At 60.0% G+C, this 110,702-nt stretch carries 116 protein-coding genes and 1 tRNA gene (1 of these 117 running past the window's edge); 60 read left to right on the forward strand and 57 right to left on the reverse strand.

The annotated features are described in order from the left end of the window. Positions 1-33 precede the first annotated feature (33 nt). The 3 genes from Q5H92_RS21710 to Q5H92_RS21720 form a co-directional block, all read right to left on the reverse strand. A complete protein-coding gene (locus Q5H92_RS21710) occupies positions 34-459 on the reverse strand; it encodes a hypothetical protein (protein ID WP_305013662.1) in 426 nt (141 codons plus the stop codon). A 3-nt stretch (positions 460-462) separates the two neighbouring features. After that, positions 463-966: a hypothetical protein gene (locus Q5H92_RS21715; RefSeq protein ID WP_305013663.1), complete on the reverse strand. Its 504-nt coding sequence runs from the start codon at positions 964-966 to the stop codon at positions 463-465. A 515-nt stretch (positions 967-1,481) separates the two neighbouring features. Next, positions 1,482-1,661, reverse strand: a complete 180-nt coding sequence (locus Q5H92_RS21720) for a hypothetical protein (protein WP_305013664.1) — start codon at positions 1,659-1,661, stop codon at positions 1,482-1,484. 230 nt (positions 1,662-1,891) lie between these two features. On the opposite strand from Q5H92_RS21720, the gene Q5H92_RS21725 reads away from it, so the two are divergent. The 12 genes from Q5H92_RS21725 (at position 1,892) to Q5H92_RS21780 (ending at position 13,506) form a co-directional block, all read left to right on the forward strand. Then, on the forward strand, positions 1,892-2,353 hold the full coding sequence (locus Q5H92_RS21725; RefSeq protein ID WP_305013665.1) for a hypothetical protein: 462 nt from the start codon (positions 1,892-1,894) through the stop codon (positions 2,351-2,353). A gap of 12 nt (positions 2,354-2,365) precedes the next feature. Then, positions 2,366-2,629, forward strand: coding sequence for a hypothetical protein (locus Q5H92_RS21730; RefSeq protein ID WP_305013667.1), 264 nt, complete (start codon positions 2,366-2,368; stop codon positions 2,627-2,629). 46 nt (positions 2,630-2,675) lie between these two features. Continuing rightward, on the forward strand, positions 2,676-3,338 hold the full coding sequence (locus Q5H92_RS21735) for an NUMOD3 domain-containing DNA-binding protein (protein ID WP_305013668.1): 663 nt from the start codon (positions 2,676-2,678) through the stop codon (positions 3,336-3,338). Positions 3,339-3,578: 240 nt separating this feature from the next. Next, positions 3,579-4,148: a hypothetical protein gene (locus Q5H92_RS21740; RefSeq protein ID WP_305013669.1), complete on the forward strand. Its 570-nt coding sequence runs from the start codon at positions 3,579-3,581 to the stop codon at positions 4,146-4,148. A 3-nt stretch (positions 4,149-4,151) separates the two neighbouring features. Then, on the forward strand, positions 4,152-4,847 hold the full coding sequence (locus tag Q5H92_RS21745) for a hypothetical protein (protein WP_305013670.1): 696 nt from the start codon (positions 4,152-4,154) through the stop codon (positions 4,845-4,847). Next, on the forward strand, positions 4,847-5,359 hold the full coding sequence (locus Q5H92_RS21750) for a hypothetical protein (protein ID WP_305013671.1): 513 nt from the start codon (positions 4,847-4,849) through the stop codon (positions 5,357-5,359). Before Q5H92_RS21745 ends, Q5H92_RS21750 begins: the two co-directional genes overlap by 1 nt. Before the next feature lie 3 nt (positions 5,360-5,362). Further along, on the forward strand, positions 5,363-6,199 hold the full coding sequence (locus Q5H92_RS21755; RefSeq protein WP_305013672.1) for a hypothetical protein: 837 nt from the start codon (positions 5,363-5,365) through the stop codon (positions 6,197-6,199). A gap of 33 nt (positions 6,200-6,232) precedes the next feature. Further along, complete coding sequence (locus tag Q5H92_RS21760) at positions 6,233-6,799, forward strand: hypothetical protein (protein WP_305013674.1); 567 nt, start codon at positions 6,233-6,235, stop codon at positions 6,797-6,799. Positions 6,800-6,801: 2 nt separating this feature from the next. Continuing rightward, positions 6,802-8,919, forward strand: coding sequence for a hypothetical protein (locus tag Q5H92_RS21765; protein WP_305013675.1), 2,118 nt, complete (start codon positions 6,802-6,804; stop codon positions 8,917-8,919). Further along, entirely contained in the window at positions 8,919-11,144 is a 2,226-nt protein-coding gene (locus tag Q5H92_RS21770; RefSeq protein WP_305013676.1) for a hypothetical protein, read from the forward strand. Before Q5H92_RS21765 ends, Q5H92_RS21770 begins: the two co-directional genes overlap by 1 nt. A 97-nt stretch (positions 11,145-11,241) precedes the next feature. Continuing rightward, on the forward strand, positions 11,242-13,278 hold the full coding sequence (locus Q5H92_RS21775; RefSeq protein ID WP_305013677.1) for an AAA family ATPase: 2,037 nt from the start codon (positions 11,242-11,244) through the stop codon (positions 13,276-13,278). 90 nt (positions 13,279-13,368) lie between these two features. Then, complete coding sequence (locus Q5H92_RS21780) at positions 13,369-13,506, forward strand: hypothetical protein (RefSeq protein ID WP_305013679.1); 138 nt, start codon at positions 13,369-13,371, stop codon at positions 13,504-13,506. Between the two features lie 2 nt (positions 13,507-13,508). Here the strand turns inward: Q5H92_RS21780 and Q5H92_RS21785 are convergent, their stop codons facing one another. Beyond that, positions 13,509-13,781, reverse strand: a complete 273-nt coding sequence (locus Q5H92_RS21785) for a hypothetical protein (RefSeq protein WP_305013680.1) — start codon at positions 13,779-13,781, stop codon at positions 13,509-13,511. A 70-nt stretch (positions 13,782-13,851) separates the two neighbouring features. Between Q5H92_RS21785 and Q5H92_RS21790 the strand changes: the two genes are divergently transcribed. Beyond that, on the forward strand, positions 13,852-15,831 hold the full coding sequence (locus tag Q5H92_RS21790) for an NACHT domain-containing protein (protein WP_305013681.1): 1,980 nt from the start codon (positions 13,852-13,854) through the stop codon (positions 15,829-15,831). 97 nt (positions 15,832-15,928) lie between these two features. Here the strand turns inward: Q5H92_RS21790 and Q5H92_RS21795 are convergent, their stop codons facing one another. The 5 genes from Q5H92_RS21795 to Q5H92_RS21815 form a co-directional block, all read right to left on the reverse strand. Further along, the gene (locus Q5H92_RS21795; protein WP_305013682.1) at positions 15,929-16,828 is read right to left on the reverse strand and encodes a hypothetical protein; all 900 of its coding nucleotides are present in this window, start codon (positions 16,826-16,828) and stop codon (positions 15,929-15,931) included. Positions 16,829-16,881: 53 nt separating this feature from the next. Then, the gene (locus tag Q5H92_RS21800; protein WP_305013683.1) at positions 16,882-17,061 is read right to left on the reverse strand and encodes a hypothetical protein; all 180 of its coding nucleotides are present in this window, start codon (positions 17,059-17,061) and stop codon (positions 16,882-16,884) included. 13 nt (positions 17,062-17,074) lie between these two features. Beyond that, the gene (locus Q5H92_RS21805; RefSeq protein ID WP_305013684.1) at positions 17,075-17,329 is read right to left on the reverse strand and encodes a hypothetical protein; all 255 of its coding nucleotides are present in this window, start codon (positions 17,327-17,329) and stop codon (positions 17,075-17,077) included. A 126-nt stretch (positions 17,330-17,455) separates the two neighbouring features. After that, the gene (locus tag Q5H92_RS21810; RefSeq protein ID WP_305013685.1) at positions 17,456-17,716 is read right to left on the reverse strand and encodes a hypothetical protein; all 261 of its coding nucleotides are present in this window, start codon (positions 17,714-17,716) and stop codon (positions 17,456-17,458) included. 11 nt (positions 17,717-17,727) lie between these two features. Continuing rightward, positions 17,728-18,129: a hypothetical protein gene (locus Q5H92_RS21815; RefSeq protein ID WP_305013686.1), complete on the reverse strand. Its 402-nt coding sequence runs from the start codon at positions 18,127-18,129 to the stop codon at positions 17,728-17,730. Between the two features lie 232 nt (positions 18,130-18,361). Here Q5H92_RS21815 and Q5H92_RS21820 point away from each other — a divergent pair, with 232 nt between their 5' ends. From Q5H92_RS21820 to Q5H92_RS21840, 5 genes are all read left to right on the forward strand, one after another. Continuing rightward, entirely contained in the window at positions 18,362-18,607 is a 246-nt protein-coding gene (locus Q5H92_RS21820; RefSeq protein WP_305013687.1) for a helix-turn-helix domain-containing protein, read from the forward strand. Positions 18,608-18,830: 223 nt separating this feature from the next. After that, entirely contained in the window at positions 18,831-19,295 is a 465-nt protein-coding gene (locus Q5H92_RS21825; protein ID WP_305013688.1) for a hypothetical protein, read from the forward strand. 12 nt (positions 19,296-19,307) lie between these two features. Continuing rightward, positions 19,308-19,529 (forward strand): hypothetical protein, encoded by a 222-nt coding sequence (locus Q5H92_RS21830; RefSeq protein WP_305013689.1) that lies wholly within the window; start codon positions 19,308-19,310, stop codon positions 19,527-19,529. Next, positions 19,526-19,882, forward strand: a complete 357-nt coding sequence (locus Q5H92_RS21835; RefSeq protein ID WP_305013690.1) for a GIY-YIG nuclease family protein — start codon at positions 19,526-19,528, stop codon at positions 19,880-19,882. The genes Q5H92_RS21830 and Q5H92_RS21835 overlap by 4 nt, the downstream gene beginning before the upstream one ends. Before the next feature lie 4 nt (positions 19,883-19,886). Then, positions 19,887-20,672 carry a GIY-YIG nuclease family protein gene (locus tag Q5H92_RS21840; RefSeq protein WP_305013691.1) on the forward strand — a complete coding sequence of 262 codons (786 nt, stop codon included), beginning with the start codon at positions 19,887-19,889 and terminating at the stop codon, positions 20,670-20,672. A 353-nt stretch (positions 20,673-21,025) separates the two neighbouring features. Here the strand turns inward: Q5H92_RS21840 and Q5H92_RS21845 are convergent, their stop codons facing one another. After that, on the reverse strand, positions 21,026-21,169 hold the full coding sequence (locus Q5H92_RS21845; protein ID WP_305013692.1) for a hypothetical protein: 144 nt from the start codon (positions 21,167-21,169) through the stop codon (positions 21,026-21,028). 389 nt (positions 21,170-21,558) lie between these two features. On the opposite strand from Q5H92_RS21845, the gene Q5H92_RS21850 reads away from it, so the two are divergent. Together Q5H92_RS21850 and Q5H92_RS21855 are read left to right on the forward strand one after the other, a co-directional pair. Beyond that, positions 21,559-21,963, forward strand: coding sequence for a hypothetical protein (locus tag Q5H92_RS21850; RefSeq protein ID WP_305013693.1), 405 nt, complete (start codon positions 21,559-21,561; stop codon positions 21,961-21,963). A gap of 79 nt (positions 21,964-22,042) precedes the next feature. Beyond that, entirely contained in the window at positions 22,043-24,580 is a 2,538-nt protein-coding gene (locus tag Q5H92_RS21855; protein ID WP_305013694.1) for a coiled-coil domain-containing protein, read from the forward strand. Between the two features lie 231 nt (positions 24,581-24,811). On the opposite strand, the gene Q5H92_RS21860 is transcribed toward Q5H92_RS21855, so the two are convergent. Continuing rightward, positions 24,812-25,315: a hypothetical protein gene (locus Q5H92_RS21860; RefSeq protein WP_305013695.1), complete on the reverse strand. Its 504-nt coding sequence runs from the start codon at positions 25,313-25,315 to the stop codon at positions 24,812-24,814. Positions 25,316-25,389: 74 nt separating this feature from the next. Here Q5H92_RS21860 and Q5H92_RS21865 point away from each other — a divergent pair, with 74 nt between their 5' ends. The 13 genes from Q5H92_RS21865 to Q5H92_RS21925 all read left to right on the forward strand — a co-directional run bounded on the left by Q5H92_RS21865 (position 25,390) and on the right by Q5H92_RS21925 (position 34,072). Beyond that, on the forward strand, positions 25,390-26,850 hold the full coding sequence (locus Q5H92_RS21865) for an XkdF-like putative serine protease domain-containing protein (RefSeq protein WP_305013696.1): 1,461 nt from the start codon (positions 25,390-25,392) through the stop codon (positions 26,848-26,850). Positions 26,851-26,906: 56 nt separating this feature from the next. After that, the gene (locus Q5H92_RS21870) at positions 26,907-27,911 is read left to right on the forward strand and encodes a hypothetical protein (protein ID WP_305013697.1); all 1,005 of its coding nucleotides are present in this window, start codon (positions 26,907-26,909) and stop codon (positions 27,909-27,911) included. A 63-nt stretch (positions 27,912-27,974) separates the two neighbouring features. Continuing rightward, positions 27,975-28,295, forward strand: a complete 321-nt coding sequence (locus tag Q5H92_RS21875) for a hypothetical protein (RefSeq protein WP_305013698.1) — start codon at positions 27,975-27,977, stop codon at positions 28,293-28,295. A gap of 57 nt (positions 28,296-28,352) precedes the next feature. Beyond that, complete coding sequence (locus tag Q5H92_RS21880) at positions 28,353-28,889, forward strand: hypothetical protein (RefSeq protein WP_305013699.1); 537 nt, start codon at positions 28,353-28,355, stop codon at positions 28,887-28,889. Between the two features lie 27 nt (positions 28,890-28,916). After that, positions 28,917-29,447, forward strand: a complete 531-nt coding sequence (locus tag Q5H92_RS21885) for a hypothetical protein (RefSeq protein WP_305013700.1) — start codon at positions 28,917-28,919, stop codon at positions 29,445-29,447. 2 nt (positions 29,448-29,449) lie between these two features. Further along, the gene (locus Q5H92_RS21890; protein ID WP_305013701.1) at positions 29,450-30,955 is read left to right on the forward strand and encodes a hypothetical protein; all 1,506 of its coding nucleotides are present in this window, start codon (positions 29,450-29,452) and stop codon (positions 30,953-30,955) included. A 12-nt stretch (positions 30,956-30,967) separates the two neighbouring features. After that, the gene (locus Q5H92_RS21895; protein ID WP_305013702.1) at positions 30,968-31,549 is read left to right on the forward strand and encodes a hypothetical protein; all 582 of its coding nucleotides are present in this window, start codon (positions 30,968-30,970) and stop codon (positions 31,547-31,549) included. Further along, the gene (locus Q5H92_RS21900) at positions 31,546-32,112 is read left to right on the forward strand and encodes a DUF6712 family protein (RefSeq protein WP_305013703.1); all 567 of its coding nucleotides are present in this window, start codon (positions 31,546-31,548) and stop codon (positions 32,110-32,112) included. The genes Q5H92_RS21895 and Q5H92_RS21900 overlap by 4 nt, the downstream gene beginning before the upstream one ends. 8 nt (positions 32,113-32,120) lie before the next feature. Beyond that, on the forward strand, positions 32,121-32,468 hold the full coding sequence (locus Q5H92_RS21905) for a hypothetical protein (RefSeq protein WP_305013704.1): 348 nt from the start codon (positions 32,121-32,123) through the stop codon (positions 32,466-32,468). 34 nt (positions 32,469-32,502) lie between these two features. Then, positions 32,503-32,967 carry a hypothetical protein gene (locus Q5H92_RS21910; protein WP_305013705.1) on the forward strand — a complete coding sequence of 155 codons (465 nt, stop codon included), beginning with the start codon at positions 32,503-32,505 and terminating at the stop codon, positions 32,965-32,967. Further along, positions 32,967-33,509 carry a hypothetical protein gene (locus Q5H92_RS21915; protein WP_305013706.1) on the forward strand — a complete coding sequence of 181 codons (543 nt, stop codon included), beginning with the start codon at positions 32,967-32,969 and terminating at the stop codon, positions 33,507-33,509. Before Q5H92_RS21910 ends, Q5H92_RS21915 begins: the two co-directional genes overlap by 1 nt. After that, complete coding sequence (locus tag Q5H92_RS21920; protein ID WP_305013707.1) at positions 33,484-33,678, forward strand: hypothetical protein; 195 nt, start codon at positions 33,484-33,486, stop codon at positions 33,676-33,678. The genes Q5H92_RS21915 and Q5H92_RS21920 overlap by 26 nt, the downstream gene beginning before the upstream one ends. Next, positions 33,659-34,072 (forward strand): hypothetical protein, encoded by a 414-nt coding sequence (locus Q5H92_RS21925; protein WP_305013708.1) that lies wholly within the window; start codon positions 33,659-33,661, stop codon positions 34,070-34,072. Before Q5H92_RS21920 ends, Q5H92_RS21925 begins: the two co-directional genes overlap by 20 nt. Before the next feature lie 191 nt (positions 34,073-34,263). Here Q5H92_RS21925 and Q5H92_RS21930 read toward each other — a convergent pair. Together Q5H92_RS21930 and Q5H92_RS21935 are read right to left on the reverse strand one after the other, a co-directional pair. Beyond that, positions 34,264-34,336: transfer RNA gene (locus Q5H92_RS21930), tRNA-Met, on the reverse strand. A 121-nt stretch (positions 34,337-34,457) separates the two neighbouring features. After that, entirely contained in the window at positions 34,458-34,652 is a 195-nt protein-coding gene (locus Q5H92_RS21935) for a hypothetical protein (protein ID WP_201979990.1), read from the reverse strand. 203 nt (positions 34,653-34,855) lie between these two features. Here Q5H92_RS21935 and Q5H92_RS21940 point away from each other — a divergent pair, with 203 nt between their 5' ends. The 7 genes from Q5H92_RS21940 to Q5H92_RS21970 all read left to right on the forward strand — a co-directional run bounded on the left by Q5H92_RS21940 (position 34,856) and on the right by Q5H92_RS21970 (position 45,070). Then, entirely contained in the window at positions 34,856-36,112 is a 1,257-nt protein-coding gene (locus tag Q5H92_RS21940) for a TCR/Tet family MFS transporter (RefSeq protein WP_305013709.1), read from the forward strand. Between the two features lie 77 nt (positions 36,113-36,189). Beyond that, entirely contained in the window at positions 36,190-36,621 is a 432-nt protein-coding gene (locus Q5H92_RS21945; RefSeq protein WP_305013710.1) for a hypothetical protein, read from the forward strand. Positions 36,622-36,929: 308 nt separating this feature from the next. Next, the gene (locus Q5H92_RS21950) at positions 36,930-37,298 is read left to right on the forward strand and encodes a BlaI/MecI/CopY family transcriptional regulator (protein WP_305013711.1); all 369 of its coding nucleotides are present in this window, start codon (positions 36,930-36,932) and stop codon (positions 37,296-37,298) included. Between the two features lie 2 nt (positions 37,299-37,300). Then, positions 37,301-39,253 carry a M56 family metallopeptidase gene (locus Q5H92_RS21955; RefSeq protein ID WP_305013712.1) on the forward strand — a complete coding sequence of 651 codons (1,953 nt, stop codon included), beginning with the start codon at positions 37,301-37,303 and terminating at the stop codon, positions 39,251-39,253. Positions 39,254-39,365: 112 nt separating this feature from the next. Next, positions 39,366-40,922 (forward strand): TlpA family protein disulfide reductase, encoded by a 1,557-nt coding sequence (locus Q5H92_RS21960; protein WP_305013713.1) that lies wholly within the window; start codon positions 39,366-39,368, stop codon positions 40,920-40,922. 221 nt (positions 40,923-41,143) lie between these two features. After that, on the forward strand, positions 41,144-43,231 hold the full coding sequence (locus Q5H92_RS21965; RefSeq protein ID WP_305013714.1) for a M13 family metallopeptidase: 2,088 nt from the start codon (positions 41,144-41,146) through the stop codon (positions 43,229-43,231). A 141-nt stretch (positions 43,232-43,372) separates the two neighbouring features. Beyond that, a complete protein-coding gene (locus tag Q5H92_RS21970; RefSeq protein ID WP_305013715.1) occupies positions 43,373-45,070 on the forward strand; it encodes a T9SS type A sorting domain-containing protein in 1,698 nt (565 codons plus the stop codon). A gap of 137 nt (positions 45,071-45,207) precedes the next feature. Here Q5H92_RS21970 and Q5H92_RS21975 read toward each other — a convergent pair whose 3' ends face one another. The 6 genes from Q5H92_RS21975 to Q5H92_RS22000 form a co-directional block, all read right to left on the reverse strand. Further along, positions 45,208-46,278 carry a chorismate mutase gene (locus Q5H92_RS21975; protein ID WP_305013716.1) on the reverse strand — a complete coding sequence of 357 codons (1,071 nt, stop codon included), beginning with the start codon at positions 46,276-46,278 and terminating at the stop codon, positions 45,208-45,210. 158 nt (positions 46,279-46,436) lie between these two features. Further along, positions 46,437-47,282 (reverse strand): prephenate dehydrogenase, encoded by an 846-nt coding sequence (locus Q5H92_RS21980; protein WP_305013717.1) that lies wholly within the window; start codon positions 47,280-47,282, stop codon positions 46,437-46,439. A gap of 102 nt (positions 47,283-47,384) precedes the next feature. Then, entirely contained in the window at positions 47,385-48,611 is a 1,227-nt protein-coding gene (locus Q5H92_RS21985) for a pyridoxal phosphate-dependent aminotransferase (RefSeq protein ID WP_305013718.1), read from the reverse strand. A 152-nt stretch (positions 48,612-48,763) separates the two neighbouring features. Continuing rightward, positions 48,764-49,663, reverse strand: a complete 900-nt coding sequence (locus Q5H92_RS21990; RefSeq protein WP_305013719.1) for a prephenate dehydratase — start codon at positions 49,661-49,663, stop codon at positions 48,764-48,766. Between the two features lie 538 nt (positions 49,664-50,201). Next, entirely contained in the window at positions 50,202-50,726 is a 525-nt protein-coding gene (locus Q5H92_RS21995; RefSeq protein ID WP_305013720.1) for a DUF4833 domain-containing protein, read from the reverse strand. Between the two features lie 152 nt (positions 50,727-50,878). Further along, positions 50,879-52,378 carry a hypothetical protein gene (locus Q5H92_RS22000; protein WP_305013721.1) on the reverse strand — a complete coding sequence of 500 codons (1,500 nt, stop codon included), beginning with the start codon at positions 52,376-52,378 and terminating at the stop codon, positions 50,879-50,881. Positions 52,379-52,588: 210 nt separating this feature from the next. On the opposite strand from Q5H92_RS22000, the gene Q5H92_RS22005 reads away from it, so the two are divergent. The 6 genes from Q5H92_RS22005 to Q5H92_RS22030 all read left to right on the forward strand — a co-directional run bounded on the left by Q5H92_RS22005 (position 52,589) and on the right by Q5H92_RS22030 (position 58,605). Then, positions 52,589-53,755 (forward strand): 2-isopropylmalate synthase, encoded by a 1,167-nt coding sequence (locus tag Q5H92_RS22005; RefSeq protein WP_305013722.1) that lies wholly within the window; start codon positions 52,589-52,591, stop codon positions 53,753-53,755. Positions 53,756-53,770: 15 nt separating this feature from the next. Beyond that, positions 53,771-53,956, forward strand: coding sequence for a hypothetical protein (locus tag Q5H92_RS22010; RefSeq protein ID WP_305013723.1), 186 nt, complete (start codon positions 53,771-53,773; stop codon positions 53,954-53,956). Positions 53,957-54,091: 135 nt separating this feature from the next. Next, positions 54,092-55,486 carry a 3-isopropylmalate dehydratase large subunit gene (gene leuC / locus Q5H92_RS22015; protein ID WP_305013724.1) on the forward strand — a complete coding sequence of 465 codons (1,395 nt, stop codon included), beginning with the start codon at positions 54,092-54,094 and terminating at the stop codon, positions 55,484-55,486. Between the two features lie 79 nt (positions 55,487-55,565). Next, a complete protein-coding gene (gene leuD / locus Q5H92_RS22020) occupies positions 55,566-56,162 on the forward strand; it encodes a 3-isopropylmalate dehydratase small subunit (RefSeq protein WP_305013725.1) in 597 nt (198 codons plus the stop codon). Further along, complete coding sequence (gene leuB / locus Q5H92_RS22025; protein WP_305013726.1) at positions 56,156-57,274, forward strand: 3-isopropylmalate dehydrogenase; 1,119 nt, start codon at positions 56,156-56,158, stop codon at positions 57,272-57,274. Before leuD ends, leuB begins: the two co-directional genes overlap by 7 nt. Positions 57,275-57,510: 236 nt before the next feature. Then, on the forward strand, positions 57,511-58,605 hold the full coding sequence (locus Q5H92_RS22030) for an NADH:flavin oxidoreductase/NADH oxidase (protein WP_305013727.1): 1,095 nt from the start codon (positions 57,511-57,513) through the stop codon (positions 58,603-58,605). Positions 58,606-58,676: 71 nt separating this feature from the next. Here the strand turns inward: Q5H92_RS22030 and Q5H92_RS22035 are convergent, their stop codons facing one another. After that, positions 58,677-59,198 carry a DinB family protein gene (locus tag Q5H92_RS22035; protein WP_305013728.1) on the reverse strand — a complete coding sequence of 174 codons (522 nt, stop codon included), beginning with the start codon at positions 59,196-59,198 and terminating at the stop codon, positions 58,677-58,679. Between the two features lie 169 nt (positions 59,199-59,367). Here Q5H92_RS22035 and lysA point away from each other — a divergent pair, with 169 nt between their 5' ends. Next, the gene (gene lysA / locus Q5H92_RS22040; RefSeq protein ID WP_305013729.1) at positions 59,368-60,597 is read left to right on the forward strand and encodes a diaminopimelate decarboxylase; all 1,230 of its coding nucleotides are present in this window, start codon (positions 59,368-59,370) and stop codon (positions 60,595-60,597) included. An 8-nt stretch (positions 60,598-60,605) separates the two neighbouring features. On the opposite strand, the gene Q5H92_RS22045 is transcribed toward lysA, so the two are convergent. From Q5H92_RS22045 to Q5H92_RS22055, 3 genes are all read right to left on the reverse strand, one after another. Next, positions 60,606-60,980, reverse strand: a complete 375-nt coding sequence (locus Q5H92_RS22045; protein ID WP_305013730.1) for a hypothetical protein — start codon at positions 60,978-60,980, stop codon at positions 60,606-60,608. A 72-nt stretch (positions 60,981-61,052) separates the two neighbouring features. Continuing rightward, positions 61,053-61,472, reverse strand: a complete 420-nt coding sequence (locus Q5H92_RS22050; RefSeq protein WP_305013731.1) for a SpoIIAA family protein — start codon at positions 61,470-61,472, stop codon at positions 61,053-61,055. Between the two features lie 154 nt (positions 61,473-61,626). Further along, positions 61,627-62,967, reverse strand: a complete 1,341-nt coding sequence (locus Q5H92_RS22055) for a Gfo/Idh/MocA family protein (protein WP_305013732.1) — start codon at positions 62,965-62,967, stop codon at positions 61,627-61,629. A 198-nt stretch (positions 62,968-63,165) separates the two neighbouring features. On the opposite strand from Q5H92_RS22055, the gene Q5H92_RS22060 reads away from it, so the two are divergent. The 4 genes from Q5H92_RS22060 to Q5H92_RS22075 all read left to right on the forward strand — a co-directional run bounded on the left by Q5H92_RS22060 (position 63,166) and on the right by Q5H92_RS22075 (position 69,259). Beyond that, a complete protein-coding gene (locus Q5H92_RS22060; RefSeq protein ID WP_305013733.1) occupies positions 63,166-65,259 on the forward strand; it encodes an ExeM/NucH family extracellular endonuclease in 2,094 nt (697 codons plus the stop codon). A gap of 146 nt (positions 65,260-65,405) precedes the next feature. Further along, positions 65,406-66,014 carry a pentapeptide repeat-containing protein gene (locus Q5H92_RS22065; RefSeq protein WP_305013734.1) on the forward strand — a complete coding sequence of 203 codons (609 nt, stop codon included), beginning with the start codon at positions 65,406-65,408 and terminating at the stop codon, positions 66,012-66,014. Positions 66,015-66,397: 383 nt separating this feature from the next. After that, positions 66,398-67,432, forward strand: a complete 1,035-nt coding sequence (locus Q5H92_RS22070) for a LacI family DNA-binding transcriptional regulator (protein ID WP_305013735.1) — start codon at positions 66,398-66,400, stop codon at positions 67,430-67,432. Positions 67,433-67,606: 174 nt separating this feature from the next. Next, positions 67,607-69,259: an MFS transporter gene (locus tag Q5H92_RS22075; protein ID WP_305013736.1), complete on the forward strand. Its 1,653-nt coding sequence runs from the start codon at positions 67,607-67,609 to the stop codon at positions 69,257-69,259. A gap of 182 nt (positions 69,260-69,441) precedes the next feature. Here Q5H92_RS22075 and Q5H92_RS22080 read toward each other — a convergent pair whose 3' ends face one another. The 4 genes from Q5H92_RS22080 to Q5H92_RS22095 all read right to left on the reverse strand — a co-directional run bounded on the left by Q5H92_RS22080 (position 69,442) and on the right by Q5H92_RS22095 (position 71,954). Next, a complete protein-coding gene (locus Q5H92_RS22080; protein WP_305013737.1) occupies positions 69,442-69,867 on the reverse strand; it encodes a hypothetical protein in 426 nt (141 codons plus the stop codon). 116 nt (positions 69,868-69,983) lie between these two features. Next, positions 69,984-70,361: a DUF433 domain-containing protein gene (locus Q5H92_RS26730; protein ID WP_369811173.1), complete on the reverse strand. Its 378-nt coding sequence runs from the start codon at positions 70,359-70,361 to the stop codon at positions 69,984-69,986. Positions 70,362-70,407: 46 nt separating this feature from the next. Continuing rightward, positions 70,408-71,046 carry an HAD family hydrolase gene (locus Q5H92_RS22090; protein WP_305013738.1) on the reverse strand — a complete coding sequence of 213 codons (639 nt, stop codon included), beginning with the start codon at positions 71,044-71,046 and terminating at the stop codon, positions 70,408-70,410. 143 nt (positions 71,047-71,189) lie between these two features. After that, positions 71,190-71,954: a creatininase family protein gene (locus tag Q5H92_RS22095; protein ID WP_305013739.1), complete on the reverse strand. Its 765-nt coding sequence runs from the start codon at positions 71,952-71,954 to the stop codon at positions 71,190-71,192. Positions 71,955-72,181: 227 nt separating this feature from the next. On the opposite strand from Q5H92_RS22095, the gene Q5H92_RS22100 reads away from it, so the two are divergent. Both Q5H92_RS22100 and Q5H92_RS22105 read left to right on the forward strand, forming a co-directional pair. After that, positions 72,182-72,781: a TetR/AcrR family transcriptional regulator gene (locus tag Q5H92_RS22100; RefSeq protein ID WP_305013740.1), complete on the forward strand. Its 600-nt coding sequence runs from the start codon at positions 72,182-72,184 to the stop codon at positions 72,779-72,781. Between the two features lie 51 nt (positions 72,782-72,832). Beyond that, positions 72,833-73,498: a hypothetical protein gene (locus Q5H92_RS22105; protein WP_305013741.1), complete on the forward strand. Its 666-nt coding sequence runs from the start codon at positions 72,833-72,835 to the stop codon at positions 73,496-73,498. Here Q5H92_RS22105 and Q5H92_RS22110 read toward each other — a convergent pair. From Q5H92_RS22110 to Q5H92_RS22125, 4 genes are all read right to left on the reverse strand, one after another. After that, the gene (locus Q5H92_RS22110) at positions 73,495-74,049 is read right to left on the reverse strand and encodes a GNAT family N-acetyltransferase (protein WP_305013742.1); all 555 of its coding nucleotides are present in this window, start codon (positions 74,047-74,049) and stop codon (positions 73,495-73,497) included. The two genes, Q5H92_RS22105 and Q5H92_RS22110, sit on opposite strands and share 4 nt — an antisense overlap. A 170-nt stretch (positions 74,050-74,219) precedes the next feature. Beyond that, positions 74,220-75,497 (reverse strand): TPM domain-containing protein, encoded by a 1,278-nt coding sequence (locus Q5H92_RS22115; protein WP_305013743.1) that lies wholly within the window; start codon positions 75,495-75,497, stop codon positions 74,220-74,222. A 214-nt stretch (positions 75,498-75,711) separates the two neighbouring features. Then, complete coding sequence (locus Q5H92_RS22120; protein WP_305013744.1) at positions 75,712-76,359, reverse strand: NanQ anomerase/TabA/YiaL family protein; 648 nt, start codon at positions 76,357-76,359, stop codon at positions 75,712-75,714. A gap of 63 nt (positions 76,360-76,422) precedes the next feature. Next, positions 76,423-76,974, reverse strand: a complete 552-nt coding sequence (locus tag Q5H92_RS22125) for a GNAT family N-acetyltransferase (protein WP_305013745.1) — start codon at positions 76,972-76,974, stop codon at positions 76,423-76,425. A 326-nt stretch (positions 76,975-77,300) separates the two neighbouring features. Here Q5H92_RS22125 and Q5H92_RS22130 point away from each other — a divergent pair, with 326 nt between their 5' ends. Together Q5H92_RS22130 and Q5H92_RS22135 are read left to right on the forward strand one after the other, a co-directional pair. Beyond that, on the forward strand, positions 77,301-77,585 hold the full coding sequence (locus Q5H92_RS22130) for a hypothetical protein (RefSeq protein WP_305013746.1): 285 nt from the start codon (positions 77,301-77,303) through the stop codon (positions 77,583-77,585). Between the two features lie 173 nt (positions 77,586-77,758). Further along, complete coding sequence (locus Q5H92_RS22135) at positions 77,759-79,819, forward strand: ExeM/NucH family extracellular endonuclease (protein ID WP_305013747.1); 2,061 nt, start codon at positions 77,759-77,761, stop codon at positions 79,817-79,819. 138 nt (positions 79,820-79,957) lie between these two features. Here the strand turns inward: Q5H92_RS22135 and Q5H92_RS22140 are convergent, their stop codons facing one another. The 5 genes from Q5H92_RS22140 to Q5H92_RS22160 all read right to left on the reverse strand — a co-directional run bounded on the left by Q5H92_RS22140 (position 79,958) and on the right by Q5H92_RS22160 (position 84,393). Then, positions 79,958-80,704, reverse strand: coding sequence for a potassium channel family protein (locus tag Q5H92_RS22140; protein WP_305013748.1), 747 nt, complete (start codon positions 80,702-80,704; stop codon positions 79,958-79,960). Between the two features lie 333 nt (positions 80,705-81,037). Further along, positions 81,038-81,634: a dihydrofolate reductase family protein gene (locus Q5H92_RS22145; protein ID WP_305013749.1), complete on the reverse strand. Its 597-nt coding sequence runs from the start codon at positions 81,632-81,634 to the stop codon at positions 81,038-81,040. Positions 81,635-81,714: 80 nt separating this feature from the next. Beyond that, positions 81,715-82,980, reverse strand: coding sequence for a cation:proton antiporter (locus Q5H92_RS22150; protein ID WP_305013750.1), 1,266 nt, complete (start codon positions 82,978-82,980; stop codon positions 81,715-81,717). A gap of 102 nt (positions 82,981-83,082) precedes the next feature. Further along, positions 83,083-83,811 (reverse strand): DUF3826 domain-containing protein, encoded by a 729-nt coding sequence (locus Q5H92_RS22155; RefSeq protein WP_305013751.1) that lies wholly within the window; start codon positions 83,809-83,811, stop codon positions 83,083-83,085. 48 nt (positions 83,812-83,859) lie between these two features. Continuing rightward, positions 83,860-84,393 carry a DUF4234 domain-containing protein gene (locus Q5H92_RS22160; protein ID WP_305013752.1) on the reverse strand — a complete coding sequence of 178 codons (534 nt, stop codon included), beginning with the start codon at positions 84,391-84,393 and terminating at the stop codon, positions 83,860-83,862. Between the two features lie 299 nt (positions 84,394-84,692). On the opposite strand from Q5H92_RS22160, the gene Q5H92_RS22165 reads away from it, so the two are divergent. Further along, the gene (locus Q5H92_RS22165) at positions 84,693-85,469 is read left to right on the forward strand and encodes a DUF6252 domain-containing protein (protein ID WP_305013753.1); all 777 of its coding nucleotides are present in this window, start codon (positions 84,693-84,695) and stop codon (positions 85,467-85,469) included. A 149-nt stretch (positions 85,470-85,618) separates the two neighbouring features. Here Q5H92_RS22165 and Q5H92_RS22170 read toward each other — a convergent pair whose 3' ends face one another. The 15 genes from Q5H92_RS22170 to Q5H92_RS22240 all read right to left on the reverse strand — a co-directional run bounded on the left by Q5H92_RS22170 (position 85,619) and on the right by Q5H92_RS22240 (position 98,078). Next, positions 85,619-86,167, reverse strand: coding sequence for a glycosyl-4,4'-diaponeurosporenoate acyltransferase CrtO family protein (locus tag Q5H92_RS22170; RefSeq protein ID WP_305013754.1), 549 nt, complete (start codon positions 86,165-86,167; stop codon positions 85,619-85,621). Positions 86,168-86,347: 180 nt separating this feature from the next. Then, on the reverse strand, positions 86,348-87,115 hold the full coding sequence (locus Q5H92_RS22175; RefSeq protein WP_305013755.1) for a hypothetical protein: 768 nt from the start codon (positions 87,113-87,115) through the stop codon (positions 86,348-86,350). 79 nt (positions 87,116-87,194) lie between these two features. Next, on the reverse strand, positions 87,195-87,626 hold the full coding sequence (locus Q5H92_RS22180; RefSeq protein WP_305013756.1) for a hypothetical protein: 432 nt from the start codon (positions 87,624-87,626) through the stop codon (positions 87,195-87,197). A 152-nt stretch (positions 87,627-87,778) separates the two neighbouring features. Further along, entirely contained in the window at positions 87,779-88,234 is a 456-nt protein-coding gene (locus tag Q5H92_RS22185; protein ID WP_305013757.1) for a hypothetical protein, read from the reverse strand. A gap of 317 nt (positions 88,235-88,551) precedes the next feature. Then, positions 88,552-88,761: a DUF4926 domain-containing protein gene (locus tag Q5H92_RS22190; RefSeq protein WP_305013758.1), complete on the reverse strand. Its 210-nt coding sequence runs from the start codon at positions 88,759-88,761 to the stop codon at positions 88,552-88,554. Further along, a complete protein-coding gene (locus tag Q5H92_RS22195; protein ID WP_305013759.1) occupies positions 88,761-89,096 on the reverse strand; it encodes a DUF6883 domain-containing protein in 336 nt (111 codons plus the stop codon). The genes Q5H92_RS22190 and Q5H92_RS22195 overlap by 1 nt, the downstream gene beginning before the upstream one ends. Positions 89,097-89,105: 9 nt before the next feature. Then, positions 89,106-89,459: a DUF433 domain-containing protein gene (locus Q5H92_RS26735; RefSeq protein ID WP_369811174.1), complete on the reverse strand. Its 354-nt coding sequence runs from the start codon at positions 89,457-89,459 to the stop codon at positions 89,106-89,108. A gap of 208 nt (positions 89,460-89,667) precedes the next feature. Beyond that, a complete protein-coding gene (locus tag Q5H92_RS22205; RefSeq protein ID WP_305013760.1) occupies positions 89,668-90,750 on the reverse strand; it encodes a hypothetical protein in 1,083 nt (360 codons plus the stop codon). 2 nt (positions 90,751-90,752) lie between these two features. Next, positions 90,753-91,274, reverse strand: coding sequence for a DUF4365 domain-containing protein (locus Q5H92_RS22210; protein ID WP_305013761.1), 522 nt, complete (start codon positions 91,272-91,274; stop codon positions 90,753-90,755). 233 nt (positions 91,275-91,507) lie between these two features. Continuing rightward, the gene (locus Q5H92_RS22215; RefSeq protein ID WP_305013762.1) at positions 91,508-91,699 is read right to left on the reverse strand and encodes a hypothetical protein; all 192 of its coding nucleotides are present in this window, start codon (positions 91,697-91,699) and stop codon (positions 91,508-91,510) included. 346 nt (positions 91,700-92,045) lie between these two features. After that, the gene (locus Q5H92_RS22220; protein ID WP_305013763.1) at positions 92,046-94,427 is read right to left on the reverse strand and encodes a ribonucleoside-diphosphate reductase subunit alpha; all 2,382 of its coding nucleotides are present in this window, start codon (positions 94,425-94,427) and stop codon (positions 92,046-92,048) included. 253 nt (positions 94,428-94,680) lie between these two features. Beyond that, positions 94,681-95,646: a hypothetical protein gene (locus tag Q5H92_RS22225; protein WP_305013764.1), complete on the reverse strand. Its 966-nt coding sequence runs from the start codon at positions 95,644-95,646 to the stop codon at positions 94,681-94,683. 36 nt (positions 95,647-95,682) lie between these two features. After that, positions 95,683-96,276 carry a metal-dependent hydrolase gene (locus tag Q5H92_RS22230; protein WP_305013765.1) on the reverse strand — a complete coding sequence of 198 codons (594 nt, stop codon included), beginning with the start codon at positions 96,274-96,276 and terminating at the stop codon, positions 95,683-95,685. A gap of 24 nt (positions 96,277-96,300) precedes the next feature. Continuing rightward, positions 96,301-96,921, reverse strand: a complete 621-nt coding sequence (locus Q5H92_RS22235) for a YceI family protein (RefSeq protein WP_305013766.1) — start codon at positions 96,919-96,921, stop codon at positions 96,301-96,303. 197 nt (positions 96,922-97,118) lie between these two features. Beyond that, entirely contained in the window at positions 97,119-98,078 is a 960-nt protein-coding gene (locus Q5H92_RS22240) for a ribonucleoside-diphosphate reductase small subunit (protein ID WP_305013767.1), read from the reverse strand. A gap of 522 nt (positions 98,079-98,600) precedes the next feature. Between Q5H92_RS22240 and rplU the strand changes: the two genes are divergently transcribed. Together rplU and rpmA are read left to right on the forward strand one after the other, a co-directional pair. Continuing rightward, complete coding sequence (rplU, locus tag Q5H92_RS22245; protein ID WP_305013768.1) at positions 98,601-98,906, forward strand: 50S ribosomal protein L21; 306 nt, start codon at positions 98,601-98,603, stop codon at positions 98,904-98,906. Positions 98,907-98,987: 81 nt separating this feature from the next. Next, positions 98,988-99,263 (forward strand): 50S ribosomal protein L27, encoded by a 276-nt coding sequence (gene rpmA, locus Q5H92_RS22250; RefSeq protein WP_305013769.1) that lies wholly within the window; start codon positions 98,988-98,990, stop codon positions 99,261-99,263. Between the two features lie 93 nt (positions 99,264-99,356). Here rpmA and Q5H92_RS22255 read toward each other — a convergent pair whose 3' ends face one another. The 5 genes from Q5H92_RS22255 to hemW all read right to left on the reverse strand — a co-directional run bounded on the left by Q5H92_RS22255 (position 99,357) and on the right by hemW (position 103,539). After that, positions 99,357-100,037 carry a hypothetical protein gene (locus tag Q5H92_RS22255; protein ID WP_305013770.1) on the reverse strand — a complete coding sequence of 227 codons (681 nt, stop codon included), beginning with the start codon at positions 100,035-100,037 and terminating at the stop codon, positions 99,357-99,359. Positions 100,038-100,249: 212 nt separating this feature from the next. Continuing rightward, positions 100,250-101,029: a cyclase family protein gene (locus Q5H92_RS22260; protein ID WP_305013771.1), complete on the reverse strand. Its 780-nt coding sequence runs from the start codon at positions 101,027-101,029 to the stop codon at positions 100,250-100,252. A gap of 149 nt (positions 101,030-101,178) precedes the next feature. Next, a complete protein-coding gene (locus tag Q5H92_RS22265; protein WP_305013772.1) occupies positions 101,179-101,835 on the reverse strand; it encodes an alpha/beta hydrolase in 657 nt (218 codons plus the stop codon). A 3-nt stretch (positions 101,836-101,838) separates the two neighbouring features. After that, positions 101,839-102,276, reverse strand: a complete 438-nt coding sequence (locus Q5H92_RS22270) for a hypothetical protein (RefSeq protein ID WP_305013773.1) — start codon at positions 102,274-102,276, stop codon at positions 101,839-101,841. A 117-nt stretch (positions 102,277-102,393) separates the two neighbouring features. Further along, positions 102,394-103,539, reverse strand: coding sequence for a radical SAM family heme chaperone HemW (gene hemW / locus Q5H92_RS22275; RefSeq protein ID WP_305013774.1), 1,146 nt, complete (start codon positions 103,537-103,539; stop codon positions 102,394-102,396). A 275-nt stretch (positions 103,540-103,814) separates the two neighbouring features. On the opposite strand from hemW, the gene Q5H92_RS22280 reads away from it, so the two are divergent. Beyond that, positions 103,815-106,355, forward strand: a complete 2,541-nt coding sequence (locus Q5H92_RS22280) for a T9SS type A sorting domain-containing protein (RefSeq protein WP_305013775.1) — start codon at positions 103,815-103,817, stop codon at positions 106,353-106,355. 203 nt (positions 106,356-106,558) lie between these two features. Here the strand turns inward: Q5H92_RS22280 and Q5H92_RS22285 are convergent, their stop codons facing one another. Further along, the gene (locus tag Q5H92_RS22285; protein WP_305013776.1) at positions 106,559-109,840 is read right to left on the reverse strand and encodes a T9SS type A sorting domain-containing protein; all 3,282 of its coding nucleotides are present in this window, start codon (positions 109,838-109,840) and stop codon (positions 106,559-106,561) included. A gap of 258 nt (positions 109,841-110,098) precedes the next feature. Between Q5H92_RS22285 and Q5H92_RS22290 the strand changes: the two genes are divergently transcribed. Next, positions 110,099-110,702 carry the start of a BamA/TamA family outer membrane protein gene (locus tag Q5H92_RS22290; protein ID WP_305013777.1) on the forward strand. The gene runs 1,259 nt beyond the window's last position, so 604 of the gene's 1,863 nt are visible here — the first part of the coding sequence; its start codon is at positions 110,099-110,101; its stop codon lies off the right edge, out of view.

Here is a 110,702-nt window from a genome sequence, read left to right on the forward strand (position 1 = left end):
TTTTATGACCCCCACCGAATTTAAACAAGTCGCTTAGCCTCTGCTAACGACTGGCTTACCGAATGGGGAAGCGTACACCACAGCCTTAAACATTACTTTAACGGCAACAGACAAAACATTGTCAGTATATGAAAAAGCCTTGAAATCCTCTAAGGACAAGACGCTTGTTTTATCAAGAACCGCTATTTGGTCTGCAATAAATTTATCATCATACACTCTAACCAGGCTGCTCTTGACCGCTTTTTCAAGAAAATCTTCATACATGCGTATCTGAGGCAAAGACAGATTTTCTTTTCCATGCAATAAATCTATTCCAATCGCTGCGCGGGCTTGGTCATTCAATTCTTGTACTTCCAGTTGTTGCGCTAGAAAGTCATAATCCTCATTTAATTTAAACTGAATGATATCAGCGATTTTTCCTAATGCCGCTGCGGCGGAAATTCTTAGTGCGCGTTTCATCTATTAGAACTTAAATTCTATTGCATCAAACTCGCCGTCCTGCAAATCGAATATTCTATATTCTTCCCCCATTGGGTTGGCTAGCTCACTAACAGGAACCATGCTGAGTTTACTATGAACCTTATTAGCAGGAATGACATAGAGCATCGGCTTAAAGTCGGCTATTTCCGCATTATCGACAATAAAGACGATGCGTTGATAGTCGTCGTCAGTAATTTTCTTTTCAGCCAGCATCGCAGCAGCCCCCTTCTTAATCCCCCTCCGGTTTCGCTCAATCTGGTCACTATGCCTGTCTCTGCTTTTGACGGAATCGCTATAACCTAGGTAGATATGGTGCGGCGATGACGAAACGGCAATATTCTGCATAGGGTCTCGCTCATCCAGTGTCTTGGGATTAAAAACGGGAGAGCACCATATATAGTGCTGCCCGTTATAAAACCGTCGATTAATCATTAGCGAGAGAAAAGAATTGGCTGAGTAGAAAAGCATGCTATCGAGTGCAGGCATAAGAAAGACGGGATGTTGTACTTCTGTTTAGACCGAAAATCTACAGACCACCCATCTGTTAGAGTGGCTTGAGGACTGCCAAACTACAAAGAACCCCCAACTTATAAGGCTCGCTAGCCGCAAAACGGCCACCGTCAACCGCATTCGTCGGTTCCACAGCCGACTGACCATGCCTTACGCTCAGGTGAAGAGCCTCGCACGCCGGCAAGGCATCAAAAAGCAGTGGATAAAAGACGAAGCCTCTACCCCAAAAACCAGGGTAGTCCCCTACCCCTATAATTGGGGTAGCCTACCCCGAATCTTGGGGTAGCCCTACCCTCAGAATTGGGGTAGCCCTACCCCAAAAATTGGGGACTAATACTTACACTTAATCTTTCAGGTAATCTTTCACTAACTCTTCAGACGCGGGCTGCGCCCGGCAAGCCGGTAAGAGTTAGAAAAGCGCAACGATTGCCCCCGCGCAAAAGGTGGCCTATGTCGGCTGCGCCGCACATGAAAAAGCTTTTAGGGCTGGCCTACTTGCTGTCGGGCTTAATGCCGAGGCGCTCCGCTTCGTCAAGCATAAGCAGTCGTACAAGCGCCGAGACCGTAAGGCGGCGCGCTTTGGCGACCTTTTTGAACAATTCTTTTTCGTCGGCTTCTACTTCAATGCTGAGCAGTGGCTTGCGGGACTTGGGCGCTTCGTCGTTCTTCATGCCGCAAAGTTATAAAACAATATAAACACAATACAAGCACAAGAATTTATTTTATGATTCTCGATAAAAACTCTTGTTTTTTTATTGAGAATGTTTATCTTTGTACTGTTCCAAAAGGGAGCGCCCGCACAGATACTAAACGAAAAGAGGCCAGCCGCTAGTAACGACTGACCTCCCGAAAACAGGTGCTAGTAACACCTGAAATCTAAGCGGGGATTTTTCAACCCCCAATGCAAGTACAAATGTACACCCCCGAAACCACCCCCCAAGCCGCTGACCAAGTAAACGGCCTGCGCAACCTCATTCTTGACCTGCTTTTCGGCTCGCCGGTCATCACTGCCAAAGAATGGGCCACCGCCGTCGAGCGCACCAGCAACACGGAAAATACGGCCACCCTGGCGAAATGGTATCGGAATGCGGCGGCTGAAATCAGCCGCCGCGAAGCCGCTGCTGCCCCGGTGGGATACGCCACCAACGCGCAGAAAGAGCAGATTATTCGCCTGCTCAACCATCCGGCCGTGACGCGCCCGAAAAAGACGAAGGTGCTGCTGCGCATCAACCGCTACGAAGCCCGCGAAGCCGCGCAGCTCATTGCCGACCTGACGGCCCTCACCACCGCCCCGGCCCCGAAAGGGGGCGGCGCTGCGGTGGGCGCGTCGGGCGAATTGGTGGGCTTTTCGTTGGTCGCTTAATCACGCCCGGCCATGAAGAGCGCCCTCAAACGCCCGCACTGCAAAGCCCTCGCTCGCCGTGCCGCCCGCCAAGAAGCCGCCGCGCTGACCGTGCGCGCCTCGCATGAGCAGCAAGGGCAACTGCTCTACCTGCTCAACCACCGCGCCGCCCCGCGCCGCCTCAAAATCTGGTTGCTGCTCAATATCAAGCGGCTTAGCGAAATCGATGCCTTACGCTGGATTCTGCGCCTCGCTGCTTGCCCCGCCGCCGAGCCGCTGCTCACTCTCGCCAACTAACACTAACCCCAAGCGGGGCCGGCTTCCCGGCCCCGCCTTTTGGCTTATGCAATTCAACATTCCGGCCGAACACAAAAACGCTTCTGGCGTCTATGTCATTCGCAATACTACCAATCGCAGGGTGTACGTGGGAAGCACAGTAAACCTTCGCAGGCGCTTCAATGGGCATCGGGCGGCACTCATCAGCAACACTCACCACAACGGGCCGCTACAGCGTTATTTTAACAAGTACGGCGCGGGTGGGCTATCCTTCAATTTGCTTGAATTAGTAGCTCTGGATGCTAACGAGCTTGCAAAGGTTGAGCAGCATTATATCACCCTTTTCAATGCAGCCCACCGGAAAACCGGCTTTAACATAGACCCGCAAGTGTATCCCTCCCCTAAGCTGTCTGAATCCACTAAGAAAAAGCTCGCTCGCAAGCGCGGGCCGCTCTCCGAGCAACACAAGCTCAAATTGTCCGAATACGCAAAGGGGCGCACCCCGCCCACGAAAGGCAAAAAGCTTAGCGCCGAGCATCGGGCTAAAATCGGAATCGGTCAGCTAGGGCGCGCCTCGCCAATGAAGGGCCGAAAAGCGTCGGAAGAAACCCGGCAAAAGCTCTCCCTTGCCAGAACAGGCAAAAAACAGTCGCCCGAAACGATAGCCAAGCGCAATGCCAGCCGCCAACGCTATTTTGAAAATCGCCAAGCTAAGCCCGCTCCCAGTTGAGCGGGCTTTTTCGTGGGCACCCATCAGAACACTTTAAAAGCTTTTTCGGAGCGTCAGGCTTCGCGGCTAGCGAGTTAGCAGAACAGCTTGCTCAATAAAAATCGCTGGCTCATACGGACGTGGATACGATACGCGAAAAAAACGCTCTGAGCGTCTGCGATACCGTCGAGTATTATCGGCAGATGCGGGCCAACGCCCCGAAGAAATAGCCACAAAAGCGGCGAGCGTCATTTCTTAGGCATGACGTTCGCTGCTTTACTCGACACCCTTGCCAGCTTCGGCCGGCGCCATCGCCAAATCGGACGCGCTGCGCTGACCGGAACGGGCGAGGCGCCGGCCAATTCTGTTTATCCGCTGCTCTTAGTCGAAGCCGACCCGCTCTGCGAAGGCATGACGCTCGGCATCGACAGCTACAGCATCGCGCTTCAGGTGCTCGACCGCGAGCGCGACCAATACGGCGAGTTTCGGGCCGACGCCGAAGACGTGCCGGCGATGCTGACACGCACGAAGGATTGGGCCGACCAAATCATTCAGCAGTTGCGCGACGAAAACCCCGGCTGGATAGATGGCAACCCCTCATTTCTCGGCTTGCCGCAGTGCGCCGGCACCGACCTGGCTACCGGCTGGCGAATCGAAATGCGCCTGAAGGTGCCGCGCGAGCTGAATCGCGTGACGAATGCTGCCTTCTTCGATGCTGCGGCCCCTGCGCCGGCCGAAGCCCGGCCGCTGAATGATTTCAGCCCGGCCGACATCATTGCCCAATACCTGCGCTTGACTGAGCTGCGCGAGCTGCTCGCCCCTTCCCTGTAATCGATGCCTCAGAACGTCCCCAACTTCAGCGCTCGAAATAAGAGCATCGGTTCGACTGGCCTGACGACCGACGTGAATGCTGACAGCGTGCAAATCGCCGCGATTACGGCTTTTATAAATGGTTTGGAGCCGAGCGCCTTCATCTCTGGCACCTACACGGCCGGGGCTGATGGCGCCCAAACCATCACCGTGCCGAATGCAGTGCTCTTCGGGAGCGTGGGCGTGGAAGGGCCGGGCGGTAGCCTCAACCCACTTGCCTACGGCAGCGGCTACACGCAGGCCGGCAACGTGCTCACTGTGCTCGCGGCGGTCAATGTGAAGGCCGGCGAGGTAATTCTCTTTAGCTATTTGGCCGGCACCGTCACCGCGACCTACGATGACACCCCGTTACAAAATCGACTGAGCGCGGTAGAAAACACGCTCGCCGCTGCGGTAGACGTGTCGGCTGTGTCGGGCGCGAAGCGGGTCGCCGTAGTGCAGGCTATTATCAATTCGTTGGCGCAGACGCCTGCGGGCCCGGCTTTTGTGCTGGATTCCGTTGCTTTCGTTTCAGGCGACCCGCTGACGGGCGCCGACTACATCGGGCGCACCTTTCCCGACATTCGGAATTCCGGCTTGCCCTACGTGTATCGTTGCGACCGGGCCATCGACAGCGCCGGAGTGGAGCGAATTATTTGGTTTCGCCTCAAAATTCAGTAATGGCCATAAAGCTATTTTCCCGCGCGGGCCACCTGCTGAAGCACGCCGGGCGGCTGCTCGCCCGCACCACGGCGCCGCTCTCGCTCTGGCCTGCCGTGGCACTGGTGCTGCAAGCCGATGATTTCCGCATTGAGTACTCGCTAAATCCCGATACCGGAACGTCGGACTTTCTGCGCTACGACGTCAGCGCGGCCGTGGCTTACGGCGGTTTCTACTACCGGGCCGGCCGCATCGGGGCTTACTACCGCATCGGAATTCCGGCCGGCATTTCAGGCGTCAGCATGCAGGGCCACAAAGGGCCGGACGGCGGCGGCTATTCCGTGTACATCAACAATACACAGGTGCTCAGTTTTCCCGGCGTCGATATGTACGCCGACCCGCCCGTTCTCGCCGAGTACTTTCCCGGCCGGCCCCTCAACCGCTTCGACGTGGTGCCCGGCGACGTGGTGACCGTCGAATTCACCGGCCCCAACCAAGCCGTTTTCTGCAATCAAATCACGCTGCATCCCTAGTCCATGCGTTACGCTGAACAAGCCGCCCTTAAACAGCTGGAGCAAGTCACGAATATAGCTGACGCCGATGCGCAGCCAGTAGACGCGCGCCTTTTGGAGCTGGGCGAGAGCATCACCGGCCAAAAAGGACGCATCGGCACGCGAATGCAAAACCGCAACAACGCGCTTCGGCTCGATGCGGTTGAACCGTTGTTGAACACGCTTCAGCAGGCCGTGGGGCTGCTCATCACCAAATCCGACGCGCAGGACGCCCGGCTCACCGACCTGGGCGCGCAGTCCGACTTATTGCGCGCCAACGCGACGGCCACCCGCTCGGCATTGGAAGCCAACACGGCCGCTGATGCCGCCCTGCGCGCCTACGAGGAAAGCAACGCTGCCCGTCTGCTGCTGCTCGAAGCCCGCGTCTCGAAAGATGAGGGGGCGATTACGGCGGCGCAGGCCAAAGCCGACGCGGCGCAGGCCAGCGCTACCACAGCCATCGCCAACGCAGCCACCGCGCAGGCAGCGGCCAACGCCAATACTGCCGAATTGGTCCGGCTCGCCGCCGATGTGGCAAAGCGCCTGCCGGCTGACCTAGTGCAGCGCTTTAGTATCAGCACCCCCGGCGTGACCATTCAGGCGCTCACGCCGGCCACCTTTCCGGTGCCGCTGCCGAAGCCCTTCGCCGATGGCAACTACTTCGTTTTTTTCACTAAGGCCAGCGGCGCGGCGCTGCTGAATGTGCAGCTCAGCGACACGGCCAAAACCGCAACCGGCTTCACGGCTACCATGCAGCAAACCGGCCTTGCCTCGCTGCTTGTAGCAGCCAGCACGGCCGAAGTGCTCGCCGTTCACGCTTAATTTCCGATGCCAGCCCCTTCCCCTATTCGCGACATGCTCGAAGCTATCGGCCTGGCGATGGCTTACGAGATAGTTCGGATTCTCGACGCCAACGGGCGAGAGCCCCTGCGCGCGAATTCGACGCTGAAGAAGCAGCTGCTGTCGGGCGAAGCGGTAAAGGTGACGCAGGGCCGCAGCGCGCGCGGCCGTTTTGAGGGCTACACGGCGAACGCCGCGCTCACGCTGTATGCCCTCGATTATCTGCAATGGATTGACAGCGGCCGGAAAAAGCAGGCAAAGCGAATTCCCATTTTCGCCCTTGTCAAATTCATAAAAGACCGGGGCTTGAAGCTGCGCGATAAGCAAACCGGCCGCTTCAGCCGGCAGCGCGTCCGGCTCAAAGGGCGCGACGGCTCGCCGGCCGTGTCGGTGAATCGCCTCGCCTTCATGATTCAGAATGCGATTTGGCGAAACGGCATCAAGGCCCGGCCCGTCATCGCGCCGGCCTTCGAATTTGGGCAGCACTTAGTCGATTTATACCTCGATGAGCAGCTACTCGACGGCATCGCTTACGACATCGAGCAGCAAATCAATTTGAGCTACATCAGCACGAAAAAGTAATTATGTACCCTTCCGGCTCTGGCTTCCCGCCCGATATTTCCAACCTCGCGCCGAGCTGCGCCGCACCGGGCGGCGCGAGCCGCGTGACGTTTAGCGTCAACAAATCCATCAGCGGCGCCGTGCTGAGCGCTGTCATTACCGACGATGCTACGCTCGCGCCGGTTTGGTCGGATGGCTTCGGCTCGACCGTCAACTCGAAAAGCTTCAGCGTGGACGGGTTGCCCAATGGCGACTATACGCTGACGGCCGACAACGGCGAGGTCGACACGGCGCAGAGCTTCACGGTGAACTGTGCTGCCCCGACGCCGGCCCTGCTGCTCACGCTGGGCAATATCACGCCGGCAACCGGCGCCGTTGCTGCTGATGGCGCGATTGCCTACACGCTGAGCGGTCCGGCCGTGCCTATCACGGTCGAACTGAAACGGGCCGGCGCTACGGTGCAAACCCAAACGCGCGCAGTGGGCAGCTTCAGCTTCCCCAATGTAGCGCCCGGCAGTTACGACCTGTCGGCTTATACGCAGTCGGGCGAGGTGGCCCCGTTGGTAAATGCCGTAGTGGGCGCAGCGGGCGTCAGCGGCTGTACTGACCCCGAAGCCGACAATTACGACCCCAACGCGACGCACGAAGACGGCAGCTGCTTCATCTCGCCCCGGCTGACGCTGGCTGAAGAGCTGCCGGCGTTGGTGGCGAACGGCCGGCCGGTATGGGTGGAATTCAACAGCGCAGAACTGCCGAACGTGGTGCCGGCTGCGGCCGATGCCTTCATCGATTTGACGGCGCTCAGCGGCCTGGCTGGCGTCGAATTGGTGGTAAATGGCTACCGGCTGACGTCGGGCCCGGTGCTGCTGGCGACAAACTTCTTCGACGCGCCGAGCTTGGTCGAAGCCCTGCTCGCAATCAAGCCGCTCGCGGCCGACTACCTCATTCGGCTTTCAAATGATGACGTCGTAAGGCTGACGGCCCGCGCCGAAGGCACGGCCTACAATCTGGACATTACCACCAGCGACGCGGCGCGCATTGATATTGTCTCGCTGCCCGGCGTGAATCGCTACCGCTCACAGGTGCGCGAGCGTTGGGGCTGCTTTGTGGAAGTCTGGGTTGGGGCGCCCGACACCAATCCGAGCACCTACGCCGACCTATACGAAGACGCTTATCGCGACCGATACGGCCGGCTCATTGGCGCTTCAGCCAGCGCCGCCGCGCCGCAGCTCGCGCAGCGGCTTGAAATGAATTACCGCGAAGACAATGCGTATCAGTTTGACATCGCGCCGGCCCTGAAGCAGTTCACCGGGCACGCTTACCCGCAAGTTAACGGCAGCTGTCCCGACCGGCTCTGCTCGTTTTTCCTGAAGTTCGGCGAGATGTACGCCGAAGCCGGCAGCATTCGCCGGCAGCGCACGGCCTACCTGAGCGGCGTTTCGTGGGCGCTCGACGCCGTTGAAATTATGCCCGAAATCGTCGCGGGCCTGCGCCTGCTCACGCGCCGGCCCGGCGTGCGGCGCGTCCTAGCTGCCTCGAAATGCTTTATTCCGACCCTGGGGAGTGTCGATGTGAACCTCGCGCGCGAAACCTTCGACTTCGCCGCGCAGGACTTGGATTCCGAAGACATGACGGCGAATCATGGGCCGGTGCAAAGCAACGGAAACGGCTTTCTTGCCGCGCAGTTGCCCGAAGCCCTGCGCATGGTCACGCAGTTTCGGACGGTAATCGGCACGCCCAACCCTACGGGCGCAATCACCTTCGAACTGACGGCGCAGGGGCGTGAGCTGACATTTGCCAACGGGCAAGGGGGCTTCGATACTTTTCTTTTCGAGGGCATTCGCGAGGAAATAACGAAGCGCAGCACGGCCACCGTCACCACCTCGACCGGCTCGGCGACGCGCAGCGCCGAAATACCCGAAGCCTTCCGGCTGCATTCGGGCTTGATGACGCGCGCCGAGTTTATCTGGCTGCGGCGCGAGTTGGGCAACTCGCCGAATGCTTGGCTCGAAACGCACGCCGGGCCGGTGCCGGTCTCGCTGCTCGCTTACACCACTGAAGCCGACGAAGTGCTCGGCACTTATACCGTCGCGGTCGATTTGGAGCCCGAAGATTCCACTATTTACGGCGTCAGAAACTAATGCGCGCGCTTTCTCTTTCTTTTTTCGGGCTTCAGGCTGACTTGCCCACCGTCACGAAGGGGCTAATTCGACTGACGCAGGCCCGCGCGGCGCTCGCCGAGCTCAGCGGCCGCAACGGGGAATTTAGTTGGCCGATAACCTTGCCCCCAACCCGCAACAATGCGCGGATTTTTGGCGTCTCGGCGCTGCATTCGTTGGGGCTCGACAAGTTTACGACCGTCGATTTTCCTTTCGAGCTGCGCTGCGCGGGCGAAATCTTTACCGGCACCTTCCGGCTGACGTCGATGCGGGCCGGCTATACCGGCAACCTCATCGGTACGGCGTATTCATGCCCGGCCGAAATCGGCGATAAGAAGCTGACCGACCTGAAGCTCGCCCCGGTCGCTTACGACGGCTCGCAGCTCGAATCGATTCTCGCGCTCGACTGCGACGGCTCCGACATTCAGTTTCCCTTGCTCAGCTTCGGCAATTTCTACGCCCCGCCCCGCCCCGTCACGCAGCTCGACGGCACCGAAAAAGACGAAAGCCTGCCGGCTCAGGCGCTCATCGACTACCCGCTGAGCGTCGATGACTACGCGCCGTCTGTGTATTACCGCAACGTGCTTCAGCAGATATTTACCGATATTGGCTGGACACTGACGGGCCGCGTGCTCGATGAGCAGCTTTGGCGCGAGACCGTCATCGCCCCGGCCGGCAGCCGGCCGGAAAGCGCTTGGCCCTGGGGCACGCTGCTCAGGGCCGAAGCGCAGCAGTCGGCCGCTATCCTGGGGCAATATTGCTACTATGGCGCCGGCACCGGCAACGGCTATACGAATACGGCCGTCGGCTTTGCCAACCCCGGCGAGGCGGGCAACATCAACGGGCACGACATGGCCGGCGAGGTGGCCTTTCTGCCCGTCAGCACGCCGGTCGCGCTGTCGGGCGGCACCCGCGCGCTAGACACGACCGCAGCGACGTACATCGCCCCGCGCGCCGGGCTCTATTCGTTCGAAGCGAGCTGCTCAATCGCGTCAGGTCATCAGTTGGTGCAAAGCGTGGCCGGTGCCCTGGCGACGCCGACGATGCGCGCCGACTTCTCGAAAATCCTGCTCTGCCTCTTCATTCGGCGCGGGGGCGAAAGCTTCGACGCGAGCTGCCTGCGGCACGGTGCCGTAGTTGACCCGCTGCAAATTCCCGACTTCGTGAACCTCGCCGGCTCTTTCGACGGCGCCGGCAACATCGGCGGGCAGTCGTTCGACCTGGCTGCCGATGACGTTTATCTCGATGCCGGCGACTCGCTTCAATTCTGCGTCATGGTGCGCCGGCAGCTCATCGACGCGCCCGAAAACCGCAGCTACCTCGCCCGGCGCGAGTTTGTGCTCAACTTCAGCGCTGCGCGCTTTGCCTGCACAGCAGCCGAAGGCGAGACGCTGCTCAGTCCAGCGCTCTTTTTACCGCCTCTGGCTCAGCGCGACGTGATTCGCGACTTTATGCTTCGCACCGATACCGTCGCCCTGGCTGACGCCGGCCGGCGCACGGTCGCGCTGCTGACGCGCGATGAGCTGCGCAAGGCTGCCGGCAAGCCGCTCGACCTGACGCACCTCATCGACCCGCAACTTATGGAGTACACGCCGGCAGCCGGGGCCGGCGTGGGCGCCGTCGTGTTTGGCTCGGCGCAAAACAGCGAAGAGCCGCTTCCCGCTGGCCTGTCCGACGTGGTTCGGATTATCGTCGGGCCCGGCGCGACTGAGCAGCGCATCGACTCGCTTTTCGCGCCGGTCGCGCTGCGCTCCTACCTGATACCGCAGCCCGGCACCGTGCCGGCGCGCGCGGCCGTGCCGACGATGAGCACGGCCGACGTACTCGCGCAGCCCCTGGCTGAAGTCGCGCCCGACGTTTCAGGTCAGGCGCCGCGCCTGCTGCGTCATCTCGGCGTGCTCGACGGCGTGACGGTGCCCTTCCAAACCCGGCGCGTCAGCTTGGCTCGCGCCGAGTGGGCCGACGCCCTGCGCTTCGACGGCCCGGCCGGCGCCGTCGCGACCTACTACCCGGCCACCGTCGCGCGCCTGCTCAGGGGGCACGTCGGGAAGGCGCCCGTCAGCCTGACGCCGGCCCTTTACCGCGCGCTCACGCCCGGCCGGGGCGTCATCATTGCCGGCGCCGAGTACGCCGTCGAGACCGTCAGCGGCTTCGACATCGCCGATGAAGCGGCTGAAACGACCCTTGAATTAATTCGTGAGATGTAACGCATTGCTAATAAATACGATACGAAATTGCAAACAAAAAAGGACGATTTAGCATTAATTTACTGCTTTATTACTCTCCGGCAAAACAAAAAATGAAATGAAAATTACTCTAAATACTAAGTTTAAATCATTAAGCCCTTTCCAAAGCGAAGAGTTGAGTGATTTTACAATCATAACTGGCAAAAACGGCAGTGGCAAATCACAACTGGTTGAGCTTATATCACCTTTTGACAATATTCAGCGACAACAAAACCCTGGAGGCATTAAGGCACAAATTCAGCCACCAGTGACAAGAGTTCAAGTCGAAGGCATAGTAAAGGATTCAGGCATGGTCTTAAATCATCAGGACTGGCTAAATATTATTGCTCCGAAGGCACAAGCATTCCTTCAACTTCAACCACAAGTAAGAGCGCTCTATAAATACATTGGAGACCATGATTTAAAGTTTAAAGACAGACTCCCATTATCAACCAAACCTCAATATATCAAGCTACTTCTTGATGCTGGCGATGTAATGAAAATCCAAATTCCTCATTTGGGTAATGTGATAAGCAGGGTTCGCAGCATCAATAACAATCAACCACTTTTTGAAAGCAGTATTACACAAATCGAAAACACTGTTTTTCAATCTGTCAAAACAGAGCGGAATCCGTGGATTTTTCAACTTGTGAGCTATATGTGTAAAATTACTGGCAAAAAACTTGACGACATCACACAGGCTGATTTTTTTAAATATCCTATCCCTGAATACATTCTTGATTCAAACGAATTATTCGAATCAAAAATGGATATGGTATTCTATAGCTATGCTAAGAGAAGGGACACAAATGCAAGAGCGTTTTTCGCAAAAAAAGAGTATGGCGAGACAAACAAATCTATTTCAGACAAAGATTTTGTTACCACTTTTACCCCACCGTGGACGTTGATTAATCAACTTCTCAATACTCACGATATCGATTTCAATTTCACAGGAATTGAAAGGGCAGATTTTTCATCTGATGTCCAAGTAGAATTTCAACTAAAGAAAAAGACTACAAATGAAATAATTACATTATCCTCACTTTCTTCAGGAGAAAAAATAATTATTGGCCTTATTATTAAGTTATTCACTAGCGAGTATTATGGGAGTAATTTGGCGTTTCCAGAGTTATTCATCCTTGATGAGCCAGATGCACACCTGCACCCAGAAATGTCCAAACTATTATTAGATGTATTGGAGAAAACCTTTGTTAACAAATATGGCATAAAGGTCATTATTACTACGCATAGCCCTTCAACAATAGCATTGGCTGATGAAAAGCACATATATCAGCTGAAAAACGGCGTAAACAGTTCTCTGAAGAAAATATCCAAAGATGAGGCGTTACAAATTTTAACAGGTTTTATTCCTACCCTTAGTATCGATTACAAGAACCATAGACAGGTATTTGTTGAGAGCCCTACAGACGTTACGTATTATCAGACTTTGCACAACAAGCGTGCTCAGGAAATAGCGCCTATTCATAAACTATACTTCATCTCAAATTCGCTTGGCAAGGGCAATTGTGACCAAGTGTATGAAATCGTAAAACAACTTAGACATTCAGGCAGCAATACAGCTTACGGCATTGTTGATTGGGACCTTAAGAATGAAGCAACAGACCATGTAGAGGTGCATGGAGCAGGAGAGCGGTATAGTGTTGAGAATTTTTTACTTGACCCTATTTACGTAATATGCTTATTGATTAATAATAACGCCGATGGCATACTAAATGATATTGGGATTGATAATACCTATAATCAATATTCAATAGGCAACGAACAAACAGACCAAATTCAAAAATTTGTTGAGTATTTCTTCATGAAGTTTGAAGGTCGTTTTCGTGTTTACAAATACGAATCTAAAAAACTGCCTATCGAATACCTAAATGGAAAGGTAATCGAAATACCTGAATGGTATTTAAAAATGCAGGGTCACGAGATTGTCGCCAAAATAAAAGAGGTTTTTCCCGCACTGGGAAAAATACCTGCTTATAAAAACGAAGGAATAGTGCAGCACGATTTAACCATTATAATGGCAAAGTCTTACCCATTTGTTCCGTTGACTTCAGTAAGCTTAATTGATAAATTAACAGGAACGTCGGCTAAGCGCTAAACTAAGTAGGCACCTTTTGAGCTTTCCAACTAAAAAGCCCCGACCAATGAGGCCGGGGCTTTTTTACTTCTGGCTTCGGGCCCGCCATTCTTGACTACCCTCGTCGCCTCCATCCTCAAAGGCGTCATCGTATTCGGCCTGCGGCCCCTCGTCAAAATCGGGTTGCCCCTCGTCGGCATAGTCTACATCTTGCGCCTCGTCAAAGTCGGGCAGCTCTTCTCGGTCTAGTTTTACGGTTGCCATAGTAGGTAGCATTTGAGATTTATGCTAAGATAACTAGTGCTAACGTGAATGGCAAGGAAAGAGCGGGGCGACTCAGCTAATCGCTGTTCGGATGCTTCAGCAGCGGCGCTCACCACGTCGGCCGACTGCTCGGCAGCATCGACCGGCATGAAGAGCACGGCGAGCAGGTGAGGCGCGCTGAGCACCGGGGCCGCAGCATTCTCGCGAATGAAGTCGAGCAGCGCTTCGAGCTGACCGGCGTCGAATAATAGCCGATACACAGCGCGGCTTAGCTTATATTGGCAGTGAATAAGCGCAATCTGCCGTGCGCAGAATGCAACCCCGCTTTTTATGGATATTAATTTGACTTCGGCCAAAGACCTGCTTGCAAGCACAAAACCACTAGTTGACCCCATTCTTGCGGTCTTGTTAGCGCCTAAGATAAAAGCAATAGAAGGCTTCCTGCGCAAGAGAGGAATAGACAAAAAGCTTTCTGAAGCGGCAATTGAAGAGAGTTTTCGCGCTTACTTAACTAGGGCTTACCAAAAGTTTTGCATTATGAATATTCTGGTTTTCCCAAACCAGCAAATCATAATTAAAGATATTTATCAGCCATTGACGCTAGTTTCAAACAAAGACCATCGGTCATTCAAAATCAATGCGTTTGAGCGAGGCTATATAGAGCCATACGAACGCATATTGCTGTCTGATACTGCTGGCATGGGTAAATCCACTTTGATGAAATGGATTGGCGCCTCGATTATTGAACAAAATTTGTCAATACCGATTTTAATAGAATTAAAAAGGTTGGGCGATAAGCATAAAGTCATCGATGAAATTTGCACTCAACTAGGGGATATTTTTGGGGATTTTGATAAAGAGGTTATCGCGCACCTAATAAATCAAGGAGAATTCACTTTCCTGTTAGACGGTTTTGATGAAGTTCGTAATGAATATAGAGGGGCAGTTATTGAGGACATAAAGGATTTTATTCAAAAGTCCGGAAATAATTGGTATATACTAACTTCTCGGCCAGAGTCTGCATTAACTGCATTTGGAGATTTTCAAGTGTTTAATATTAGGCCTTTAACGCCTGATGAGTCATATCAACTAATTAAGAAGTACGATGGCGTAAATCTTAATAAGGTAGGTGACCAACTCATTAGAGATATCAAAGGCAAGCTTGCCCAAGTGAGAGAGTTTCTGGTCAATCCTTTCTTGGTTTCGTTATTATATAAAACATATACCTATAATAAAGATATTCCTTCAAAAAAAACAACTTTTTACGAAGAGGTTTACGGTGCACTTTATAAGCATCACGATTTGTCAAAGGATGGTTTTAAGAGGAATAAAAAGTCGGGCTTAGATTTTCAAGACTTCAGAGCTGTTGTTAATCAGCTTGCTTTTGATACAGCAAAAGCAGGAGAAGTTGAGTACTCAGAACAAGAGCTAATAAAGTTGCTTGATGATGTTAGGCCAAAATGCGCAGGCATAACTTTTAAAAGCAGTGATTTTGCTGAGGACATTGAGCTAAACGTCCCTTTGTTCAACCGTGAAGGGAATGTATTAAAATGGGCACATAAGTCCTTACAAGATTTTTTTGCAGCTTCTTATATTAGTGCTTCGGCTAAAAAAGAAACTATTGTAGAGCTTATATACAAGTCGCAGAGAAGTAATTATCTTAATATAATCGATTTTTTGTTTGAAATGGAATATAAGTTAGTACGTAATATTATACTTTACGAAATCGCTCAGTCGTTTATTGACTTTTGTGATAACTCTTTCAAGAATTTGTCCGGTATATCGCGGGATTTAATTCGAAAAAGACAAGAAATAGCTTTTGATGTTTCTTCTGCATTCATTCGAGTTGATAATGAAGACCTTTTTGCCGATGATAATCATTTGAGTCTGAAAGAACGATTGCACATTAAAAGGAACGAGCGTTTATTTGGATACAATTTGGCCTCAAATCCAGAATCAAATGACCAATCTCTGCATGCATCGGGAATGTCTTTTAGGCACGAAGTAATTAATATCCTTTTTAAAAAAGGTCTAAGTATCGTAAAACCATTATCTCTGGCAAAACAGCCAGTAGATGAGATACTTTATTCCATCCCTTTGGATACAGCTTTTGTGTTTGATGAAAGAAAAGAAAATCCATTGAATGAGCGCAAGCAGTTCAGTGATTTCACTGATTTACTTAAAAACGACAGAAGAATAACAGGCAGCGATTTGTGTCTACTTGATTATGATGCTTGCGTTCAACTGGTTAAATTAGTTGATGAAAGCAAAGCTTATGAAGAAGAAAAAAGTGAACTTGATGGGTTGTAACTTACAATCGATTGAATCATAAGAATAGCTGCCAATTTACGAAAAAGCCCCGACTCATTCGAAGGCCGGGGCTTTTTCGGTGGCAAGGCAAGCAACTCTACGCTTCTATTATCCCGGCTTCGCCGCCTCCAATTTTCTTGACCGGCGCTTGCATTGCTGATAGCATATCAAATAGCACAGCGGGCGTTTTTAGCAAGCCAGGGTTCTTGTCAAGTAGTTGAGCCAATTCCGGCGAAACCGTTTCAGCCATGATGGCGGGCAGGCCGTTGCGCGACACTTTCACGACGAGCAGCGAGCCCAACCGCAAAACCGCTTCATCGACGCCATTCAACGAACTGATGAGCGCAGCGGCGGACTCAGCCAGCTTGCCGGTCGCTTCGGCGGCGGGCAAGGTGATGTGCTGCGTTTCTAACGCCAGTTTGCCCTTTTGAAGGGCTTCGGCGGCGGCGGCCTTGCCCCGGCCCTTGAAGAAGTACTTCAGGTCTTGAAAAAACGAGCCAAACACCGGCTCGTCTTTGGTTTCTAATTCAAACCCCATCGCTTCCATGAAATCGCCGACGGCGTTCTGGATGCGTTCGATGTCGAATAGTTCCAAGTGCTCTTGTGGCAACCCGATGAATACATTCGTTTCAATTCGGGGGTTTCCCATCAAGATATTTGTTGAAATAAGGGCGGAAGATTCAAACGCCTTGAGGATATCGCCCGATACCACAACATCACCCAACCTCAGGAGGTCGCCCTCGATTTGGTAAGCGGTAGGAGGACCTAGCTCTATTGACTTAATTACGGTCATACCGCTGTCGATGGGAAACACGTTGCCCATCTGAGTATTTTGCAGCAAAGCCCTCGCCAACGCCTGCGATTGCACCTGACTCAATTCGATTGAATTGGTAGCGTCCGCTTCGATGCGCAGCGTATGAGCCTGCTTTTCGGCGTCGTACAACACGTAAAATGCGACTGCTCCATTAAAAATCTGAAACTTGAGCTGCGTATTCATAAGTTTTTTATTAAAATTTAATATTTTTCCAAGAAACGAGCAGGGACGAGGGGTTAAAAACGCCACTCGCGCCTAAAGTCGGCTAGACTGCGGTACGTCTTGAGCTTGCCAGATGGGGCAGCCAAAAGGATGCTCACCGCCTGGCCCTCTGTTTGGGTCAGCAAGGTGTACTGCTGGCCGTTGACGTAGCCGTCCTTCCCGTTGGGTCCGATGTAAACTGCGGAAGTAGTCATTACGCTGATGAGATTAGTGCCCCCTCAGTTCGCTTTCAACTACCTCTTTAAAAGCAGGACAGCAGATGTTCTCCACTCGTATTTGAAAGCCGTCGGCTTGCGGCTCTATCCGTGGTTCTGGTACGGTACTGTGCTCGGCGCACGATACGCCCGCGAGCCGCTCCCTGGCTATGCCCAGCGCTTTTTCCTGCGCTAAAGCCGTCATGCGTGCTACCAGTTTATCCGGGTCAAGGGAACCGCTTTTCTGAATACTAATCTTAAAGCTCATAATTCATCTTGGTTAAAGTGAGCAACTAAGATACTCAGCAGCGATTCATCGGAGCAACGATTACTCCGCGCAAAGTGGCCTATTTAGGCTGCGCCGCGGATTCTAGCTTTTAAGGTTGGAAGACGCTCAGCGCCGTATCGCCCGCTCCACCGCGCCCCGAAGCCTTTCGCGGCCCAGGCGCTCGGTTTCGGTTGGGTGCTGCTGAAGGTAACGGTCGGTCAGGTAGTCAGCAAAAGCATCGGACGCTAGGGCATCGCGCAGACCGCGCGGGACACGCACGGCGCAAGTGCGCTTGCCCGATAAGTCCTGTTGAAAGGTGAAGGTCAGCGGGTCAGCAGCGGGGTCTTCCAGGCAGATGCCGATGATGAAGGTGGCGTTGGATTCCATGATTCATTGGGTTACCACCATTCATGATTGCCCCCATGCTTGCGAAAGAGTGTTTCTTTCAGCTCGGCGATGAAGCGCTGAATCTCTGATGAGTGCACAAACTCGTAATCTTGGTGAAACTCGGCATTGTTCTCGGAAACTCTAAACACGGGCACCGTCAACAATACCGCTGCATCTCCCTCAAATAGCATCTGCTTCGCCGGCTGGTTGTCCCAATGCTCAAATCGAAACCCCATATCCTCTAAGCTGTGCAGGGCATGCATCAAGGCCGGGGAGGACTCGGGGTTTACTTGGCGCTTTCGATAAGCGTAGATTAGCTTGCGTAACTGCTTTAGAATCGCGTACTCGTTTTCATCGAGCGGCAGTTCAAATCGGACGTGAGCGTAGTGAGCCGCAGCTTCTTCGATGGTCATGCCTACATAGGGAAAAACGATGCTGCCAAGCTACACAGAAAGGCGCCTTTGTCTGCGGTCGGCAACGATATATCGTTTGACGATTGCCCCGCACTCGCTCGCTACGCTCACTCAGAAGCCTATCGAGCTTCGCTCCGATGGATGGGCAACGATTGGCTTTTAAATAGTTTTTTTAGCACAACTATCAACTATTCATAAACAATTAATACATTTGCAGCGTAATAAATGCATTATGAAAACGCAAGACATCAAAAAAAGACGCAAAGCATTGGGATGGAGCCAAGCTGAGCTAGGGGCAAAAATTGGCATTACCAACGAAACAAGCGCTAAAAGCCTGTTTTCTAAATATGAAAAGGCAGATGCCCCAGCCGGGCTTGTGAGTGAAGAGCGCCTTGCGGCCATTGATAAAGCCCTTTCTGACGAAGAGCAGTTGCGCCGTGATTTTGAAGCGTTTAAGGCAGGGAGAGCCTCAAAATAAAAGTACGTATTAGTACGTATTTTGAGCCTTCGGGCTCTTTTTTGTCGTGGTTACTATCAACTTTTAGTTGTTAGTTACGTATATTTGTACAGTTCCAAAAGGGAGCGCCCGCACAGACCCAAACGAAAAGAGGCCAGATGCTAGAACATCTGACCTCCCGAAAACAGGTGCTAGAACACCTGAAATCTAAGCGGGGATTTTTCAACCCCCCCACACACCACAAATGTACACCCCCGAAACCGCCGCCCAAACGGCCCAACAGGCAGCCGCGCAAGTAAACGCCCTGCGCGCCCTCATTTTAGACCTGCTCTTCGCCTCGCCGGTCATTACCGCTCAGGAGTGGGCAACGGCTGTCGAGCGCACGAGCAACACGCTCAGCGTCGCCACCCTCGCCAAATGGTACCGCAACACGGTGGCCGAAATCGCTCGGCGCGAAGCCCAAGCGCAGCCGGTTACCTACGCCACGAATGAGCAGAAAGAGCAGATTATTCGCCTGCTCAACCACCCGGCCGTGACACGCCCGAAAAAGACGAAAATCCTGCTGCGCATCAACCGCTACGAAGCCACCGCTGCCGAGCAACTCATTGCTGACCTGACGGCCCTCACCACCGCCCCGGCCCCGAAAGGGGGGGGGGGCGCGCGGGTGGGCGCGTCGGGCGAATTGGTGGGCTTTACGCTGGCTGCTTAATTCGGCCCGGCCATGAAGCGCACCCCCGCCCGCCGCCACGCCGCCCGCCAAAAAGCCGCCGCGCTGACCGTACTTGCCTCCAATGAGCAACAAGGGCAACTGCTCTACCTGCTCAACCACCGCGCCGCCCCGCGCACCCTGAAAATCGGGCTGCTGCTCAGCATTCGCCGGCTGCGCGAAATCGACGCGCTGCGCTGGATTCTTTTTCTCGCCGCTTGCCCCGTTGCGGAATGAACCGCGCCCCCTGGATAGCACAGCAGCACGGTCGAAAGGCCGTGCTGTATGTCGTGCGCGTGTACGGCAACGGCGAGGCGTTCTGCAAAATCGGCATCACGTTCGACCTGACCCGCCGCTTTTCGCGCCTGCGCTTCGCGGGCTACAAGTGGCGCACGTTGGCGAGGTTTAGCAGCTACAACGCGGGCAAGGTCTTCGACTTAGAGCAGGCGCTTCACCAACGCTTTGCGGCTCTGTCTTACGTGCCACTGCTGCCGTTTTCGGGCGAAACGGAATGCTACGGCGACGCGGCCCCGATACTAGCGGCCTTGCCCGCAAAGACGTTTTTCTTAAAGCCCACGATTGATATTTAAGGTCATGCAATTCAACATTTCAGCCGAACATAAACACGCTTCGGGCGTGTACATTATCCGCAATTCGATAAATGCGAAGGTTTACGTCGGCAGCGCGGCGAACTTTTGGAAGAGGTATCAAAAGCACGTTAGTAATCTCACTATCGGCAACCATCACTCACAGCCCTTTCAGCGATTTTCTAACAAATACGGAAACGGCTGCATGAGCTTTGAACTACTCGAAGCGGCCCCTTCCACGAAAGAGGAACTGATATGCTGCGAACAAAAGTGGATAGACTTTTACAATGCGGCAAACAAAGCGCAAGGATACAATATGGCCCCGGCCGCTGGTTCTTTGCTGGGATATAAGCGCCCATTCAAAAAGAAGGGGCCGCTATCTGAAAAAGTTAAGCAGCTACTCTCGGAGCACAGAAAGCAGAACCCGATTATCCTCAATCCAGAGCAACGCGAGCGGCAACGGGCGGCGGTCAGCGCAGCCGCTAAGCTGAAAAAAGGCAAGCCGGCCACCCCGCGAACTGCCGAGCAACGCGAGCGGCAACGGACAGCAGTAATCGCAGCAAATACAGGCCGGAAAATGAACCCCGAATCTGTGAGAAAATTATCAGAAGCCCGTAAAGGCAAGAAGCGTGACCCCGCAGTGGGCGCAAAAATTTCGGCAGCGTTGGCAGCAAAGAAGGCGCAAGGTGCTACACTAGGACGGCCCAAAGGCGTAGTATTCACCGCAGAGCATCGGCAGAATATATCGGCAGCGTTGGCAGCAAAGAGGGTGCAGCAGCCTCAAGTTTCATAAACAAAAAAACCGGCCGTGAAAGCCGGTTTTTTGCGTTCTGCGAGCAGTAAAAGCCAATCGTTGCCCGTTCATCGGAGCGCAGCTCGATAGGCTTCTGAGTGAGCGCAGCGAGTGAGTGCGGGGCAATCGTTGGGGGCAGGCCTGCGCATAAGAAAAATCTTGGACTTATTTGTCGCAACTTGTAACAACTTGTAAAAAATTTTATCATTGATAATGAACACGTTAAAAATATTATTACTGGTAATAATATTGTGCTTTTATCAAAAGTCTTGACGTTCTCGTACCTTTGGCTTAAGTAAAGAGCAAAAAAAAGAGGGACGGTGTGCTCCCAGCACAGCGCCCCTCCGGGTCACCTACTTCAGCAGAAAATTGACAAGTAGTGCAAGTAAATAAGCACCTAAAGCCGTTCCAGCAGCTTTGAAAATGCCATTTACTAGTCCTAACAGTGCCGATTCAGCAGCTTTAGACAGTAACCCTTTCTCGCTCTTAGTGTCCATGATAGAGTACTAGATGATTAGGGAGTTGAACCATCCCTCACATCTCGAAACCCCGGTTGTTTCCAGCAGCCGGGGTTTCTCCTTTTTAGGGGAGCAACTTGGCGGAGGACATACCATTTGCGAGTTGAACAAAGATACTACGTCATTTCGTGGGTTTTACTAGACAGTAGTACCATCAGTGCCACTATTTTCAGGATTCGTCCTCATTGGCGCCTTTGGGTTTGGTTGCTGCTTCTTTTCATTGAAGGTTTTGGCTGGGTGAATTGTGACATGCAGGCAAGTGAATACTATATAAGCCGGCTATTTCTTACCCGTCAGGCGATTCTGCTTTTGTACTCTTTGGTTTTCGCTTCGTTAGCGATTAAGTAGCGTCTGCGTAGTTTGGCGGCATGAAAAAGATTCTGCTCTTCTCGGCGCTCTTGGCTGCGGCTGGCTGCGGCTCTGCTCCTACCGAAACCGCTGCCACCACCGCCACGAATCCAATTAGCCAAGAGGAAGCCGACCGGGCAGCTATTCAAGCGTACATGAAGCAAACGCTCGATGACCCGGCGAGCTATCAGCCGGTCTCATTGGAAGCAGAAGGCAGCTTCACTCGCGCCGATTCTATTCGGGTGCGCCTGGCTATGGGAGCTGATACTCGCGGAGCTTCAATAGGCTCTGCCGATTCGACTACGACAATAGGCAGGGAATACGAGCATAAGTACCGGGCGAAGAACAAGCTCGGCGGGCTTGTTCTTCAGCGGGAATATGCAGTTGTTTTTGACAACGGAAAGGTTTTGACCTATCGACTTTGATTGAATAGCCACAAAGGGCGCGCGCCTCATTTCTTAGGTATGACTAGCAACAAGCAAGCTGCTAGTCATTTCCTAGACTATGGCAAACACCACGAAGCGGTACATTATCGAAATCGAAATGGGGGCTGCTCAGCAGGCTCTTACCGATACCACAAAGAAGCTACAGGCATTTGACAAAGAGCTTGATGGGCTAGACATAGATAGCGACGCCGCGAAGAAAATCATTGCGGAAATGGGTAAGCTCGCGAAGCAAGTCGAGCAAGCTGAAGGGGAAATTGATAAATTAAGTCGAGGGCTTGATGGGCTGAAGCCGGGCACCCTTCCGGCGCTTGAAGCCGAAATTGAAGAGCTAGAAGAGACTCTTCGCCAAGCGACGCGCGGCACGGCCGAATTTGATGCGGCGCTTCTAAAGCTCGGCGATGCAAAGGGCGAGCTAAAAAAAATAGAAGACCAAATCGACGCAATTGCTGATGTAAAGCAGCATACAGGCGCATTTTTGGACTTTTCTAACGGCGTAGTTGGGGCATTTTCCGTCGCATCAGTCGCCGCTCAGACCTGGGGCCTCTCTTCGCAAACAGTCGAGCAGTATCAAACTAAGCTGCTTTCGTGTATCACAGTGCTCGATTCAGTCGAGCAGGTAAGCAAGGCGCTGAACAGCGAAACGCTCGGTGTAGTGAAGAGCACGCTCGCCGCTGGCAAAGCGTACCTGTTCGGGGCGGAAAGCGCCAGCACGGCAAGTAAAATCACGCGCGCCGCCCTCATTTCAACGGGCATCGGCGCCATTGTCGTTTTGGTGGGCTTGCTGGCTGCCAACTTCGACAAAGTGAAAGAGGCGGGCGCAAGCATCTACGCCAAGTTTAAGCCGCAATTTGAGGCTATCAGTCGGCTAATTGGCAGCATCGTAGATGAGGCCCGAAACCTTGCCAGCGTCGTTACTTTCGGATTGATTGACTCGGCGGCTTCTCACGCAATCAAAGCAGCGCAGGAAACAGCAGATAAGCTGCTAGAAATTCAAACCCAAACACAGGAGCGAGATATTGAGCTTCGTAAAGCGCAGGGCTTACGAACCGAACAGGAGGAGCTAACCCGGCTAGAAAACCTAGTCAAAATAGCTCGCAAAAAAGCCAAAGACGGAAGCGAAGAAAAGCTTCAGGATTTGGTTAAAGCCGAAAATGCTTTAGCAGTCCTGAAGGCTACATTCGCCACCAAAGCATACGAAGCTGAGCAGGCCGCCACCCTTGCCCGCCTAAACGCCCGCGTAGCCACAGAAACCGCCAAAGGCAAAGATTCAATCACCGCCCAACTCGCCGTAAAGCAGGAAGAGCTAATTCAACTATTAGCAGCCGAAAACCGCAATGAGGCCGCAATTATTGCCAAGCGCGCAGAAATTGAATCAATAACCCTCGCCCACCAAAAAGCCGCAGCCGACGCGCGGCTCGCTGCTGAGTTTGAAGCCTTCAAAAAGCGCGTTACTGAGACCGACAAGCTCGAAACGCTGAGCGCGCAGGAGCGCTTGCGGCGCGACATCGCGACCGAAGAAGAGCGTCAGAAGGGCATCGCCGACCGGGGCCAACAGATGAGCACGGCTGCCGGCAAGGTAACTGAGCAGACGGCCGCTGAGATTGCCGAGCGGGTTCGCATCGCCGCGATTCCGAAGCTGAGCTTTACTGATAACGTACTCGTGAGGGTGTTCGGCGTCGCGCCTGAGCAGCTCGAAAAGACGAAGCAGCAAATCGAAGCCGCAGCGCAGGCCGTGAATCAGGCCGTCGGCCAATACTACGCCGGGGCGATGGCTGAAGCTGATGCCCGCGTCGATGAAGCGCAGCAGCGGCTTTCGCTCATCTCGCAGGCGCTCGACCAAAGCCGGCAGAAGCGCGAGGCCGACGAAGCGCAGCTCGCGTCGGCGACCGGCGCCCGGCGCGACTACCTGCTTCAGAAAATCGCGAAGGAGCGGGCCGAAGAAGAGAAGCTCAACAATGCCAAAAACAAAGCGGCCGCTGATGAGAAGAAGCGGCTGAAAGAGCAGCAGCAGCTTCAGAAGGAGTCGCAGCGCGTCTCGCTCGCCCTCACTGCGGCCCTGGCGATTCAGGCTGCCGTCGAAGCCATCGCGCAGGCTGCGGCGATTCCCTTCCCGGCCAACATTCCGGCGATTATCGTTGTCGGCGCGACGGTGGCGAGCGGCGTCTTCGCGGCGAAAGCACTCGGCAACACGTTCGCCGATGGCGGCTTCATTACCGGGCCCGGCGGGCCGCGCTCCGACGAAGTGCCGGCCCTGCTCAGTAACGGCGAGTTTGTAGTCAATGCCGACGCGACGGCCAAAAACCGGGGCTTGCTCGAAATGATGAACGCCAACAATAACCGCGTTTTGCCCCCTGGCACTTTGTCGCTGGCTGCCGGTGGCAGCGGGGGCACGTCGGCCGGCAGCTCATCGGGCGGCGCCGACTTCGGGCAGCTCATCGAGCAGGGCCGCGAGCAGCTCGACTTGATGAAGCAACTCATCGGGCACGCTGCCGAGACGGCCGCGAAGCCGCCCCTGCTCATCGGCCCGGCCGAAGCGATTGCCTTCGAAGAGCAGCGCAAGTCGGTCGAAGCTGCGAAAGCTTCGGCAGCGTGGTAAACGAAAAGCCCCGGCCGGTTGGTCGGGGCTTTTTTGATGGGAGGAAAACAGGTCGGGGTATTATATCTTCGATTGAGGTTCCTGCCTTGCGGCAAACGGCCAATTGTCCTGCATCCGCTTAATCATGCAATACCAAAGGGATTGGGCGGCTTCGAGCGTGGCACGACCTGTTTTCTGATGCTAATATACGAAAAGCCCTGCTTAGTTGGCCGAACTACTGTCTCATTATTTTCATAGCGAGTAGGGCTTCACGGCGCCGGCCTGGCTGACGAAGAAAGCGGCCGTATCTAATTCGAGCCCGCCCGTTTTATTCTTCGCCCGGTAAACGTGGTGCAACAGCGTGCCGAGTCGCGTCGAGTCGGTCGAATCGCGCAGCTTCGTCGCGATAGTCCTGAGCGAGTCGCTGCGGCGCGTGCAATCCTGATAATACTTTTTGAAGTGAGCCACGTCGGCCGGGGCGAAATTCTGCTCTAAGGCCGTTTTATACTTCTCGTAAGCACTGACCTGAAACTTCCGGTCGGATTCGTAGGCGCGCAGGGCGGCGACGGCTTGCTCAGCGTCGGCGTGCCGCTGCCGGAAGGGCTCGGCTTGCCAGCTCACCGGCTCGTAGCTCTTCGGGTCGCCGAGGTGCTGCTTCAGGTAGTCGGCCGCAGCCGCGCGGTCGGGCGACTGCTCAGCCGCCGTCGAGCAGCTCGCGAGGGCAGCGGCGAGCACCAGGGGGAAAAGGGCTTTCATGGGTTGAAATGCAGAAAGTGGGGAAGTGAGGCGGCGAAAATAGCCACAAAACGGGGGCGCCTCATTTCTTAGTCATGCCCTCGCAGAAAACACCGAAGCGCTTCGCCGTCACTTTAGACCCTACCGACACCGGCAAGGGCATGAAGTTGGTCTCGTTAGTGAAGACGCCCGCCATCGGGCAAGGTTGGGTAGCACTCGCTTCAGATGAGCATCAGCCAGTGAAGCGAGTGCACCTGAGCGCGGCTGCGACCGGCGAAGCGAAGCAGGTGCTTACGGGCCCGCTGCTCATTCCCGACCTGCCGATTCTGCGAATCGACGAAAACGGCGAAGAGTTTTACATCAGCTTCAGCGCCGAGCAGATTGAAATAATCGCTCATCAATTCATGGCCGAAGCGAAGGGGCTCGCCCTGAGCAATCAGAATCACGCCGACGCCCTCGAAGGCAATCAGATTCGCGAGCTGTGGCTCATGCTCGACGGCAAGCTCGACAAAGCAGCTGCGCTCGGCTTCGACCTGCCGGCCGGCACGCTGATGGCGTCGATGAAGGTCGCCGACTCCGATTTCTGGAAAAATGAGGTCGAAACGGGCAATGTGACGGGCTTTTCAATCGAAGGATTATTCGATTTCAGTGAGCTAAAACTTCAGGCGGCGAGTGCCGCCCCTAAAAAACGTATGAGTTTCAAATCTGTAGTTCTGAGCGCCATCGCGCGCCTTTCCGCTGCCCTTTCCCTCGCTTCCGTCGAGCTTGATGACAGCACTGAGCTCGAAGTCGATGACGCGACCGGCGCCGTTTACGCGCTGAAAGAAGACGGCACGCGCGGCGAAGCCTATCCTGATGGCACCTATAAGCTGAAAGACGGCACCGCCTTCGAAGTGAAGGACGGCAAGCACGTCGGGCACAAAGCCCCCGAAGCCGAGAAACCGGCTGAAGAGAAGCTCGCCGAAGAGAAGCCAGTCGATAACAAATCAGCCGTAGCTCCCGAAGCAGCCGCTGAAGTCGAGAAACTGCTCGGCAGCATCGAGACCGAAATCGCCGACGTGCGCAAGCTGCTCAAAGGTGAGAAGCCGGCCGAAGAGAAGCCTAAAACCGATGACAAAGCCGGCGACACGAAGCTCAGCGCTGCCGTGCGGGCTCGCGCCGAAAAAGACCCGGTGAAGCTGGCTGCTATCGAGTTGGCGCTTCAGACGGTCGAAATGGCTGACGGCTCATCGGTGAACTACAACCCGATTACGCGCTCGCTCACCGACTCGACCGGCGCCCTACTCAAAACGGGCTACTACGCCTGCGCTGATGGCAATTATTTCAAGGTTTCGACCGACCAGTACACTTACGAAATCGACGCCGAGACCTACGCGAAGGCTACGACGCAGCTCAGCGCCGTCGAGTTGGAATTGAGCGAACTGAAGAGGACGAAGCCGGCCGGCTCGCGCATCAAGCTCGGCGAACAGACTACCGAAAATCAGGCTGATTTGCCAGCGTGGAAAGTGCAGCTCAACGCTGCTCGCGCCAAGCAAAAAGCCCAAATCGGCCAATAATTCACCCGTTTACTCACTCCAAAGCCGCCCGGTGAACGGGCACAAAAAACCCAATTATGGTTTACTCTCCTATTTTTTATCAGGGCGACGTCGCGCAGGAAATTCATTCCGCAGTCATCGCTTCGAATCGCACCTCGACGCGCAAACTGCTGCGCCTCGAAGATGACATCAAATATCAGCGCGTGCTGACAAGCATTTCGGGCGAACTGGCTTGGCAGGAGTACAAAGAGCAGATTCGCGAGGCTGATATTCCCGGCCTGGCTGCTGTCAATAACTGGAAAATGGGCGACCGCCTGCTCACGCCGGCCCGCCTGATGGCTTTCGACAATATCACGCTGTCGCAGCTGCTCAAAACCCGCTACGCTGCCGACATGGCGGCCGGCGCCGTGAATATCGGCTCGACGCCCTTCGAAAACCAGGCGACCGGCCACCTTGTACCGCGCCTGGGCAAGAGCTACGAGAAGCTGCTTTACACCAGCATCACGGCAGCCACGAAAGCCAGCATCGCCGCGAGCAACGTGCCGACCGCTTCGCAAAAAGCGTGGGCCGCTGCTCAGACGCCTTTCCTGTTCGATGGCATCGTTGCGAACCTCATCAAAGCCGGCATCGAAAATCCTGACGACACAGTGAAGGCCGTGACTTCGACTACCGTGACCGGCTCGAATGTTGGCGCCGAGTACGCCAAGATTTACGCCCAAATCGATGAAGAAGAGCTCGAAGACGGCAGCGTAGTTATCTACTCGCCTTTGGCCGACATGAAGACTATCACGGCTGCGAACCAGCTGAAAGAATTCAAGGACACGTTCCAAGTCATCGGCACCGGCAAGGACATGACCGTGACTTATAATAACGTGCCGGTTGAATTCGTGCCGACCCCGGCCCGCTTCGCTGGCTACGGCGGCGAGACCGGCGACTTCGTGCACGGCACCGACCTCACCTCTGACCTGACTTCTTTCAAGTTGGACAAAGTGAACGCGATGAGCGAAGACCTCTTTTTCAAGTTGGTCGCCACGGCTTGCACCACGACGCTCGACACCTACAAAAAGGTGCTCTACCTGTAATCAACCCGCTGAAAGGGGGCCGCGCGTTGCGGCCCCCTCGAAGCATTTCACTCGATTAAGAGCGTGAATAAAAAACAAAGAGAAGCCGCAGCCGCCCTCGCCGCTGCTGGCACCCCTGGCACTCCCGAAGCCCCGGCTGCTGACTCGACGCCCGGCGCTGAGCAGGGCAGTTCGACCGACGCTGCCGACGATGACGCTGCCGACGATGCCGCCGACGATGCCGAAGCGGAAGCGGAAGCCATCGGCGCCGAAGCAATCGAGCTGATGACTCGCTTCGGGCTGAAGCGCTGCGCCATCGACCGCGAGCGCTCGATTCACTTCGACACGAAGCACATCGAGTCCCTTCAGGCATCGGGCGTCGAGCTTCTCATCATCGAGCGCTAAGCTGAAGCGTCGCCGCTCAGTCAGCTCAATACTTCACTTATAAGTTAAGCCCGCCTTATGGCCTCCAAACTCAATAAAAGCATCAGAAAAACGCAGCAGTACGCCATTGGCGGTATTGCTGTCGTGCTGGGCTTCGACACTCACTTGCCGAACGGCCTCAACACCCTCGAAATCGTTCGCACTTCTATCGATGCGCCGATTACGGGCCTGACGCTCGACCCCGATACCGAAGTCATTCGCCTCGAATTCGAAGAGAATGAGGCGCTCTTTTCGGATAACACGGTTATCGGCGCCAACCGCTTCCCGAAGCATCAGCTCGGCATGAAGTTCAGCGGCCGCGATGACGAAAAGAATGCCATCATCAAGGCGATGGACTTGAACCGGGGCACCTACATCGCCAAGCTTACGACCGGCCAAATCGTGCTGCTCGGCGGCGTGAACGGCCTCACCAGCGAAAAGAGCGATTCGGGTGCCGGCGCCAAAAATGAGGACTTCAACGGTTACGACGTGCTGCTCGGCGGCGCTGAGCTCGAAAAAGCTCCCATCGTGCCGGCTGCCGTCTTCGCGACCCTGGCTGCCCGCGTCGCCGCTTAATTCCTTTCCTGCCTCTATTCGATTCCTGTGCTCTATCCTGTGCCCTCGCCTGCTAACGGCGTCACGCTTGCCGGACTTCGCGCCCTGCTGCTGGCTCCCTGGCAGGCGGGGGCTACTTATTCGTATCTGTCGGCCGCAAAATCGACTGTGACGGGCTTCGCCGGTCTTACCGGCTGGCAGCGCATCGAAGCCCCGCTCGACGGCTCGCAGTTCGGCGAAGCCATCAGCAAGGGCAAAAACGGGCGCGTTTCGGCGCAGTCGATTTCGATTGTGCTCGCCGGCCTGGCTGCGCCGCAGCGCACGGCCGTCGAGTCGCTCATCGAAGCCGGGCCGATTGTGGCCCTGTGCCAAGACTTCCGGCTTCAATGGTGGCTTTACGGGCAGGATTTCGGCTTAGTGGTGCCGACCGTCGCCAACACTTCCGGCCCGTTTCGCGGCGACTCGACGCAGAGCATCGCCATCAGCGGCACGCAGCGCAGCGCAGCTCGGCTCATCGCGCAGTCGCGCATTAATCTTCTCTACAACCGCGCGACCGTGTTCGCGCAAGCACCGGCTTAATAATGGAAGTTCAGAGCATCGCGCTACAACTCGCGGCCGTCGAAGTGCCCAAACCTGCGAAGGGCACTTCGACCGTCGGCATGCCCATTTTTTGGGGCGCGCGTCACTCGTTTATGAGCAAGCTGAAGCAGCTCATTCGCAACAGCCCGACCGCTTCGGCGATGTTGGGCCGTAAGGCGTCGCTAGTGGCCGGGCAGGGCTTCCGCGTCGATGAAAAAGCGCTGCCGACGCTGGCGAAGTTCCTGAAAAAAGTCGCGAGCGAGGGCCAGTATAAAACCGCGAAGAAGCTGCTGAAGCGCATCGGAAAGGATTACGCCGAATTTGAGGGCGTCGCGCTTCAGGTTGTTTGGGCCGAAGACCGCAAGCACATCGCCGAGCTTTATTTTCAGCGATTCGACACCGTTGCGCCTGGCGCAATGGATGAAGACGAAGTAATAAACGAGTATTATCTCTGTCGTGATTGGAGCAACACGCAGCGATACAAGGTGAAGCGGCTGCCGGCCTTCAACCCCGAAAAAGCAGCCAGCGCCGACGCAAAAGAGCGCGAGGAAAACGCAGTTCAGCTCGCCGTTTTCTTCGACGGCGACGAATACTTTCCCGACCTGAGCATTCAGGCCGGGCTTAACTACATGGAAGCCGAAGGGCTGCTCGGCCGATTCCACCCGAACAACATTTCGAATAAGTTTTCGCTCGGCAGCATCTTCACCGTGCTAAATGGCCCGGTCGATAAGCAGAGCGAAGACGGCAAAACCATCATCACAGCCGCCGAGCAGCAGCGCGCTTTCGTGAAAAAGCTGAAGGACACCTTCACCGGGCCCGAAGCCGAGCAGCTGCTCGTTTTGTTCGGCGAAGGCGGGCCCGGCAAGGCTGAAGACCTCGCACAGTTGCAGAGCTACACGCCCGGCACGAATGAAACGCTTTATGAGTCGCTGAGCAAGATGTTTCAGCAAGCCATTCTGAGCGCCGGGGGCGTGACCTCGCCCGAAGTGGTGGGCTTGCCGTCGGTCGGTGGCCTGGGTGGCGACGGTGGCAAATTGGTCGAAGCGTATCAGCTCTATTATAATACGGTATGCCGGCCGGCGCAGCTCAGCTTGCTCGAATTCTTCAAAGAGCTGTTTGCCTTCGTTCCCGATACCAGCTTCGAAGATGAGCCCGACGGCGAGCCTTGGCTCGACATCACGACGACACTGCCGGCGCGCGTGACCTTCACCGAAGACGGGCTCTTTCAGATTTGCTCAGATGCCGAGCTGCGCGAAATGATTGATTTGCCGGCGACGCCTGCCGAGCCCGAAGCGAAGCCCGGCGCCGCTGAAGTGAAGCAGCTCACGCCTGAGCAGAAGGCCTTAACCAGTTCGCCGGCCGGTCAGTCGAGCATCGACGCGATGCTCGCGGCCCTGACGCGCGGCGAGGCGACGCCCGAAAGCTGCCGGGCCCGTTTGGTGCTCTTTTACGGCCTGAGCGAAGCCGATGCCCTGCTCATCGTGCCAGCGCAAGCCCTCGCCGCTTAATCGACCGGGCCAATGCTGACACTCGAAAGGATTGCTGAAGCCTATGAGCGCGGCGACTCGAAAGAGTTGCTGCGCCTGGCTGCTTACTCTGAAAGCCAGTTTCTGTTTTACACGAATCAGGTGCCCGTCATCTTCGCTTTTGTCTATGCCGACAATGCGAAGAATAAGGAGCTGAAGCGCGTCGGCCGCAGTTCGGGCTTCCGGCAGGGCGTTCGAAATCTGAATTTCGTACCGGCCGCGCAGCACCCGACTACCCCCGGCAGCCGTGACGCCCGCCCGGCCCGCGTGTATTACGACCTGGGCCGGCAGCAGTGGCGCTCATTCAGAAAAGGCAACCTGCGCAGCATTACAGCTTTTTGGTCGGTTGAGCTGGGCCGCTTTGTCGATACGCCCGAAGAAGCCGGCATCGAGCGCGGAAAGGAATTCGACGCCGCGCCCGACCGGCCGGCCGAAATCAACGAAGCCCGCGCCGCGCGCAACGCCCGGCGCGCAGCCACCAAAAAGACCCGGCTCAGCGCTGCTCGCGCCGGGCGCCTTTCCCTCACTGCCGGCCGCACGCAGCGCGTCGCCGCTCGCCAATTACGCAGAATATGAAGCACCTCATCACGCCGGCCGACATCACGGCTCAGACCGTCATCAGCATCACGGCCGAAGCCCATAAACTCGCCCTTGCGATTCCGATTGCGCAGGGCCGGCACCTGCGCCCGCTACTGGGCTTGCAGCTTTTCGATGAGCTGCTCAGCTTCGCCGAGTCGGCGCCGGAACTACCGGCCGCGCGCGACGCCGCGAGCATGACGGCCTACGAAGCCGCCCGGCAGGCTTGGCGCTCAGCGGCCGCGACCGACCCGCTGCTCACGCTTCTCGATGAGGTAACGCCGATGCTCTGCGCCTGGGCACTCATCGAAGCATGGCCGTCGCTCATCGGGCACATCACGCCGGCCGGCATTGTGCTCAAAACCGGCAAAAGCGAGGGCACCACGTCGGCCGACGCCGGCTTGATGCGCGAAATGTTTGCCGGCCTGCGCGAGCTCGCGGTTTTTCGCGGCGAAGAGCTCGACGCCTGGCTTCGCCGGAATCGGCAGCTCTATTCTCGCTTTCTCCCCTCCACTCCGGCCGCGACCGGCGCCGGGCTCATCGGCGGCTGCTTCTTCGGTTAATCGACTTTATGACTACTGCTCAATACCTGGGACTCGCCGTCTCCTTTCTGCTTTTGCTGCTCGGTATCATTGGCTACTTCGCGAAGTCGATGGTCGAAGAATTCAAAGCTTCGCTTAAAGCCCGCGCCGCTGCCGAGCAGCTGCAAGCCGGGCAGATTGTCGAGCTCACGACCGCCCTGAAGCTGCAAACGACCGAAAGCAGCCGGCTTCGCTCTGAAATGAAGAGCCTACTGAAAGCCTTCACGGCCTTCGACCGCTGGATTTACGGCGAGCTCCAGCACGGCACTTTCAAGACGAAGCCGCCCACCTTCAACCACGTCGGCGACGTGCCAACGCCCGACGCTGAAGCCGCTTAATACTCACTTTCATTTTTTTTCATTTTATACCACAATGCCCAATTTTTCCCCGTTTTCCCGTTTTCTCTGCGCGCTGCTCAGCACGGCGCGCAAGCTCACGCCCTGGCTGCTCTTCTTCGCGGCCGGCGCCGGCATGCTCTACGGCCCGGCCGTCATTCGCGAGGCGCTCGCGCGCTTCTACCATTCGACCGCAGCGGCCGGCGTGAACATGAGCGGCGCTGAAGTCACCACCGAAACGCAGGCGGCCGGCTGGCTGCCGTTCGGCGTCGTGACGTCGAAGATGCTCGCGACGGTCGGCATGTTCGTCGTGCTGTGCCTCATCGTTTGGCGCATGCAGCGGCTTGTACTGCCGGGCCCGGCGAAGTGGGCAAAGAACGATTACCCGAAAGCCTTCGAGCAGCTGCCGACGCTCGAAAAGTTTCGCGTTTACCAGGTGGGCCGTTGGCAGCTCATCGCCCTTGTCGGCATCGCGGCCGTCTTCGCGGCCCTAGCTCAGTAATGCGCCGGCTGCTCTTACTGCTCGCCCTGCTCGGCACCTTCGCTGCGCAGGCGCAGCGCACGCCGCGCGCCGCCGAGATGAGCCGGGCTGCGGCCGCTACCGATTGGCTCACTGCTCATCTGTGGGTGCGTGAGGCGACCGGCAACAATGACGGGCCGTTTATCGACGCGCTATGCGCCGAGGGGCACGTCGCGAAGCGCTCGGCGTGGTGCGGCCTGACGCAGCGCAAAGTACAAGTCACGCTGAAGCTGCCGATTCCCAACGGCGCAGCGAAGGCGGCGAATTGGTTTCTCGACCGGGGCCGGGCCGTGCCGCGCGACTCGATTCGCAAGGGGCTCTGCGCCGGCATCTTCAGCCCGGCGCGCGGCGAAATCGGGCACATTACGCGCGTGGCTGAAGTTGTGCCGCCCCTGCGCAAAGGGCGCCCACCTCGCGGCGCCTACTGCATCGGCGGCAACGAAGGCACCGGCCGAAACGCCGGCATTCATCGCAACCTCTATCCTCTCAGCTCTATTTATGCGCTTTCAAATTGGCTTCATTAAGCTGCTGCTCGCCCTGCTCTGTCTGAGCAGTTGCGCCGGCTACCGCAGCACCCGCCCCCCGAAGACGCTCAGCGAGGCGCAACACCGGGCCGCGCAGCGTGCCGCCCGTCGATACTACAACCCAATGCGCTGCGCGCGGATTCTCGGCTATGACCAACTTCCCCGCTAAGCTCGCCCTGCTGCTGGCCTGCGCGCTGAGCAGCTGCGCCGCCGAGCGCACGCTCTTCGGTGGCCCGGCCGGCTACGAAGTGCGACCGGCCGATGAGCCGGGCCCGGCCGGGGCCGTCGCCATCGCCAAAATCAAGGCGAAGACGGTGACGCTGCAAATCGGCACCGGCAACACAGCCAGCAGCACCGACAACACGAAGGCCGGGCAGAAGCAGGGCTCGGCAGCGACGGCCCCGCGCGCGGCGAGCAGCAATGCCAGCGAGAAGAGCAGCGGCTCGCCCTGGCTGCTGAATCTGATGCTAGTGCTCGGCGGCGCCCTGCTCGGCGATTGGCTCGCGAGCAAGCTGCCGGCAAGCTGGCTGCGGTGGCTGCCCTGGCGAGCGGCGCCGCCCTAGTTTCGGGCGTTTCATGCGGGCCCGCATGAAAGTCGATGCGCCCCCGCATGAAAGCAAAAACACCCCCGCATGAAAAGAGCCCCGACCTTAACCGGCCGGGGCTCTTTTTTCGCCCTTTCGGGGGCGTGTTGTACTGATGTTGTACTGAAAAAGAAAAAAGGCCGTTTCCTGATTGGAAACGGCCTTTTAGGTAGCGGGGACTGGACTCGAACCAGTGACCTTTGGGTTATGAGCCCAACGAGCTACCAACTGCTCCACCCCGCACTGTTTGGTTCTGCAAAAGTACGGCGATTTTCTGAAAAGGCAATATTTGGAGTAAAAATTCTTGCCTGCTGCTGGTAAGCGGTTAGCCCACAGGTAATAATTTTTTTTCGACTATGAGGCGCTAGGCCCGGTCGCCGGTGGTTTTTACCAGGTTGATGCCGGCGGCGAAGAAGATGAGGCCCACCACAAAGGGGACGATGGAGTTCATTTTGCTGAGGCCGATGCCGCCCACGCCCAGGAAAGCCAGGGCGCCAATGATGATGCCGACGATGCCCAAAACGGTGAGAATGGTGCCAAACGTGCGTTTCTGATTCATGGCAATAAAGTCAAAAGGGAAATATTCAAATAAAAACCGGCCGGGCCGGACTAGCGCCTCATACGCCAACAACCGGCAAATGGATAGCTGCCCGCTGAAATGCCATCTGGCGCGGCACGACCGAGGGGTTCGGAAAAGGCTGGTGCAGCCGGCGGGCATCGGCTTAATCTGCCATCTTTGCTATCTAATTTAGTTTTTCCGCCATGGCATCTCAGCGCTCCCCGGCCCTTGGGTTTATTTTCATCACGCTGCTCATCGACGTCAGCGGGCTCGGCATCATCATCCCGGTGATGCCCACGCTCATTAGGCAGCTCACGGGCGAGGGACTGAGCCAGGCCGCCGTGTATTCGGGCTGGCTCACGTTTGCTTACGCGGGGGCGCAGTTCTGCTTTGCGCCCATCATGGGCGGGCTCAGCGACAAGCTGGGCCGGCGGCCGGTGCTGCTGGCGGCGCTGCTGGGGCTGGGGCTCGACTACGTGTTTCTGAGCTTTGCGCCCACGCTGGGCTGGCTGTTTGTGGGGCGCGTGCTGGCGGGCATCACGGGGGCCAGCTTCACCACGGCCACGGCCTATATTGCCGACATCAGCACGCCCGAGAACCGGGCCCAGAACTTCGGCATGGTGGGTTTGGCGTTTGGGGTGGGCTTCATCATTGGGCCGGCGGTGGGCGGTCTGCTGGCTGGTTTTGGTCCGCGGATGCCGTTTATGGTGGCGGCGGGGCTGAGTTTGTGCAACTTCCTGTACGGACTGCTGGTGCTGCCCGAGTCGCTGCCCGCCGCCAGGCGCCGGGCCTTTGAGTGGACGCGGGCCAACCCGGTGGCCTCGCTGCTGCGCCTGCGGCAGTACCCGGCGGTGCTGGGTTTGGTGGCCTCGCTGGTGCTGATTTATTTGGCGGGCTCGTCGGTGCAGTCGGTCTGGACGTTTTATACCGAGCTCAAGTTTGGCTGGGGCGAGAAGATGGTGGGCATTTCGCTGACCGTTATCGGCCTGTTTTCGGCGCTGGTTCAGGGCGGGCTGGTGCGCGTGGCCATTCCGAAGCTGGGCGCGGCGCGGGCCATTGTGGTAGGGCTGCTGTGCTACACGGTGGGTTTTGTGCTGTTTGCCCTTGCCTGGCAGGGCTGGCTGATGCTGGCGTTTCTGGCGCCTTACTGCCTGGGCGGCATCGCGGGGCCGGCGCTGCAAAGCACCATTTCGGGCCAGGTGTCGGCTTCTGAGCAAGGCGAGTTGCAGGGCACCCTCACCAGCCTGATGAGCCTGATGGGCGGCATAGTGGGGCCACCACTCATGACCGGCCTGTTCCGGTTTTTCACCCGCGAAGACGCGCCCGTGCATTTCCCGGGCGCGCCGTTTTTGCTGGGGGCGGTGCTGGCTCTGGCCAGCGCGGGGCTGGCGCTGCGCTCGTTTCGGCAGAACCCGCCGGTGGAAAGCAGCACCGTAGCTGATGCGATGCCGGCACATTGAGGCCCACAGCGGGCGGCGGGCAACCAGATGATGCCGCTAACGCGTAATTTGCCACTTCCCGCCTCCTGCCTTTGCCTATGAATTCCGACCTGCCCGCGCCGCTCATCGATTTTGCTTACCGCGCCGACCTCGATATCTTGGTGAGCCGCTGGGGCCACCAGCCCGACCCGCACGAGCTGCCCGCCGTGTACCAGCAGATGTGCGAAGCGGCCGTGGACCAGCAGGCGCGCTTCTGGCTGCAGGACATCCGCCGCCGCACCCTCAACGACCCGGGCACCACCGAGTGGCTGCTCAACAAGTTCTTTCCGGAAATGGCGCGCCGGCTGAACGGCCGCCTCTACGTCGCCTACCTCGTGGGCCCGGCTCTGCACGAATCCATCATCAACCGGCCCGGTTACGTTTCGGCGGAGGCCTACGACGACAAGCCGTTTGCCATTTCTTTTTTTGGCGATGAGGGCGCGGCCATTCGCTGGCTCCAGATTCAGCAGACGGACAAGGTGGGGTCGTAATCGGATGCTTTTTAGTTGGCCAGAAGACTTGAACGTCATGTTGAGCGCCGCCGAGACATCTCGCGTGCCGAAGTAATGCGGACGATTGAGTTACTACCACACGCGAGATGTTTCGGTGGTACTCGACATGACGTTCTGAGAACTTCTCAGATTAGATTCAATAAAATCTTCCTTTCAAAAAAAGCCTTTCCAGTTGCTGGAGAGGCTTTTCCATTTCCGGCACAACTTATTTGCAAGCAACCCGTTTTACAATTACGAAATCTTCGTATATTTACGACACCATCGTAACAAGACCAATCAAGCCGCTCATGGAACGCCTCACCCAACCCGAAGAAGACGCCCTGCGCGTGCTGTGGCCGCTGCCCGCCGGCGGCTTCGTGAAAGACGTGCTCGACCAGCTACCCGCCCCGCGGCCGCCCTACACCACGCTAGCCAGCACCCTGCGCAACCTGGAGCGCAAGGGCTACGTGCGCGCCGAAAAACTGGGCAATTCCTACCGCTTCGTGCCCATGATTTCGGCCGACGACTACCAGCGCCGCTCCCTGGGCACGCTGGTGAAGCAGCATTTCCAGAACTCCTACAAAGAGCTGGTGTCGTTTTTCGCGCAGGACAACAAGGTGAGCGCGGCGGACTTGCAGGAGATTATCAAGCTCATTGAAAGCAAGAAGGAGGACTAGCCATGCTCTCGCCCACTTTGCTGTATTTGCTGAAGGCCAACGGGGCGCTGCTGCTCTTTGCGGTGGCGTATTTCGGGCTGTTGCGCCGGCTCACGTTCTTCACGCTGAACCGAGTGTACCTCGTGTTTGTGCTGCTGTTTTCGGCGGTGTACCCGGCCCTGCCGGTGCCGGCGATGCTGCCGCCCGTGGCCGCCCAGCCGGTGGCCGTGGTGCTGATGGATGTTGCCACCACGGCGACGGCCGGGCCGGCGGCTGACGCGCCGGCGCCCATCGACTGGAACGCGGTCGCGCTGGCCGTATATGGCGCGGGCGTGGCCCTGGGGCTGGGGCGGCTACTGATGCAGCTGCTGTCGCTGGCACGGCTGCGGCGCCGCTCGCGCCCGGCCGTGGTGCAGGGCGTGGCCGTACGGGCGCTGCCGGGCGACGTCAGCCCGTTCTCGTTCGGGCCTTCTATTTACCTAAACCCGGCGCGGCACCCGGCGCCGGAGCTGGCCGCCGTGCTGCGCCACGAGCAGGTGCATGTGCGGCAGGGCCATACCCTGGATGTGCTGCTGGCCCACGTGGCGCAGGCCGCCGCCTGGTGCAACCCAGCCGCCTGGCTGCTGCGCCGAGCTCTGCTCGATAACCTCGAATTTCTGGCCGACCACGCCGCCCTGCAAACCGGCCTTGACCGGCGCGCCTACCAATACAGCCTGTTGCGCCTGAGCCAGGCGCTGCCGGGCCCTGCTCTTGTTTCCCATTTCACCTTTCCAACCCTCAAAAACCGCGTTGTCATGATGAACAAACCGCTTTCTTCGACCGGGCAGCTGGCCCGTTATTTCGTGGCCGGGCCGCTGGTGCTGGCTGCTACGCTGGGCTTTTCGGGTGCGCGGGCGCAGGGCGGCGGGCCGGCGGGGCCAATGGCAGCCCAAGCAGCGTCGGCTCAACAAGACCGTGAGCACGCCACTCACTACCTCGACGGCAAGGTGAGCTCCATCGCAGAAGAACTCAAGCTTGGCGCGGCCAATGTGGCGTCTATGGAGGCGCTGAAGGGCGACGAAGCCCGCAAAATCTCCGGCAATCCGCAGGACGAATACGTGATGGTCATTACCTCAAAGCAGAACCAGAACCGCGCCGACGTGCGTGCTTTCAACGCGAAGGTGGCTGCGGCAAAGGCGCGGGAAAGAGGCAGCGAGATGCCTCCTTCGACTGTGCCGGCCGTGGACCCGGCCGACCACCAGCTGCCCGACGGTATCAAGGCCTACATTGCCAAAACCTACCCGGGCAGCACCATCGGCGGCTATTTTATCAGCGACAAGGCGTCGGAAAAGGTGCCGCATGTGAAGTACTACGCCAGCATCACGGCCAGCAACGGCGAGAAGCACAAGCTGTATTTCAACGCCGACGAGCAACTGGTGGCAGCTCCAGCCCCGGCTGCGACGACAGCAACTTCCGCGGGCGCGATACCCCTTCCGGGCATGAAGACGCCGCCCATTGTGTACGTGGACGGCCAGCCCTACGCGGGCGACATGAAGGACATCGGCCCCAGCAACATTGCTAATATCAGCGTATTCAAAGGCGACAAAGCCCGCCAGCTCTTCGGGGCCGATGCCGGCAACGGCGTGCTGGTGGTGACCACCAAAGCGAATGAGAACAGCACCGAGGTGCGTGCCTTCAACGACAAGCTGGGCAGTTCGACGTATGTCATGACGCCGGTGCCCGATGCCGCCCCGGCCCAGGCAGCCACCAGCGTGCCCTACCTGGCCGCGCCGGCCCTAGCCTACCTCACCCAGCACTACCCCGCCGCCCGCCTGCTGGGCGTGACGGAGCTGAAAGACGCCAACGGTGGCCCCTCGCGCTACCAGGCCGAGATTGTGCTGGGCCGCCGGCCGGGCTACGTCACGTTCGATGGCGCGGGCAATTTCCTCTCGGAGTCTTATACCCACCCGCCAAAGCTTAAGCAAATAGAGAAGTAATATTTCGCCGCGGGAGGAAGCGGAGGATTGACTTCAGTCTGTCTAATCCAACTTCCTCCCGCGGCGAAATGAACCGTCTTCGCTTAGCTAGATATTCTTCCTTTTTTCTGCAATGAAGTACTGGATTTCCCTGCTGGGGGCGGCGCTGGCCGTCGCCCCCAGCTTGGTGTGTGCCCAAAAAAACGCACTTAAGGCCGTGCCGGCCGTTATTTCGGGTGAGTTCACCGGCGTGCCGGACTCGACCACTGTGGCCATTTTCGAGCCGCTGCCGGGGGTGCCGCTGAGCTACTTTTTCGCCGATGGCCCGAATGAAGCCGCGGTGCGCGGCGGGCGCTTCAGCTACCGGCTGCGGCACGCCGAAACGGGCTTTGTGCGCTACAGTGGCAAATATGTACCGCGCAACCTGTCGTTTGTGGAGCCGGGCGCGCGCATCACCTTCGCCCTGAAGCCCGGCGCTGGCAACGCGCCGCCCACGGTGGTTTTCGGGGGCGCCAATGCGGCGGGCAATAACCTGCTGGAGCAGGGCAAGCTCCTAAATGGCGGCCCGCCCGATGGCAGCCGCATCCGAGCAGCCCTGGCCGGTGCCCCCACGGCCACCGCCGGCCTGGCCGCCTTGGAAGCCGAAGCCGCCACGCCCAAAGCCCTGCTGATGGCGGCCCTGCGCGAGCACCAAATCAGCCAGCGCTGCTACGACGTGCTCACGGCCGAGGTGGAGCAGCGCGTGCTGTTCTGGGCGGGCCAGGCGCTGGAGTTTCATTTCCAGAACCCCGCCAAGGCCAACCTGCACCTGCAAATGCCCGACGCCGAAGCCCGCCAGCTAATCCAGGCCCTGTGCGCCCGCTATGCCCCCACCCTGCCCCGCTACCGTTACTCCGCCCTGGGCAACCTGGGCATTGTGGCGGGGCTGCGCGCGCAGGGTGTGCTGCCCGGCCCCGCGCCCACGGCCCGCACCTGGGCGGGCCACGCCCCGAAGTTTGAGCAGGTATTCGGCGACTTTGGCCGCTTCGACTACCTGCCGGCCCCCGCACAGGCCAAAGCCGTGGGCGACCTGATGCTCACGGCCCTGGCCTTCAGGACCATGAGCCCCGTCGATTTTGCCAAGGTAGCGGCCGACTACCAGCAGCTGTTTCCGGCGAGCCCGTACGCGCCCCTCATGGCCAAGGCCCTGCCCAAGGAGCCCACAGCGTTGACCAAAGCGGGCCAGAACCAGACCTTTGGCACCCTGGCGGTGGGCGCCCACGCGTTGGCCTTCGCCCCGGGCCTCGACACGGTGCGGACGCTGGCCGGGCTGGTGCGGCAGCAGTTTGCCGGTCGGCCGGTGTTTGTCGATTTCTGGGCGTCGTGGTGCGGGCCGTGCATCGCGGAGTTTCGCTACGAGCCAGGCCTGCACGAGTTTGCCAGCAAAAACGGCATTGAAGTGCTGTATATCTCCGTCGACAAAGCCGGCTTCCGGGAAAAGTGGGCGGCCCTGGCGGCCAAAAACACCCTGCGCGGCGCCCACTACCTGGCCTCGGAGGCCGTGCAGGAATCCCTTAAGTCGGCGGTTCCTTACCTGCCCACTTACATGATTTTCGACAAGAACGGCCAACTGGTGGAGGCCAGTGCTTACCATCCCAGCGACGGCGAAAAGCTGTATCAGCAGCTGCGCGAGCGGCTGGGGCTGCGGTAGGGAAAGCGGGCACTGCGGAATAAAAACCGCCTGTCATCCTGAGCGTAGCGAAGGACCTTATCAAGCCTGGGCTGAAAGAATTATTGCAAAATGTTCAAACGTGAGAAGGTCCTTCGCTATGCTCAGGATGACAGGCGGTTTTACAATTTTCTATGCAATCCTGCGGGCCCGGCCGGGGTCTTTGCCGCTACTTTGCGTTTGCAAACCCCGCCCGCCCACTCATGAAAAACCTTGCCTCCTTCAGCCTGGCCACGGCGCTGGCGCTGGCCGGCTGCACCAGCACCAAACCGACCACGGTAGCTACTACCGCCGCGCCCGCCGCTCCCACCGAAACCTACCCCAAAGGCGTGGGCCTCGATATGACCGACCTCGACCGCACGGTGAACCCCTGCGACGACTTCTACCAGTTTTCGGGCGGCAACTGGCTGCGCAACAACCCCGTGCCGAGCTACGCCAGCAGCTGGGGGCCGCGCAACCTGCTCGGCAACCGCACCCAGGATTTGCTGCGCAAAATTCTGGAAGATGCGGCGGCCAACCGCGCCGCCACGCCCGGCTCGAACCTGCAGAAAGTGGGCGACTTCTACGCGGCGGCCATGGACACGGCGGCCATCGACCGGGCCGGGCTGGCGCCCTTGCAGCCGGAGCTGGACCGCGTGGCCAACATCCGCAGCCTGGCCAACCTGCGCACCGAGCTGGTGCATTTGCAGGAAATTGGGGCTAGTCCGTTTTTCCGGGTGGGGGTGGATGTGGACGAGAAAATTAGCTCCCAGTACGCCGTGCAGCTGGGCCAGGGCGGCCTCACGCTGCCCAACCGCGAGTTCTACTTCAAAACCGATGCCCGCACCGAGAAGGTGAAGGCCGCCTACCGCGCCTACCTGACGCAGATGTTCGGCCTGCTGGGCGCGCCGCCCGTGGTAGCCCAACTCGACGCGGCCACCGTGGAGCGCATCGAAACGCGCCTGGCCAAGGCCTCGCGCACGCCCGTGGAGCTGCGCGACCCGCAGGCCAACTACAACAAGCTGACCGTGGCCGCTGCCCAGCAGCGCTACCCCGCCCTCGACCTTAAAGGCCTGTTGGCGGATATGCGCCTGGGCCAGGCCCGGGAGGTCATTATCGGCCAGCCAGCCTTTTTTGACGAGGTGAATGCCGTGCTGAAAACGGAAAGCCTGCCCGACCTGAAGGTGTACCTGCGCTGGCACCTGCTGCGCTCGGTGGCCGGCGCCCTGCCCACGTCCTACGCCGACGCGGCCTTCCGCTACGCCCAGGCCCAGAGCGGCGCCAAGCAGCAGGCGCCCCGCTGGAAGCGCATGCAGGCCGCCACCGACAACTACCTCGGCGAGGCGTTTGGGCAGCTCTACGTGGACCAGGCCTTCCCGCCCGCCGCCAAGGCCAAGGCCTTGGAAATGGTGACCAACATCAAGGCCAGCATGGCCGAGCACATCCAGACCAACACCTGGATGAGCGCACCCACCAAGGCCGAAGCCCTGAAAAAGCTGAATGCCCTGCGCGTGAAAATCGGCTACCCCGACGTGTGGAGGGACTATTCGGCCCTACCCATCTCCCGCGATTCGTACCTGAAAAACCTGCTGGCCGCCCGCCTCTGGGAAAGCCGGCGCGAGGCCGCCCACCTGGGCCAGCCCATCGACCGCAACGAGTGGACCATGACGCCGCCCACCATTAACGCCTACTACAACCCGGCGCTGAACGAAATCGTGTTTCCGGCGGGCTACCTGCAGCCGCCCTTCTTCGACCCCCAGGCCGACGATGCCATCAACTACGGGGCCATTGGCGGGGTGATGGGCCACGAAATGACCCACGGCTTCGACGACCAGGGCCGGCAGTACGACTCGCAGGGCAACCTGCGCGACTGGTGGAACCCGGCCGACGCGGCCGAGTTCACGAAGCGCGCCGCCGTGGTGGGCCGCCAGTACGACGCCTTCTCGCCCCTCGACTCGGTGCACGTGAACGGGCAGCTGACGATGGGCGAAAACCTGGCCGATTTTGCCGGCCTCACGGTGGTGTACGGCGCGCTTGAGAAGCAGCTCCGGCAGCGCTACGGCACCGGCCCGCGCCCGAAGTACGACGGCTTCACGCCCGAGCAGCGCTACTTCCTGAGCTGGGCCCAGCTGCGCCGCACCAACATCCGCCCGGAGGCTCTGCGCCAGCAAATTGCCACCGACCCGCACTCGCCCGGCCAGTACCGCACCATTGGCCCGCTGATGAACATGCCGCAGTTTCAGGCGGCGTTTGGGTGCCAGGAGGGGAACAAGATGGTGCGGAAGCCGGCCGACAGGGCAGTGATTTGGTAGTAGGGCGGCCGTAGCGCGGACTTTGTAGTCCGCGCCTCCTATGGGTCGGCAAGAAACCCCGGGACTCAGGCGTCGGGGTTTCTTTATGCGGCTATATTTAAACCAGCATTCTACCGATGGCGTGCCGTTACTCACAGCATAATGAAGCACTTCTTCTTTTTGATGCAGTGCGGCCCCGTGGCTGGGCTGTTGTTGATTCTGCTGTGGCTGGCGGGGCCGGCGGCGCGGGCCCAGGCGCCGGCCTGGCAGACGGCGATGGCCGCAGGCCAGAGCAGCGGCCAATACTCCCGAACGCCAAAAACAGCCACTGATGCCAATGGCAATATTTATGTGGCGGGCGATTTTGTGGGCACGGTCACTTTTGGAGCAATCAGCCTAACAAGTGCCGGAAGCAACGATGTTTTTGTAGCCAAGTGGGACCCTCTTGCGGCTCGCTTTCTCTGGGCGCAACGGGCGGGTGGCGCTGGCTATGACCATTGCAACGGACTAGCAACGACCGGCACAAGCGTGTACCTGACCGGTTACTTCATGAGTACTACCTGTAATTTCGGCAGCACGGCCTTGCTGAACGCCGGAGATAGGGACGGTTTTTTGACAAAACTCACCGATATGGGTACCTCTGGCACCATTTCCTGGGCCAAGCAGCTAGGAGGGGCCGGCTTCGACGAAGCCTTTAACGTGGTAGCCAGCGGAGCCAACGTTTATGTGACGGGCGAGTTTGCAGGCCAGGTAGCGTTTGGCAGCTTTTCCCTGGCCAGCTACGGCTTGGACGATGGGTATGTGGCTAAACTCACCGACGCGGGCACCACCGCATCGTTTGTGTGGGTGCAGGCTATTCAGGGGGGTGGCTCCGACGGCGGCACCGCGTTGGCACTCAACGGAACCAGCTTGTACGTGGCCGGGTATTTTTCCGGTTCGGCCCAATGCGGCGGTTACGGTGGCCTGGGCCTGAACAGCAGCGGCAACGCCGACGTGTTCGTGGCCAAACTGGTTGATGCGGGTAGTACCGGTGGCTTTGAGTGGGCCAGGTCCGGCGGAGGCCCTTCCGACGACAAGCCACACGATATCGCCGTTGAGGGCACCAACGTCTACGTGGCTGGTCAATACGAAGGAGGCCCGCCGCGCTTCGGTTTAACCACGCTGCCCGTTGGCACTTGGAACAGCATTTTTGTTGCCAAGCTGACCGACAACGGCGCCCGCACCGGCTTTACGTGGGCCTGGGGAGCGGGGGGCAGTAACGGCCAAAGCGACGCCCTGGCCCTGGTCGCGAGGGGACCATATGTGTATGCAGCGGGATACTTTAGCGGTACCATTACCCTGGGCACCACCACCCTGACGGGTGGCATGTTCTTATGCAAGCTCGTGGACGCGGGCAGTAGCTACAGCTTTGCCTGGGCCCAATCAACCGATGCAGCGGGAGCAACGGCGCTGGCCTTATTCGGCAATCGGCTGTACGTAGCCGGTGCTCTTCCCACTACTACGGCCTTCGGGTCGTTGATTGTGCCAAACACAGGAACCACACCGTTGGGTTTCCTGGCCTCCCTCACCGACCCCGCCCTCACGGCCACCACAGCGGCCTGGGGCACCTTGAGCTTCTCGCTGGCGCCCAACCCGGCCCACACTGCCACCACCGTGCAGCTGCCCGCCGTGCCTGCCGCCCCCGCCGCCATCCTCACCCTGACCGATGCGCTGGGCCGTCTCGTGCACACCGAAACCCTGCCCCTGCCCGCCACCGGCCTGCGCCATGCGCTCGACCTGAAGGGCTTGGCGCCGGGCGTGTATGCCGTGCAAGTGCGGGCCGGCGCGGTAACGGCCACCCAGCGCTTGGTGGTAGAGTAGCCGGCGCCACGAATTCCGTCGACATCAATTCTTAAAAATCAAAAAGCCGCTTCATTGGCGATGAAGCGACTTTTCTATTGAAGCAAAGTTTAATGTTGGTACAACAGCCCGGCCCAAAGTTCTAGATTGGCACAAAACTACCCTTCCATCACTTTATTCTGGCGGTTGATGGATTCCAAATGTACCGCCGCCAGGTATTGCTCCACAAATTCCCGGGTGAGGCCGACGGACGAGCCTTGGCGCTGGGCGCGTTCCAGCACCTCGTTCCAGCGGTTGGTTTGGAGGATGGTGATGTCGTTTTCCTTCTTGTAAAGGCCGATTTTCTCGGCCACGGCCATGCGGCGACCCAGCAGCTGCATCATCTCGGCGTCGAGCTGGTTGATTTGCTCGCGCAGGCCGCTCAGGGCCGAGAGGAACTCCTGTTCGTTGGTGGTTTCGTGGCGCCACACCAAGCCTTCGATGAGGTCGCGCAGCACCTCGGGCGTGATTTGCTGCCTGGCGTCGCTCCAGGCATTATCCGGGTCAATGTGGCTTTCCATCATGTTGCCGTCGAAGCCCAGGTTCAGGGCCTGCTGGGCCACGGCGGCCAGCGTGTCGCGCCGGCCGCAAATGTGGCTGGGGTCGCAGAGCAGCGGCATTTCGGGCAGCCGGCGCTTCATCTCGATGGGCAGGTGCCACATCGGGGCGTTGCGGAAATCGGTGTTGCCGTAGCTCGAAAAGCCCCGGTGGATGAGGCCGATTTGCTTCAGGCCGGCTTTCTGCAGGCGCTCCACGGCGCCCACCCACAGCTCCAGTTCGGGGTGAATGGGGTTTTTCACCAGCACCGGCACGTCGACGCCGCGCAGCACGTTGGCAATTTCCTGCACCGAAAACGGGTTGCCGGTGGTGCGCGCACCCACCCACAGAATGTCGATGCCGAAGGCCAGGCAGTCTTCCACGTGCTTGGCGGTGGCTACTTCCACGGCCGTGGGCAGGCCGGTCAGCTCACTGGCGCGCTTCAGCCAGGGCAGGCCCTTGGTGCCCACGCCCTCGAAGCCGCCGGGCTTGGTGCGGGGCTTCCAGATGCCGGCGCGCAGGGCCTGCACCTTACCGGTGGCTGCCAGGCGCTGGCAGGTTTCGAGCACCTGCTCCTCGGTTTCGGCCGAGCACGGCCCGGCGATGAGAAAGGGCTTGTCGTCGGGCTGACGGTTGAATAAGGCGGATTTCATGGCGGGGATGGCGGATGGATTCATGGGAATTAGTGGTAAGGTCATGTCGAGCGCAGCCGAGACATCTCGCATACCGAAGTAATTATTTTGATTGGATTAGTGAAAGCACGCGAGATGTCTCGGCTGCGCTTGACATGACGTTCTTGAAAGTCGTTGCGCTAAGGCAGAATTTTGCGAATGTGGTTAGCCTGCTGAATTTGCCGGGTGAGGCCGTCGTAATCTTCCCGCGCCAGCAGTTCGCGGAAGTGCTGCAGCTGATGCAAATGCTCATCGAGCACATCGAGCACGTTCGGGCGGTTTTGGCGAAAGATGGGCACCCACATGGCCGGTGAGCTTTTGGCCAGGCGCACCGTGGACGCAAACCCGCCGCTGGCCAAATCGAAGATGCGCTGCTCCTCTTTCTCCTTTTCCAGCACCGTGAGCGCCAGCGCAAACGAGGTGATGTGCGAGATGTGCGACACGTAAGCCGTGTGCAAATCATGCGCCGCCGCATCGAGGTACAGCAGCCGCATAGGCAGCGCCTGCAACAGCTTTTCGACCAGCTGCACGGCGTCGGGGTCGCTGTGCTCGGTGTCGCACAGCACCACTGTTTTACCATCGAACAGGCCCTGCACGGCCGCATCGGGCCCCGAATACTCGGTGCCGGCCATGGGGTGCACCGCCACAAAGCGGCCCCGGCGCGGGTGCCCGGCCACGGCCGCCAGCAGCGCCTGCTTGGTCGAGCCCACGTCAATTACCACCTGCTGCGGGCCGGCGGCATCGAGTACGGCGGGCAGCACGGTCAGCATAGCATCCATCGGCACGGCCACCACCACCAAATCGGCCTGCGCCACGGCCGCAGCCAGGTCGGGTTCGATTTTATCGACCAAGCCCAGCTCTAGGGCGCGGCGCGCGTGGGCCGGGCTTTGCTCCACTCCAATGAAGCGCCGGGCCAGCCCGTGCTGCCGCAGGCTGAGGGCGAGCGAACCGCCGATGAGGCCAAGGCCGATGATGGTGACGTTCATGGAAAAGGGTTATGTTTTGAGGGTTGAGTTATTAGGCGGTCATGTCGAGCTTGCCGAGACATCTCGCGTGAGGTAGCCACTCAATCGTGAAATCAGTTTTAATTACTTCGGCACGCGAGATGTCTCGGCAAGCTCGACATGACCATTCTGCTCGTTGTCATGTGGTTCAGATATGCCTTGCACCCGCGCCAGCGCCTCGCGCAGCACGCTTTCCGGCTGGCAAAGGCTGGCCCGCACGTAGCTCTGCCCGTTGCTGCCGAAAATACCGCCCGGCGTGATGAACACCCGCGCCCGGGCCAGCACGGCATCGCTCAGGGCGTAGCCGTCGGCAAAGCCAGCCGGCACGGCGGCCCAGATGAACAGGCCCACCTGGCCCGGAGCCGGCGCGCAACCCAGGGCGCGCAGCAGCTCCAGCACCAGCGCGCGGCGGGCGCGGTAGGTGGCGTTCAGCTCCCGAAACCAGTCGTCGCCCAGCGCCAGGGCCGCTACCGCCGCCTGCTGCACTGGCAGAAACATACCCGAATCCATGTTGCTTTTGAAGCGCAGTACGTCTGCAATGAGGTCGGCGCGGCCGCAGAGCATCCCCACGCGCCAGCCGGCCAGGTTGTGGCTCTTGCTGAGCGAATTCAGCTCCAGGGCCACCTCGCGGGCACCGGGCACGGCCAGCAAACTCACGGGCGGCGTTTCATTCAGGATGAAGCCATATGGGTTGTCATGCACCAGCAAAATGCCGTGGGCTTTGGCAAAAGCCACCAGCCGCATCAGAAACGCCACATCGGCCGAAGCACCGGTGGGCATGTGCGGGTAGTTCACCAGCATCATTTTGACTCGGGAGAGGTCGGTTTGGGCCAGCGCCTCCAAATCGGGCAGCCAGCCGGCGGCGGCCGTGAGGTCGTATTCGCGCACCTCGGCCCCGCTGATTTCGGCCACGGCGCGGTAGGTCGGGTAGCCAGGATTGGGGATGAGCACGGCGTCGCCGGCCTCCAGAAAGGTCATGGCGATGTGCATGAGGCCTTCCTTCGAGCCCAGCAGCGGCAGAATTTCGCTGGCCGGGTCCAGCGCCACGCCGTAGTGGCGCTGGTAGAATTCGGCCATGGCGCCGCGCAGGGCGGGCGTGCCTTGGTATCCCTGGTAGCCGTGGGCATTGGGCAGCGCAACGCTGGCCGCCAGGGCGGCCGTCACGCTGGGGTGCGGCGGCAAATCAGGGCTGCCGATGCCGAGGTTGATGATGTTGGCGCCGGCTGCGTTGAGGGCCGCCAGTTCGCGCAGCTTGCGCGAGAAATAGTACTCGCCGGTGTGGGCCAGGCGGCTGGCAATGGGAATATGCATGGTCTCTTCTGTCATTGCGAGTGTATCTGTCATTGCGAGCGTAGCGAAGCAATCCGTCCTTTTCCAGCGACCAACTTAGAGTTGTGATGAAGCTTGGCTTGCGGAGCCCTGCTTGTATTGAAAATCTTTGTCATATATCAAGCCGGTCACATCTACAGGACGGATTGCCGCGTTCCACTGCGTTCCGCTCGCAATGACACGGCTGTCTGCTGCCCCGCTCCCATCGCCTCCGCCATACTCCCGCGGCGGTAGGCGCCCAGCACCCGCAGTTCCTCCGTCACTGCCTTCAAATCGGCCAGCAACGCATCCAGCTGCGGCATACTCTCAAACTCCACATCGGCATGGAAGCCGTAGTGCCAGGGTTGCCCGGGCCGGGGGCACGACTGCAGCTTGCTCAGATTCAGCCCGTGGGCAGCCACGCGGCTGAGCACGGCGGCCAGGCTGCCCGGCGCGTGCGGTGCACAGAAATAAAGCGAGGCTTTATCAGCCTGCGGATGAATCCGGGCCGTTTCGGCGTGCTCCAGCACCAGGAAACGGGTATAGTTGTGCGGGTCGTCGTGGATGGCGGGGGCCAGGATTTGTAGGCCGAACTGCGCGGCAGCGTGGGTGCCGGCCACCACGGCCACGCCGGGCGTCCGGGTTTCGGCCAGCAACTGGGCGCTGTGGCCAGTGTCGTCGGTTTCTACCAGCTTCCAGTGCGGGTGGCGGTCCAGGAACTCGCCGCACTGGCGCAGAGCCATGGGATGCGAATGCACCTGCTGCACCTCGGCCAGCGTGGTGCCGGGCAGGGCCAGCAGGTGCTGGTGAATGGGCAGATACAACTCGCCCGTCACCTGTACCGGGTGGCGCTCCAGCAGCAGGTAGTTGGGCAGAATGCTGCCGGCCAGCGAGTTTTCCATGGCCATCAGGCCGGCTTCGGCAGTGCCGGCCACCACGTGGGCCACCACCGCGCCAAAAGTGGCGCAGGGCAGCAAAGCCGGCTCTGGTCCGAAGAATTGCCGAGCCGCTACTTCGTGGAAACTCCCCTGAAAACCCTGAATGGAAACGCGCATGATGGTTAGTTATTAGTTGTCAGTTGCGGGTTGTCAGTTGTCAGGCTATTCTGAATAAGGCGGGCTGTCGAATTTCTGACAACTGGCAACCCGCAACTGACAACTAGAAAATGGGCAATAAAAAAGGGCCTCCGTGTGGGGCCCTGGTAGTGTTGGCAGCGAGTGGTTAGCTCGGGCAACAGCGGGCCGGCTTCTTCGGGTAGAAGAAGTAGTAGGCGTAATAAAAGAAGCTCTGCTGCGTGGGTGCCATGAGTTGAATGGGCATTAAAAAAGCGCCTTCCCGATGAACGAGCGGCGCTGGATAAGTTTGAGGATTAGCTACAAACGGCGGCTCGTTCTACGCGGTGGCGTAGAAGTAATAATAGCCGAAAAAGGTGCGCGTCTGGAACATAGTGGGGGTGGTTTACGGCTGCAAGGTAGGCACGCGCGGCACAAATGCAAATGAAACCGGCTGATGTCGGAATTTTATATCAGACCCAAATGAAGCGGTTCCGGTGTTCCTGTTTTCGCTTCCGGGCGCGGACACGCAGAGTTCACGCTACAGCATTATCCGCTCTACTGCCGGCTCGCGGGTGGCGGTATTCAACCCTTTGAACTCGATGTACTTCACATTCGGCACCCAGAACGTGCCGCCCTCGATGCGCAGAAACACGCGCTCCAGCTGCAGCTGCTTGCCGCCGATGGTGGTGTAAACGTGGAAGGCCTTATCAACCGGCGAGCGCAGCAGGTAGAACCGGACTTTGTTGTAGGCGGCGAATTTCAGCTCGTACTTATCGGCAGCCAGCTTTTCGGCGGTGAGGCCGTAGGCAAACTTGCGCTGGATGAAGTTCAGGTCCTTGCGCTCGCCGTGCTCGTCGTAGCGCAGCCAGAACACGTTCACGGGCTCGTCTTCGTTGAGGCGGCCGGCGCGGTCCACGTTCAGCTGGTAGATAACGGTGTTGGTGTTGGGGTCGCGCTGCAGGTAGAACAGCTGGTTGGGCACCCCGCTCGGCACCGGGAAGGTGATGGCGGGCGGCAGCGCCCAAAGCAAGTTAAAAAACAGCAGAAAGGTCGTTGCCGACATTGTTTTTGAGAGGGTAAATGGGCCCGCAAAGGTACGCCTGCCTGTAGCGTGGACTCTGCGAGTCCGCGTGCGAGCGCAGCGAGCATCAGGCGTATGGTGCAGTCCCGGCTGCTCGCTGCGCTCACGCGCGGACTCGCAGAGTCCACGCTACATTACTTCATCGCCCGGAATTTCCGCTGCATTACCTCCTGCACCGGCACGCCGGCAATCTTGCTTTCCAGCCAGGAAATGATGTCGAGATACAGAAAAGGCCGGCCTTCGTACGGCATCGCGGCAATGACCATCAGCTTGTCGCGCAGCCGGCTGAATGCCTCGCGCACCTCGTGCGGCGCGATGGTGCCCACCGTGCGCAGAAACCGGAAAATCTCCACCTGCATGGGCTGCTGGTCATCCATCTTGCCCAGGAAATGGTACACCGAGCGAATCTGATAGTCCAGGCTGGCGTCGTCGCCGGCCTCGTAGTGCGCAATCAGGTTCAGGATGCGTGCGAAGCATTGCAGGTCCTCGCGCAGGCTCAGTTCCTTGTGCTGGATAATGAGGTTCAGGTACTCGATGGCCTTGCCGAACTCGCCGCTGCCGAAGTACAGGCTGGCGATTTTGTAGTAGAGCACCAGCGTGCGGTGCAGGTCGAGCTGCGGCTTGTAGCGCTCCAGCTGCTCCAGCAGGTCGGGAATAATTTCCAGCCCCTGCGTGAAGCGGCCTTCGAGGAAACAGGCGTTGATGCGGTTGGTGTAGAGGTACTGGAAGAGCAGGATTTCGGTGTTGGGGCTGCTGCGGCGCGTCTGGTTGGCGGCGAATTCTTCCAGCACATTGAGCACCTGCTTGAATTTGCTGTAGTACAGCAGGTTGTAAAGTGAAGCCAGCAGGTTGTGCAGGCCCTTGATATAGAGCATGGTTTGCAGCTCCTTCATCGGCGGCGCGGCCTCAAACAGGTCCACCCACTTCTGGGCGTAGCGGTAGCCGGCCCGAAAATCCTGGTCGAGCGTGTGGTACCACACGTGGGCCTGGTAGAAGTAAAGCTTCTCGAAAAAGCCCCCATCATTGGCCGGAGCCGCTGGCATGTTTTCCCGAAAAAACGCCGTGATGCGCTCGTGGTCGGCCCGGTTGCGGGCGTGCCCGGCTTTGAGGTACAGCCCGTAGAGGCGCAGCGCGGCGTTGCTGAAGGCGTGCTGGCTGGCCAGGTGGGCCACCGTGTCGGTAGCTTCGGCGGTGAGGGTATCGGCGCGGTCCTTCAGGCTGCGGGTGATGTACTGGCTTTCGATGAGCTTCTCAAAATCGAGCGCCAGCAGCACGATGTGCGGCATTTCGGCCTGGCGGGCGGCCGTTTTCACTTTTTCCAACATGCGCAGGGCCTGCTGGTAGAAGCCCTTGTTGTAGAGCACGCGGGCGTAGTCGAGTTGCTCGTGCAACTGAATGTCGGGGTTCTGGCCGGCGTGGTACACGCGCAGGCTGGCCAGAATCTGGCGGTAGAGGTTGGCCTTGAGGTTGGCCAGCTGCGCCCGTTTCAGGCTGGGCACCTGGGTCATCACGGCGTCATCATCGGAAATTTCCAGGGCGTCGAGGGCATCGAAGAGGAGCAGGAATTTCAGGTCTTCGCTGGCGCCGGGCCGGTTGGTGAACAGCCGGAAATGGCGCTTTTCGGTCCGCGTCAAGGACTTTATCAGCTGAAAAACGGGCTCCGGACTTTTGGTAGGCATTGTAAGGATGGACAATTCAACTGATTGACAACAAGAATCTTGATTTTAAAAACCTCGCTTTTGGAAATAGTATAATTTCTAAAAATACGGTTTTGCGGTGCGCGCGGGCGGTAGTTCTTGCCAACCGATTCACCACCGCAGCCCCGCTCCCGGGGCGATTATCGCATGGCCACCCAGCAAATCCAAATCTTCGATACCACGCTCCGCGACGGCGAACAGGTGCCGGGCTGCAAGCTAAACCGCGACGAGAAACTGCTCATTGCCCGGCAGCTCGAACAACTCGGTGTCGACGTCATCGAGGCCGGCTTTCCGGTGTCGAGCCCCGGCGATTTTGCCGCCGTGCAGGCCATTGCCGCCCAAACCCAGGAAGCCACGGTGTGCGGCCTCTCGCGGGCCGTCGAAAACGACATTCGCGTGGCTGCCGAGGCCCTGCGGCCGGCCCGCTACCCGCGCATCCACACCGGCATCGGCACGTCGGATGTGCACATTCAGCACAAGCTCTGCACCACCCGCGAAGACGTGCTGGCCCGCGCCATCGCGGCCGTGAAGCTGGCCAAGAGCTTCGTGGAAGACGTGGAATTTTACGCCGAAGACGCCGGTCGCACCGACAACGAATTCCTGGCCCGCGTGTGCGAGGCCGCCATTCGGGCCGGCGCCACGGTGCTGAATATTCCCGACACCACCGGCTACTGCCTGCCGCAGGAGTACGGCGCCAAAATCAAGTTCCTGCACGAAAACGTGCGCGGCATCCACACCGTGCGGCTGTCCACGCATTGCCACAACGACCTCGGCCTGGCCACCGCCAATTCCATTGCGGGCGTGATGAACGGCGCGCGCCAGATTGAGTGCACCATCAACGGCGTGGGCGAGCGCGCCGGCAACACGGCCCTGGAAGAAGTGGTGATGATTCTGCGTCAGCACCCCTACCTCAACCTCGACACCCGCATCAACACCCGCCTGCTGGCCGAAACCTCGGCCATCGTGTCGCACCTGATGACCATGCCCGTGCAGCCCAACAAGGCCATTGTGGGCGCCAATGCCTTTTCGCACAGCAGCGGCATCCACCAGGACGGAATCATCAAGCACCGCGAAACCTACGAAATCATCGACCCGCGCGAAGTGGGCGTGGCCGATTCGTCCATTGTGCTCACGGCCCGCTCGGGCCGCGCCGCCCTGGCCTACCGCCTTCAGAAACTGGGCTACGACTTCGAAAAGCCCGAGCTGAACAAGGCCTACGCCAGCTTTCTGCAGCTGGCCGACCGCCAGCGCGAGGTGGTTGACAACGACTTGCACATGCTCGTGGAGCAGGAAAAGCTCGTTATTTCTAACTGATTAAAAATTAACATTATGACTACCAAAGAAGTAATTTATACCAACCTCTCGGCTTTCCCCGAAATCCAACAAACCGAGCAGCCGGCGGCGTCCTCGCAGCGCTGCGCCGACTGGATTAGCTACGCTGTGGCCGTGACGCAGCAAGCCGCACCCACAGCAGCAGACTTCTCATCTGATTCTGGATTTAGCCCGTCATGCTGAGCGAAGTCGAAGCATCTCGCGTGTGGTAGTAATTCAATCGCCAGAAAAGGATTTAGTGGTGGCACGCGAGATGCTTCGGCTACGCTCAGCATGACGTTCTTTTTCCCAAGCACCAAGTACAAAGCACCCACCCCAATGCCCAAGTCCTTATTCGATAAAATCTGGGAGGCGCACGTGGTGAAAGCCGCGCCCGGCGGCCTGGATATCGTGTATATCGACCGGCACCTCATCCACGAGGTGACCAGCCCGCAGGCGTTCGACGAGCTCGAAGCCCGCGACCTGCCGCTGTTCCGCCCCGCGCGCATCCTCGCCACGGCCGACCACAACGTTCCCACCCGCAACCAGCACCTGCCCATAGCGGAGCAGCTGAGCCGCTCGCAGGTGGACAAGCTGACCGCCAACTGCACCAAATACGGCGTGGAACTGTACGGCCTGGGCCACGCCCGCCAGGGCATCGTGCACGTCATCGGGCCGGAGTTGGGGCTCACACTGCCCGGCACCACCATCGTGTGCGGCGACAGCCACACCTCCACCCACGGCGCGTTTGGCGCGGTGGCTTTCGGCATCGGCACTAGCCAGGTGGCGCAGGTGATGGCCACCCAATGCCTGCTGCTGAGCCGCCCCCGGCGCATGCGCATCACGGTGGATGGTGAACTGCAGCCCGGCGTCACGGCCAAAGACCTGATTCTGTATGTGATTGCGCAGCTCGGCACGGGCGGGGCCACCGGCTACTTTGTGGAGTACGCGGGCAGCGCCGTGCGCGGCCTGAGCATGGAAGGCCGCATGACGGTCTGCAACATGAGCATCGAAATGGGCGCGCGCGGCGGCCTCATCGCCCCCGATGAAACGACTTTTGCTTACGTTGAAGGTCGCCCTTACGCGCCGAAGGAAGCCGCCTGGGACCAGGCTGTAGCCTATTGGCAAACGCTCTATTCGGACGAAGACACGGTTTTTGACGCCGAGCACCGCTTCGATGCCGCCGCCATTCCGCCGATGATAACCTACGGCACCAACCCCGGCATGGGCATCGCGCTCAATGGCCACATTCCCAGCGAAGTGCCCGCTGGCGAAGCGGATAGTTTCGATAAGTCGCTCCAATACATGGGTTTCCAGCGGGGCGAGTCGCTGCTGGGCAAGGAAATCAACTACGTTTTCATCGGCAGTTGCACCAACTCGCGCATCGAGGATTTGCGGGCGGTGGCGGCCTACGTGCGGGGCAAGCAGAAGGCCGGGCACGTCGAGGCCATCATCGTGCCCGGCTCGAAGCAGGTAGAGCAGCAGGCCATTGCCGAGGGGCTGGACCGGATTCTGGCCGAGGCCGGCTTTGAGCTGCGCGAGCCCGGCTGCAGCGCCTGCCTGGCCATGAACGAGGACAAAATTCCGGCCGGAGCCTACTGCGTGGCGACGTCAAATAGAAATTTTGAAGGGCGGCAGGGGCCGGGCTCGCGCACGCTGCTGGCGTCGCCGTTGGTGGCGGCCATCACGGCGGTGCAGGGCCGTATTGTAGACATCACGCAGTATTTGAATTGATTGTAGCCTGGACTCTGCGAGTCCGGGCATATGTGAACGACCAGGCCCGGACTCGCAGAGTCCAGGCTACATAACCCTAATGGAAAAATTCCAGACCTTGCATTCCGCCGCCGTGCCGCTGCCGCTCGAAAACATCGATACGGACCAGATTATCCCGGCCCGCTTTCTGAAGGCGACCACGCGCGAAGGATTTGGCGAAAACCTATTCCGCGACTGGCGCTTCGACGCCGATGGAACGCCGAAGCCGGACTTCGTGCTGAATAACCCAGCCTACGACGGCCAAATCCTGCTGGCGGGCAAGAATTTTGGCTGTGGTTCCAGCCGCGAACACGCCGCCTGGGCGCTTTACGACGCCGGTTTTCGGGTGGTGATTTCGAGCTACTTCGCCGACATCTTCCGCGGCAATGCCCTGAATACCGGCTTACTGCCCCTGCAAGTGACGGATGCTGAGCTAGCCCGCCTGTTTGCCCTGGCCGAAAAAGACGGCGACACCCAATTTGTGGTGAACCTGCCGGAGCAAACGCTCCATGTCCCTGCCACGGGCGAGAGCTTTCACTTCGACATCGATGCCTACAAAAAGGAATGCCTGATGAACGGCTACGATGACATTGATTATTTAGTCAGTCAGAAACCGGCCATTGAGGCCTACGAATCAAACCGAACCTGGTCATGGTAAGCAAGAAAATAGCCGTGTTGCCCGGCGATGGCATCGGCCCGGAAGTGTGCCGGCAAGCCGTGAAAGTGCTCGAAGCGGTGGCCGAACGGTTCGAGCATCGCTTCGACCTCAGTTCGCACCTGATGGGCGCCTGCGCCATCGACGCCACCGGCAACCCCCTTCCCGACGAAACCCTGGCCGCCTGCCGCGCCGCCGATGCCGTGCTGCTCGGGGCCATCGGCGACCCGAAGTACGACCACGACCCCAGCGCCAAAGTGCGCCCCGAGCAGGGCCTGCTGCGCCTGCGCAAGGAACTGGGCTTGTACGCCAACATCCGCCCCGTCACGGCCTACGATGTGCTGCTGGCCCATTCGCCCCTCAAGCGCGAGCGCATCGAGGGCACCGACATGCTCATCTTCCGCGAGCTGACGGGCGGCATCTACTTCGGCGCAAAGGGCCGCACCGCCGACGGCGAGGCCGCCTACGACCACTGCACCTACAGCCGCCCCGAGATTGAGCGCATCGCGCACCTGGCCTTCCGGGCCGCTGCCGGCCGCCGCCAAAAGCTCACGCTCATCGACAAAGCCAATGTGCTGGAAACCTCCCGCCTATGGCGGGAAGTGGTGCGCGAACTGGCCACGCAATACCCCGAGGTGAGCGTTGATTACCTTTTCGTTGATAACGCCGCCATGCAGGTCATCCTCAGCCCCACGCAGTTCGACGTGATTCTGACCGAGAATATGTTTGGCGACATTATTTCGGACGAAGCTTCGGTCATTGCCGGCTCGCTGGGGCTGCTGCCCTCGGCGTCGGTGGGCGAGCGGGTGGCACTGTTTGAGCCCATCCACGGCTCTTATCCGCAGGCGAAGGGCAAGGGCATTGCCAATCCCATTGCCGCCATTCTCTCGGCCGCGATGCTGCTGGAGCACCTGGAGTTGCACACCGAAGCCGCCCTGGTGCGTGAGGCCGTGGACGAGGCCCTTAACAACGGCATCCTGACGCCGGAGCTAAACCCGACTGCGCCGTATACCACCGAGGAAGTGGGCAACTATATCGCCTTCTGGATTGCGGATTCCCGGGAGAAGCAGTGGAACCGAATTAATGTAGAAATCGGGCTCAGCACGATTATTTGAGGGGGGTTAACTATTTGAGGAGGCTAACGCAAGTCAACCCAATCGGACAGCACGGTCATGCTGAGCGCAGCCGAAGCATCTCTACCGCAATAGTAAATGAATACTTGCGCGGTAGAGATGCTTCGGCTGCGCTCAGCATGACCGTTTTTTACATCTGCTTCACCACAGCAGCCCATAACCCCGAAGGCCGAAACCCGGTTAAGGCATCTTGCTTCCTGACTTTACTTTTTGCCTTTATGATAAAGCTCTTTGAACCCCTGGCCCTGCGCGGCGTCACGCTGAAAAACCGCATTGTGGTATCGCCCATGTGCCAGTACAGCGCCGAAGACGGCTTTGCCAACGACTGGCACCTCGTGCACCTAGGCAGCCGGGCCGTGGGCGGGGCCGCCCTCATCATTCAGGAGGCCACGGCCGTATCGCCGGAGGGCCGTATCAGCCCCGAAGACCTCGGCATCTGGAAGGATGAGCAGGTGCCCATGCTGCGGCGCATCAACGAGTTCATCATGGCGCAGGGCAGCGTGCCCGGCGTGCAGCTGGCCCACGCCGGCCGCAAAGCCAGCACCTACGCCCCCTGGCGCGGCGCCGGCACCGTGCCCGAAACCGAAGGCGGCTGGCCGGTGGTGGGCCCTGGCACCGAAGCGTTTGCCGATAACTACCCCCAGCCGCTAGCCCTCGACAACGCCGGCATTCAGAAAGTCATTGCCGACTTCCGGGCAGCTGCCCAGCGGGCGTTGGATGCGGGCTTTCAGATGATTGAGCTGCACGCGGCGCACGGCTACCTGCTGCACCAGTTTCTGTCGCCGCTGAGCAACCACCGCACCGACGCGTACGGCGGCAGCTTTGAAAACCGTAGCCGCCTGCTGCTGGAAGTGGTGGCTGCCACCCGCGAAGCATGGCCCGAAAACCTGCCGCTCTTCGTGCGGATTTCGGCCACCGACTGGACCGAAGGCGGCTGGACCGCCGACGACGCCGTGCAGCTCTCGGCCGTACTCAAAACCCGCGGCGTCGATTTGATTGACTGCTCCACGGGTGGCAACGTGCCCAAATCCTCAATCCCCGTGGGCCCCGGCTACCAGGTGCAATTTGCCGAGCGCATCAAGGCCGAAGCGGGTATTCGCACCGGCGCGGTGGGCCTCATTACCAGCCCGGTCGAGGCCGAATCCATCCTCGCCAACGGCCAGGCCGACCTGGTGCTGCTGGCCCGCGAGTTTCTGCGTGAGCCCTACTTCCCGCTCTTCGCGGCGCACGATTTGGGCGCCGAAATGGAATGGCCGGCGCAGTATGAGCGGGCCAAGCCGCGCGTGCACAAGGAGGCCGCCGGCCAGCGGTAATCCATTGCCAAACAGACCGTCATGTCGAGCGCAGCCGAGACATGACGGTCTATTACTCCTCGTTCCTTAATTCAGCAAAGCGTCCGCACCCATTTGGCCGTCACCAGCAGCTGGCCCAGGTGGCGCGTGGTGTGCTCGGCCGCGTGCACCAGCAGCCCCAAATGCGTGGACGGCACCTGCGCCCGGCCCACGGTGCGCACCTCGGTCAGGCTGGCTTCGTTGGTAGCTTTTAGCTGATTGATAGCCGTATCAACCCGGTCGCTGAAGCGCTGCACAAGTTTCGTCACGGTTTCCGGCTCAATGGAGAGCGGCGGATTTTCAGCGTGAAAATCAACGAACTGCTGTTCAGACAAGGTTTCCTGGCGGGCGTAGGTCAGTAGGCGGTCGAGCACGCCGGCGAGGTGCTGCAGGTGGAAGCCCACGGAGGCCACGCCGGCCGGCCGCTCGTTGAGCAGCGCGGACGGGAAATCAGCCATGGCGGTGTTCAGTTCGTCGCGGGCTTGCAGCAGGGCGTGGGCCACGGGCTGGAGCAGCGGCGGTACCCCGGCTATGGGGCCGCGCAGCCAGACTTCGAGGGGAGCGGGAGATGTCATGAGAGGGAATCTTTGGTAGTCGAAAGAACGTCATGCAGAGCGCAGCGAAGCATCTCGCATGAAGTCAGTAATTAGTTGAAGCACGCGAGATGCTTCGCTGCGCTCAGCATGACGTTCTTCTTAGGGCGTCAAATTATCAACGGCACTCGTAAGCCGTACTTTTGTAATTATGTCAGGTATTAACGATGCGCTGCGCGCTGCCGCCGACCAGTTCGGCACCCCTCTATACGTTTATAATTCGGCGACCATCACGCGCCAATACGAGAAGCTGACCACGGCTTTTTCGGGCCATAAAACGCGCTTTTTCTACGCCTGCAAGGCGCTGAGCAACGTGGCCATTCTGCGCCACATCCACGGCCTGGGCTCGGGGCTCGACTGCGTGAGCATCAACGAGGTGCGGCTGGGCCTGCATGTGGGCTTCGCGCCCGACGATATTTTGTTCACGCCCAACTCGGTGACGTTTGAGGAGCTGGTGGAAGCCAAGAACTTGGGCGTCAACCTCAACATCGACAATATTTCGCTCCTGGAGCGGTTCGGGGCCACGTTTGGCGGCTCCTACCCGGTGTGCGTGCGCCTGAACCCGCACATTGAAGCCGGCGGCAATTACAAGATTCAAACCGGCCACATCGACTCTAAATTCGGCATCAGCATTCACCAGATGCGCCACCTGGAGCGCGTGGTGAAGGGCACCGGCCTGCACGTGCGCGGCCTGCACATGCACACGGGCTCCGAAATCAAGGACGTAGGCGTGTTCATGCGCGCGCTGGAAATCCTGTTCGACGCGGCCACGCGCTTCCCGGACCTGGAGTTTCTGGATTTGGGCTCGGGCTTCAAAGTGCCCTACAAGCCCGGCGACCCCGAAACCGACGTGAACGCGCTGGGCGAACAGGTGGCGGCGGCTTTCAAAAGCTTTGAGAAAGAATACGGCCGCGCGCTGGAATGCTGGTTCGAGCCGGGCAAGTATCTGGTGAGCGAAAGCGGCTACCTGCTGGTGAACGTGGCGGTGGTGAAGCAAACCACGGCTACCGTGTTTGCGGGCGTCAATTCGGGCTTCAACCACCTGATTCGGCCCATGTTCTACGACAGCTACCACCACATCAGCAACCTGACCAACCCCAAGGGCGCCGAGCGGCTCTACACCGTGGTGGGCAACATCTGCGAGACGGACACCTTCGCCTGGGACCGGCTGCTGCCCGAAATCCACGAAAACGACCTGCTGGCCTTCCACAACGCCGGCGCCTACGGCTTCGAGATGAGCAGCAGCTTCAACTCGCGCACCCGCCCGGCCGAAGTGCTGCTCGACGAGAGCGGCGAGTTGCGCCTCATCCGCAAGCGCCAAACGTTTGAGGACCTGCTGGCGGGCCAGGTTGATACTGTGGCCGAGGCGAAGGTGGGCTAAGCGGCGTGCTACTTGGGGCGCCGCATGAGGTAGCCAGTTTGCGCATCCGTATAGCCCGAGCCTGAGGCTACTTTCGAGATAATGCTGTTGAATCCGACGCACTCCCACCCTTGACTGCTCAGGTAGTTGAGGGCTGCTATGACCGATTTCAGCTTGCCAATGGCGGTGCTGGCCTGCTGCATTTCGGAATTGGGAGTGCCGTCTTTGGCCTGCTGCCCATAATCCAGTTCCATTCCGCTGCCAGCAGAGGAAAAATGCTCGCCCCGTACTATCAGCATGCAATGCTCATATTGAATGGCTGCTACACGAGCCGGAGCCGCTTGGGCAAAAGCGGAAAAAGAAGCAACCAGCAACAGCACCGAGAAGCCAAGGATTTTGCGCATAACGAACAGGAAAGAGATTTCCCAAAACTACGCGCCGGTTCCCAAATCCAGCCTCTTCGGTCGGCCCCTTCCTCAGCCCTGGTTTCCCCCCGGGGCTACCAGCCAGGCTAGCGCCTCCGCTTCCGACTCGAAGGTGCGGTAGGTGTGCGGCAAGTCGCGCGTGGCCATCACGAACTGCGTGGTGGCTAGGCGGGCAAATACATTGTGTGCCACCAGGATAGCGCCGTGGCGGTAGCCGTGCTCGTTCACGGCGCGGGGCAGCCACTGGTTGGTCATCCAGTCCTGCTCGGTGGGGTTGAAGGGGGCCATGTCGCGCTGGTCGACCAGCATGCGGCTCCAGCGGTGGCGGCTCAGGGCCTGGGCGGCGTGCGTGAGCAGGGCCCGAAACTGCACGGCTTCGCGCGGGCCGGCGTGGTACACCAGCCGCACGTAGCCCTCCGGCTCTTCCCAGATGCGTCCGTGGCTGTTTTCGAAATAAAGGGAACGGGACAAAGGGGGCATCAATACCGAATGAGCAAGCAAAAAAACAGCCGCTCGCGCATTGGCGCGGGCGGCTGCTGGCTTCAACCGACAAACCCCGGTGGAGGTTACTTTCCGGTTCACTTTTCGACGGAATGCCCGGTTCGGGCCCCGAAACGGCCGTGACCTAGGCTTCTTCGTCCGTCGGTGCTTCGCCCCGGAAGGCGTCGAGTTTGGCCACTGCCGGCAGCTTCACCGGCTTGTTTTCGCGAGCCGACTGGTAGATGGCTTCCATGATGCGCTGGTCCTGCAGGCCCTCTTCTCCGGGCGTGTAGGGCGTTTTGTTCTGGCGCACGCACTCGGCCATGTGGTCCATTTCGAGGGCAAACTGGTTTTTCATGGGGTCGTTGGGCGTTTCCTTCAGCTGCTTGCCGTTGGGGGCATGCACCCGCTCCTGACGCAGCCCATGATACGGAAAAGCGGGGTCCATCTTGATGCTGCCGGTTTCGGCGTGCACCGTGTAAGCCTTGCTGTTGAAAGTGCCGTAGCCGGTGGTGCATTGCGAAATAACGCCGCTCGGGAAGCGCAGCGTAAACGTCACGTTCTCTTCCACTTCCTTGAAGCGCGCGTCGCTCGGGGTGCTGTAAATCTGGGCCGATACTTCGGTCGGCTCCTCGCCCAGCAGAAAGCGGGTGGTATTCAGGCAGTACAGGCCGATATCGGGCAGGGCACCGCCGCCGGCCAGGGCTTTTTTGTGGCGCCACTGCTGGTCGTGGGCCTGGTTCTGGCAGTTCACCATTTGCAGCAGCTTGGTGGCGCCGTAGGTTTTGTCGCGCACCAGCTTCATGGCCGCGCGGTTTAGCGGCTCGTACTGAATGCGGTAGGCAATCATGAGCTTTTTGCCGGCTTTTTTGCAGGCCGCAATCATTTCCTCGCACTCCTTGGCGGTGTTGGCCATGGGCTTTTCGCAGAGAATGTGCTTGCCGGCCTTGGCGCCGCGCAGGGTGAATTCGTGGTGCATGGAGTTGGGCAGCACGATGTAAATCACCTCCACCTCGGGGTTGTCCTTGAGCTGGTCGTAGGTCTGGTAGGAGTAGCAGCTGCTGGGCTTGATGCCGTACTGCTGGGCCACTTTGCGCATTTTCTCGGGGTCGCCGCTCACCAGGGCCACGGCCTTGGCGTGCTTGCACTGGCCGAAGGCGGGCAGAATCTCGTTCAGCGTGAGGTGGCCCAGGCCCACCAGGGCGTAGCCCACGCGCCGCTCGGGCGCGTCGGGGTTAAAGGGGTCGGCGCCCTTGGGGTCGGTGTCAGCTTCGAGGGGCGGCAGCTTGATGTCGAGCGGGCCGGTGGCAGGCGGCAGGGCGGCGTCGGGAGCGGCAGCTTTGGCAGCGGCGAGGGGCAGCGCGCCGGCCACGCCCACGGCCAGCAGCCCGCGCCCGGCGTGGTTGATGAACTGACGGCGCGACTCGTCGTGGCGCGGCTCTAGGTCGGTGATTTCGGGAGCGGCAGCGGAAGATTCCTGGAACATTGAACTGAATTGTGGCAAGGTGGATTGGGAGGCAACTACCGGGCTTACGTGCCCAGCCCGCCTGTTAGTTGCCGGGGCGGACGGTACGGTTAAGCTTACTCGTAATCCGGCCATCGGCCACTTCCGCTTTCGGCCTCAACTGCCGAATCCCCAGTACATTTACAGCCCCGCATTGGGAATCTTTTGATTTTTTCTTTTATGACGCAGGTTTTTACCCGCTCGTTTTTCGTGGCTCTCGGCGCGCTGCTGGCCACCAGCCAGGCGCCTGCCTGGGCCCAAACCGCCACGGTCACGCCCATCGGCACCATCCAAACCAGCGGCGCGCTGGCCACGGCGGGCACCTACACCATTGAGGCCGTGGTGACGGGCGTGTACGCGGGCCTGAGCCCGGCCGGCTTCTACGTGCAGAACGACGCCGCCGGTGCCGACGGTGACCCGGCTACTTCCGACGCCCTGTTTGTGGTGCAAACCAACCCCACGGTGGCCGTCGGCAGCAAGCTCCGCATCACCGGCGCGGTACAGGAAATTGCCAGCACGCCGTCCTTCAACCAGGCTGTGCTCACTAGCCCCGTCATCACGGTGCTGGCGGCCAGCAGCGCGCTCCCGACCTTCACTATTCTCAACAACGCCACCTTTTCCAGCCTCGACGCCGAGCAGTATGAAGGCATGCGGGTGCAGTTTTCGGCGCCCGTGACGGTGGCCGACGTGGCGGCCGTGAAGTCGCGCGGCGAACTCACCATCTCGACCCAGGGCCTGGTGTACCAGCCCACGCAGTTCGTGGACCCAAACGACGACCCGGCCAGCGGCACCAGCAGTACCGGCACCACCAACGTGCCCGCCGTGAACGCCTACCAGGCCGCCAACACGGCCAAGTCATTGGTGCTCGACGACGGCCGCGCCGCCACCAACCCCACGCCCATCCCCTACCTCGACGCCGCCACCGGCACCGTGCGCGTGGGCAGCACCGTGGCGCAGTTGCGCGGCATCATGGGCTACGGCAGCAGCAAGTGGCGCATCCAGCCGCTGGCCGGCACCGACGCGCCGCAGGTGACGACCGTGCGCCCGCCGGTACCCACCTTCAGCAACATCGACGTGAAGCTAGCCAGCATGAACGTGCTCAACTTCTTCAACGGCGATGGCGCGGGCGGCGGCTTCCCCACCTCACGCGGGGCCCTCACGCTGGCCGATTTCCAGCGTCAGCGCAGCAAAATTCTGGCCGCCCTCACCCAGATAAACGCCGACGTGTTTGGCCTGATGGAAGTGGAAAACGACGGCACCCGGGCCATTTCGGCTGTGCAGGACCTGGTGAACGGCCTGAACCAGGCCCTGGGCGCGGGCACCTACGCCTTTATCGACGACGGCGGCCTCTATACCCAGCCCAACAATACCGACCTGATTCACTGCGTCATCCTCTACAAGCCCGCCGTGGTGACGCCCTACGGCAACTTCCTGTTGAGCACCACCACGGGCGTGTTTGAGCGCCCGCCCATTGCCCAGCTCTTCACCACCAACCGCCCCGTGGCCACCCGCGACACTTTTGCCCTTGTAGTAAACCACCTCAAGAGCAAGGCCAGCGGCAGCGGTGCCAACGCCGACCAGCAAGACGGCCAGGGCGCCAGCAACCTGCGCCGCAAGCAGCAGGCCGCCGCCCTCGTGCAGTTCATCAACACCGTGGTGAAGCCCGCCGGCACCCGCTACGTGGTGAGCGTGGGCGACTACAATGCCAATTACGAAGAAGACCCGATGGACATTCTGCGGGCCGCGGGCTTCGTGCTGGGCAGCCCGGCCGCCAGCGCCTCCTACCTCTTCAACGGCCTCAGCGGTTCGCTCGACCACGCCGTGCTCACGCCCAACCTGGTGGGCCACGCCGCCGTGGAAAAGTGGCACATCAACGCCGCCGAGCCCGAATTCCTGGAATACGATGTGGCCGGCGCCGCTACCGACATCACCAGCCCCTTCCGCTCCTCCGACCACGACCCGGTGCTCATCGGGCTGAATTTCCGCAATATCGTGACGGCCGCGCTGGCCCCCAAATCCGCCACCGCGCGCCTGCAAATTTTCCCCAACCCCGCCCCCGGCGCCTTCCACATTCGCATCGCCAACCCCGATGCGCGGCCCCTGACACTGGAGGTGCTGTCGGCGCTGGGGCAGCCGGTACTGGCCTTGCGCGGCACGGCGGCCGAGGTGCAGGCGGAGCTGGCGCGGCGCACGGGCGCGCTCGCGCCGGGCGCCTACTTAGTGCGGCTGCGCAGCGAGGGGCTGAGCGAGGTGCATCGGGTGGTGAAGGAGTAGGTTTGTTTATTTGATTTGAGATAAAAGGAACGTCATGCTGAGCGCAGCCGAAGCATCTCTACCGCAGTAGTAAATCTGATTACTCTAGCGGTAGAGATGCTTCGGCTGCGCTCAGCATGACGTTCTTTGTGGTTCACTTCACCACCATGAAACCGCCCCGCCGCAAGCCTGCCCCTGCCCTACGCAAACCCGACCGATTCCCCGAGGAAAACGTGGCTACCGGTTGGGACGCTCGCCACCTGCTGGGCCACACCGAATTCGATGAGTACCACTTCATCAACTGCGATTTTGGCGGGGCCGATTTGAGCGGGCTGCGCTTCAGCGAGTGCCGGTTCGAGCGCTGCAACCTGTCCTCGGCCAAGCTGGCGGGCACGGCGCTGCAAAACGTGGCTTTTGACGAGTGCAAGCTGCTGGGGCTGCAGTTTACGGCCTGCCGCGACATGCTGTTTGGCGTGCACTTCGACCAGTGCCAGTTGCGCTATGCCTCGTTTGCGGGGCGCACCATGCCGGGCACGCGCTTCGTGGGCTGTGGCCTGGAAGAAGCTGATTTTGCCGACGCCGACCTGACCAATGCCTTATTTCAGGACTGCCCAATGGGCGGCGCAGTGTTCCAGAATACCCGCCTGTCGGGCGCCAATTTCACCTCCGCCACCGGCTTCGTCATCGACCCTGAGACCAATCCGCTGCTCGGGGCCAAATTCACGTTGCACGGCCTGCTGGGCGTGGTGGCCAAGTTTGGGCTGGTGGTGGAGTAGGTGGGGCGGAATTGGTTGTAACTGGTTTATCAGGCCGTCATGCAGAGCGCAGCGAAGCATCTTTACTGCAACAGTAATCAGATTTACTATTGCAGTAAAGATGCTTCGCTGCGCTCTGCATGACGTTTCATAAAAACCTTTATTCCCCGCCCCGCGCCCCGGGCCAAAACCCCTCCCTAAACTTCCGGTTTCGTTTGTGGCTAGTAGATTGCGGAGGAATTCCCATCTATGCCCGAAAGTGGCGGCTTCATGTCCGGGCCGCATCCTGCTTTCGGTAAATTGTCAGCACCACGGGCTGGTCCGTTTCGGGCCGCGCGCTGGGGCCCGTGAGCGGTGGCGCAGGCCCCGGCACGGGTATTTTTTCACTTTGCTACAACGAACAGATGGCCAACCGGCGCGCCTCTATCACTGACCTGGCCAAGACGCTGGGACTTTCTCCCTCCACTATTTCGCGGGCCCTGAGCGACCACGACGACGTGAGCGAAGCCACCAAGGCCCGCGTGCGCCAGCTGGCCGAAGAGCTGCACTACCAGCCCAACCAGCTGGCCGCCGCCCTGCGCCGCGGCCGCAGCAATACGCTGGGCGTGCTGGTGCCGCACATCACGGGACACTTTTTCCCGCAGGTGGTCCACGGCATTGCCACCGAAGCAGCCAAGTTGGGCTACAACGTGATGATTTGCCAATCGAACGAAGACGCCCGCCAGGAGCAGAAAAACATCGACCTGCTGATGAACTCCCAGGTGGAAGGCATTCTGGTGTCGTTGGCCAACACCACGCAGAGCTTCGGCCACTTCGAGGCGGTGCGCCAGCAAAATATTCCGCTGGTGTTTTTCGACCGCGCGGTGGAAGACTTCAGCGGCAGCAACGTGAGCGCCGTGGTCATTGACGATTACCAGGGCGCCTACCAGGTGGTGACGCACCTCATCGAGCAGGGCTGCACCCGCATTGCCCACTTCAGCGGCCCGCTGCACCTGAGCATCCACAAAAACCGCCATCAGGGCTACCGCGATGCCCTCACCGCCCACGGCCTGCCCGTGGATGAGGAGCTGATTGTGTTTTGTGAGATGAACCAGAAGGGCGGCACCCAGGCCATGCGCCAGCTCCTGAAGCTGTCCCAGCGCCCGGACGCCGTGTTTTCGAGCAACGACTTGGCCGCCATCGGCGCCATTCAGGCGGTGAAGAGCGCCCGCCTGCGTGTGCCGCGCGACGTGGCTGTGGTAGGCTTCAGCAACGAGATGTTCACCTTGCTCACCGAGCCCATGCTCAGCAGCGTGGACCAGCGTTGCGAGCAAATGGGCAAAACGGCCGTGCAACTGCTGCAAAAAATGCTCAAAGGCGGCCCTAACCGCCAGACCCCGCCCAAGCCCATCGTGCTCAAGCCCAAGTTGCTGGTGCGCGAGTCGTCGCAGAAGCGGTAAGTGCAAGGTTGTAGCGTGGACTCTGCGAGTCCGCGCCTATCGGAAGTGGAACTGTTTGCCCATGCGCGGACTCGCAGAGTCCACGCTACAACCTTGCGCCGCCTGAAAACCGTAGGACGCCAAGCCATTCGGCCCGCTGGCTTGTTATAAGCAGCGGACTCCTACTGCTTTTCGATGACGCCCACTACCACCGCCCCGGCCCCCAAGGCCACCATGCTCACGCCGTTTACCATCGCCATTTTCCGGGCCATCTGGATTGCGGGTTTGGTGAGCAACGTGGGCACCTGGATGCAGAACGTGGCCGGCGTGTGGCTCGTCACCACCCTCACCACCTCGGCCCTGCTCGTGGCCATGATGCAGGCTGCCACCAGTTTGCCGGCCTTCCTACTGAGCATGCCCGCCGGCGCCATGGCCGACCTCGTGGACCGGCGCCGGCTGTTGCTCTTCACACAGGGCTTTATGGCGGTGGTGGCCAGCGCGCTGGGCGTGCTCACGCTCATGGACAGCGTGTCGGCGCTGGGCGTGTTGGGGTTCACGTTTCTGCTGGGCATGGGCGCGGCCCTGAATTCGCCCATCTGGCAGGCCGTGACCACGGAGCTGGTGCCGCGGCCGGTGCTGCCGTTTGCCATTACGCTAAATGGCGTGAGCAACAACATTGCACGGGCCATCGGGCCTGCCATTGGCGGGGTCATCATTGCGTATTACTCGGCAGGCTGGGTGTTTGTGCTGAACGGGGTGTCGTTTCTGGGCACCTGGGCGGTGGTTTATTTCTGGAAGCGCGAGCAGGAAACCACTAGCGGGCCGGCCGAAAACTTCACCGGCGCGCTGCGGGCCGGGCTGCGCTACGTGCAGTATTCGCCGGCCATCTACGGGGTGCTGGTCCGCACGTTCGCGTTTTCGTTTGGGGCCACGGCCATGTGGGCGCTGGTGTCGGTGGTCATTGCCCGGCGCCTGCACCTAAGCTCGGGGCACTACGGTGTGATGCTGTCGTGGCTGGGCGCGGGGGCCGTCACGGGGGCTTTTCTGATGGGCCGGGCGGGCTCACGGCTGAGCTTCAACCAGCGCGTGCTGCTGGGTGTGCTCATGTTTGCGGGCACCAATGTGGCGCTGGCCCTCGTCTCGCAGATTTACCTGCTGTATGCCGTGATGTTCTTCTCGGGCATTGCCTGGCTTATGGTGATGACCAGCTTCAGCACCACCGTGCAGCTAAACGTGCCCAAGTGGGTGCAGGCGCGGGTCATCAGCGTGTACATGCTGGTGTTTCAGGCGGGCATGTCGTTGGGCAGCCTGGCCTGGGGCGAGTTGGCCGACCACCTCAGCCTCGAAACTTCGCTGCTGCTGGCCGCCGGCTGGATGCTGGTGAGCACGCTGCTGGCCCTGCCCTTCCCCATGCGCCCCGCCGAAGGGCTGGACCTGGCCCCCGCCGAGCACTGGCCCGACCCCGAAACCGAAGGCCTTATCGACCCCGACGACGGCCCCGTCATTGTCATGATTGAGTACCACGTGGAGCCCGCCGACTGGCCCGCCTTCCGCGCCGCGGCCGAGCAGCTTAAGCGGCTGCGGCTGCGCGATGGCGCCCTGCGCGCCGGCATGTTTGCCGATGTGGCCCACCCCACACGCCTCACCGAGTTCTACCACGTGGCCACCTGGGGCGAGCACCAGCGCCAGCACCACCGCTTCACCAAGGAAGACCAGGTGGTGGAGGCCCAGGTGCTCCGTTTCCACAGCGGGCCGGAGCCGCCGCGCGTGTCGCACTTTCTGGCCTTCCCCAAGGCTTCGAATGTGGAAATGGCCACGCCCATGCAAACGCAGGAAAGCCAGCGGTGAGGAGTCCGAAATCTATAGAACGGTCATGCTGAGCGCAGCCGAAGCATCTCTACCGCAGCAGTAAATAATTCCGTTGCGCGGTAGAGATGCTTCGGCTGCGCTCAGCATGACCGTTCTTTTTGATAGTTTAGCTTGTTCCCGCAACTTGATAGCTTGTTCCCGCAAGGCAGTCAACCCTTGCCTTATTTCACGCGCCGTTTCTGGTCGAGCCAAGCGTTGGCAGCGCCTTCGTCGATGAAGCGGGCGTACTGGAAAGGGGCCGAGGCGCCGGGCGCTTTTTTGGGCACGCTGGGGTCTTCGTCGAGTTCGACCAAGTGGTTAGGCAGCACCAGAAAGGCCACGAAAAGCTTGCCGCCCATTTCTTTCTGCACCCGGGGCAGAAAGCTGGTTATCACCCATTCGGGGCCGTTGCGGCTGCGGTCGGTACGGCGACGGGCGTCCATCAGCCAGTGGCGGCAGTCGTGCTCTTGGGCCGCCAGGCGCATGGTTTCGTAGCCTTCGCGCAGTTGCTCGTCGGTGATGGAGTTCAGCCAACGGCCGATGAGCAGGCACGAATCGGGCCGGTAAACGACTTGTAGAAAAGCAGTAGAAGCGAGTTCCTGATACATAGCAGAAGACATTCCGGCGTCCATCAGGGGCAGTCGGCTCGATGCCCAAATCTACGCACCGATTCCAGCTTCGCGGCCACTCATTTTTTGGCAGGTTGCGGCTTCGGCTGGTCTGGCTAGGCTGAACCAGCATCTGTGCCAGCCGGCGCGGGGCTGCGCTCCCACAGCTGCTTGAGAAACTCCTGCTCGGCCAGCCACTGGCTTTGCCGGTTCAGAATCCATTCCTCCGAATCCTGGTTTTCAGCGCCCTGCGCGACGCGGGACAGAGGCTTGAGACGCTCGGCAGCAAAGGCCAGACAGGCCCGTAAATCGTCGGTTTCCAGCTCCGGGTGCCGGGTCAGGATTTCAGCTTCCGAGGTGCCCGCGGCCAGCCATTCAAGCACCTGCCACACGGGGTAGCGCAGGCCGCGCACAGTGGGCTGCCCCTGGCAAATGGCGGGATGAACGGTAATGCGGGGAAACACCGGAAACTTCATGCTACCAAAACTACGCATTTGCCACGTGGCTCACCAAATGCCTATGGCCGGGTTAAGCTCCTTTTTAAAGCACCTTCTCCAAATCGGCGGGCTGATTGATGCGCACGGGCGCTTCGGCCTCGGTCAGCGTGCCGAAGCCGTAGGTGGCGAAGATGAAGGGCACGCCCGCGCCCTGGCTGGCCGCCAGGTCGCCGGGCGTGTCGCCCACGTACACGGGCGCTTGCAGGCCGTACTGGGCCACTATTTCGCGGATGTTGTCGGCCTTGGGCAGCAGCTTGGTGCCGAAGCACTGGTGCCCTTCGAAGAAATGGCCTAGCCCGCTGTGCTTGAAAAAGGCGTCCACGTAGCCCAGCTGGCAGTTGCTGACGATGAACAGCCGGTAGCCCTGGCCGCGCAGGTAGCGCAGGGCATCTTCCAGGCCGGGGTAGGGTGCGCCGCCGTGCTCCTCAGCCGCGCTCAGTTCGTGCCGGGCGCAGAGGGCTCGGTACTCGTCCAGCTTTTCGGCCGGTAGCTTCGGAAATAGCCGCTCATACACCACGGTGTAGGGCTGGCCCGTTACGGCCTGCACATCCGCTAGGGTCACATCGTTTTCGATGTAATCAACACTATTTCTGGCAGCTTGAAAGGCTTTGGTAATGCTGGCGGAGGCATCCCAGAGGGTGCCGTCGAGGTCAAAAATTACACTATCAAATTGGGAAGGCATAGATTCAGTTAGCGGTAGTTAACAGATAGAAGGTCATGCAGAGCGCAGCGAAGCATCTTGCTCGCAATAAGTAAACCAATCATCAGAGTTAGTGGTGGCGGGCAAGATGCTTCGCTGCGCTCTGCATGACGTTCTGTTACTCGTTACTCGTACAAATCCTGTGGGTCGGCGGCGGCCAGCTCTATCAGGAATTGGCCAATGTTAGAGGTGCAGGCTTCCAGAAAAGCGGCGCCTTTCTCGGCTGTAGCGGCGGCGGGGTTGCCCACGCCGGTATCGGCCGAAACTTTGCTCCACTCGCGCTGGGCCCAGGCCCAACCCTGGCGCAGGGCCGCAATGCGGAATTGCTTGGCGGCGCCGTCGCCGGCTTCGGCCAGCGGGCTCACCAGTTCGGGCACGATGTGCAGCATGGCGCTGGTTTCCAGCTCGTCGGCGTGGTCGCCGGGCGCGCCGAAGTAGTGGTTGCGGTCGGCGGCTTTAAACCAGTTGAGGGTGCTGAGAAACACCGTGGGGAACTCGGCCTGCAGCTCGCGCAGAATCTGGCGGAAGTCGTTGCCGCCGTGGCCGTTCAGGATGACGAATTTGGGAATGCCCTGCCGGGCCAGCACCTGCACCACGTCGCGCAACAGCGCCAGTTGGGTACTGGGGCTCATGTTGATGTCGAGGGTAATGTCGAGCTGGCCGGTGTTTACGCCGAACGGAATGCAGGGCAGCACCACCACTTTGGCGCCCTGCTCCCAAGCCTTGCGCGCCGCCTCGGCCGCCACGTAGTCCGACTGAATGTTGTCGGTGGCGTAGGGCAGATGGTAGTTGTGCGCCTCCGTGGCGCCCCAGGGCAGCACCACAACCTGATAAGCGTTTTCCTGCACGGTTTTCCAGGTGGTTTCGGCGAGGATGTAGGGGCGGGGCATGGCAGTAGAGGGAAATGGTGATGGAAAAGCAAAGGTATTGCCGGTTGGCACTGGGTGGTCATGCTGAGCGCAGCCGAAGCATCTCTACCGCGTAACTAATCCAATCATCAGGATTACTACTGCAGTAGAGATGCTTCGGCTGCGCTCAGCATGACGTTCTGTTCAGCATGACGTTCTGTTTTTCTGCTGCTACAGCCCTACCTTTGAATTAACCAACTGGTTAATTTATGAAAACCCTGGACGCCTCTACCCGCGACCGAATCCTGGCGGTAGCCAGTACGGTCTTCTACCAGAAAGGCCTGAGCGGGGCCCGCATGCAGGAAATTGCCGACCTGGCCGGTATCAACAAGGCCATGCTGCACTACTATTTCAAGAGTAAGGAGCAGCTGTTCGACACGGTGTTTCAGCAGGCGCTGGGGCAGTTTCTGGGCGGTATCGGGCAGGTACTTAATGGCGAGGCCGCGCTTCCGGCCAAGATTGAGCAGTACGTGGCCTACACCACTTCGGCCCTGGCCGAAACGCCGAGCCTCGCCGCCTTCATCGTACACGAGCTGCAGCAGCACCCCGAGCGGCTTAGCAACCAGTTCAGCGACAGCCGCCTGATTAATCTGGACGACTTTCGGCAGCAGTTGGCCGATGCCAATACGCGGTATCAGGAACCCAACGCGGCTGAGCATTTTTTTGCCAACATGGTGGCCCTGTGCGTGTACCCCGTGCTGGCACAGCCCCTGCTCAGCCGCCTCCTGCGCCAAAATGAGGCGCAGTATCGCCGCTTTCTGCGCGAGCGCGCCGCCCATATCACGCAGTTGCTGCTGGGGCAGCTGTGAGTTTTTTTTATCCATTCATTAACCAACTGGTTAGTTCAAATTCCCCCCTTTATGACAGCTCCAAGCAAACTAACCCAGCACCTCAGCTTCGGCGGGGCACTGGTTTTTCTGGTGGTGGCCATGGTGGCCGGCTATCGCAACATTGGCCTGCCGCCGGTGGTGATTGTGGGCGGCTCGGGCACGGTGGCGCTGCTGCTGTGGCGCCGCACCAACCTGGCCCGGCCCTCCGACCCGGCCCTCATCCTGCCGCTGTTTCTGCTCACGGTGGCGGCGCTGGAAGTGCACATGGTGGAGGAGTACCTCACCGGTTTCGGGCCGGCCATGAGCCGGTTGTTCGACATCAGTTGGACGGAGCGGGGCTTCCTGCTGGTGTTCGCCTTTTTCGGACCTATTCTCTACACGCTCACGGCGTTGGGGCTGTACTATCGCGTGCCGTTGGCCGGGTTTATGGCCTGGTTTATCTTCATCGGGCCGGGCGTAGCCGAGTTCACGCACTTTATTTTCCCGGCGCTGCGCCCGGCCATTCAGCCCGAGCTGGGCGGCGCCATTTCGGCCGTGGTGAGCAACGGACGCTTCGTGGCCGACATGCCGAACTACTATTTCGGCACCACCGGGCGCTATTATTTTGCCGGCATGTGGACGGCCGCGCTGCCCATGCTGCCGGGCATCTACGCCATTGGGCGGCTGCTGCGGGCGCACCGCCGGGCGCAGGCTTAGGCCGGCTGGGCGGGCCGCTCCAGCAGCACGATGGGCGCGCCATGGTAGGTGGAGCGGGCGTATTCATGAAAGCCAAATCTGGCCGCCATCTTCAGCGAGGGCACATTATCAGGGTGAATGATGCAGACCATGCGCTTCGGCCCAAAGTGGCCCGTGGCCCACTCCAAGGCCGCCGTCACGCCCTCGCTGGCGTAGCCCCGGCCGTGCACGGCGGGGTCGAGCACCCAGCCCATTTCGGGGGCCTCGCCCAGCGGCGGGTCAATGTCGCGCTTGAGGTTGAGGAAGCCGATGCCGCCCACGAAGCGGCCGCTGGCTTTCTCCTCCACCGCCCAGAAGCCGTAACCCATCACGGCCCAGTGGCCAGCACTGCGCAGCAGCAGCTTCCACACTTCCTCGGCGGGCATGGGCTCGGGGGTGAAGTAGCGGTGATAGTCGATGTGGCGGCTGATGGCAAACCAGGTATCGAAGTCATCGGCGCGGAAGCCGCGCAGGCGCAGGCGTTCGGTTTCGAGAACGGGCACAGCCGAGAGGGAAGCACTGGGAACGGGCATAGCAAACACACCATTGGGGAAGCCCAAAAGTAAGCGCAGCCGTTTGCCCATGCCGCCGCTGGCACACACAATTTCCGTTTCCACCGTTTTTCCAGAAATAAGCCCCGCACCCGAACGCAAACCGGCCCCGACGCGACGAGCACCGGGGCCGGTTTGCATTCGGGTGCGGCCTACCAGGAGCCGCTGTTGTCGCTGCCGCTGTCGAAACCGCCGCCGCCCGTGTCGCCGGATGAATTGTCGTCATAAGACGAGTTATTGTCGTCGGATGAGAAGTAGTCCGACGAGTTATCGGGGGCCGTGTTGGCGTCGGAGAAGTAGTCGGTACCGGCGTTATCGGCCGTACCGCCGTCGCGGCCCAAGAAGTAGTCGCTGGCCGCCCCCGTACCAGCACCGGCGGCGCCTGCCGCACCAGCCGCACCGGTATTAAGATTAGCGTTGTTGGAGTCGTTCGCGTAGTTGTTGCCCGAAGTATCGTGGCCCGAAGCCATGCGGTTGCCGAGGTAGGCGCCGGCCGCGGCGGCCGCGCCGGTGGCCAGCATGCCGCCCACGCCCATGCCCCCGCCGGAGTTGGGCGCCTGGCCGTAGCCGGGGCCATAGTTGCCGGGCGCTTGGCCGTAGCCGCCGCCGGGGCCGTTGGGCCGGTTGGGCAGGAAGTCGGGCGTGCCGCCGGGCGTGTTATTATACGGGCCATTCGGTGCCTGATTACTAGCGGCACTGCGGTTGCGGAACATCTTGATGACAAACCACAGGATGCCGCCAATGACCAAAGCGCCAATCAGCAGCGTGCCCATACCGAGGCCCGACGGCGCAGGTTCGGCCGGCGGCGGGGCCATCACGGGGTCGTTGGTTGTGGTGGTGGAAGTCGTGGTCTGCTGGTCCAGGTTCGACTGGCTCGGTTCGGTGGCGGCGGTGCCGGCGGCCGTGCTACCGGCTTGCTGGCCCTGAGTTGCTTTGGGGTCGGCGGCGGCCATCAGGGTGTTGAGGCCGGTGCGGAGGCCGGCGAAATAATTGCCCTGCTTGAAACTGGGGCCCATTTGGGCGATGACCTGCTGCGTCACGGCTGGCGTGATGACGCTTTGCAGCCCGCTGCCGGGCTGGATGCTGAGCTTGCGGTCCTGGGCGCTCACGAGCACCACGACGCCGTTGTTTTTATCGCGCTGGCCCACGCCCCAGGCCGTGCCGATGGCGCGGCCGTAGGCGGCCACGTCGCGTCCGCCCAGCGAGGGCACGGTCACGACCACAATCTGGGTGCCGTTGTTGTCGGCGTAGCGGCGCAGGCCGCTTTCCAGCTTCTTGGCGTCGGCCGGTGCCATTAGGCTGGCCTCGTCGTTCACAAAATGGAACGGGTTGGGCCGGGGCGGCACGTCGGAAGCACCGGTTTGCGCTGCCGCGGGCAAGCCCAGCCCGGCCGTCACAAACAGAAAAACGAGAAGCAGCAGTTTAGACATAGCACTGGGGAAGTGAGGTGGAAGAAGAAATTCTTCGGCCTTCTACGTCCTCGGTGCTGGTTTGGTACGGCATTGCTCACGCTGAACGACGTAGGGGCGGGGCTTGTCCCCGCCCGGCTATTTACGCCACTGTCCAATTTCGTTCAACGGCCGGGCGGGGCAAGCCCCGCCCCTACGTCGTTCAGCTATTCCAAAACTGCTCTAGCGTCCTGCTTTACTGCGCCACGCGCACCTTCACCACCACTTTCTTGTCCTTGTCGATGCCGTCCACTTTGATATTGGGGCGGTGCACATCCTGCGGAAAGAAGAGGTAGATGGTGCCGGGCCGGGCTTCGTACTGCGGGCCTTCGGCCGAGTAATTGGCCACGTCGCGGGCTTCGTCGTAGGGCTTGGTGACGGTGGCCGAGGCCAACGGTACCTGCCCGATTTTCTCGGCGCCCCGCACCACGTACTGCATATCGATGTACTTGCGGTGCGACTCCCAGTTGGTGTTGGCGTAGTCCTTGGTGGGGTTGTCCGTCACGGCGGCAAACACGTTGTCGCCGTCGATGGGGTATTTGCCCACGGCCAGCTGCTCCAGGTTGGTGTCGCGGAAGTAGGCGAAGGCTTTGTCCCAGGCCGCTTTGTTGGCGGTGTACTGCTTGGCGAATTCCACCTTATCCACCGATTCCTGCACGTTCAGCTTCAGCCCGTTGGCCCATACGCGGCTCCGAAACCACTTGTCGGCCTTTTTCGGCGTCCAGGCGTCGGCCGTGGTGGCTTGCGTGGCGGCGGGGCCGCTGGTGGTGCAGCCCAGCGGAGCGAGGAGCAGGACGAAGGAACCGTATTTCAGCAGCGCATTTTTCATGGAGCAACGGGGCATGAGGGAGGGATGCGGCAAATGTAGGCCACGGCCCGCCGCCTTCCCTTCCCGTTTCGCAAAAACTCAGGCCGCCACCACGGCCGGCTCCACGGCCCGTTCGAAGCGCAGGCGGCCGTCGGCGGCGGTGCCGGTCGGCTCGAAGCCATTGCGCTGCAGCACTTCCAGCGCGCCGGGGTTGTCGGGCGTGGGGTGGGCCACCAGGCGGCGCACCAGGCCGGTGTCGGCGGCGTGGGCCACCAGGCCGGCCACCAGTTCGGTGCCTAGGCCCTGCCGGCGCCAGTCGGCCGCAATGGCGAAGTCGATTTCGGCGGTGCCGGCCGCATCGGGCGGGCCCATGAAGCCCGCACTGCCCACCAGCGTGCGGGGCGTGTCGCCTTCGGCTTTGCGCAGGGCGTACCAGCCGTACCAGCCGGCGGCGTGGCGGCCGCCTTCGGTGAGCTTTTCGAGGGTGGCTTCGGCGGTGGCGCGGTCGTACCCGCCGGGCGGCCAGTCGGTGGGCAGGGCAGCGCCGAGCAGCACCGGGAAGTATTGGGGCTTGTGCAGCTCGGCGGTGAGCAGGGCGCGGCTGGCGGCCAGAATGGTGAGGCGGGGCGTTTGGGTTATCAGCGGAATCATAAGTCGCAGTATACGGCTTTTGGAGTTCGGGCGGTGGCGAAACCGTAGCGCGAACTTTCAGTTCGCGTCCCCGCGCCGGTTTAATTGACGCATTCAAAAACGCGAGCTAAAAGTTCGCGCTGCTATCTGCCAGCCGCCAAACCGCGCCGGGACACTGCCCGGAATACACCCGTGGCGGTACCTTTGCTGCGATGAACCAGCCGGCACCTAAACTGCTTTTTGAGAATAACGCAGGCCGATTATCCGTTGATTCAGCTGGTTTTCTGCGCACTACCTGGAGCAGCCAGCCCCGCACTCTTGCCGATACGCAGGGCTTATTCGAAGCCATGCTGCGCGGCCTGCAGCAGCACCGCGGAAGCCGCATTCTGGTCAATCAAACCCAGATGCTGCCTTTCAGCCCCGCCGAGCAGCAGTGGGTGGCCCAAACCTGGCTGCCTCGCGCCGTGACCGAAGGCGGCTACCGCTATGGCGCCGTGGTGGTGTCGCCGCATGTGCTGGTGCGCCTGGCCACGGCCTTCGTGACCACCAATGTGCAGGGCCTGCCGCTCACATACCGCACCTTCGACACCGAAGCTCAGGCCACCGAGTGGCTGGCGCAGCAGCCGGGGTAGGGCAGAGTTGGTTTTTGAACGATGTAGGGGCGGGGCTTGCCCCCGCCCGGACGCTGGGCAGAATCTTTAGGGCAGCGCGACCATCCGAGCGGGGGCAAGCCCCGCCCCTACGTCGTTCTATGTACCTGCACGCCTATCTTTAGCGCCCTTTACATCCTGTTTTTTCTTGCTTAATGCTTAACAAGCTCGTTCTTTCAACTGGTTTCATGCTGAGTGCCGGCGGGGCCAGTGCTACCACCATTGGCGCCATCCAGGGCAGCGGCGCCGCTGCCAAGCCCGGCACCTACACCATTGAGGCCGTGGTAACGGGCGTGTACGCGGGCCTGAATCCGGCCGGCTTCTACGTGCAGGACGAAACCGCCACTGCCGACGGCAACCCCGCCACTTCTGACGCCCTGTTTGTGGTGGCGCCCAGCCCCACGGTGAGCATCGGCGACAAGGTTCGCATCAGCGGCGTGGTGCGGGAGGACGCGGGCGCGCCGTCGTTCAACCAGGCTATTCTCACCGAGCCCAACATCACGGTGCTGTCGTCGGGTAATGCGCTGCCAGCCTTCGTCACCATCGAAAACGCCGCGTTTTCCAGCGCCAACGCGGAGCGGTACGAGGGCATGCGGGTACAGTTTTCGGCCCCCATGACCGTGACCGACAACTACAGCCTCAAGCAGCGCGGCGAGCTCACGCTCTCGGCCCAGGGCCTCACCTACCAGCCCACGCAATTCATCGACCCCAACGACGAGCCCGCCACCGGCACCCACAGCAGCGGTAACAGCAACGGCGCGGCCGTGACCGCCTACCAGAAAGCCAACGACGACAAGTCGCTGGTGCTCGACGACGGCAGTTCGGCCTCCAACCCCTCCCCCACGCCCTACCTCGACCCCACTACCGGCACCGTGCGCGTGGGCAGTACGCTCACGGGCCTGCGGGGCATTATGGGCTACGGGTTTGGCAAGTGGCGGGTGCAGCCGCTGCCGGGCGAGGCGGCGCCGGTGGTGCGCACCTCGCGGCCGAAAGGCCCGCCGGTGTTCAGCAAGCTCGATTTGAAGCTGGCCAGCTTCAACGTGCTCAACTACTTCAACGGCGACGGCCAGGGCGGCGGCTTCCCCACGCCGCGCGGCGCCAAAACGCCCGAGGACTTTGCCCGCCAGCGCGCCAAAATCATTCTGGCCATCAGCCAGATGAACGCCGACGTGGTGGGCCTCACCGAGATTGAGAACGACGGCAACGGCTCCACGTCGGCCATTCAGGACCTAGTGGATGGGCTGAACAAGGTGATGGGCGCGGGCACCTACATTTTTGTGAACGACGGCGACGCCACCCACCAACCCAACAACACCGACCTCATTCACTGCGCCATTCTGTATAAGCCGGCCGTGGTAGCGCCGCTGGGACCGCCGTTGCTGTTCACGGCCCCCGACGTGTTTGAGCGCCCGCCGCTGGCCCAGGTGTTCGTCACCAAGCGCAAGGAGCGGGCCGATACGCTGGGCTTCGTCATCAACCATTTCAAGAGCAAGGGCAGCGGCAAGGGCGCCGACGCCGACCAGAACGACGGCCAGGGCGGCTCCAACGCCCGCCGCAAGCTGCAGGCCGCCGCGCTGGTGCAGTTCATTAATAAGACCGTGATTCCGGCCGGGGCGGCCCGCGTGGTGAGCGCCGGCGACTACAACGCCAACTACGAGGAAGACCCCATCGACATCATGCGCGCCGCCGGGCTGGTGCCGGCCACCCCGCCCACCAGCGCCTCCTACGTGTACCGCGGCCTCACCGGCTCGCTCGACCATGCCGTGATTACCAACAACTTGGTGGGCTTCATCGACGTGCAGAAGTGGCACATCAACTCCGGCGAACCCAGCGTGCTGGAATACTCCAACGCCGGCGCGGCTACCGACGTGAACACGCCGTTTCGCTCCTCCGACCACGACCCGGTGCTCATCGGGGTGAATTTTGCGGGCATGACTTACGCGAATACCTCGCGGCCCACCTCGCGCCTGTTCATCTACCCCAGCCCGGCGGCCGGGCAGGTGCCGTTCACACTGGCCGATGTGCCCGCCAGCGCCGGCCGGCTGTCGCTCGACTTCTGGCTGCCGCAGGGCCCGCGCCTGCTCTCGCTGCAAGGCTCGCCCGAGGCCCTGCAAAGCCAGCTGCGCGACTACACCGCCCACCTGGCCCCCGGCATCTACCTGCTGAAACTACGCGGCACCAGCTACCAGCAAACGCGGCGGGTAATGAAGGAGTAATGGCGGGTTAGGTTACTTTGTCAGAATATAAAAGGACGTCATGTCGGGCTTGCCGAGACATCTCGCGTGCTATAGTAATTTGATTACTTCGGCACGCGAGATGTCTCGGCAAGCCCGACATGACGTTCTGATAATTACTCAATCTGCCTCCTTTTCCCGTCGGCTTTTCCCGTGCAGCGTGACCACGCGGGCCAGGAAAGTGCCCAGAAATAACTGCCCCGACACGGCCTCCAGGTTGGCCATGCTGCGGGCCAGCGGGTGGATGGGCAGCAGGTCGCCGTAGCCGGTGGAGGTGAGCGTGGTGATGCTGAAATACAGCAACTCGCCCGATTTCAGCGGCTGGTGGGTGAAGGTTTCGAACGCGCCCGGCACGGTGTGCCGGATGGCCGCGAAGATGCCCATGAACAGCAGGGCCAGGTTCAGGTACACCACTACAGCGCCCAGCAGTTGGTGCGTGGTTACGGTTTCGGCCCGAAACACGGCCTGCGCCACCAGCACGGTGATGGCCACCGTGACAAACATGCGGAGCAGCATGCCCGCAAACACGCCGTTTTCCGCCAGCTCCAGCGCCAGAATGGGCCCGGCCGTGAGCAGGATGAGCGGACGCACCTTGCTGCGGCGGGGCAGCACGAAAAAGGACACCAGCGGCATCAGCAGCTGGAAAAACTCCAGTTGCCAGCGCGGCAGCGTGCCGGTGCTCACCAGCGGCCCCACCACGAAGATGAACAGCACCTGCACGCCCAGCAGCACGCTCAGGGCGGGGTCGCGCGCGGCGTCCTGCCACTCCGCGAGGCGGGTGCGCCACGTCGGGGCGGCCGCCGCTAGCGGAGCCTCCGGCGGCCGGGCAGCGCGTTCTTCTTTAAGCCATTTTACGGGAGTATTCATGCTGCTTGGCCAGACAAAACGCTAATCTAACGTGCGACCCACTGCCACCAGCGGACCCACTTTCTATTGCCAACGCAGCCCGGCCCCGGCGCGGTGCGCCTCAAGGCGGTAGTTTCGACGGGGCAGGGGCATCTGTCGCCCACTGCGGGCATTCCGTCGTTGAGCCTGCAGCGGGGCAAGCCTCCGGTTGCGGCGGCACCGGCCAAGGCTGTTCGGGGCTGCGTCGTAGCTATTATACTCCAAAGGGAGCGTGTTATGCCCCCGGCGCTGACGCCAGCGCCCGAGCCCATCGTCTGATTTATCCAGCTCCTCCCGAACCGCCATTCGGCTAAGCTACTTTTTCAGCACCGAGTAGCATAAATGCGTTACGCCAATGCCTTGAACTACGGTGGGATTGCCGAGGGCTATGGGCGCTTTGCTAAGCTGGTCGAATAATCGGACGCCCGACCCAAGCAGCAGCGCGGCTATATCAACCTGAATTTCGTCCAGCAGCCCGGCATTAAGCAATTGTTGAATGGTATCTGCCCCGTGCACGGCAACGTCCTTTCCGGCGGCAGCGAGCTTGGCTTGCCTGACGGCCGTTTCCAGTCCTTCGGTCACGAAATGCACCGTCGAATCCGGTCGTGGCCACCCGGCCGGAACAGCGTGCGTGAGCACGAAGGCCGGCCCCCAGGCATGGTTGCCGCCCCAACCGTGAGCCACCTCAAACGTCTTCCGACCGGTCAGCACGGCCCCAAGTCGGGCCGTTAACCGGCGGATGTGCCCGGCGCTGGGGGGCGACACCTTGAACAGCATGGCATCGGCCCCGCCTGTGCGGACCTCCTCCTCCCCGGACTGGAAGTACCAGGCGAATACTTCTGCTACTCCATCGTTAAGGTCGGCAACGTAACCGTCTAACGACATGGACATGATGGCAATAACCTTCGACATTTCTTTTCCAATGAAGACGTGACAAAGCCCTTATACCAACTGGAATGCCCCTGGGTTGAGCGGAGTGGCCCCAACAGCCCCTACTCCGCGCTTTCGGCAAGCTCGGCTGCGGTGCGGCGGCCGTGGCGGTGGTCGAGCCAGTTCATGACAGGCGTGGCCAGCACGCCGTGCACGGTGATGGACAGCAGCATGGTGAAGGCCAGCACCGCCCAAATCTGGCGGGCCTGCGGGAAGTCGGCCTCGCCCAGCGCGTAGGCCACGTAAAACACCGAGCCGATGCCGCGGATGCCGAAAAAGGAAATCACGGCCCGCTCGGCCAGGTTGATGCGCGGCGAGCGGATGAGCGTTAGCATGCCGCCCAGCGGGCGCAGCACCAGCACCAGCAGCACCCCCAGCGCCGCCCCCGGCCAAGTGAGCGCGCGCAGCAGCCCATCGGCAATGGCGGCGCCCAGCAAGAGCAAGATGACCACGATAAAGAGACGCTCCATCTGGTCGGTGAAGGCGTGCATGAGGCGGTGGTACTCGTGCTTGCGCTCGCGGCTGCGCAGGGTGATGGCGGCAATGAACACGGCCAGAAACCCGTAGCCGTGCACCAGCTCCGTGACGGCGTAGGACGTGAGCGTGACGGCCAGCGCCACAAAGCCGTAGCCCTCGGTTTTGATGCTGACGCGCTTGGGCAGGTTGAAAATCAAATAAGCCAGCAGCTTGCCCGACAGCCAGCCCAGCAGCACGCCCATCCCGATGCGGTAGCCCACGTCGAGCCACAGCCAGTGCAGCAGCCGCTCGCTCAGGGGCACGGCGGTGGGCAGCAGCGCCAGCGCCAGGTACACGAAGGGAAAGGCCAGGCCATCGTTCAGCCCCGCCTCGCCGGTGAGGGCGAAGCGCACGTTGTCTTCGCGGCCCTCGCCGGGGTCGCCCACCTGCACGTCGCCGGCTAGCACGGGGTCGGTGGGGGCCAGGGCGGCGGCCAGCAGCAGGGCCGAGGCCGGGGCCAGCCCCAGCAGCCAATGCCCCGCCACGGCCATCCCGGCAATGGTGAACACCATGAGCACGAGCACCAGCAGCAGCGGCGAGCGCCAGGCCCGCAACGAAAACGGCCGGTCAATCTTCAGTCCCGTGCCCGTGAGGGCCACAATCACGCACAGCTCCGAGAGGTGTTTCACCAGCTCTTTGTGCATCTGCGGGTCGGCGTGGGGCAGCGGAATGGGCAGGCTGAACACCCCCAGCCCCAGCAGAATGTAGAGAATGGGGTACGAAAGCGGGTATTTCTCCAGCAGCGACGGCAGCCAGGCCACGCCCAGAATGGCGATTCCGAGCAGCAGCAGCGCGATGGTGTAGTAGGGCATGAACAAGCAACACCCGCCCGGCCCGCATGGCAGCGCCGTTGGCAAGTGGTTATGGTGATGCCCATTACATACGGCTTCATCCACGTTAGGGACGGGCGGCGGCTATTTCGGCAAGGCCACAGGAGCCGGAGCTGCCTTGGCTTTTTCGGCGGCTTTTTTGGCGTTGGCGGCGTCTACGTAGGCCTTGAACAGGTCGCGCCAGTTGCGGCCGTGGGTGTTCAGGTAGTCCTCGTTTTTGGTTTTGTAGATTTCAAAAACGGCGGATATTTCCTTCATGCTTTTGAAATCGACGGCCTGCTCCCGGGCCTGTTTCAGGTTGGTCAGTATCACGGCTTCCTCCGTCGGGGTCAGGTTGGGCACAATGGCCCGGTAGCCGTTCAGCGTGAAAGCCACCTTGCCGATGGTGTACTGGTCGAGCACGGCCTCCACTTGCCCCGGCGTGAGGTGCTGGCGCAGGCCGGCCAGCAGGTTGTCGTGAATGCTTTTCGGCATGGCCGAGGTGGCAATGAGCTGCCGGTCCAGGGTGCTCAATGACTTGCCGGTGGCGGGGTTGATGCCGGCCGGCGTTTCGGTGTAGGGGTGGGCATTGTGGTAGGCCCAAATAGCCGTGAGGTGCGTGGCAATGACCTGCTGCACGGCTGCTTCCTTTCCGGCATCGCGCAGGTTGAGCGCGGCCACCCATTTGGCGGCTTTCTTATCGGCTTCCGGGTCGGCTTGGGCGGCGGTGCCCGCAGCGGCCACGGCAGCCGGCGCAGCCTGGCCGTACGCGGCGAAGGCAGCCGGCCCGCTCAGCCCAACGAGGAGGACGGCGATTCTGATGGATTTACGCATGGCGAAACAATGTTGCCCCGGGTTTCTGCTGCAGCTCCCGGCCGTGCATTAGCCCGGCGTATTCAGGCCGGTAATCACCAGGCCCCAAAACGCGATGCCCGCCGCCAGCAGCACCACCTGGCGCGTACTGAAATTGGCCTGGTGGAAGCCCCCGTATACGGGCGCTTCCAGCATGGCGTCGCGAAACGCCCGATACGGCGGCATCAGAAACCCTACGGCGCCCAGGTGAATGAGCCAGAACGGGTCGGGCAGGCGGGAAAGCAGGTTTAGGATGACGTAGCCCGCCACCAGCCCGGTGGTGTTGGGCATGGGCGTGTAGCCGCCGGTGTGCCGCGCAAACTGGTTGATGGTGGCCAGCAGCTCGTGAAACGTGAACAAGCTGAAGAGCGCCCGCATCACCGGCCACGTATCCGAGTTCTGCCACTGCCGGAAAAAGCGCCACGTTTTGTATTGCCACCACACGCCGTAGAGTCCCAGCGTGATAAGACACAAAATCAGGAATTTGGTCGGGCTGACCAGGGAATAATTTTCCCAGGTTTCTGCTTGCGAATGGCCGGTGAGTGGGGTAGCAATAGGCTCCATAAAAACGGGGTAGATGAACCGGCGCCAGCGCACGCGGACAGGCAAGATACCATGGCCTTCGCGTTGGGCCAAAACCACCTGCCTCCTGCGGCCGGCTGCCTCACGCTGCCCGCTGCGGCCGGCTGGCACCTGGCAGGGATGCGGGCACTGAGGCCAGACCCAAAACCTAATCCATTACCGCTCAAGGCAGCAGCGCCCGACATGGGATGAAGACAAAGTCGGTTTTCATTCTTCTATTACTATCTTAGTGCGTGCTGCCGCACGGCGTTCTTCCCGGCCCCTTTTCCCAAGTCAATATCATGAAAACGACCGTTCGGCTGTGCTGCCTCATGGCATGCATGGGTTTGAGTATGCTGAATAGCTCCTGCACCAAAAGCAGCTCCGAGGTACCGGAGCCCGTTCAAGCCAAGCCTACTTCGGCTGACCTAACCGGGCGTGTGCAGCCGGCAGCCGCTATTCTGGGTGTGCGGGCGATGAGCGCGGCGGGCGTTTCTTTCCCCTGCACGTACAATACCACCACGGGGGTGTACACTTTTGCCGATTTGCCACTCGGCCTCACCTATACCGTAGAATACATCTACCAACTGGGATACGTCCCGCTGGCCTCTCAGCAGGTAGTGCTCAACGCGGCCACCACCCTGCCCACCCTCACCGCCACGCAGTCTACGGCCGCTTACACCATCAATGGCACCGTGGTGGTTCCGGCCGTGAACACCGGCGGCGGCTACGGCGGGCCCAATTCCCGGCTGTTGCAGTTAGGCGTTGCTCCACCCGCTGCCTCTTTTCCGTTGGAAATCACCTTCCCGAATTCGCCGGCCGTGGGCACCTACAACCTAACTACCTCCGCTACTTACGTTACGGTCAGGAACACGAGCGGCGGCCCAAACTACACCACCCTGGCCAGCTTGGCCAGCTCCCCCACCAGTGGCACGCTCGTCATCACGGCGGTCAACCCCACTTACCCGCGCACCTTTTCCGGCACGTTCAGCTTCGTGGCCGCCACCACTTCGGCAAGCGGTGGCACTCCGCTCACCACCACGGTCACCAACGGCACCTTCACCGACGTTGCCTATTGAGCCCCCGGCGTCGGCCCTTTTCGCGCTGCGCCCGGCGCCGTGGCGTTTGCCGGCGGCACGGGTGAAATCGGCATTGCCAGGCGGCGAAGGCCCAAAGGCTGGTCCCACGGCCCCCAACCGCTATCCCGCCGCGCCCGGGGCGGCAGCGGCTAAGGAAACATAGGGCCCAACCGGACCCGCAGGTATTGCTGAAGCCACATTGGATACAGGTTGTAGCCCACATTCGTGAGCAGGAGCAGTGCGAACCAGCCCATTTGCCTATGGGCCACGGCATGCAAGCTGGTGAACCCGAAAAACAGCAACAACACCAGATGAAACCGCTCTTGGTGGTAGGTGGTGCGCACCAATGCCGCCAACGCAGCCCGCGATGGCACATGGCGGTAAGCGGGGTACCGCCGCCGGATGAAGTGCTTCACCAGGTCGCCGTGTTGCGTCACGCGGTTGACCAGCGCCACACCCAGCTGCTGGTACCGGGCCGGCTGCTGGATAAGCTGCCAGTAGTTAAACCACGAAGTGGGCACCGCATAGGCCAGCATACTAATGGCCAGGAAGCCGTACAGCCACGGCCGCGCCACAAACTGGTAGCAGTACGCGCCAATGGGCGCCAGCGCCAGCGCCGACCACAGCACGCTCGGCACCGCATTCACCACTGCCAACAGCGCACGGGATGGAACAGCAGTATTCTTCTGAGCGGGCATCAAGAACAGGAAAAGAAGGGGTACTGGTTGGCCCGTCATTAAAGTACAAGCTACTTCCCAGCCGCCCCGGCGCGCAACGGCTGAACGATGCGTCAGTTACTTGTCATTCCGCGTGAGCTTCCCTAAAAACAAACCAGCCGCTCCCGGGGCGGCGGCTGGGGTTACTAGCCTAATGTTTAGTTATTGAAAGAAAAAGGGCGAATCAAACGAGAACTTCTTTTCCCCTTTGTCGATTTTACTCCCTTTTATCTTCAAAAAAGTCTTACCCGTTGCCGCTAGTTTTCCGACGTTAAACTGAAACAAAGTCATGGTCATACTTCGCAGCTTTTCCATGTTCATGTTTTCATACGTTTCACCAGCCGGCTCGGCTAGCTCCCACTTAGATGCAGACCAAGCGCTCTGGAACGCATTTTGCGCGTTGTCGACGGATATTTCTTCACTATAGGGCAGAACGTAATTGGCCATATGCACTTCGTTGCGGCCCAAGTCTATCCATACCTCGTTGAGGACTGCGAGCTTGCCCATGCCAGTGAAGTGTATCGCATTGTCTTTGTGCGTTACCATCAAACGGCCCGTGTAAGTAGCTACTGCTTTGAATTCTGGCTTTTCCATTAGCGTTTGCAGTTCTCGAAACTCTGGTTCCGTCATGCCCAAGCGCTTATCGTATGCGACTGGGATACCACCAGGAGCTGCCGCCTTATTCTGTTGTTCGAGAAACCATTCCGGATTTGCCCGTGCAGCCGCCATGAATTTCTGCATTAGCACGCCATACCGGGGCGGCATTTGAATACTGTCCATCACGGCCACCTGTACCTCGCCCGCCGGCAACAGCTGCTTTAGCTTGTTGGCAACCGATGCTGTTGGCAGGACTACAGGCTGTTGCTTTTGGGCATTAGCTACGAAAACCAGCGACAGCCAGCAACTTAACACGAGAAGAATTTTGTACATACTTTTTAATTTTCCGCAAGCTAGTCCCCAACACGCCCCCGGCGTGAAGCGACTGAGTGATACTCTCATACGACACCTGCTAAGGCTCGTGGTACGGACCAGGAATCCGGCGCTCCCATGCTGCCTGCTCCGCTTGGGTTAAGGGACCGTGCAGGGCGGGGTCGCCCTCCTGGCCTCCACCGTACAACTTCTTCTCAAGCACGAAATAGACAAAGCCCCCAGCCGGAACCTGAGGTATATGGTATTTCTTATTCCAATTGGCATAGCGCCAAGGTTCGCCTTTGGTTAGCACGTACCGGTTGTCCCATTTGGCATAGTCGCACCCACCGGGAATGACCGGCACCCCGCCGTCTCTAGGGTCACCCCCGCTATAAATGTTGGTGTAGTCGTGGCTACCGTACCAAGAGAAGGCCATTTCATCGCCTATATCAGTAGAACTGCCGTCACGGCAACTCAGCAATGCAGGCACGAACAGCGCACCAATCAAAACACGGCAAAGCAACAATTTCATACGGCAAGCTACCCCAAAACCAAACCACCCGCCCCCGGCGCGCCAGCGGCTGAGTGAAGCTTAGCGTTTCTCCCTAACGGCGCGCGCGCTACCCCAAAACCAAACCAGCCGCTCTCGGGGCGGCAGCGGCTGAGAGATGTTTAAGCTTCTTCCTATCGGTGCAGAAATTCTGCTTTCACCTTTTCCAAGTAAGCCGCGAGTTTGTAGCTGGCTATGTTGTGCTCTTTATAGCCAGAGCACTCAAAACATGCGCCCGAGGAATGCTGAGGAGCAAAGGTTACCACGAGGTAGTTGTCTAAATCGTGGGAATACGGACGAGGCGGCAATGAGTCACTTACTAAGAACGGCTTAGCTGGAACAGCAAAGACTTGTCGGGCTAACTGATAAATCGAATCCAACTGCGCCCGATTTAATCCGATGCTTAACGTGTCTTGTGGTACTCTATCTTCCTGTGATGGAACCGGCTTCTGAGCTGCTTTCGGCCGCTTAAAATTAGAATACCAATAGAGCGCGCCGCCTTCTCTTGCCTTGCCCGTTTTCCACCGAGGCACCTCCACCGCAAACGCTGCATCGGTCCCGTGCATGGGATTGGTGTCGGCGACGGTCAACGAAAAATTGTAGTACCCTTGGGGAGGCTTTGGCACAGTATCACCCGGTGAGATGCAACTCCCGAGGCAAGGCAGCAAGAGTAGCAGAAGAGGTGTCTTCATCGTGACGCGAATCTAAGCCCACCCCGCCGCCCCAGCACCGCAGCGGCCGAGGATGCTTAGTGTTTCTACCTAACGGCGCGAGCTACCCCAAAACCAACCCAGCCGCTCTCGGGGTGGCAGCAGCTGATACTACCTAACAAAAAACCCGCCCTGGTGCGCGTGCGTCCGAAGAGGCAGAGGCGTGGCGGGTCTTGTTTGGTCAGGAAAGGGAGAGGCTAAGCGGCCTGTTGCCTAGGTTTGGTGACTTCCGCTGCGGGCAGCGTCAGCACGGCTTGGGTGTGGCCGTCGGGTTGAACAAATTCTACTTCGTAGGCCTCGCCTTGCGCGTGCACCAACACAATGGTGCCCAACGCGCCGGCCGGCAAGCCGCATTCGGGGTGCGCTTGCTGCAATTGCACGATGTCTAATTCGGCGAAGGGTTTCATTAGCGGTCGAGTAAGTGGGCGGTAATAAGCAAAACGTAGATGCCCGGTGATTGTTCCATCCACACGGTTCGGATGGGGTACTGCCGCCCGTTGGGCGCGAGCAGCGGGCCATCTACCACAAATTTAGTCCCGTAGGGCGAAGGTTTCTCTTCCGTCACCGTGCCGGAGTGGCCGTGCTGTATCAGGTCGTCTATTAACTGCTGGTAGTGCTGCCGCGAATACCCAATGCCGAGGAAGAAGCGCGCCTTGGCGCCGCCAATGGGATGGTCAGGGTTTAGTAGATATTCCTGCACCTTGTTGGGGGCAATGAACAAGGGCTTGTCGGGTAGCGGCATCTGGCAAAGCTACGGCCGCCGGGGTAGCTGCCCTTGCTCATCCAGCACCGTACCGGGCGGCACCTTGCCGGTTTCTATCAGCACCAGCATTTCCTGTTTCGTCACGGCCCGCCGCGTGCCATCGCCGGCCAGCGTTTGACTTATCTTTTTCAGCAGGGACGCCGCGTAGGCCTGGCAGGCGCGCAAGTCTTCCGCTTCCAAATCGGAGTAGTCAGTCAGGATTTCGGCTTCGCTCATACCGGAGGCCAAGTATTCCAGCACCGACCACACCGGGTAGCGTAAGCCGCGCACCACCGGCTGCCCGTGGCAAATTTGGTAGTCGGTGGTGATTCGTGGATGGTTGGGGGATATGGGAGTAGCCATGTTTCTAAGTTACGTCCCCCGGCGCCCCAGCGGCTGACGATGCTTAGTGTTTCTCCCTAACGGCGCGAGCTACCCCAAAAACAAGCCAGCCGCCCCCGGCGCCGCAGCGGCTGAACGATGCTAAGTGTTTCTACCTAACGGCGTGTGAGCTACCCCAACACCAAACCAGCCGCTCCCGGGGCGGCAGCGGCTGCAGAAGCTGGAGTTTCTAGCCAACGTGAAAGTCAATAAGCCTTACAATCCGTAGATATTGCTTAGTTTCTAGCGCAGTTCCTTTTATAAAAACATTGCTTTTGGCTTTATGAGCTGTTATTGCCAAGTCGTACTGATTGCTTTCCAGCTCAACATGTATCGGCTTCAAGCCACTTTGTAAACGGCTTATAACAACAAGGTTTTTACTTCCTTTCGCATTAGAAGACCTTAACTGAATTACTCGTCCACGAGAATCAATTTCGACATGATTAGCAAAAACAGTCGATGCAAGGTCGATGTAATTGTCTAGCTGCTTAAATTCATCCACTCCAACTGTTCCGGACTCTATTTTCAGGTCAAAGTCTGCTCCCAATAAGGCAAAATTAATTTCGCTTACACCTGTTCTTTTGAAAATATTATTTATATTTTCAAAAACATCAATATTTATCAGTTGAGCATTCTGTGTTACATGCTGCACACTATATATGTCGCTAGCAGGCAATTTGTATATATCATCAACTACGAATCTTAATATACTCCCAAGTTTATTATTTATTGAATCAGAATGGACGGAATACTCGTCAAACAGATTAACAGACAAATCAACAGCGGTAGGAAGTTGAACCTTGGAAATGAAGCTTCCTCTTTCTGTCTGTAGAAAACTACAAAGATTAAGGTAAGTATTCGCTTCTTCTGGAATATCCTTCACATAATGCTTTCCAGAAACTCCAAATGAAGCATTGTTTAGCAAAAGATTTTTTAGTTCTTGAAGGTGGTGCTCATACTTGAGGAATGGAACATTGCCATAAGTTGTACTCTCATCAATCAGTTGGGTAGAGAAAATTGCTGAATTCTTTATGAATGATGATATAAGTTCTCCTGCTGGAAACTCATAGAATTCAGAAATGAAATCAACTACTTCATGTAATAATGAATTATCAAACTCATTACTATCTGTGAGGGGCAATGTAACCTTGACCGAACTGCTTATAGATTCGGGACCCGACATCTTATGAAATCGGTCTGTGACTTTATAGTCAGTCCATCCCTTTTTGTAAAGGAATTGAATGACTGCACGAAGGGAAAGCGGCGCTAACATAATTAATCGTAAAGGGCGATGAATTTCCTTCTTATAGAGTCCATATCTAACTTATTGGCTTTCGGTATATATATTCTTTTCGTTGAGCTATTTCCAGTATAGGGTTGTGATGAGTCGGGTTCATACCAATATGCACATTTTGCCAATGCGATTTCGTTATCACGGACCTCAACCCATCTAGTAACTTCATCAGGTAATATCATTAGCACCAGAAGCAAGGGTACGGTGGCATTATACCTTACTCTATCTACTAAGTCATTATAGGTTTTTGCTTCCAAATCATATTTTACATAGTCTTCGTCTTCCTCAATTGATGCAACGCAAGTACACTTTAGCTGTACACCTATAAAATCCGTTGAATCGACATACCTAATGCCATCGGCTCTTTCTATACGTTGTACACGCATTATATATAAATCCACTCCATGGTCGTCCTCAGGCTTCATATGCTTGTGACCACCATTGTGAATTAGAAGCTCAAGGTAATTTTTGGAAAGCTTCTCCTTAATCTGCTGCTCGGTCATACAATACTTTCCTTTCGCTATATTTCCTATAAGGGTGCGGAAGGTAATGCAAATTTTTTTAGCAAAAAAAAGGGAAGCCCAATGGGCTCCCCTTTTCAAATATTGATGAATTCTCTTACGACCCACACGCCTCGCAGGCGTCCGGGTTATCCAGGGAGCAGGCCATGTCGGACTGGTTTTGCTCCACCAGGGCCAGGGGCTCCAGGGTTTCGGCGGCTTGCTTTTCCACCAGGCTAGGAGGCTTTCTTGTATTCGGCATCGGCTGGCAGCTTGCCAAGCTTTTTCAGCAATACAAACATCTCCTGCTTCGAGAGTGGCCCACTGATGCGGCTAGCTTCCCATTCTTCGGAAGTTTTACCGTTCATCGAAAGAGCCGCCGGATTCTGCGGCGAGGCGGCGGAGGATAACGTCTTGGATGGTTTCATAACGAGGTAAGCTTACGTCTTCCACAACGAGCGTTGGCCCATTGAACATAAAGGTAACCGCTATGAACTTACGCCGGTTCGTGTAGCCGACAATTTCCGTCCGGCCGTGCTCATGCAAGTACGTGTGCGCCCGTTCTGACACTTCTATCAGGTTGGTTATCTCATCCAACTCGATGCTGACGCTGTGCAACCAACTTAGGTTAAGCTTGCCAAAATCAATATCCTCGTTTTGATACATACGCAGAAGGTCGGTTAGCAAAAAGCCGCCTCACTGGGAGGCGGCTTTTTCGTGATGCTTAGGTAAGGATAAGGGGACTCATTTGTTACTCCACTTAATCCAAATTCCTTACGACCCACACGCCTCGCAGGCGTCCGGATTATCCAGGGAGCAGGCCATGTCGGACTGGTTTTGCTCCACCAGGGCCAGGGGCTCCAGGGTTTCGGCGGCTTGCTTTTCCACCGTGAACTTGATAGCGTCGGCGGCGGCTTTGGTGCGCAGGTAATACATGCCGGTTTTCAGGCCGCGCTTCCAGGCGTGGAAGTGCATGCTGGTGAGCTTGCCGAAGTTCACGTTTTGCACGTGCAGGTTCAGGCTCTGGCTCTGGCAGATGTAGGCCCCGCGGTCGGCGGCCTGGTCGATGATGCGGCGCTGCGAAATCTCCCACACCGTCTTGTACAGGTCCTTGATGTGCTGCGGGATGCGGGCAATGCTCTGCACCGAGCCGTTGGCCGCGATGATTTCCTGCTTCATGGCGTCGTTCCACAGGCCCAGGGCCACCAGGTCCTTCAGCAGGTGCTTGTTCACCACCATAAACTCGCCTGAGAGCACGCGGCGCACGTAAATGTTGCTCGTGTAGGGCTCAAACGACTCGTTGTTGCCCAGAATCTGGGCGGTGCTGGCCGTGGGCATGGGCGCCACCAGCAGCGAGTTGCGGGCCCCGTGCTTCACCACCTCGGCGCGCAGGCTGTCCCAGTCCCAGCGGCCCGAGTCGGGCGTCACGCCCCAGAGGTCGAACTGGAACTTGCCCTCGCTCAGGGGCGAGCCGGGGAAGGTCTCGTAGTGCCCGTCCTTGATGGCCAGGTCCTTCGAGGCCGTCATGGCCGCGAAGTAGATGGTTTCGAAGATGTCCTTGTTCAGGCCCGAGGCTTCGTCGCTCTCGAAGGGCATGCGCAGGGCAATAAACGTATCGGCCAGGCCCTGCACACCCAGCCCGATGGGCCGGTGGCGGAAGTTCGACTTCTGCGTTTCGGGCACCGGGTAGTAGTTCACGTCAATCACCTTGTTCAGGTTCAGGGTGGCCTGGTAGGTCACCTCGTACAGCTTCTGGTGGTCGAAGGTGGTGTTGCCGGCCGCGTCGGTCACGAGGTAGCGGGGCAGCGCCAGCGAGGCCAGGTTGCACACCGCAATTTCGTCGGCGTCGGTGTACTCAATAATCTCGGTGCAGAGGTTCGAGCTCTTAATCGTGCCCAGGTTCTGCTGGTTCGACTTGCCGTTGGCCGCGTCCTTAAACAGCATGTAGGGCGTGCCCGTCTCCGTCTGGCTTTCCAGAATGGCAAACCACAGCTCCTGCGCCTTGATGGTGCGGCGGCCGCGGCCCTCGCGCTCGTACTTCATGTACAGCTTCTCGAATTCCGGGCCCCAGGAGTTTTCCAGGCCGGGGCACTCGTGGGGGCACATCAGCGTCCAGTCGCCGTTTTCCTCCACGCGCTTCATGAACAAATCGGGCGTCCAGAGGGCATAGAACAGGTCGCGGGCGCGCATTTCCTCCTTGCCGTGGTTCTTCTTCAGGTCGAGGAATTCGAACACGTCGGCGTGCCAGGGCTCCAGGTAAATGGCGAAGGCGCCCTTGCGCTTGCCGCCACCCTGGTCTACGTAGCGGGCCGTGTCGTTGAACACCTTCAGCATGGGCACCAGCCCGTTCGAGTTGCCATTGGTACCCTTGATGTAAGAGCCCGTGGCCCGCACATTGCTCACCGAAAGGCCAATGCCGCCGGCCGACTGCGAAATCAGCGCGCAGTTCTTCAGCGTGTCGTAAATGCCGTCAATGGAGTCGTCCTTCATCGTCAGCAGGAAGCAGCTCGACATCTGCGGCTTCGGCGTGCCGGCGTTGAACAGCGTGGGCGTGGCGTGCGTGAACCAGCGCTCCGACAGCAGGTTGTAGGTCTTGATAACCGAGTCAATATCGTCCTTGTGGATGCCCACCGACACGCGCATCAGCATGTGCTGCGGCCGCTCCACCACCCGGCCCTCCAGGCGCAGCAGGTAGCTCCGCTCCAACGTTTTGAAGCCGAAGAAGTCGTAGTTGTAGTCCCGGTCATAGATAATGGCCGAGTCCAGGGTGTGGGCATTCTTATGAATCACCTCCCACACGTCGGTGGCGAGCAGCGAAGCGTTGTCGCCGTTTTTCGGGTCCTCATAAGTGTATAGCCGCTTCATCGTGCTGCTGAAGGACTTGGAAGTCACTTTGTGCAGGTTGCTCACCGCAATGCGGGCCGCCAGAATGGCGTAGTCCGGGTGCTTGGTGGTGAGCGAAGCAGCGGTTTCGGCGGCGAGGTTGTCCAGCTCGATGGTCGTCACGCCATCGTAGATGCCGTCAATCACCTTCTTCGCTACTTCGATGGGCGACACATAATCCATGTGCAGGCCGTAGCACAGCTTCTCAATGCGGGCGGTTACTTTGTCGAACTTGACGGATTCGCGGCGTCCGTCGCGTTTAATTACGAGCATACCAGTAGTGTTTTGGTGTGGATTTTTTTGTATACAAAAACCCGCGGTAAGGGCAGGCCCCAGCCGCAAGTCGTTAAGTCAGTTGTGAAAGGGTAGATGGGAAGGCGGCAGGCTGTGGAGGCCCGTGGGATATTCAATCCTTGAAATTACCCGTTGTGTTTGGGGAGGACAAGCAAAAGTTCCAGAAGTTTTCCACACACCACCTGGAATGGGCCGCCCGGCCACTTTTCGGAAAGAAGCCGGGCCCTACGATTTATAAGCCCAAAGGGTTATTCGGTTTTAGCAATGCTTTGCGCTTCATTCGGAGGGCCGCGTCGGCCGCGCGGCTGTTCAGCCAGGGCCGCCATTCCAGGTAACTTTCGCCGTCGTAGGTGTGGTTACAGGTACAGTCGGCTTTGATGGGCAACGCGGGGAATAAGGCATGATATAGTGCGACCTGGCTTTCGAGCGAACCCGTCTGCACACCATTGTCGGCATCCCAGTAATAAACCAGTAAGGGATTGGCCGCACGCACGTTGTTGCGGCCATAGTTGCGGTCGTGGCCCATGCCGCCGCGGCTCCAGAGGCTGACGTTCACCAGCGGGTCGTGCAAAGGCGGGCGCCAGCCATTTAGGGTGGACTCTTCGTAATTGTGGTACTTGAACAGCGTGCCCGCCAGCCGCTCGGCCATGTATGTGCGGGGCACCACCCGAACCAGCGCCGCCGGCTGGCGGCGCTGGGCGGGCGGCAGCTGGGCTACCGCAGCTTCCACGGCCCGGTACTGCTGCTCGGCCCAGCCTTGCGCCACCAGCAACGGCACCATTCCCAGGCCAAAAACCACGCGCCCGCCCGGCAGTTCGCTCCGCCACGCCCGGCGCAGCGCCTGCCCTGCAAATACCACCGGCACCCAAGCCAGTACAGGCAGTAGGAAAAAGAAAAACAACACCCCCACCACCAACGCCCCCGGGCTCATGAACACGACGCAATAGACGCAAACAGGCACCAAAGTCCCTTGCAGAAACAGCGCCGCGTAGCGTACCGCCCTGGGCCAGCCCACCAGCCACGGCCACGCCAGAAACGCTCCCACGCTACCAATGAGCACCGCCGCCGCCCACGGCACGGGCTGGCAAAACACCTGCGCCACGTACTGGTTCGCGCCGTAGGCCGCTCCCGCCAGTCCAACGTTGACGTAGGGCATGCGCGGCCCCAACCATTGCAGGAAGCGTCGAAATCTCGTCATAGCTCCCGCAACGGTCGGCGGCGGCGGTTTCGTGTTTCAGCGTGGCGCGGCCACGTTTTTTTGCCGGCTCCGCCGCCACGCCAGCCCAACCAACAGGTGTACGAAGCTCAAGGGCACAAACACCCCAAAAAACACCGCCGCCGGGATGGGCGGCGCGGCCACCGGAAAGGCCCAGGGCGTCGCGCCATCGCGGGCAATGTGCGAGGCCAGCGAAACCCAAAACAGGTAAAACGGCAACCCGCTGGCATAGCGGGCATCCCAGCCGCGCAAGGCCAGTGCCACCACGGCTGCCACCAGCGTGGCCACCAGCAAGCTATGCCCCAGTGGCCGCCCCGGCAGCGTGAGCATGGCGCTGAAATCGAACGAGCCCGCTGCAATGGCATGGTCTAGGTCAATAAGTACGCCCAGCAGCACCGCCAGCAGCGCCACCCGAAAATCAATCACCCGCCGCAGCAACAAAGGCAACACCAGCAGCCCCGACACTAGGCCATGCACCGCCGGGTCGGCCAGCCCAATAAGCCAGGGCGTCAGCAGTGCCGGCACCACGTAGGCGTGCCCTAGCCACACCAGCGCCCAGCCCAAAAGCAACAGGCCCAGGCTCACCGTACCGTTGGCATAGGGCTTATTCATGCCCTCAAGGTAGTTTTGTCCGCGCTAATTGGTGATGCTCGCCGTGCCCGCGGGCCCCGGCTGGCAGGTCATTATCACGCTCACGTCAATGCTCTTGGCAATGTTATTCCGCACCAGAGCCGGGATTTTAATCTTGTAGTCGGCCGGCGCCACGGCGAATTTTGACGTCACCACCAGGTCGTTGTCGCGCAGGTGCAGCGTGCCGGGCACCCGCACCTTGCGCTTCACTCCATGGATGGTGAGCACGCCCTGCACGTACACCGGCTGCGGGCCGCTGCGCAGGGTGGCCTCGTCGGGCATGGTCACCAGCGTGCCGGTGAAGCGGGCCCGTGGGTACTTCTCGCTCTCGGCGTAGTTCTCGTTGAAGTGCTCCTGCATCAGCGTGTTCTTGAACTGGAAGTCGCGCATCAGCATCGAAAAAGCCAGCTGCCCGGTGGCCAGCTCGAACACAGCCGCCACCTTGGAATTCAGCGCCTCAATGTCCTCCAGCGGCGCCGTGGAGAAGAAGGTGATGAGGCCGGTGGCCGTGGTGTAGCGCGGCAGCTTGGATGCGGCCGGGGTAGCGGTGGCCGCCGGCGCGGTTTGGGCGTGCGCAAGGGGCGCGGCAACAAGGAGCGCGAAAAGAACGAGTAGACGTAATTCCATAAAAAGCTGACTATTGGAAGATGCCAAATATAAACGGCTGCGGGCCGGCGGCCCGCTACCACGCACTCGCAACGAATGATTCCGGGGTTGCCTCCATTTTTTCCTTTTTTCGTTCCTGCATCACCGGCCATAAAAAAAGCCTGTCGCACCGAACGGAGTTCAGCACGACAGGCCTTGCTTAAGCCAGTTAGGGCTTCCTAGAAATCCTCGTCGAGCGAGAAAACGTTGTCGTTGCGCTCGCTCATCACGCCGGCTTTCTGGTACTCGGCCACGCGCTTCTCGAAGAAGTTGGTTTTGCCCTGCACCGAAATCATCTCCATGAAGTCGAAGGGGTTGGTGGCGTTATAAATCTTACCGCAGCCCAACGACACCAGCAGACGGTCGGCCACAAACTCGATGTACTGCGCCATGGTCTTGGCATTCATGCCAATGAGGCTCACCGGCAGCGCGTCGGTCACAAACTCCTGCTCAATCGTCACCGCGTCGCGGATGATGCTTTGCACGCGCTCCGTGCTCAGCTTGTTCTGCAGGTAGCTGTAGAGCAGGCAGGCGAAGTCGCAGTGCAGCCCTTCATCTCTCGAAATCAGCTCATTGGAGAACGTCAGGCCCGGCATCAGGCCGCGCTTTTTTAGCCAGAAAATGGAGCAGAACGAGCCCGAGAAGAAGATGCCTTCCACGGCCGCGAAGGCGATGAGGCGCTCAGCGAAATTCTCGGAGTTAATCCACTTCAGGGCCCACTCGCCTTTCTTCTGCACAGCGGGCACGGTTTCGAGCGCGTTGAAGAGGTAATCCTTCTCCTTGGGGTCCTTGATGTAGGTGTCAATCAGCAGCGAATACGTCTCGCTGTGAATGTTTTCCATCATAATCTGGAAGCCGTAGAAGCAGCGCGCCTCGGGCATCTGCACCTCCTGCATGAAGTTCACGGCCAGGTTTTCATTCACGATGCCATCAGAAGCCGCGAAGAAAGCCAGCACATGCTTTATAAAGTGGCGTTCGTTGTCGTTCAGGCCGTTCCAGTCTTTCTGGTCCTGGCTCAGGTCGATTTCTTCGGCCGTCCAGAACGAGGCCTGCGACTTCTTGTAGTACTGCCACACTTCATCGTTCTGGATGGGGAATAGCACGAAGCGGTTGGGGTTTTCGGCGAGGAGCGGCTCCATAATTTCTCAGAATGTTTAATAGCGGTTTTCGGCGGGGAAAGAGGCAGGCTAACCCCCAACAGCGACCGGATGTTTGGCCTGCGCGCAGGAAATGCGGTTGGCCTTCCAAGTTCAAATATAGGCCCGTCCGGCAGGCGAATGGCCCAGGTTTCCGGCTTTTTTATTCGTTATTTTTTGGCTAAGTCCCCGCCGATTTCCGGCCTGCTACCCCTGGGTTTTCCACAAGGCACTGGACCGTGCCCCAACCAAAATCCACTCAAAATCAGTCAGTTTTAGTTGAGTTGTCCACATTTTACGTGTGGATAAACCTACTTGTCCCCAAAATACTGTATTGTACGTACGCACTCACGCTATTTTCTTCATCTGCCGCTAACATGACGGTAACGGCGCCAGGAACTGATTCAGCCGCATTTCTAGGGGGCAGGACCGGGCCAGCTAATGACGATTAAGAACTTAGGCTTGGAAATCCCAAATCAAAGTCGTACTTTTGCCTTCCCATTTCAGAAAAACCCGCGAAAGCTGATGTACGCAATTGTTAACATAGCTGGCCAGCAGACCAAGGTTGAGGCCAACAAATTCGTTTACGCTCACAAACTGGCCGGCAATGTTGGCGACACCGTGCAACTGGGCAACGCCCTGCTGACCGATGACAACGGCACCATCACCGTCGGTGCTCCCGAGCTGAAAGTGGCCGTAACCGGCACCATCATCGCCCATGTGAAAGGCGATAAAGTTCTCGTCTTCAAGAAGAAGCGCCGCAAGGGCTACCAGAAGATGAACGGTCACCGCCAGTCGTTCACCAAAGTAATGATTAACAGCATCGGCTAGTTTTTAGCCTTCGTTTGTTATTTAATTCTCTATTAAACCAGCCGCTTCCGGCCATTTGCCGGCAGCTTTAGCTTCAATACCATGGCTCACAAGAAAGGTGTCGGCTCGTCCAACAACGGCCGCGAATCACATTCGAAACGTCTCGGCATCAAGATTTTCGGGGGTCAGGCCCTCGTTGCCGGCAACATCATCGTGCGTCAGCGCGGTACCAAGCACCACGCCGGCGAAAACGTAGGCATGGGCAAGGACCACACGCTGTTCGCTCTCGTCGACGGCGAGGTTCAGTTCAAGAAAGGCCGCAAAGACCGTTCGTTCGTAACGGTGTTGCCCCGCGAAGTCGTTTCGGTTCCGGCGTAATTGCTGCTCCACTAGCACTGAAAAGGGCTGCTCCTACCGGGCAGCCCTTTTTGCGTGTGGTATCGCTTGGCGGTTGGGTTACTTGCGTGGCCGCTAATGATTTACCAAGTACACCCGCAGGTTTACCTGCGAGGCTACGGTCCAGGGCGGTGATATTTTGGAGTCGCTGGCGTAAGCGGGCGGCGCTACGATGCCGATGCCGACATTGAAGTCATAGAGCAGGCGGCGGCTTGGGCCGCCGTGCTGGGTGCCGCACAGGGCAAAAACGCCCGGCGTGACGCGCCCTACGGTCAGGTTGCGGCCACGGCGCCCGCCACGGCCGATTTGGGCCAGCTCGGCATTGCCCTCCAGGGCCAGGTAATTGCCCCAGGGTTCGGGGTGAGCTGCCGAGCTACTGGCGGCGGGTTGATTGAAATAGTAGCGGGCACCGAGTGCGAGGTCAGTGGAAGTGGTGGGGAGCTGGGCCCGGCCGCGCCGGCCGCGGGGCCCGCGCCCGGCCGCAAGGTCGGCCTCTAGCTGACTGTAGAGGGCAAAGCGGGGATTTAGCCGGTACTCCAGGCCCATCGATGAAGGCAGCACCAGCTGCCAGCTTTGCTGGTCGGGCAGGTAGAAAAGGTGGTTGAGGCGCAGGCCGCCCTTGAACATGAGGCGGGGAGCGTTGGGCAGTGCCGGGGGCGCTTCGGCTTGCGCCGGCTGAGCAGCTGCGGTAGCCAGTAGAACCGGCAGCAAGCCCAGACTCAGTGTAAAAAGCTTTAGCGTGCGAGCAACCAACATGAAGCAAGGAAGGGACGAAGCTAAACAGTCAGAATAAGGCAGGCAGCCGTTGGCTTTCCACCTTATTTCCAATGAGTAAGCAATATCGCAAACGCTGCGCGAACTTTCCTGCGCAACTGGCTCAATGCAGCTGCCCGCCAAGCCTAACGCCGAAAAAACCCGCCGAAATTGAGTTGAGCCGCCAAGCAGCGAGAATGCGAAGCCTCTCCTACTTAAGCCAATGGCAAAGGGTTCAGCGCATAAAGCACGGGTTTGCTGGGGCTGGCGTCTAGCTCCAGGCTGGTGATTTGCAGGTTGAGCAGGTAGAGGCCGTCGGCCACCTCGTCGGGCACGAAAATCAGCTCGGTGATGGTGGCGCTGCGGCGGGTCTGCGCGGGGTATTGCCAGAAGGCATGGTGGGCCAGCAGTTCCCCGCCGTCCTCTTCGCGGTCGACGCTGGGCAGGTCGAGCAGGAAGTGCTGGATGTTGTATTCGACCAGCCACTCAGCCAGCGCGGGCTCGATATAGGTGGGGTTGGTGCCGGAATATTGGCGGGTGCGTTTGGCCTGTGCATTGGGCAGGGTGCGCAGGACGAGGGCTTCGGGGATGGAGCGGTCGGGCTGGGTGGCCAGGGCGGCCTGCAAGTCGGCCAGCAGCACCACCAGGTCGCCGTTGGGCTGGGACACTGGGGCCACGCTCACCAGCCGGGCCACGAACAGGAAGCGGCGCAGGCACTGGTTGAGCGTGACGGCCGGGTCGGGCGAGATGTGGCCGTAGCACTCGGTATGGGTGCCGTTACCGTGGGGCGTGACGTGGATGCGCTGGTAGTTGGTGCTGCCGCCCAGCGCCACACTGCCCACAAACGTGCCCACCCGAATGGTATCAAACTGCACCGGCTCGGCCCAGAAGCAGTTCACCTGGCCGGCGCCGGGCGCCAGGGGCAACGAAATATCGATGGGCGCGGCAGGGTCGAAGCTGTAGGTGCGGCCGGCGTAGGGATAGGTGGGAAGCATGAGCGGTGAGCGGTTGATAATAGGCAGTGAGCAAAAGAACGTCATACAGAGCGCAACGAAGCATCTCTGCCGCAATAGCAAACTCAATTGATTGAATTAGTGCTGCGGTCAAGATGCTTCGCTGCGCTCTGCATGACGTTCTTTTGACTTTACTCAACCGTTGTCAACTCATTCAGAATCCGGCTGATTTCGGCGGCCTGGCTGATGATGATGAGGTGGCCACCGGGCAAGGCGTGCTGGCTGAGCGCCGCGCCAGCGGGCAGAAGCCGGTCGGTGGTGCCGTGGATGCGGACGACGGGCAGCCAGGGCCGGCCGGGCCACTCCAGCAGTCGGGCAATGGCCCAGCGCGTGAACACCGCGTCGGTGTCGCGCAGGATTTGCCGGAGCAGGCGGTACTCGCCGCCATTGCGGGCACCGAAAAACCATTGGGCCACGCGGGGCAGCAGCGGCAGTAGCCGGGCGGGCACCAGGCGATGGAGGCCGGTGGTGCGGGCCAACCGGCCCACCCAGGGCAGCTCACGCGGACTTATAAAGCTGGATATCAGCACCACCCGGGCCAGGGGGCGTAGGGCGGCCACCTCCTGCGCCAGCACACCGCCGAACGACACGCCCACCAGCCAGCAGGGCTGCGTGGCGGGCACGGCCACCGCGAGGCGGGCGGCGTAGTGCGGCAGCAACTCGGCAGGGCTTTGCGGCGGCAGCCAACGGAGCACGTGCACCGTGCCGGACAACTGCAGGAATTGAAACACCCGCTCATCGGCGCCCAGCCCGGGGATGAGGTAGAAGACGGGCAGACCGGCGGCCACCGCTTAGGTATCGAGGCGCACGAACACGCCTTCGAGGTAGAAGATGTTGTGCGGCTGGGGGTCGTCGGGGCCTTCCTCGCCTTCGGCTTCGTCGTCTTCCAGAGCGGGGTAAGTCACTGACAGTTTGAGGGCCACACTGGGCAGCGGCACGGGCGGCTGCTCGTCGGAGTTGTATTCGAGCAGGGCGGGCCATTGCTGAGCGGCCAGGGCATCGGCGACTTCTTCCTGCAGTGCGTCGGCGCGGTTGTGGGCCAGGCTCAGGAGCGTGTCGAGGGCTTTGAATGGCAGGGCGAGGTGGAAGAAATGCGTGTCGTTGTCGAACAGCGTGGTGGCCCACACGGTCACATCGTCGGTGTTATCGAAGACGATGGCCACGACGTGAATCTGCTCCACGAAGAAGTCGGCGTCATCGGCAATGCTGTCACTCAATAACTTGACCACAGATTTAACGGATTTTAGCGGATTGAAACAGATTATTTGTGGTTCTGCGCAAATGTATAAGGAAGCTGCCGGTTGTTGGGCTATCGAATTAAACCACAGCTAATCCGTTGAAATCCGTTAAATCTGTGGTCCGGTTTGAAATAGCTCCAGCGTGATGTGGTCGGCTAGCAGCTTGCCCGCGTCGGTCAAAGTAAGCACTTCGTTCTGGATGCGGGCCCAGCCGTTGGCCTGCAGCTCAGCCAGGTAGGGGGCGTGGGCGGCCTGCACGTCGAAGCCGAGGTGGGTGCGCAGGTGGGCCAGGTCGCAGCCGCGGGCGGTGCGCAGGGTGGTGAGCAGGTACTCGTTGGCACGGTCGGTGGCGGTGAGAATGTCCATTGTCACGGGCACTTCGCCGCGTTCGAGCACGGCGGCCACGTACTGCGGGTTGTTGGGCAGGGTGAACTGGCGGTTCTGGCCGTCGTAGCTGTGAGCGCTGGGGCCGAGGCCGAGGTAGGGCACGCCGCGCCAGTAGTTACCGTTGTGGCGGCTTTCGCGGCCCGGCCGGCAGAAGTTGCTGATTTCGTATTGCACGTAGCCGTGGGCGCGCATAGCGGCCAGCAGCATCTCGAACTGGGTGGCTACGAATTCGTCGGGCGCCGCCTTGAAGGTGCCCTTCTGCAGCCGGTGGCCGAAAGCTGTGCCCGGCTCGATGGTGAGGGCGTAGGCCGACACGTGCGGCACACCCAGCGCGAAGGCGTTGGCCAAATCGGCCTCCCAGATGTGGTGGCCCGGCGCGGGCACGCCATAAATCAGGTCGATGGAAATGTTTTCGAAGCCCGCGTCCTGGGCGAGGTGCACGGCCGTGGTCGATTCCTCGGCAGTGTGGGCGCGGTTCATCATCCGCAGATGCGGCTCGTAAAAGCTTTGCAGGCCGATGCTGAGCCGGTTGACGCCGGCGGCGGCCAGCTCTTGCAGCTTGGCGGCGCTGAGGTCGTCGGGATTGGCTTCGAGGGTGATTTCGGCGTCTGGGGCCACCGGGAAATGACGGTGGATGGCGGTGAAAATTTGGTTTAACTCTTCGGCCGTGAGTAGCGAGGGCGTCCCGCCGCCGAAGTAGATGGTTTCCAGCACGGTATCGCTGCCGAGGTAGCTGCGGCGCAACTCCAGCTCCCGCACAATGGCTTCGACCAAGCGGCTTTTCAGCCCCAGCGAGGTGCTGAAGTGAAAGTCGCAGTAGTGGCAAGCTTGCTTGCAGAAGGGAATGTGGAGGTAAAGGCCAGCCATAAGCATGCGAATGCGCAAAGGCATCTTCCAGTGCCAGCCAGACGCAACGCGGCCGGCTTCATCGGCTGACTGTCGAACGCCGGCCGCAAAGGTAGATGGCCGAGACGCCACCGGCGCCTTGCCCACTGGCCCTTGCGGACCGGCGCGACAGCTCAAGCACCGTCAACACGCTCCTGGTCAGTTGCGTTTCGCCCAGCCGCTTAACTGAAGCATCTTGTCACTACATTGGACTTCCTCATCAGCTTCTCCTTTCCAACAATCTGGCTATGAAACCTATGAAATTTACTTTCTACCTCTTCCCATGCGTATTTCTGGCCCTGTTGTTAGTCTTCGGGACACGGAGCAGCGCAGCCCAGCAGCTCGACCCTCGGTTTGAGCGCACCCGCCTTACGCTGCCCGCTATGACGGACAACGCAGCCGAGCAGGCCGATGGCCGTTTGATTGTTTCCGTTATCCCGCCCGCCGTGATTTACAACGGCCGGCCCCGGCCCAGCATCCTGCGCCTAAACCAAAGCGGCTTACCCGATACCACCTTTGGCGCGCACTGGCTGACCAGCGGTGGGGCAACGCAGAACATGCGGGTGCTACCCAACGGCAAAATCTTGCTGGTGGGCGGGGCAGCGTCCATCGTCGAATCGCTCGGGGGCCTCGACCTGGCCAGACGCACGGGCGTGATTGTGCTGGAACAATCCGGCGACCTGGACCGGAACTACTATTACCGTGAAGGCGGCGAAGCCTCGTCCGGAGCGGTGCAGCCCGACGGCAAAATACTGATTGGGGGCAGTTTCACTTCGTATAACGGCCAGCCCGCGCACGGGCTGGTGCGCCTGCTGGGCAACGGGCAACTCGACCCCTCGTTTCTAATCAACCCGGCCCAGGCCGGCTTCAACGGCGAAGTGAACACCATTGAGGTGTTGCCAAATGGAAAAATTATGGTGAGCGGACGCTTCACCACCTACGCCTCGATGCCGATGGTGCACCTGGCGCGGCTGCTGCCCGATGGCCGCCTCGACCCGACTTTCGACGCGCACCTGAATGCGGCCGACTGGTTTCAGTCTTTTGCCGTGCAGCCCGATGGCAAAGTTGTTATCACGAATGCCGAAGGACCGGTGGGCCGGGTGCGGCGCCTTTTGCCCGATGGCAGCGCAGACCCTGGCTTCGTCACCACCAACTCCATGTCCTACTTCGGACTGAACCAGCAAGTGGACCACGGCGTGACGGTGCAGCCGGATGGCGGCATCCTCATTGCCGGCGGCATTCTCGGCTTCAACGGGCAAAACAGCTCGGGACTGGTGCGGCTGTTGCCCAACGGGGCCCCCGACCCCAGGGCTTCGCTGGGGAACGATTTCGAAGGCGTGCTTACGGCCATTTGCCCGCTTCGGAGCGGCGGTGCGCTGGTTTGCGGTGCTTTCACCACGTTCCATAATCGGCCGACCGGTATGTTCAGGCTGACCCCCACGGGCCAGATAGACCCGGCTTTCGCGCTTCCCATCAGCGCGCCGGGCAGAATCAGTGCCTCGTTGCTGCTGGCCAGTGGCAAGACGGTGGTGGCCGGCGCTTTCAACAGCATCAACGGCGTTCCCGCCACCAATCTGGCGCTGCTCAACGACGATGGAAGCGTGGACGTGGCGTTCACCAGCGCCCTGCCGCTCTTAAACGCCGAAGTGCAGGCCCTGGCGCCGGGCCCGCAAGGCACCGTGTATGTGGGCGGGGCCTTTTATGACAGCGCGAACCCATCCCTTCGCCACTTGCTACGCCTCAATGCCAATGGCATGCAAGACCCCACTTTCGACGCCCACCTGACCAAGCCGTTGTACGGGCTTACCACCGTGAGCACCCTGGCTTCCTATCCCGATGGCCGGCTGCTGGTGGGCGGCAGCTTCCCGTATGCATCCCCCCAATTGTTCCGGCTGACGGCTCAGGGCAACTTTGACCCCAGCTTTGCGCCGGATTTCGGCCCGGCTCCCCCCTACGTCACGTACGTCAGTCTCGTGGCGCTGCAGCGTGATGAGAACGTGGCCGTGGTCACCACGGGCAACACGTCGTGGCAGATAAAGGCGTCGGGCGCCCTATCGGGCACGCACAATTCCACCCCGCGCTACGTGCGCGCCATCACGGTGCAGCCCGACGGCAACATCCTGGTAGCGGGTGATTTTCCGTCGTTCGCCGGTAGCAAGCGCGGGTTAATTGCGCGGCTGCTGCCTTCGGGCGCCCTGGATACCTCGTTTGATGCCGGCCCTTTTGTTCAGCCGAGCAGCGGCCCCCCCCAGGTTACGGCGTTGGCCGTGCAGTCCGATGGGCGCATCCTCTGCGCCGGCTTCTTCAGCAGCATCGCCGGGCAAGACCACCACGGCATTGCCCGCTTGCTGGCCAACGGACAGGTAGACAGTTCTTTTGGCGACAAGGCCCCGGTAGCTATGGCCGCGTCTTTCCTGGCCATTCATCCCAATGGCCGCCTTTTGGTTGGGGCCTCGGCTCTCGATGCCAAAACTAATCGGCCGCTTACGCAAGGGCTCACCAGCCTCATCATGCCGGGGCTGACCGGCGCCGCCCCGGTCGGCGCGTTGAAAAGAACTTCTCCCGGCATGAGTGTATTTCCCACGCCCGCTTCCCAAACGGTCACGGTTGAGGGCGACGAGGGCGCCACCCGCGTGGAAGCCCGCGTGTATGATGTGTACGGCCGAATGGTGCTGCAAGCCTCAGCCACGGCCGCCCGCTTAGACCTGTCCGTGAGCAGCCTGGCGTCGGGAAATTATGTGGTACACATTAGCACCGACTCCGGCACCACCTACCGAAAAATGACCGTGCAGCATTAACCATGTAAGCGGACCGGCATGCTTCACTTGGACCCGGCTGCAGGAGCGCATCCTACTAAAGCAAGAAAACCAAGGCCTTGCTTCTTCTAACGGCGGGCCCCTGAAGAAAGCCCTACTCGGATGGGTACCCGTAGTGGGCACCCATCCAAGCAGGGCTTTTTTTAGGAGGCCTGCACTTGGCAGGCATTCAGTTCCTGGTGCGGTTATTCGACCAACAGCTGCCGGCTGCTGAGGCCAGCCCGCACGATGTAGACCCCGGCGGGGAGGCCGCGCAGGTCGAGCGGAGCTTCCAGGGTGCCGGCCGGGGCGGCGTAGCGGCGCACCTCGCGGCCCATCGCGTCGAACAACTGCACCGGGCCCGTGCCGGCGACCGGCAGGCGCAGGGTAGTGCGGCCGTGGGCGGGGTTGGGGTACAGCGCCAGTGGCTCGCGGAGTAAGCTCGGGGCCACGGACAAGAGGGCAGGGTCGGCCAGCACGCCAATGGCCGCCGACGTAACGCCAATGGGCCCGGTCAACACGTTGCTGCCGAAAGCGGCCAGAGGCGTAGCACGGCCGCCCACCACTACCCGGCCCCCAACCAGCGCGAGGCCCTGGAAGTCATCGGTATAAAGACCACCGGCGGCTTGTGCCCAGGCAATGCTCACGCTGGAGCCACCATCGGCCAAGCGCAGCACTAGCCCGTCGGCGGCGCCAGCGGCTTGCAGCAGCGTGCCGCCCAGGGTCACGGTGCCGCCGAAGGATGTGGCGACGTACACGCCCGTGCCGTTGGGCGCGGTCTGGTACACCACGCCGGGCAGCAGTTGCACCCAGCCCAGGCTGAGGCCGGCGGCGCCGTTGTCCAGCACTTTCAGCACGAAGCCAATGCCGGTTCCGGTGGTGCTCACACCCTGCCAAACGGTGCTGTTGGTGCTGCCCGACACGTACAAGGCATTGCCCTGCTGGCTCATGCTTACCACAAACTCGGGCCCGGCGCTGCCGGCCTGCACCGCGCCCGTGAAGCTGCTCGATGTGCCCGAGTCCGTGAGACGGGCCACGGCCACGTCGCCGTCGTTGTTGATGCTGGACAGGGTCGTGGCCCCAAAGCTGACCGTGCCGTAGAACACCCCGCTCAGGTACACCGTCGAGCCGCTGACGCGCAAGCCATACACGTTGATGCTGTTGGCGAAAGCCGGGCCCGTGGCGTTGCCAATGCCCTGGGCCCAGCCAAACGAGGCCGTGCTGCCGTTGTCGACGAGCTTGGCCACGTAGCCATCGTCCTGGCTGGCGTTGCTGCTCAAGGCCGTCACTCCGCCAATCTGAAGCGCAGCGCCGGTGAAATCGCCGCCCACGTACACGTTGTTGCCGCTGGCGGTGAGGGCTTCCACAAACGTCCCGCTTCCGTCATCAATCAACTGCGCCCACGTGAAACCGGCGCTGGAACCGGCGTCGGTGAGCTTGGCCACGTAGCCGGTAATCGAACCCGGAGATGAGGCCGTGAGCGTAGTGCTGCCCAGCGCAATGGTCTGGCCGTTAAACTGCCCAGCCACATACACGCTGTTGCCGCTCACGGCCAGGCCGGCATAGGTATCCTCATCGCCCGCCCCGCCGGCCCGCACGGCCCACACGTAGCTAGCCGTGCTGGGATTGAACTTGGCCACGAACAAGTCGCGCCCGCCCACGCTGGTGAGCGTGGTGCCGCCCAGCGTGATGGTGCCGCTGAACTCCCCGGCCACCACCACGGTGCCCGCCGCAGCAGGCGCCGCCCAGCGAATGGAGCTGGTGCCGGTGCTGCCCGCCGCGCTCTGCCAGGTGGGAGCTGTATTGGTGCCTACCGTGAAGCTCACCAGCGCATTGCTGTTGCCCAGGGGCGTGGCCACTTCAATGGGCCCCGACTGCGCCCCGGACGGCACCACCACCCCGCTGATTTGGGTGCCGGCGGTATTCACGATGAAGCCCCCCGCCACGACGTTGTTGGTGGTGCCGGCAAAGGTGATGGTAGAGGTCCCGGCCAGGCCCTCGCCGTACAGGGTAATGGTGGTACCCAACGGTCCGGCGTTGGGAGCCGCGAGGGTCAGCAGCGGGGCCGGGTCGGAAAGAGTGGCCACGAAACCGGGCCGGACGCCCGCGCTGGCACTCACGCTGAGGCTGCCGAAAGTGGCCGGGGCTGCTACCTGCCCGGCAACATACCAGGTCCGCGTGTCGAGGCGCCCCACGCCCACGGCGTTATCGGCCCCGGTGCCACCGGCCTGCTGCGCGCCCACGAAAGTGGCGCTGCTGCCCCGGTCGGTGATTTTGGCCACCAGCACGTCGCTGCCGCCGGCGCTGGTGAGGGTGCGGGTGCCCAAGCTGGCCGTGCCGCCGAACGTGCCGGCCGCGTACAGGCTGGTGCCGTACAGGGCCAGGGCATTGACGCTGTTGGAGGCATCGGTGCTGGTGCCGCTGTTTTGCAGCGCCCAGGTGAAACTGGCCGAAGTGCCCGCGTCGGTGAGCTTGCTCACGAACAGGTTGGCCACGCCCGGATTGGCGAGCGTGGTACTGCCAAAAGAAGCGCTGGCGCTACGGTAGCTGCCGCCCACATACACGCTGGTGCCGCGGGCCAGCACAGAGCGGGCGTAGTCGTCGCCGGAGCCGCCGGCCCGCTGCGCCCAGGAAATGCTGCCCACGTTGGCATAGCTCAGCTTTAGTACGAACAGGTCTTCGCCGCCGGCGCTCGTCAGGGTGCCGCCGGGCACGGTGTTAGCGGTGCTGTTGAAAGTGCCGGCCGCGTACAGGGAACTGCCGCTGAGGCTGAGCGCCGTCACGGCATCGCCGGCCAGCACCACCGGGGCCGGCGTGGTGGAAAGCGTTGCACTTGTGGCCGAGTAAAGAGCCACGAAGCCTCCCGTTCCCGCCAGAGTGTAGGCGTCGAACGAGGCATTGCCCCCGCTGCTGCCCCCGAGGTAGAGGTAGGAATTGACCAGGTTGGTGAGGGAGGTGGCGTAGTCATTGGCCGTGCCGCCCGCCCGTTTGGCCCAGTTCACGGCAGGCGTGCCGCCGGCCGACTCGTTGAGGCGGGCCAGAAAGATGTCGCTGTTGCCCGCTTGGGCATTGGTCAGGGCGGGGCGGGCGCCCAGGGTCAGCGTCTGGCTCACGAAATTGCCGGCCACGTACACGTAGGGGCTATACACCGCAATGGCCGTAGCCGCGTTGCGGCCGGTGGTGGCGCTGCCGGTGCCCTTCAGGGCCCAGGCAAAGCCGCTGCCGGGGTTCCACTTGGCCACGAACAGCTCCTGGGTATTGGTGGTGCTGAGGGTGATGCTGCCGAAGGTGGCCGTGCCGGCAAACCCGCCGGCCAGGTACACGTTGCCGCTGCCGTCGGTGGTACTGGCTTGCACCTGCACGTCGCCGGCGGCGGCCACGGCCGCCTGCCAATCGGGAGTTTGGGCCTGGGCTTGCCAGGCCGTGGCCAGCCATAAGAACAGGAGCAGCAAGCCGCTGCGGCCACACTGAGGTAGAGTGAAGGTCATAATGCGTTTTTTGAAAGTAGAAGGATGACAATGAGGAACAAACATAGCGACTGAAGCATCATTATCGGCTGCGCCATTCCCGGTTTTGCAAAGCGCCAAATCCGTGTCCTGTCCCCATGGCTGGCAGTGCAGACGCGCACCAGCGCCCGACAAGAAAGCGACGGCGCTTTCCAAATTTCTGCCGGGTGGCCAGCCGGGCGCTGGCGCCGGTTTTATCTTCGGGAAATTAAACCGTGGCATTTGCGTTATGCTCCCCGAATGACTACCCGCTGGCTGTGCTTCTGGAGAATACTGCTGTTTGCCGGGCTGGCCCTGCCGTTGGCCGCCCGCGCCCAGACGCCCGGCCTTAACCCCAACGCCCCCAATCAGCCCGGCCTGGCCTCCCCGCCCCTGCCACCGCGTGCGGCCCCGCCCCTGGCGCCGGCCCAGCGCCGCGCCCTAGCCCACCCGCGCGTGCTGCTGCTCGAGGCCGAAGGCGCTGACCGCGCCATCCTACGGCGTTATAAGATGCCGGCCACCGTGCCCGATTCGCTCACAGCGCTGCGCGAAGTGCGCGAGCTGGTGCTGGCCCTGCAAGCCGCTGCCTACCTCACGGCCTCGGCCGATGAGATGCGCTGGAGCCGCGACACGGTGCGCGCCCGCCTCTACGTGGGCGAGGCATTTAGCTGGGCCTACCTGCGCAACGGCAACCTCGGCGACGGCCTGCTGACGCGCGCCGGCTACCGCGAAAAGCTGTTTCGCCAAACGCCGTTCCAGCCCGCCGACTGGGCCCGCTTGCAGGAGCGTATTCTTACGGAAGCCGAAAACCAGGGCTTCCCCTTCGCCACCGTCGGCCTCGATTCGCTGCAGCTCAGCGGGCACG

The organism is Hymenobacter mellowenesis, assembly GCF_030581005.1.
Taxonomy (GTDB): Bacteria; Bacteroidota; Bacteroidia; order Cytophagales; family Hymenobacteraceae; genus Hymenobacter; species Hymenobacter mellowenesis.

Excerpts from the sequence above, each read along its gene's own strand:
- Q5H92_RS21710 (WP_305013662.1), bottom strand. The coding sequence starts at position 459 with ATGAAACGCGCACTAAGAATTTCCGCCGCAGCGGCATTAGGAAAAATC.
- Q5H92_RS21715 (WP_305013663.1), bottom strand. The coding sequence starts at position 966 with ATGCCTGCACTCGATAGCATGCTTTTCTACTCAGCCAATTCTTTTCTC.
- Q5H92_RS21720 (WP_305013664.1), bottom strand. The coding sequence starts at position 1,661 with ATGAAGAACGACGAAGCGCCCAAGTCCCGCAAGCCACTGCTCAGCATT.
- Q5H92_RS21725 (WP_305013665.1), top strand. The coding sequence starts at position 1,892 with ATGCAAGTACAAATGTACACCCCCGAAACCACCCCCCAAGCCGCTGAC.
- Q5H92_RS21730 (WP_305013667.1), top strand. The coding sequence starts at position 2,366 with ATGAAGAGCGCCCTCAAACGCCCGCACTGCAAAGCCCTCGCTCGCCGT.
- Q5H92_RS21735 (WP_305013668.1), top strand. The coding sequence starts at position 2,676 with ATGCAATTCAACATTCCGGCCGAACACAAAAACGCTTCTGGCGTCTAT.
- Q5H92_RS21740 (WP_305013669.1), top strand. The coding sequence starts at position 3,579 with ATGACGTTCGCTGCTTTACTCGACACCCTTGCCAGCTTCGGCCGGCGC.
- Q5H92_RS21745 (WP_305013670.1), top strand. The coding sequence starts at position 4,152 with ATGCCTCAGAACGTCCCCAACTTCAGCGCTCGAAATAAGAGCATCGGT.
- Q5H92_RS21750 (WP_305013671.1), top strand. The coding sequence starts at position 4,847 with ATGGCCATAAAGCTATTTTCCCGCGCGGGCCACCTGCTGAAGCACGCC.
- Q5H92_RS21755 (WP_305013672.1), top strand. The coding sequence starts at position 5,363 with ATGCGTTACGCTGAACAAGCCGCCCTTAAACAGCTGGAGCAAGTCACG.
- Q5H92_RS21760 (WP_305013674.1), top strand. The coding sequence starts at position 6,233 with ATGCTCGAAGCTATCGGCCTGGCGATGGCTTACGAGATAGTTCGGATT.
- Q5H92_RS21765 (WP_305013675.1), top strand. The coding sequence starts at position 6,802 with ATGTACCCTTCCGGCTCTGGCTTCCCGCCCGATATTTCCAACCTCGCG.
- Q5H92_RS21770 (WP_305013676.1), top strand. The coding sequence starts at position 8,919 with ATGCGCGCGCTTTCTCTTTCTTTTTTCGGGCTTCAGGCTGACTTGCCC.
- Q5H92_RS21775 (WP_305013677.1), top strand. The coding sequence starts at position 11,242 with ATGAAAATTACTCTAAATACTAAGTTTAAATCATTAAGCCCTTTCCAA.
- Q5H92_RS21790 (WP_305013681.1), top strand. The coding sequence starts at position 13,852 with ATGGATATTAATTTGACTTCGGCCAAAGACCTGCTTGCAAGCACAAAA.
- Q5H92_RS21795 (WP_305013682.1), bottom strand. The coding sequence starts at position 16,828 with ATGAATACGCAGCTCAAGTTTCAGATTTTTAATGGAGCAGTCGCATTT.
- Q5H92_RS21800 (WP_305013683.1), bottom strand. The coding sequence starts at position 17,061 with ATGACTACTTCCGCAGTTTACATCGGACCCAACGGGAAGGACGGCTAC.
- Q5H92_RS21805 (WP_305013684.1), bottom strand. The coding sequence starts at position 17,329 with ATGAGCTTTAAGATTAGTATTCAGAAAAGCGGTTCCCTTGACCCGGAT.
- Q5H92_RS21810 (WP_305013685.1), bottom strand. The coding sequence starts at position 17,716 with ATGGAATCCAACGCCACCTTCATCATCGGCATCTGCCTGGAAGACCCC.
- Q5H92_RS21815 (WP_305013686.1), bottom strand. The coding sequence starts at position 18,129 with ATGACCATCGAAGAAGCTGCGGCTCACTACGCTCACGTCCGATTTGAA.
- Q5H92_RS21820 (WP_305013687.1), top strand. The coding sequence starts at position 18,362 with ATGAAAACGCAAGACATCAAAAAAAGACGCAAAGCATTGGGATGGAGC.
- Q5H92_RS21825 (WP_305013688.1), top strand. The coding sequence starts at position 18,831 with ATGTACACCCCCGAAACCGCCGCCCAAACGGCCCAACAGGCAGCCGCG.
- Q5H92_RS21830 (WP_305013689.1), top strand. The coding sequence starts at position 19,308 with ATGAAGCGCACCCCCGCCCGCCGCCACGCCGCCCGCCAAAAAGCCGCC.
- Q5H92_RS21835 (WP_305013690.1), top strand. The coding sequence starts at position 19,526 with ATGAACCGCGCCCCCTGGATAGCACAGCAGCACGGTCGAAAGGCCGTG.
- Q5H92_RS21840 (WP_305013691.1), top strand. The coding sequence starts at position 19,887 with ATGCAATTCAACATTTCAGCCGAACATAAACACGCTTCGGGCGTGTAC.
- Q5H92_RS21845 (WP_305013692.1), bottom strand. The coding sequence starts at position 21,169 with ATGGACACTAAGAGCGAGAAAGGGTTACTGTCTAAAGCTGCTGAATCG.
- Q5H92_RS21850 (WP_305013693.1), top strand. The coding sequence starts at position 21,559 with ATGAAAAAGATTCTGCTCTTCTCGGCGCTCTTGGCTGCGGCTGGCTGC.
- Q5H92_RS21855 (WP_305013694.1), top strand. The coding sequence starts at position 22,043 with ATGGCAAACACCACGAAGCGGTACATTATCGAAATCGAAATGGGGGCT.
- Q5H92_RS21860 (WP_305013695.1), bottom strand. The coding sequence starts at position 25,315 with ATGAAAGCCCTTTTCCCCCTGGTGCTCGCCGCTGCCCTCGCGAGCTGC.
- Q5H92_RS21865 (WP_305013696.1), top strand. The coding sequence starts at position 25,390 with ATGCCCTCGCAGAAAACACCGAAGCGCTTCGCCGTCACTTTAGACCCT.
- Q5H92_RS21870 (WP_305013697.1), top strand. The coding sequence starts at position 26,907 with ATGGTTTACTCTCCTATTTTTTATCAGGGCGACGTCGCGCAGGAAATT.
- Q5H92_RS21880 (WP_305013699.1), top strand. The coding sequence starts at position 28,353 with ATGGCCTCCAAACTCAATAAAAGCATCAGAAAAACGCAGCAGTACGCC.
- Q5H92_RS21890 (WP_305013701.1), top strand. The coding sequence starts at position 29,450 with ATGGAAGTTCAGAGCATCGCGCTACAACTCGCGGCCGTCGAAGTGCCC.
- Q5H92_RS21895 (WP_305013702.1), top strand. The coding sequence starts at position 30,968 with ATGCTGACACTCGAAAGGATTGCTGAAGCCTATGAGCGCGGCGACTCG.
- Q5H92_RS21900 (WP_305013703.1), top strand. The coding sequence starts at position 31,546 with ATGAAGCACCTCATCACGCCGGCCGACATCACGGCTCAGACCGTCATC.
- Q5H92_RS21905 (WP_305013704.1), top strand. The coding sequence starts at position 32,121 with ATGACTACTGCTCAATACCTGGGACTCGCCGTCTCCTTTCTGCTTTTG.
- Q5H92_RS21910 (WP_305013705.1), top strand. The coding sequence starts at position 32,503 with ATGCCCAATTTTTCCCCGTTTTCCCGTTTTCTCTGCGCGCTGCTCAGC.
- Q5H92_RS21915 (WP_305013706.1), top strand. The coding sequence starts at position 32,967 with ATGCGCCGGCTGCTCTTACTGCTCGCCCTGCTCGGCACCTTCGCTGCG.
- Q5H92_RS21920 (WP_305013707.1), top strand. The coding sequence starts at position 33,484 with ATGCGCTTTCAAATTGGCTTCATTAAGCTGCTGCTCGCCCTGCTCTGT.
- Q5H92_RS21925 (WP_305013708.1), top strand. The coding sequence starts at position 33,659 with ATGACCAACTTCCCCGCTAAGCTCGCCCTGCTGCTGGCCTGCGCGCTG.
- Q5H92_RS21935 (WP_201979990.1), bottom strand. The coding sequence starts at position 34,652 with ATGAATCAGAAACGCACGTTTGGCACCATTCTCACCGTTTTGGGCATC.
- Q5H92_RS21940 (WP_305013709.1), top strand. The coding sequence starts at position 34,856 with ATGGCATCTCAGCGCTCCCCGGCCCTTGGGTTTATTTTCATCACGCTG.
- Q5H92_RS21945 (WP_305013710.1), top strand. The coding sequence starts at position 36,190 with ATGAATTCCGACCTGCCCGCGCCGCTCATCGATTTTGCTTACCGCGCC.
- Q5H92_RS21950 (WP_305013711.1), top strand. The coding sequence starts at position 36,930 with ATGGAACGCCTCACCCAACCCGAAGAAGACGCCCTGCGCGTGCTGTGG.
- Q5H92_RS21955 (WP_305013712.1), top strand. The coding sequence starts at position 37,301 with ATGCTCTCGCCCACTTTGCTGTATTTGCTGAAGGCCAACGGGGCGCTG.
- Q5H92_RS21960 (WP_305013713.1), top strand. The coding sequence starts at position 39,366 with ATGAAGTACTGGATTTCCCTGCTGGGGGCGGCGCTGGCCGTCGCCCCC.
- Q5H92_RS21965 (WP_305013714.1), top strand. The coding sequence starts at position 41,144 with ATGAAAAACCTTGCCTCCTTCAGCCTGGCCACGGCGCTGGCGCTGGCC.
- Q5H92_RS21970 (WP_305013715.1), top strand. The coding sequence starts at position 43,373 with ATGAAGCACTTCTTCTTTTTGATGCAGTGCGGCCCCGTGGCTGGGCTG.
- Q5H92_RS21975 (WP_305013716.1), bottom strand. The coding sequence starts at position 46,278 with ATGAAATCCGCCTTATTCAACCGTCAGCCCGACGACAAGCCCTTTCTC.
- Q5H92_RS21980 (WP_305013717.1), bottom strand. The coding sequence starts at position 47,282 with ATGAACGTCACCATCATCGGCCTTGGCCTCATCGGCGGTTCGCTCGCC.
- Q5H92_RS21985 (WP_305013718.1), bottom strand. The coding sequence starts at position 48,611 with ATGCATATTCCCATTGCCAGCCGCCTGGCCCACACCGGCGAGTACTAT.
- Q5H92_RS21990 (WP_305013719.1), bottom strand. The coding sequence starts at position 49,663 with ATGCGCGTTTCCATTCAGGGTTTTCAGGGGAGTTTCCACGAAGTAGCG.
- Q5H92_RS21995 (WP_305013720.1), bottom strand. The coding sequence starts at position 50,726 with ATGTCGGCAACGACCTTTCTGCTGTTTTTTAACTTGCTTTGGGCGCTG.
- Q5H92_RS22005 (WP_305013722.1), top strand. The coding sequence starts at position 52,589 with ATGGCCACCCAGCAAATCCAAATCTTCGATACCACGCTCCGCGACGGC.
- Q5H92_RS22010 (WP_305013723.1), top strand. The coding sequence starts at position 53,771 with ATGACTACCAAAGAAGTAATTTATACCAACCTCTCGGCTTTCCCCGAA.
- leuC (WP_305013724.1), top strand. The coding sequence starts at position 54,092 with ATGCCCAAGTCCTTATTCGATAAAATCTGGGAGGCGCACGTGGTGAAA.
- leuD (WP_305013725.1), top strand. The coding sequence starts at position 55,566 with ATGGAAAAATTCCAGACCTTGCATTCCGCCGCCGTGCCGCTGCCGCTC.
- leuB (WP_305013726.1), top strand. The coding sequence starts at position 56,156 with ATGGTAAGCAAGAAAATAGCCGTGTTGCCCGGCGATGGCATCGGCCCG.
- Q5H92_RS22030 (WP_305013727.1), top strand. The coding sequence starts at position 57,511 with ATGATAAAGCTCTTTGAACCCCTGGCCCTGCGCGGCGTCACGCTGAAA.
- Q5H92_RS22035 (WP_305013728.1), bottom strand. The coding sequence starts at position 59,198 with ATGACATCTCCCGCTCCCCTCGAAGTCTGGCTGCGCGGCCCCATAGCC.
- lysA (WP_305013729.1), top strand. The coding sequence starts at position 59,368 with ATGTCAGGTATTAACGATGCGCTGCGCGCTGCCGCCGACCAGTTCGGC.
- Q5H92_RS22045 (WP_305013730.1), bottom strand. The coding sequence starts at position 60,980 with ATGCGCAAAATCCTTGGCTTCTCGGTGCTGTTGCTGGTTGCTTCTTTT.
- Q5H92_RS22055 (WP_305013732.1), bottom strand. The coding sequence starts at position 62,967 with ATGTTCCAGGAATCTTCCGCTGCCGCTCCCGAAATCACCGACCTAGAG.
- Q5H92_RS22060 (WP_305013733.1), top strand. The coding sequence starts at position 63,166 with ATGACGCAGGTTTTTACCCGCTCGTTTTTCGTGGCTCTCGGCGCGCTG.
- Q5H92_RS22065 (WP_305013734.1), top strand. The coding sequence starts at position 65,406 with ATGAAACCGCCCCGCCGCAAGCCTGCCCCTGCCCTACGCAAACCCGAC.
- Q5H92_RS22070 (WP_305013735.1), top strand. The coding sequence starts at position 66,398 with ATGGCCAACCGGCGCGCCTCTATCACTGACCTGGCCAAGACGCTGGGA.
- Q5H92_RS22075 (WP_305013736.1), top strand. The coding sequence starts at position 67,607 with ATGACGCCCACTACCACCGCCCCGGCCCCCAAGGCCACCATGCTCACG.
- Q5H92_RS22080 (WP_305013737.1), bottom strand. The coding sequence starts at position 69,867 with ATGTATCAGGAACTCGCTTCTACTGCTTTTCTACAAGTCGTTTACCGG.
- Q5H92_RS26730 (WP_369811173.1), bottom strand. The coding sequence starts at position 70,361 with ATGCGTAGTTTTGGTAGCATGAAGTTTCCGGTGTTTCCCCGCATTACC.
- Q5H92_RS22090 (WP_305013738.1), bottom strand. The coding sequence starts at position 71,046 with ATGCCTTCCCAATTTGATAGTGTAATTTTTGACCTCGACGGCACCCTC.
- Q5H92_RS22095 (WP_305013739.1), bottom strand. The coding sequence starts at position 71,954 with ATGCCCCGCCCCTACATCCTCGCCGAAACCACCTGGAAAACCGTGCAG.
- Q5H92_RS22100 (WP_305013740.1), top strand. The coding sequence starts at position 72,182 with ATGAAAACCCTGGACGCCTCTACCCGCGACCGAATCCTGGCGGTAGCC.
- Q5H92_RS22105 (WP_305013741.1), top strand. The coding sequence starts at position 72,833 with ATGACAGCTCCAAGCAAACTAACCCAGCACCTCAGCTTCGGCGGGGCA.
- Q5H92_RS22110 (WP_305013742.1), bottom strand. The coding sequence starts at position 74,049 with ATGCCCGTTCCCAGTGCTTCCCTCTCGGCTGTGCCCGTTCTCGAAACC.
- Q5H92_RS22115 (WP_305013743.1), bottom strand. The coding sequence starts at position 75,497 with ATGTCTAAACTGCTGCTTCTCGTTTTTCTGTTTGTGACGGCCGGGCTG.
- Q5H92_RS22120 (WP_305013744.1), bottom strand. The coding sequence starts at position 76,359 with ATGCCCCGTTGCTCCATGAAAAATGCGCTGCTGAAATACGGTTCCTTC.
- Q5H92_RS22125 (WP_305013745.1), bottom strand. The coding sequence starts at position 76,974 with ATGATTCCGCTGATAACCCAAACGCCCCGCCTCACCATTCTGGCCGCC.
- Q5H92_RS22130 (WP_305013746.1), top strand. The coding sequence starts at position 77,301 with ATGCTGCGCGGCCTGCAGCAGCACCGCGGAAGCCGCATTCTGGTCAAT.
- Q5H92_RS22135 (WP_305013747.1), top strand. The coding sequence starts at position 77,759 with ATGCTTAACAAGCTCGTTCTTTCAACTGGTTTCATGCTGAGTGCCGGC.
- Q5H92_RS22140 (WP_305013748.1), bottom strand. The coding sequence starts at position 80,704 with ATGAATACTCCCGTAAAATGGCTTAAAGAAGAACGCGCTGCCCGGCCG.
- Q5H92_RS22145 (WP_305013749.1), bottom strand. The coding sequence starts at position 81,634 with ATGTCGAAGGTTATTGCCATCATGTCCATGTCGTTAGACGGTTACGTT.
- Q5H92_RS22150 (WP_305013750.1), bottom strand. The coding sequence starts at position 82,980 with ATGCCCTACTACACCATCGCGCTGCTGCTGCTCGGAATCGCCATTCTG.
- Q5H92_RS22155 (WP_305013751.1), bottom strand. The coding sequence starts at position 83,811 with ATGCGTAAATCCATCAGAATCGCCGTCCTCCTCGTTGGGCTGAGCGGG.
- Q5H92_RS22160 (WP_305013752.1), bottom strand. The coding sequence starts at position 84,393 with ATGGAGCCTATTGCTACCCCACTCACCGGCCATTCGCAAGCAGAAACC.
- Q5H92_RS22165 (WP_305013753.1), top strand. The coding sequence starts at position 84,693 with ATGAAAACGACCGTTCGGCTGTGCTGCCTCATGGCATGCATGGGTTTG.
- Q5H92_RS22170 (WP_305013754.1), bottom strand. The coding sequence starts at position 86,167 with ATGCCCGCTCAGAAGAATACTGCTGTTCCATCCCGTGCGCTGTTGGCA.
- Q5H92_RS22175 (WP_305013755.1), bottom strand. The coding sequence starts at position 87,115 with ATGTACAAAATTCTTCTCGTGTTAAGTTGCTGGCTGTCGCTGGTTTTC.
- Q5H92_RS22180 (WP_305013756.1), bottom strand. The coding sequence starts at position 87,626 with ATGAAATTGTTGCTTTGCCGTGTTTTGATTGGTGCGCTGTTCGTGCCT.
- Q5H92_RS22190 (WP_305013758.1), bottom strand. The coding sequence starts at position 88,761 with ATGAAACCCTTCGCCGAATTAGACATCGTGCAATTGCAGCAAGCGCAC.
- Q5H92_RS22195 (WP_305013759.1), bottom strand. The coding sequence starts at position 89,096 with ATGCCGCTACCCGACAAGCCCTTGTTCATTGCCCCCAACAAGGTGCAG.
- Q5H92_RS26735 (WP_369811174.1), bottom strand. The coding sequence starts at position 89,459 with ATGGCTACTCCCATATCCCCCAACCATCCACGAATCACCACCGACTAC.
- Q5H92_RS22205 (WP_305013760.1), bottom strand. The coding sequence starts at position 90,750 with ATGTTAGCGCCGCTTTCCCTTCGTGCAGTCATTCAATTCCTTTACAAA.
- Q5H92_RS22210 (WP_305013761.1), bottom strand. The coding sequence starts at position 91,274 with ATGACCGAGCAGCAGATTAAGGAGAAGCTTTCCAAAAATTACCTTGAG.
- Q5H92_RS22215 (WP_305013762.1), bottom strand. The coding sequence starts at position 91,699 with ATGAAACCATCCAAGACGTTATCCTCCGCCGCCTCGCCGCAGAATCCG.
- Q5H92_RS22220 (WP_305013763.1), bottom strand. The coding sequence starts at position 94,427 with ATGCTCGTAATTAAACGCGACGGACGCCGCGAATCCGTCAAGTTCGAC.
- Q5H92_RS22225 (WP_305013764.1), bottom strand. The coding sequence starts at position 95,646 with ATGACGAGATTTCGACGCTTCCTGCAATGGTTGGGGCCGCGCATGCCC.
- Q5H92_RS22230 (WP_305013765.1), bottom strand. The coding sequence starts at position 96,276 with ATGAATAAGCCCTATGCCAACGGTACGGTGAGCCTGGGCCTGTTGCTT.
- Q5H92_RS22235 (WP_305013766.1), bottom strand. The coding sequence starts at position 96,921 with ATGGAATTACGTCTACTCGTTCTTTTCGCGCTCCTTGTTGCCGCGCCC.
- Q5H92_RS22240 (WP_305013767.1), bottom strand. The coding sequence starts at position 98,078 with ATGGAGCCGCTCCTCGCCGAAAACCCCAACCGCTTCGTGCTATTCCCC.
- rplU (WP_305013768.1), top strand. The coding sequence starts at position 98,601 with ATGTACGCAATTGTTAACATAGCTGGCCAGCAGACCAAGGTTGAGGCC.
- rpmA (WP_305013769.1), top strand. The coding sequence starts at position 98,988 with ATGGCTCACAAGAAAGGTGTCGGCTCGTCCAACAACGGCCGCGAATCA.
- Q5H92_RS22255 (WP_305013770.1), bottom strand. The coding sequence starts at position 100,037 with ATGTTGGTTGCTCGCACGCTAAAGCTTTTTACACTGAGTCTGGGCTTG.
- Q5H92_RS22260 (WP_305013771.1), bottom strand. The coding sequence starts at position 101,029 with ATGCTTCCCACCTATCCCTACGCCGGCCGCACCTACAGCTTCGACCCT.
- hemW (WP_305013774.1), bottom strand. The coding sequence starts at position 103,539 with ATGGCTGGCCTTTACCTCCACATTCCCTTCTGCAAGCAAGCTTGCCAC.
- Q5H92_RS22280 (WP_305013775.1), top strand. The coding sequence starts at position 103,815 with ATGAAATTTACTTTCTACCTCTTCCCATGCGTATTTCTGGCCCTGTTG.
- Q5H92_RS22285 (WP_305013776.1), bottom strand. The coding sequence starts at position 109,840 with ATGACCTTCACTCTACCTCAGTGTGGCCGCAGCGGCTTGCTGCTCCTG.